Genomic DNA, 84,593 nt, shown 5'->3' with positions numbered 1-84,593 from the left:
GGCGGCGGCCCGGCCGCGCCGCCCCGGGCCCCCGGCCCCGCGGGGCCCGGGGCGGGGCGCGGCGGGGCCGGGGCCGCCCCGGGGGGGGCGGGGGCCCCCCCCCCCCCCCCCCCCCCCCCCCCCCCCCCCCCCCACGGCTCTAGTCCTTTGTCTCGACGCGCTCTCTCACGCCGAACCGGTATCCACTTCGGCGGAGAGCGCTCTCGATCGCCGCCGCGGCGATTCCGGATCCCGGCAGGGATCCGCCAGTGATTCGCCCGTCGCGTCGGACGGCGCGCGGGGCGGCCTCTCCTCCCGCGGAGCGTGCCGTTTGGTACAGCGCCGCACCGATGAAATCAGTACTCGGACCCCAACAGGGTAAACAACCGAGTACGCATGTTGCCTTTTAGCCTCAGTCAGGTACAGCGGGCCCTCATCCCTCGAATACTCCCGTCACGAATACCTACATCGCACCGAGATCATTGAATTGCCCTCGAAGTCCCACCGATACGACCACGCAACAAGTAGTTCCGAATAAGACAAAGTTTCGATATTCTTAAAACCGACATCTGAGCGACTACATTCGAAAAGATCTTGAATCGGACCACCACAGACGGCGAATGATCTTGCGAATGCATCTCTCCACCAGCACCGTCGTGCGCAATCAAACAAATCACTATGTACGTACGTAGTGCGCGATGATTGTATTTAGCCCTGCAATTTAAGGGTTAAGATTCAAATAGGGTATTTACAGACGATTTTACGAAAGCTAGCATTGTATCCGTGGTCATCGGCAATCGCCCCAAGGCGACCGGCGCCACCGCGTATCTCAGTGTCACGCCGTCGGCGAGCGCATTGGGTATCCCGTCATCGCTGACATTCGGCTTCCTTCGAAAGGAGGTAATTTTCTATGGCCAGTCTTGGTACTCGAGACGCGCTCACCCTCGTTGAGCGGGACACGGCCGAAAGCCGCCGCGGCTTTTCGGGTGCACATGCCGGTGACAACCCGGTCGTCGTCGAGCAACGGGACCAGTCCCGGGGCCGCGCCAGCCGCATCGTCATCATCGATCGACGCCAGCTCGTCGGCCGATGCCTCGCCGCCTCGCTCAGCGAGGCCGACCGGCAGACGTCGTTCGAAGTCTTCGCGGACATCGAATCGTGGAAGCGGCAGACGCCGTTCGTCGCCGCGAGCGTGGTCGTGCTCTGCCGGCCCGACGGCAACCTGACCGAGACCGAATGGACCGAGATCACGCGGGAACTGGCGTTCCTGCAGGGCGAGGCCGGCGCTCCGCCGGTGGCCGTCATCTCGGACGGCGAGAACCTCGACCAGATCGTGCGGATCATCAAGCTCGGCGTCAAAGGCTACATCCCGACGACGACCTCCGTGGACATCGCCCTGCAGGCGCTCCAGCTCGTGCAGGCCGGCGGCGTCTACATCCCGGCCGAATGCCTCCTCCCCCTGCTGGCCAACATCAAGGTGGACGAGCCGGTCGAGGCCGGGGACGACGACATCTTCTCGCCGCGGCAGCTCTGCGTGGCGCGGGCGCTCCGGAAGGGGACGCCGAACAAGATCATCGCGTACGAACTCAACATGTGCGAGAGCACCGTGAAGGTTCACGTCCGCAACATCATGAAGAAGCTCAAGGCCAAGAACCGGACCGAGGTCGCCTACCTGACCAACAAGTACTTCCTCCGGGAAGATTCCAGCCTGGCGAGCGTGAAGGCTCCGGCGGCCTGATCGCTCGGGCGCCGGCCCCGCCGCGGCGGGGCCGCCCTGGCAGAAATTCGGTCCGGCGCGGCCGGACGGAGCTTCGGGGTCTCCTCGTGGATCGCCTGCCCGGGCGGCCCGCGAGGGGACCCGTTTCGCGTCCGACCGTCCCGCCAAGCGGTCGGCGGATCGGCGCGGCGCCACCGGCCCGGTCCCGACGCCGCGGATCGGCCTCCCCGTCCTCTCGCCCCGCGCGCCGGCGCGGTCACCGCGGCCGGAGCGGCCGCGCGCCGGGTCGCTCGTACGGGTGATCGTCCAGCGGATCGGCGGGGCTCCCGTCCGCCGCCCTCACCGGCGCCGGGCGACGACGGGCCCGCGTTCCGCGGGCCCGGCCCCGCCTCACGCGGTCCCGGCGACGGCGTCGGCGGGGGGCAGAGCCGGCGGGATCTCGGACTCGTCGCCGGGCTGGTCACCGGGTTCGTCAGGGCGGCCCACGCTGCTGTAGGCGAAGCCGTGCGCCCGGACGTCGGCGGCCCGGTAGACGTTGCGGAGATCCACGAGGACCGGTCGCTGCATCGCCGCCCGCAGCCGGTCGAGGTCGAGGGCCCGGAACGCGTCCCACTCGGTGACGAGGACCAGCGCGTCGGCGCCCTCGGCACAGTGGTAGGCATCCTCCGCGAAGGCGACGCCGGGCAGGAGCGGGCGCGCCTGCTCCATGCCCTCGGGATCGTAGGCGCGGATTACGGCGCCGGCGTCCTGCAGACCCGCCACGATCGCCAGCGCGGGCGCGTCGCGCATGTCGTCGGTGTTCGGCTTGAAGGTCAGGCCCAGCAGCGCCACCGTCCGGCCGCGCACCGACCCGCCGCAGGCCTTGATCACCTTGCGCGCCATCGCGCGCTTGCGCTGGTCGTTGACCGCCACCACCGTCTCGACCAGCCGCAGCGGGGTGCCCGCATCCTGCGCGGTCTTGACTAGGGCCAGCGTGTCCTTGGGGAAGCACGAGCCGCCGTAGCCCGGCCCGGCATGCAGGAACTTCGACCCAATCCGGTTGTCCAGGCCGATGCCGCGCGCCACCGCCTGCACGTCCGCGCCCACCGCCTCGCACAGATCCGCCACCTCGTTGATGAACGTGATCTTCGCCGCGAGGAACGCGTTCGCCGCGTACTTGGTCAGCTCGGCCGTCCGGCGGCTCATCGCGACGATCGGCGCGGCGTTGAGGTAGAGCGGGCGGTAGATCTGCTCCATGACCGCCACGGCCCGCGGCTCGTCGGTGCCGACGACGATGCGGTCGGGGCGCTTGAAGTCGGCGATGGCCGCGCCCTCGCGCAGGAACTCGGGGTTCGAGACGACCGCGAACTGCGCCTCGGGGTTGGTCTCGCGGATGATGCGCTCGACCTCGTCGCCGGTGCCCACCGGCACGGTCGACTTGGTCACCACCACCGTGAAGCCGCGCAGCGCGCGCGCGATGCTGCGGGCGGCCGCGTAGACGTAGCTCAGGTCGGCGAAGCCGTCGCCGCGGCGGGAGGGCGTGCCCACCGCGATGAAGACCGCGTCAGCCTGACCGACCGCCGTCTCCAGGTCGGTGATGAAGGACAGGCGGTCCTGGCGGACGTTCTCGGCGACCAGGGCCTCGAGGCCCGGCTCGTAGATCGGCATCCGGCCGGCATTCAGCGCGTCGATCCGGCCGCGATTGCTGTCGACGCACACGACCGTGTGGCCGAAATCCGCAAAGCACGCGCCAGAGACCAGACCGACATAGCCCGACCCGACCATCGTGATGTTCATGGAATCCTCGCCGCGATCGCACCGACGCTCGGGTCTACGGCGGCCCGACAGGGCCACCAACATCATATCTTAGGCGTACGCGGCTCTGCCGATCGGGCGTAGCGGCGACGATTCGGCCCGACCGGCCCGACCCCGCCGCGGCCCGTCCCGAACCGGCAGCCGGGCCGCCCCGAACCGCGCCTTACATCGCCATCTGGCCATGGCGGCGGCCGGGCGGCTACGCCATTCGGCTGATCCGGCGGCGCCGGTCGACGATCGCGCGAACATTTTCCCGGCGCATCACCCGAATTGTCAAAGACAGGCTGCTTTTTCCCGACCGCTTTGTCCGGGAGCGCGAACGGCTAAGATGCTAACACCGGTCTATAGAACTGAACTCCCCGAAGAGTTCCGGCGGAGGAGAACCCTGTTGGCGGCGCGTTTCTACTTCGAGATCGCAAATGCCGAGGAGACGATCCACGACCACGTGGGGGTCGAGGCCGCTGGCCTCGAGGAAGCCCTGATCGAGGCGCGTAGCGTGATCGCCGAGATGGCCGACGAGATTACGGGAAACGGCCGGGAGCCGCCCTGGACCCTCCTCGTGCGCAACGAGGAGGGCTGGCTGGTCGGCCGCCTGCCCATCCGGAAGTGACGGCCCGCGCCGCTCGGACGGCGCGGGGGTGCGGCCATTAAGATATCGTTAACGGATCGTCCGGAGGATCGGCTGAGCCCTCGAACCGTGGCCATCCGGAATGCCCCTCTCCCAGAACGTCCCGCACGCCGCCCGCCAGGCGGACGCGATGGCTGCCCAGATGGCGCTGGCCGCCCACGCGCTGCGGATGCGCGGCGATGTCGGGACCGCCGAGTCGCTCCTCGCGATGGCGCGACACAACCGGATCCTCGCGCTCAAGCTGCGGATCGCGCAGGATCTGGCGCCGGGCCAAGACCGCGCCGAGCGCCGGGCCACCGCCGGCCGTTAACGCCGCGCGCGATCGGCCCGGGACGGTCACGGAGCCCGCGCCGCACGCGACGGGATGCGTCTCACCAACCCGAGCCCGGCTTACCCGGACCGGCCTGCCGGCGGTCCGTTGATCACTGTGGCGAGGATTGCTGGCAGGCGCGGCGCCCGCGCGCGTCGTGTCGGCGCTCCGACCGGGCACCGACCGCCCCGCCGAGGACCGGCCCACGGTCGACGGGAATCAATGCAGAATCCACATCACCGATCATCGGCGCGGTTGGCGCCGAATAAAGTCCGTGATAGTGTAAATAACTAACATCCGACAGGAAATTCAGTCGTCGTGTCGCCCCCGGACGCCGGACATTCTGAGGTCAGCACGACCCTGGCGCTGGACATGGTGGGGCGCGCCTACCTGGCCCTGGCGCTCCTCTACGAGACGGCCCATCCGGGAGAGTTCGTCGACGTCCAGCAGAAGATCCGCGCGTTCGTCGAGGACAATTTCCGCATCATCCAGGAGACGAGCCGCGACGAGAGCCTGACAACCGGTACAGTTGACGGCGCCCTTCACCTTGTGAACAGCGTTTTGGTCGAGGTCGAGACCAAGATCGCCACAATGATCCGGCCGACGCGGCAGCTCCGTGGCTAGACGAGACCTTGAATTGCCCCCCGCTATTCAGCGACTGTTGCAGTCGAGCCATGGCGCGCGGATAAACGGCCCCGCGCCATAGGGGATCGAAGATTGCAATGGCTCCCGACGTCGACAGTCTTAAGTGGGCATGTTACCCGGCGGACGGGGCAGCAATAAATTATCAAGCACGATGATGGGCAACGATGATTGCGATCGGGGGGCGCGCAGCGCGGATGTCGCGCTCGAGGTTCTCGTCCGAGCCTATCACGCTCTCGCGGTCGTCTACGAGTTGTCCAGTCCCGGTGCCTACACGGCGCTCCACGGCAAGATGATGCCCTACCTGCTGGACGGCTTCCGTCACGGCACGGCGCCGGACGCCGTCGATCCGGACCTGGACGCGACGGTCTCGACGGCCCTGGAGCGGGTCCGCAGCGCGCTGGACGAGGTCCGGTCCGACGTGGCGGCCGTGCGGGCGCGCAGGGAGGAGCGCTGACGCGCCGCTGTCGGCCCGGCCCGGCGCCGGCTCAGCGCGCCGGCTCGAGGCGGCGCTCCGGTCCGAGGAGCAGGCGCGGACCGGTCTCCCGCTCCGGCACGGACGCGGGCACGAGGCGCGCGAGCTTGTCCGCCAGGGTCACCGACAGGATGTGGCGCCACGCCAGGGGCGTGCCGAGCAGCTCCCGCAGGGCCGCCGCGTAGCCCTGGGCGCGCCGCCGGTCGAGGACGCGCCGGTGCTGCCAGCGCCGCGCCGTGGCGGCGCGGTGGGCCCGGAGGGCCACCCGCGCCTCCGGGGCGAGACCCGGCCGGCCCAGCATGGCGTCGTCGAAGGCCAGCATCGCCCCGAGGTCGTCCGTCCGGTGCTGCGCGCTCAGCGAGTTCGACCGCTCGACCGCGACGTAGCCGCAGGGCGCGGTCACGGCGAACACCGCCCCGGCCGCCAGCGCCTCGACGTAGAGGGCGTAATCCTCCCCGAGCCGCAGGCGCGCGTCGTAGCGCAGCCCCTGCCGGTCCAGGAAACCCCGCCGCATGATCGGCTTCAGGAAGCCGAGCTCGCGCCGGCTCGCGCCGGGACGGGGGATGTTGCCGGTCACGAAGGCCGCGAGGGTGAGCCGCTGCGGCCGCCCCGGTCCGGTGACGAGGCCGGCGGCGGAGGCCGCCTCGCGGCCGCGGACCATGACGATGTCGTCGGCGATCAGATCCCAGGTCCGGGGCGCGGAGAGGAGCCGGCCGAGCCGGCCCTCGAGGAAGTAGTCGTCGGCGTCGAGGATGCAGAGCAGCGGGGCGCGGGCGGCCGCGATGGCGCGGTTCCGGGCCTCGGCGGGTCCGACATTCTCGGTGAGCCGGATAATCCGCAGGCGGCCGGTACCGTCGTCGGCCGCCGCGGCGGCCGCGCCGGTCGGGTCCGCGGAGGCGTCGTCCACGACGATGACCTCGGCGACCTCCGGCTGCCGGAGCGCCGAGGCGACGGCGGTCGCGATCGTGTCCGCGGCGTCCCGGGCCGCGATGATGACGCAGACCTCCGGGACGGGGGACGAGGCCTCTAAGCTGCGCACCGGACGACTCCGCGACTCTCCGGCCGGTCCGCACCGCGGCCGGTCCGCCGGCACGGTAGGGCGATCCCGGCGCGGCGCGCGAGATCGTCCGAAAGGAGTGGGCCGGCCCCGGGCCGGATCGTCCGAATGATCCCCGGCCGGAGCCGCCCCCGCCGCTACGATGCGCGCCGCCGCGATCCTGCGGCGACTGGTTTGAGGACGTGCGCATGACGATCTGGTCCGGCCCGGGCCGCCGCCTCTGCGTGGCGGCGACGCTTCTCCTGCAGGCCTATCCCGCGAGCGCGGGCGAGACCGCCGCGCCGCCGGCCGCGGCCCAGGCCGCCTCTCCCGCCTCTCCCGCCGCGGCCCAGGCTGCCCAGGGCGGCGCATCCTTCGTGGAGCTGTTCAGCACCCTGAACGAACGCCGCTGGTACGTCTCGGACGGCTGGGTCAACGGCGACTGGCAGGGCTGCACGTGGTCGAAGCACCGCGCCCGGATCGCGACGCCCGGCGAACTCTCGCTGTCCCTGACGGACATCACCTACAAGGAGCGCCCCTTCAGCTGCGCCGAGATCCAGACCCGCGAGCGCTACGGCTACGGCACCTACGAGGTCCGGATGCGGGCGGGCACCGGGTCCGGCATGGTCTCGGCGTTCTTCACCTATAACGGCCCCGACAACGGCGACCGGCGGACGAACGACGAGATCGATTTCGAGTGGCTCGGCAAGGACACGAGCAAGGTCCAGCTCAACTACTTCGTCGGCGGCGTCGGCGAGCACGTCAGCCTCGACGCCCTCGGCTTCGACGCCGCGACCACCACCGCGGACTACGCCTTCGAGTGGCTGCCCGACCGCCTGCGCTGGTACGTCAACGGACGCCTGCTGCGCGAGGTCGTCGGCACGCCCGACCGGCCGCTTCCCTCCCATCCGAGCAAGATCATGCTCAGCGTCTGGTCGGGACAGGGCCCGGACTTCGCGTCGTGGCTCGGACCGACGGAGTATTCGGGACAGCCGGTCACCGCGCTGTTCGAGCGGGTCGCGTTCACCCGGATGGGCGATCCGTGCGGCTTCAAGGAATCGATCGTCTGCCGCTAGCCGCACCGTCGGGCGGACGCCGCACCGGCGACCGCCCCGGGCATCGGACCACACATGACACCGCACCGGACTCCGGACACCGGAACCGGGCTCCGGACACCGGAACCGACACCGGGCCGGACTAAATCTTAACGTCTCCGCGGCAGGCTGGGCCCTCGAACGCGCCCGGAGCCACGCGATGCATTGGTCGAGCCTCGTCATCGCCGCGTACGCCGCCGGCTTCGTGGAGTTCTGGCGGCTCTGCCTTCAGGCGCCGGCCGCCGAGGAGGATCCGGCCTGACGTGTCCGGTTCGCCGCGCCGGGCCGCACCGGGCCCGGACGGCTCACCGCTCGTTGGCGATGGGCCGCAGCAGGGCGCCGAGCAGGAAGGCCAGTTGCCCGCAGACCAGCAGCGCCGTCCCGCGCCGCAGGCACGCGCCGGCGCTCAGGTTGTAGACGAGGAGGCCGTAGCCGACCTCGGCCGCGACGATCGGGACGAAGACCAGCAGCCGCCAGACGGAGCCGAAGCGGCCCAGCATCACGCCCAGCAGGGCGTTGAGCATCATGCCCTTCATCGGCGCGCTCCGCGGCGGGCGCGGCGGGCGCGGCGCGGCCGCCCGGTCATGGCCCTAGCGGCTGCCGCGCTGGCTCAGCACGGCCGGAACCGTCTTGAGCAGGATGGCGAGGTCGCGGCGGAGGCTCCACTGGCTGGCATAGGCGCAATCGAGGGCGACGCGCTCGGCGTAGCCCGTGTCGCTGCGCCCGGAGACCTGCCAGAGGCCGGTCAGGCCCGGCGGAACGGAGAAGCAGGCGGTGAAGTCGGCGCCGTAGCGCACGACCTCGGCCTGGACGATCGGCCGCGGCCCCACGAGGCTCATCTCGCCGCGCAGCACGTTCCAGAGCTGCGGCAGCTCGTCGAGGGACGTCTTGCGCAGGACATGGCCCAGCGCCGTGACGCGGGGATCGTGGGTGAGCTTGAAGGACGCCTCCCACTCCGCCCGAGCATCGGGATTCTCGGCGAAATGCCGCGCCAGCACCGCGTCGCCGTCCGCGACCATGGACCGGAACTTCAGGCATCCGAAGGGGCGCCCGTGCCGGCCGAGGCGCTTGTGTCGGAAGATCGGCGACCGGCCGTCGCTGCCCCAGATCAGCAGGGCGATGAACAGCAGCAGGGGCAGAAGCAGGAAGAGCGCCGTCAGCGCGATCGTCGCGTCGAGGACGCGCTTCATCGCCCAGCTCGCCCGGAGGCCGGGGCCGGCCTGCCGCGGGGCCGGCAATGTCTTGACCAACGCCTCGTTCAGCGTCTCGACCATATCCTGCGGCGTCGACGACTCGATCGGCGTCGGGGTCCCAGCCGGGCGCAACATGTCGGCTCCTTGACTCGGGGTGAGACGGGATCGGAACTTGCGGAGCGACGTGCGCAGCCGGCCGGTTCGGCCAGCCTCGCCGCAGCCGGCTTCGGCGGCGCTCGGCCGGTCCGAAGGGGCGTCGATCGCAGGCGGAACCCTTGCGACAACACTGGGCCCACGACCGGTTCGGCAACAAGACGGCCGCCGATCCATCAATGGAGGTAAGGCGTTGCTGGTCGTGCTGGTGTTCGCTGCACTGATTGGAGGAGCGATCGGTTTCGCGGTTGTTCTACCGAAGGGGTTCCTGCTCGCGCTGCTGGCCGCCCAGGCCGGGGCGGCCGTCGCCGTCGGCCTCGTCGTCCTGCTCATCCGCCGCCGCTGACGGCCCTACCGGGCGGCGGGACCGCTTTCGGGGAGGTCCCGTCCGCCGATCGAGGTAAGGGCCCCCGCGCGGGGGCCGGTCTAAACCGGGCTGCCCGGCCCTCCCGGCCGGACCCGGCCGCGCGGGCGCGTTCTGCCCCGGCGCGGCGCGGTCGATCACCGGACAGGACGCGCCGTGGCCCCTTCAGAGCGCCGCATCAACGGGTTCGACGGCCTGCGGGCCCTGGCGTTCCTGATGGTCTTCGTCAGCCACAAGGCGCCGAGCCCGAGGACCGAGGCCCTCGGCACGGCCGGCGTGTGGCTGTTCTTCGTCCTGAGCGGCTTCCTGATCGTCCGGATCCTCGCCGCGGCCCGCACGGCCGTGGAGGCGGGCGCGTCGACCCCGCTCGGCAGCCTCGGGCTGTTCTACCGGAATCGCGTCGCCCGGATCGTGCCGGTCTACTACGTCTTCCTGTTCGTGCTCTACACGGTCCGGACCGGCGACCCGGCCAGTCTCGGCAACGACGCGTTCAAGCTCGCGACGTGGTTCTACGTCACCAACATCTACATCGAGCTGAACGGCTGGGGCACCGAGCTCGGCCATCTCTGGAGCCTCGCGGTCGAGCAGCAATTCTACCTGCTGTTCGCGCCGGCGGCCCTGTTCCTGCCGCGGCGCCACCTCGGCACGCTGTGCTGGCTCCTGGTCGGGATCAGCGTCCTGGCGCACGGTGCCCTGTGGCGGGCGGGCGCTGCGCCGCGGTGCTTCGACGTCGACACCCTGGCCAATGTCGGACTGATCGCGCTGGGCGGCCTCGCCGGCCTGCGCACCCGGCCGCTCCCGGCCTGGCTCGCCCGCGACGCCGCCCTGGCCGGCGTGCTGGCCCTGTTCGTGGCCCTGCCGCTCCTGATCGCGCCGACCGGCTGGTGGCTCGTTCTCGGCCGCCTCAGCGGCGTCCTGGCGGCGCTGCTGCTGCTGCAGGTGGTCGAGGCGCGAGAGGGCCGCGCGGTCGCCCTCCTGGAGATCCCGTGGCTGCGCCGGATCGGCGTGATCAGCTACGCCGCCTACCTGTTCCACGTGCCGCTCCACGCGGAGCGGGTGCTGGCCCTCGTCGGCCTCGACGTCGCCGGACCGCGCTCGGTCTCCATGGCGCTCGACCTGATGCTGACGCTGCTGCTGGCCGAACTGTCGTGGCGGCTCCTGGAGCGGCCCGCACGCCGGCTGCTGCGGGCCCCGCGCCGGCGGGTCGGCGCCTCCGCGCTGGTCGGCCCGTAATCCGCTCGCGCGTCCCCGGCTCAGCCCTTGATCGGCACCCGGCCGACCTCCGCGCCGGTGGCGTCGCGCACGACGAGCGTCCACGCGCCGGCCGGTCCCGCGACCTCCAGTTCACCCGCCATTTCGTCGATCACGCTGCGGGCCTCCGCGAGCGCCTCGGCCAAGTCCGCGGCTTCCACGCCCTGCGCGTCGCGGATCGTCTCCTCGCCGTTCTCGATGTCGAAATAGAAGCGACTGGGCACTCATCTCCTCCCTGATTTCCGCCCTCGGGAGGGCCCTCGGATACTACCTACGTAGTTCGCCCACGTCCGACAATGCTCAGTAGGAGACATAAACCTTAACAAACATCAAAACTGTTTTCGTTGGTTGCGTTGCAATAATGTCGAGATTCCAGCCAAATAATCCATTATAGGTATCGCCGATCACCCTTGCGGCCGCTTCGGCGATGGCGGCGCGCGGTGACGGGCCTCAGGGGCGTTCGACATGGCAGCCTCCGGCGATTCGAGCCTCAAAAAAGATTCTCCTGCCTCGGCGGAGAGAAAACAAAAATTGCGCGCCCACGTCCGGACGATTTTGGCGAAGGGCCTCAGCGTCCGGAATTCCCGCCCCGCGGGCGACACAGCCCCCGACACGCACTGACCTGTTCCGGCCGTCGGGGCCATCCCCCGCAATGGGAGGGGATGGCGGCCGCCCTACGCCCTTTGAGCGTCGTGCGCGCCGATCGCTTCCGGCCAAAGTCGGGGGCGGTCTCGGAGGCCGCGCCCGGCGGCCCAGGAAGCGCGATGGCGGATCAACTCTTGTCCGATGCTCGGGGCACCTTCGTGGACGTCTCCTTCATCATGGCCGCGCACGACGCGGCGCCCTGGATCGAGACGGCCATCCGTTCCGCCCTCGCCCAGACCGGCGTCGCCGTGGAGGTGGTGGCGGTCGATGACGGCTCGCGGGACGGGACCGCCTCCGTGCTGGCGCGCCTGGCGGAAGCCGATCCGCGGGTTCGCGTCATTCCTCTCGCCGATGCCGGACCGGGCACGCCCCGGGGCCCGTCGAGCGCCCGGAACGCGGCGCTGAACGCCGCCCGGGGCCGGTGGATCGCGATCCTCGACGCCGACGACCTGATCCTGCCCGACCGCACCCGAACCCTGCTCGATCTCGCGCTCGCGGCGGATGCCGACATCGTCGCCGACAACCCGATCCCGTTCACCGACATGTTCGACCCGCAGGGGCCGGGCATGCTGGAGGGGGGCCGGGAGCCGTACCTGTTCGAGATCGACCTCGCCAAGTACATCGCCAGCAACCAGCTGCTCAGCCGGGTGACCAAGCTCGGCTACCTCAAGCCCATGATGCGCGCCGAGATTCTGCGCCGGCACGGCATCCGGTACGACGAGGGCGTCCGGATCGGGGAAGATTTCCTGCTGTGCCTGGAAGCCCTCGCGGCGGGGGCGCGGTTCGTGGTCACCACCTACGCGGGCTACGGCTACCGGCGCGGGCCCACCTCCCTGTCGCACCGGCTGCGCCAGGCCGACATCGCGCGCCTCGACGCGGCCTTCGCGGCCCGGGCCGAGCACGGCCGCCTCGCCGAGGCGCGGTCGCGCTCCGCCGAGATCCGCCACGGCAGCCGCGCCTACCGCGACGGCCTCGCGGTGACGCGGCTGATCGCCCAGGTCATCGAGGCGGCCCAGGCCGGCCGCTGGCGCGCGGGCGCGACCCTGGCGCTCCGGCATCCCCGGATCTGGCGGTTCCTGGCCGCGACGCTGCTGGCGGCGGCGGGCAAGCGCCTGCGGCCGCGGCCGCACGCCCACCCGATCGGACAGAGGTAAGACGATGCGCCTGTGCATCTGCATCTGCACCTGCGAGCGGCCCGTGGGGCTGGCGCGCCTGCTCAAGGCCCTGGACCAGCAGCGGCTCGGCAGCCTCGCAGAGACCGCCCTGCGCATCCTGATCATCGACAACGGGCGCAGCCGCGCCGCCGTCCCGGTGGTGGAGGCCTACCGGGCGACCGGCCGCTTCCCCGTCACCTACGCCCGGGAGGAGACCCGCGGCCTCGCCGCGGTCCGCAACCGCAGCCTCGCTGAGGCCTCCGCGGCCGGCGCGGACTGGGTCGCTCTGATCGACGACGACGAGTTTCCCGACCGCGACTGGCTCCACAACCTGCTCGAGACCGCCCTCGCCGCGGGCGTCGCGGCCTGCGTCGGGCCGGTCGTGCCGTTCTTCGACCGGGTTCCGCCCGCCTGGGCGGCCGCCGGGGGCTTCTTCGCCAAGCGCCTGCCGGTCCGCGACGGCTACGTGGAGGACGGCTACACCGCCAACGCGCTCCTGGACCTGCGGGTGATCCGGGCGCTGGGCCTGTCCTTCGACATGCGCTTCAACACGATGGGCGGCGAGGACACGTTCTTCTTCCGGGCCCTGATGCTCGCCGGGCACCGGATCGCCTGGGCCGAGACGGCCGTGGTCTACGACAGCATCCCGACGCACCGGATGCGGGTGCGCTGGCTGCTGGCGCGCTGGTACCGCAGCGGCAGCGTCGAGGCCTATCTCGGCCGGCTCCGCCCGGAAACGGTGGGCGGCCGGCTCGCCAACGCGGGCCGCGGCTTCGTGCGCCTCGGCGGCGGCCTTCTGCGGCTCGGGATCGCCGGCCTGTCCCTCAGGCCGGCGACCCTGATCGGCGGCGGCTACACGCTGTGCCGGGGAGCCGGCCTGCTCGCGGCCGTGATCGGCCTGAGCTACCGGGAATACCACCCGTCGCGCTATCGCTAGCCGCGCCGACCGGGCGCGCCCCGGTGCGGTAGCAGGAAGGGCTGACCGCCCGGCGGCACCCGCCCGACCGGCCAGCGGACGCCGAAGACCCCGGCGATGAGGTCGTCGGTCAGGACCTCGGCCGGCCGCCCGCTGGCGACCAGCCGGCCCCCGTCCAGCACCAGCAGCCGGTCGGCGTAGGCGGCCGCGAGGTTGAGGTCGTGGAGGATCGCCACCACGGCGACGCCGGTCGCCGCCAGCCCGGCGGCGGCGTCGAGCAGCGCGCCCTGGTGCCGGAGGTCGAGGCTCGCGGTCGGCTCGTCGAGGAACAGCACCTGCCGGTCCGCCACCGTGCGGCCGGCCTCCAGCTGGCAGAGCACGCGGGCGAACTGCACCCGCGCCTGCTCCCCGCCCGAGAGGGTCGGGTAGGCCCGGTCGGCGAGATGCGCCACGTCGGCCCGCGCGAGGGCCCGGGCCAGGATCGCCGCCCGGTCGCGGGCCCCGAGGCCCCGGCCGATGCCGTCGAGGCCGATCCGGGCGACCTCGGCCGCCGCGAACGGGAAGGCGAGGCGCGCCGCCTGCGGCAGCACCGCCCGCGTCGCGGCGAGGCGCCAGGGCGGGATCGTCGCCACGGGCGCACCGTCATAGGCGACGCTGCCCCGGGTCGGGCCCATGGCGCCGCTGAGCAGGCGGACGAGGGTCGACTTGCCGGCCCCGTTGGGGCCGACGATCACCTGCAGGGTGCCGCCCGCCACCGCCAGGGAGACGTCGCGCACGAGGTCGCGCCCCGCCACCGTGACGGTCAGGTCGCGGGCCGTGAGCAGGGCCGGATCAGACATTGTCAGACATCGTCAGACATCGTCCGGTCGCACCCGGCCGAGAAGCAGCCACAGGAAGACCGGCGCGCCGACCAGCGCTGTGACGATCCCGATCGGCAGCTCGGCGGGCGCGGCGACGCGGCGCGCCACCACGTCGGCGAGGACCAGGAAGGCGCCGCCGAGGAGTGCCGAGGCCGGCAGCAGCAGCCGGTGCCCCGGGCCGATCAGCAGCCGCAGGGCGTGCGGCACCACGAGGCCGACGAAGCCGATCACCCCCGCCGCCGCCACGCTGGCGCCCACCGCGACCGCCACCAGCACGATGCAGGCGCGCTTCAGCCGCTCCACCGGGACGCCGAGATGGAACGCCTCGGCCTCGCCGAGGACGAGGGCGTTCAGGCCGCGGCCGAGGAGCGGGACCGCGGCCAGCACCGGCAGGATCAGCGGCGCCGAGGCCGCGACCTTGGACCAGGTGGCCCCGCCGAGGCTGCCCAGGGACCAGAAGGCGAGATCGCGCAGTTGCCGGTCGTCGCTGACGAAGGTCAGCAGGCCGGTCAGCGCGCCGCTCAGCGCCCCCAGCGCGATCCCCGCGAGCAGCATCGTCGCCACCGCGGTGCGCCCGGACCGGGTGGCGAGGGCGTAGAGGATGAGGGTCGCGCACAGGCCGCCGAGGAAGGCTCCGGCCGGCAGCGCGGCGTAGGGCAGCGGCCCGGGAAGCCCCAGCCCGGCGAGGATCCGGTCGCCCAGGACGATGATCACCGCGGCCGCGAGCCCCGCCCCCGACGAGACCCCGACCAGCGCCGGATCGGCCAGGGGGTTGCGGAACAGCCCCTGCATCAGCGCCCCCGAGACCGCCAGCCCGGCCCCGACCAGCAGCCCGAGCAGGGTGCGGGGCAGGCGGATCGAGAGGATCACAAGCCCGTCGCGGGCGCGGGCCGGATCGCTCCCCTCCCCGATCAGGACCGCGAAGACCCGGTCCGGCGGGATGGGGATCGCCCCGAGGCTCACCGAGAGCAGGGCGGCGGCGAGCACCAGGGCCGCCAGGACACCCAGCACCCAGGGCGCCGCGCGGCGGCTCACGCGCCCCGCCCGCCGCCGCGCGGCTCAGTCACGCGGCAGGTCCGGGTAGAGCGCCCGCATCAGGTCGGTGGCGGCCTCGGGCGTGCGCGGCCCGAACCCGAGGAGGTAGAGGCCGTCCATGGCCACCAGCCGCCCCCGCGCCGCCGCCGGCGTCTGGCCGAGGGCCGTGCCGGGGGAGAAGATGCTCTCGGGCTTCGGCGGCTCGGGCCCGTTCTGCATCATCACCACCGCGTCGGGGGCGGCGGCCACGATGGCCTCGTCGGTCATCGGCTTGAAGCCTTCCAGGCCCGCGGCCGCGTTGCCGATGCCCGCCAGGGCCAGGATGCCGTCCGCCGAGGAGCCGGTGCCGCCGACGACGGTCCGGCCGCCCTGGACCGACAGGACGACGAGGGCCCGGGCCGCCCGGGCGATCCGGGCGCGCCGGGTCGCGAGGTCGGCGAAGCGCGCGCGGACCTCGGTCTCGAGCGCCTCGGCCTCGCGCTCCAGGCCGGCGAGGCGCCCGACCGTCTCGATCTTGTCCAGCACGCCCTCGGGATTCGGCGGCTCCGTCACCGTCTCGACGCGCAGCCCGGCCTCGCGCAGCTGCGCCAGGACGGCCGGCGGCCCGGCCCCCTCGGCGGCGATGATCAGGTCGGGCTGCTGCGCCAGAAGGCCCTCGGCCGAGAGCGCCCGCAGGTAGCCGACACTCGGCTTCTCGCGCAGCGCCTCGGGCGGGTAGAGGCTGGTCGTGTCGACCGCGACGATCCGGCCGCCGGCGCCGAGGCGGTAGAGGATCTCGGTGACGGCCCCGCCCAGGGCGGCGATGCGGGCGGCCGCCTGCGCGGCGGCGGCGCGCGGGACGAGCGCCCCGGCCGCCGCGGCGGCCAGGAGCGCGCGGCGCGACAGATGGCCGGGAGGACTCATCGGGTCAGCATCGGCGCGGCGCCGGCGGTCAGCCGCAGGCGACAGGCGTGATCGCCGTGGCGGTTGACGATCTTGCCCGCCGCCTCGGAACGCGCGACCGGCCGCGTCGCGCCGGGCCCCGCGCGCGTGCCGCCCGGGACGCGGCGATGACCTTCTCCTTCGACACACGACATGGACCGGTCACTCCAGATCTGTTCTTTGTAAATTTTCAAATGAGAGGATCGCGACGACAGAAACGCAGCGTATCGGCAATCGATCGCGGACGCCACCCCGCGACAAGGTCACGGTTTTACTTCGCTGACCGCCTTGAAAAAGCGGCCTATGTCATTTTCCAGGTCAGGATATCGTCGCGCGCGCACCGGCGGCCGATTCCGGGCGGCGGACACTGGTACAGGCGGCTCCGGTCCACGGCCCCGGTGGGCCGCCCGACGGCGTGGTCGGGACGGAACGGGCCTTCGCTGTGCCCGCTCGGGCGGAGCGCGGCACGACGAGGTCCGACCCTCGTCCTGAGGTGACGCGTCGCGGCCCCGGCGGAGAGCTCCTTCGAGGCGGCCGCCGCGCGGCCGCACCGCGGGATGGGGGGAGGATCGGACGATCCGGGTCGGCCGGCCTCGGAGCGTCCCCTCCCCGTGCGCTCAGCCGAGGCTGCCGAACCCGGCGGTCTCGCGCGTCCAGGCCAGCGCCTGCTCGCTCAGGGAGAGGCCGAGGCCCGGCCGGGTCGGCACGCGCATGCGGCCGTCCTCCAGCTCCAGCCGCTCGTTGAACAGCGGCTCCAGCCACTCGAAATGCTCGACCCAGGGCTCCCGCTGCAGCGCGGCGGCGAGGTGGATGTGCAGCTCCATCGAGAAGTGCGGCGCGATCGTCAGCCCGGCGAACTCGGCGAGCGCCGCCACCTTGAGGAAGGGCGTGATGCCGCCGACCCGCGGCGCGTCGGGCATCAGGAAGTCGGCGCCGCCCTGGCGGATGAAGTCCCAGTGCTCGGCGACGCTCGTCAGCATCTCGCCGGTGGCGACCGGCGTGTCGAGGGCGGCGGCCAGGGCCGCGTGCCCGGCGGCATCCAGGCAGTCGAGGGGCTCCTCGATCCAGATCAGGTTGAAGCGCTCGAAGGTCCGGCCCATCCGCATCGCGGTCGGCCGGTCCCATTGCTGGTTGGCGTCGACCATGAGCGGGAAGGCGTCGCCCAGATGCTCGCGCACCCGCGAGACCCGGCGGATATCCTCGGCCCAGTCCGGCTGGCCGACCTTCAGCTTGACGCCGCCGATGCCCTTCGCCCGGGCGTGGTCGGTGTTGACGAGCAGCTCCTCCAGCGGCGTGTGCAGGAAGCCGCCCGAGGTGTTGTAGCAGCGCACCGAGTCGCGCTGCGCCCCGAGGAGCTTGGCGAGCGACAGGCCGGCCCGCCGCGCCTTGAGATCCCACAGGGCCACGTCGAAGGCACCGATCGCCTGGACGGCGAGGCCGCTGCGGCCGGCCGAGGCGCCGGCCCAGGCGAGCGTGTCCCAGGCCTTGGCGATGTCGCTCGGATCCACCCCGAGCAGCGCCGGAGCGATCTCGCGAGCATGGGCGAACTGGCCCGGCCCGCCGGCGCGCTTGGAATAGCTGATTCCGAGGCCGCGATGGCCCTCCCGGCTCTCGACCTCGCAGAACAGGATCGCGATCTCGGTCATCGGCTTCTGGCGGCCGGTGAGCACCTTGGCGTCGCTGATCGGGGTCCTCAGCGGCAGGGCGACAGACCGCAGGCGGATCCCGGTGACGGCGTCCTCAGCCATGGCTTCCTCCCAGTCTTGTCCGCGCGGGCGCGCGGGAAGCCCCGGAGGCGGTTCTTGGCGGTGCCTCTCGGCGGCGACCGCGACGGCTCTCCCGGGGCCGGGCCCAGGAGTGCCGCAGGCCGGACGGCCTGTCCAACGTCATTGTTGGATTGATCGATGCGCACCTGGCATCGATGGCCCCGAGGGGTACGGCCGGTCTCAGCCGGCGGCGGTCGCCGGAGGAAGCCGGAACGCCACCAGGGTCATGTCGTCCCGCCGGGCCTCGGTCCCGCGATAGGCGTCGAGATCGGCCTCGAGGGCCACGGTCTGGGCGGCGAGGGGCAGGTCGGCGTGGCGCAGGAGGCTGTCGGCCACGCCGCGCCGGCCGAGGAGCCGCGGCGCCCGGTCGGGCGCCGCGCGGCCCATCTGGTCGGTGATGCCGTCCGTCATCAGGTAGAAGGTGGCGCCCGCCACCGGAACGGCGATGTCCGCGACGACGTCCTCCGGCTGCCCGTCACGGGCGGGGCGCGGGTAGCCGAGCCCCCGGCGGCCGCCGCGGACGCGCTCGGCCACGCCGTCCCGGACCACCGTGAGCGACAGGCCGGCGCCGGCGAAGTGCAGCGTCCCGGCCGCGCGGTCCCAGACGCACAGGCCGCAATCGAGCCCGTCATCCGATTCGGCGCCGCGGCCGTCCTGGCGGAGCTGCGTGCGGACCATCGCGTCGAGCCCGGCCAGGATCGCCGCCGGCGCGCGCAGGCCGCGCTCGTGCAGCAGCCGGTCGAGGGCGGTCGCGACGATCAGGGTCAGGAACGCGCCGGGCACGCCGTGGCCGGTGCAGTCGGCCACCGCGATCACGCAGAGGCCGTCGATCTCCTCCAGCCAGAAATAGTCGCCGCCGACGACGTGGAGCGGCTCCCACAGCACCGCGACCTCGACCCCCGCGCCCGCCAGGGCGTTGCGGTCCGGCAGCACCGAATCCTGGATGCGCCGCGCGTAGCCGATGCTCTCGACCACCTGGCGGTTGGCGCGCTCCAGCCTGTCGTGGGCCTGCTCCAGCTCGACGAGGAGCTGCTTGGCGGCGTCGCCGCTCCGCAGGCCCTCGACCATGCGGTTGAAGGCCTGGCTGATGACGTCGATCTCGTTGCTCGGCCGGTAGGCGCCCCCGAGCTCCACGGTCGTCCAGCGCTTGTGCTCGATCTCCCGCATGGCGAGCAGCAGCCGCATCAGCGGCGCCATGACGTGGCGGCGCACGGTGGCGTGCAGGGTGACCACGAAGGCGATCATCAGCCCGACGCTGGCGCCGAGGGCGAGCATCACCTGCCACGCCGCGTTGTCCCGCAGCGCCTTCGTGGAGACCGTGACGGTCAGGCTGCCCGCCGGGCCGGCGCGGCCGGGCACCGACAGGTCGGCCTGGGCCGAGAGGGTGGACCAGCCCCGCGCGGGGGGCGCCGCGCCCGCCGTCCCGACGACGTGGCCCGCGGCGTCGCGCAGGACGGCGTGGGCGAAATCGGGCTCGGCGGCCAGGGCCTTGAGCGGGCCGTCGTAGGCGTCCGGGTCGCGCGCCCAGTCGGGCCGCGCGATCGCCGCGGCGGTGAGCCGGGCGAGGAGATGCGCCCGGTCGCCGTACAGCCGGAGCTGGTCGGTGTAGGTCACCCAGGCGATCCCGAGCTGGGTCAGCAGCAGGAGGGCACCGATCACCGGGTAGATGCGCAGGAACAGGGTGTGGGACAGGCTGTCGAGGTCGCGGCCTCGGGCCGCCCCGCGCAGGGCGCCGGGCTTCATCAGCTCGTCCGCGGGCGCGCCCGCGGCCAGCACGTCGGCGAAGCCGCGCTTCGACAGGGGATCGCCCCGGCGGATCGGGCCGGCCCCGCGCAGGCCGCCCGCGCGCCCGGCGCCGCCGGCGGCCGGGACCGGATCGATGTCGGCGAAGCCGAGCCGCGCCAGGGCATCCCCGGTCCGCAGCGGTCGTGCGCCGCGGATCCCCCCGGCGGGACGCGGGCTGTCCAGGGCCGTGTCAGGTCCGCTCACGCGACGTCACTCCGTGTCACAGCGGTTCCGCTCCGAGGCCGGGCGCGCGGCGCCTCAGGTCAGGGACGCGCCTGGTTCGGCCGCGCAGCGCACGCAGTCGCGGCCGGCATGCTTGGCGGCGTAGAGCGCCGCGTCGGCCCGCCGGAGCGTCGCCGACATCGACTCGCTCGGGCCGAACGCCGCGAGGCCGATGCTCACCGAGATCGGCAGCGGGCCGTGCTCCAGGCGCACCGGCCGCTGCGCCACCGCGCGGCGGAGCGCCTCGGCGATGACTTGCGCCTCGGCCATCACGGTGCCGGTGACGAGGATGGCGAATTCCTCACCACCCATGCGGCCGATCACGTCGACCGCGCGCAGGCTGTCGCGGCAGGTCTCGACGAAGGCCTTGAGGACCGTGTCGCCCGCGCTGTGGCCGTAGCGGTCGTTGATCAGCTTGAAGCGGTCAAGGTCGAGCATCAGCACGCTGGAGGGCGTGTCGCCCGACTGGGTCCGGGCCCAGACCTCCTCGCAGATCTGCAGGAAGCGGCGGCGCGACAGGGCGTCGGTGAGGTGGTCGGTGTCGGCGAGGCGGCGGAGTTCGGCCTCGAGGCGCGCACGGTGCTCGATCTCCGCCGAGAGGGCGTCGTTGAGGTGTCGCAGGGCGCGCTGCTGCTCGGCCATCCGCTGGTTGGCCCGGTGCAGGTCGAGCTGCATCCGGTCGCTCAGCCGCACCAGCCGGCGCTGCTCGTGGTAGCTGCGCCGGTAGGCGCCGGCGAGCTCCCGCACCCCGTCGCCGACCTCGGCGAGGCGGGCCAGCATCACCTCGGACCGGCCGAGAACGGCCTCCTCGGTGTCGAACAGGCTGAAGGCGTCCGCCGGCTCGGACAGGAGATCGTGGGCCGGCGCCCGGTGCGGGCTCACGCGGGGACGCTCGCGATCATCTCGAACCGGGCATGCGCGAAGTCGGCCGCGAAATCCTCGCCGGCCTCCTGGATCACGTCGTCGTCGGTGCCGAACATCCAGCGGATCGTCACCGGGCGCCCCTCGGCGGCGGCGTCCTCCAGGGGCATGAACAGGTTCATCAGCGCCTTGGCGCTCGACGAGTTGAAGTAGGCGAGCGCGACGTCGAAGGTGATCGGGCTCGCCTCGGTCGCCGCGAGGTGGCCGCGCAGGGCCTGCAGCAGCGGGCCGAAGAACGCGGCGGCGTCCTCCGGGTAGGATTCGCCGCGCAGGACGAGCCGCCCCGACGCGAAGTCGAAATCGACCTCGGGCGAGCGCTCGGTCCGGGGCAGCGTGATGCGGTCCATGTCCGTGCGATCCTCAGATGAAGGCTTTGAGGCAGAACAGGCTGCGCTCCGCGCCCAGATCCTGGAAGTCGTACTCGACCGGGGCGCTCGACCGGCGGGCGATCTCGATCAGTCCGATGCTGCCGCCAAGGCTGCCCTCGTCCGGCGGCTGGCGCAGCTTCTCGCGGTAGACCTTCCTGAGCTCGTCGCTCGACAGGGTGGCGATCTCGTCGAGCCGCTCGCGCAGCCGCGGCACTTCGGTCCTGCCGACCTCGTTGCCGCAGACCACGAAGAACCGCCCCTCCTCGGTGCCGACGGCGATCATGCCGGCGCTGACCCGGGCGGGGCCCGGCGGCTCGGCGGGCGCGACCTTGTCGGCCGAGTAGCGGATCACGTTCTGGGCCTGCTCGACGAAGATCGAGAAGACGCGCTTGGCGACCGCGGCGTCGGTCTCCTCGTGCCGCATGCGCAGCTTCAGCACTTCCCCGAGCGAGAACAGGATGTTCTCCGAGAGATCTCCGCCGAACGACAGGATCACGCCGCTGCGCTTCGACGCCTCGTGGAAGGATCGGAAATCGCTCGCTCGCAAGGAAGCCTCTCGACCGCTTCATCGCGGCAACACACCGCGTGTGTAGGGCCGACATTAATGCAGAAATAATCAAAGGTTTCTTACCGGTACTGATCGCTTTCTGAGCAACATTGCTCGTATTGCGAGCAGTGCCGCAAGCTTTACGCTGGATCCTGTCGCGGACCGCGCGGCATCGCGCGCGAGGGTCCGGGCCGCCGGCTTCAGGCGGCCGCGCCCTGGCGGGCGCCCGCGTCCCACTCGGTGCCCCAGTCCTGCACGACGTGGCCGGGCGCGACCTCCCGGTAGAGGCGCTCCGGCGGCACGTAGTCGGGGGTCCGGATCGGGCTGCGGATCTCGTCGTCCGGCAGCGCGTGCCGCTCGCCCCGCCGGGCCGGATCCGGCACGGGCACCGCGGCGAGCAGCTTCTTCGTGTAGGGGTGCCGCGGATCGCCGAAGATCGCGGCCCGGGGGCCGATCTCCACGATCTCGCCGAGATACATCACCGCCACCCGGTGGCTGACCCGCTCGACCACCGCCATGTCGTGCGAGATGAACAGGTAGGCGAGGCCGAGCTCCGCCTGCAGGTCGAGCATCAGGTTCACGACCTGCGCCTTCACCGAGACGTCGAGCGCCGAGACCGCCTCGTCGGCGACGATCAGGCGGGGGTTCAGGGCGAGCGCGCGGGCGATGCAGATGCGCTGGCGCTGGCCGCCGGAGAACTCGTGCGGGAAGCGCGCGGCGGTCTCGGGCGGAAGCCCGACCCGGGCGAGCAGGTCCTCCGCCCGCCGCCGGGCCTCGCGGGGCGCGGCGAGGCGGTTGATCAGCAGCGGCTCCGCCACCGCCGCACCGACGCTCTGGCGCGGGTCGAGGCTGGCGAACGGGTCCTGGAAGATCATCTGCATGCGCTGGCGGCGGGCGCGGAGGGTCTTGGGATCGAAGCCCGTGATGTCCTCGCCGTCGAGGAGGACCGAGCCCGAGAGCGGCTCGACGAGGCGCAGGATCGAGCGCCCGGTGGTGGACTTGCCGCAGCCGGATTCCCCGACGAGTGCCAGGGTCTCGCCGGCCGCGAGACTGAACGAGACCCGCTCCACCGCGTGGACGCGGCCGGTCACGCGGCCGAGCAGCCCGGAGCGGATGTCGAACCGGGTGGTCAGGTCGCGCACCTCCAGCACCGGGCGCTCGGCGGCCCTGACGGTGTCGGGCGTCTCGGGCGTCGGTGCCGCGAGGCCGGTGGCCCGGTCGACCACCGGGAAGCGCATCGGGCGCGCCCGGCCCGCCATGGTCCCGAGGCGCGGGACCGCGGCCAGCAGCGCCCGCGTATAAGGCTCGGTGGGTTCGGAAAAAATCCGCGCGGTCGGGCCGGCCTCCACGGCGCGGCCCCGGTACATCACCACGGTGCGGTCGGCGATCTCGGCGACCACGCCCATGTCGTGGGTGATGAACAGGACCGACATGCCCTCCTCGTCCTGCAGGCTCTTGATGAGGTCGAGGATCTGGGCCTGGATCGTGACGTCGAGCGCCGTGGTCGGCTCGTCGGCAATGAGGAGCTTCGGCCGGCAGGCGAGCGCCATGGCGATCATCACCCGCTGGCGCATGCCGCCGGAGAAGCGGTGCGGGTACTCGTGCAGGCGCGACCGGGCGGCCGGGATCCGGACCTTGTCGAGGAGCCGGAGCGCCTCCGCCTCGGCGGCGGACCGCGACAGGCCCCGGTGCCGGATCAGCGCCTCGGCGATCTGGAAGCCGATGGTCAGGACCGGGTTCAGGGAGGTCATCGGCTCCTGGAAGATCATGGCGATGGAATCGCCGCGCACCCGCCGCATCTCGGCCTCGGGGGCGGCGAGCAGCTCGCGGCCCTCGAAGCGCACGCGCCCGCCGATACGGCTCGCGTCCCGCGGCAGGAGGCGCAGGATCGAGAGGGCGCTGACGCTCTTGCCGGAGCCGGATTCGCCGACGAGGGCCACGGTCTCGCGCGGGCCCACGTCGAACGAGACGCCGTGCACGACTTCGCGCCAGCGCCCGTCCGAGCGGAAGGAGACGGTGAGGTCTGAGACCGAGAGGATCGGGTCCACTGGATCCGTCATCGCTAGAGAACCCGTCGCGGGTCGAGGGCGTCGCGCAGGCCGTCGCCGATGAAGTTGATCGACAGCACCGTCAGGAAGATCGCGCCCCCTGGGAACAGCGCCCAGTGCGGCGCGACGTCGAGATGGTCCTTGGCGTCGAACAGGAGCCGCCCCCAGGTCGGGATGTCGGGCGGGAAGCCGAGCCCCAGGAAGGACAGCGTCGATTCCGCGATGATCGCGGACGAGACCTCGATCGAGGCCGCCACGATCACCGGCCCCAGCGCGTTCGGCAGGATGTGGCGGCGCACGAGGTGCCCGGTCGTCGCCCCCTGCGAGCGGGCCGCCTCCACGAACTCCTTCTCGCGCAGGGACAGGAACTGCGCCCGCACCAGTCGGGCCACCGGCATCCAGCGCAGGCCCCCGATCACCGCGACGATCATCAGGAACACGCCGCCCTGGCTGCCGAACACGGCCTTCAGGCTGTCGCGGAACAGGTAGATCACGAGGAGCAGCAGCGGCAGCTGCGGCAGCGACAGGAACAGGTCGGTCAGCCACATCAGCACCGGGTCGAGGAACCGGCGCGACATGCCGGCGAGCGCGCCGACCAGCACGCCGATCAGGCTCGCTACCGCCATGGCGGCGAAGCCGACCGCGAGCGAGATCCGCCCGCCGTAGATCATCCGGGCCAGCAGGTCCTGGCCGAGATCGTCGGTGCCGAACGGGTGGTCCCAGGACGGGCCCTGGAGCTGGGCCGCGAAGTCGATGTCGTCGATGGCGACCGGCCAGAGCAGACCGCCGAACACCACGCCGGCGACGAGGAGCGCGAGCACGCCGACGCTGGCGAGCGCCAGCCGGTGCCGCCGGAAGCGCCGCCACGTCTCCCGCCCCGGCGAGGCCGGTGCGCGGGCGACGGGCACCGCCTCATCGGAGGGCGATGCGAGGGTCGAGCCAGCCATAGAGCAGGTCCGCGACGAGGTTGAACAGGATGACGAGGCCGGCGAACACGAAGGTCACCGCCATCACCACCGGCGTGTCGTTGGACAGCATGGCGTCGATCAGCAGCGAGCCGATGCCGGGGATCCGGAAGATCTGCTCGGTGACGATGGCGCCGCCGAACACCGCCGGGATCTGGAGGGCGACGAGCGTCACCACCGGGATCAGGGCGTTGCGGGCGATGTGCCGGCGGGTCACCGTGCCCTCGGTCAGGCCCTTGGCCCGGGCCGTGGTGACGTAGTCGAGCCGGGCGACGTCCAGCGCCGAGGCGCGCACGTAGCGTGTGTAGGAGGCGGCCTGGAAGAAGCCCAGCACCGCCACCGGCATGATCGCCTGCCGGACATTCGCCCAGACCCAGGGCAGGCCGGAGCCCGGCAGGTCGGCCTGGTAGACGAAGGGCAGCCAGCCGAGCTTGATCGAGAACAGCAGGATGAACAGCAGGCCGGTGAAGAAGGTCGGCAGCGAGAAGCCCACGAAGGCCAGCGTGTTGGCGACCTGGTCGGCGAGCGAGTAGGGCCGGCGCGCGGCGTAGAGGCCCACCGGCACGGCGATCAGCAGCGCCAGCACCTGGGAGGAGCCGACCACGAACAGGGTCGTGGGCAGCCGCTGCAGGATCAGCGTGTCGACGTTCACCCGGCTGGCGAAGGAGAAGCCCCAGTCGCCCTGCAGCATGGCGGTGAGCCAGTGCAGGTAGCGGGTGGGGATCGGGTCATCGAGGCCGAACTTGACGCGGAGCGCCGCCCGCACCTCCGGGGGCACGTTCGGGTTGCTGGCGAGCTCGCCGAACGGGTCGCCCGGCGCGAGCGCCAGGACGGTGAACAGGATCAGGCTGATGCCGAGCAGGCTCGGGATCGCGATCAGGAGCCGTCGCAGGATGTAGGCGCCCATGGCGCGGCGCTCCCGCTCAGGCCTCCCTGTACCAGTCGGGCAGGAACGACAGGTCGTTGTCCCAGCCGCTGCGGGGCGCCGTCAGCGTCGCGCCCACCGCCGAGACCTCGGCGCGGTGGATCAGCGGCAGCACGTTCTCGGAGACCGCGAGGTCGTTGCACTTAATGAGGAGCGCCGCCCGCTTGACCGGGTCGAGCTCACTCTGGGCGGCGTTGTAGGCCTTGTCGTAGGCGTCGTTGCGCCAGCGCACGACGTTGCGGCCCTGCCACTTGTTGGCCTTCTGGGCCACCTCCCAGGAGGCGTACATGAGCAGCCAGATCGCCGGATCGGCCTGGGTCATGCTGTAGGCGTACATCTCCATGTCGGCGTAGAAATGCGTGCAGGTGTCGGGGTTGGCCGGGTCGGAGGAGAAGAACACCGAGCCGGTCACCGATTTCAGCTCGATCTCGATGCCGGCCTTGGCGGCCGCCTGCTTGATGATCGCCTGCGTCTTCTGGCGCGGGGCGTTGATCGAGGTCTGGAAGACCAGCTTGAGCTTCTTGCCGTCCTTGGCGCGGATGCCGTCGGAGCCCTTCTTCCAGCCGGCCTCGTCGAGGAGCGCGTTGGCCTTGGCCGGGTCGAAGGCGAAGCTCGTGTTCTTGGAGACGAAGCGCTCCGGGCCGTTGACCGTGTTGGCGGTGGGCTTGCCGGTGCGGCCGTAGATGTAGGTCTGGATCGACTTGCGGTCGACCAAGAGGTTCATCGCCTGGCACACCTTCGGGTCGGAGAAGGCGGGGTGCTTGGTGGTGATCGAGGCGCGCTCGCCGTCGACCTCGACGTTCGGGTCGGCGGCATTGAGGAGCAGGAACTCGAGCTTGCCGCCGTAGACCACGTCGACCCGGCCCTTGCCGCCGGTCTCCAGGCGCTTCAGCACCTCGTCCTCGATCAGCATGTTCCAGGCGTAGTCGTACTCGCCGGTCTGGAGCACGGCCCGGGCGGCCGAGACCGCGTCGCCGCCGCCCTTCATCTCGACCGTGTCGAAATACGGCCGGTTGGGCAGGTGGTAGTTGGGGTTGCGCTCCCCGCGGACGATGTCGCCGGGCCGGAACTCAACGAACCGGTACGGGCCGGTGCCAACCGGGGCGAGGTTCTGCGGCGCGTCCCGGGACTTGGCGCCGCTGTAGGGTCCGAACAGGTGCTTGGGCAGCACCATCCCGACGATGCCCACGTAGGCGTCGCACCAGTAGGGCGTGGGCTTGTCGAACAGGACCCGGACGCTGAGGTAGTCGACCTTCTCGACCTTGCAATCCTTGTAGGACCCGGCCGTCACCGCCGCGGTGGCGGGGTCGCGGGCGTATTCCCAGGTAAAGACGAGGTCGTCGGCGGTGAGCGGCTTGCCGTCGTGCCACTTCACGCCGGGCTTGAGCGTCCAGACAACCGAGCGGCCGTCGGCGGCGAGCGCCCCGTTCTCCTTGGACGGGATCGAGGCGGCGAGCACCGGCACGAGGTTGCCGTCCGCGTCCCAGGCGGCGAGCGGCTCGTAGAAGATCCGCGAGGCGTCCTGGTCCTTGGTGCCGACGGCGAAATGCGGGTTGATCAGCGTCGGCGCCTGCCACCAGAGGAGCTTCAGCGCGCCGCCGCCGCCGGCCTTGGTCGGCTTGTAGCCGGCCCGGATATCGGCCGCCATCGCGACCCCGTTCCCGGCCAGCATCAGCCCGGCCATGGGCGCGGTGAGGCCCACAGCCACCATCCGCTGCACGAAAGCGCGCCGCGACAGGCGGCCGTCCTTCACCTGCCCGATGAGGCCGCGCAGATCCCGCTCGTCCATGTACGCTTTCCCGTTTACCGCCGTGACAGGCACAGCAACATTCCGGCAGCGGCCTTGGCAAGGGGCGGGCCAGTGACGGTTCAATCGGAACGTGTCGACGGACGCTTGGTTCGGGCAGGAGCATGGCCTGGGCGGTGCATGCGGTCAGGCAGCAGCAGGGCTCGCGCCGTGTCCGTCCTTGCGAGCGGAGCGAAGCAATCCAGCGGCGCCACGCTTCCCGAGGGCGCGCAACCCTGGGTCGCTTCGCTGCGCTCGCGAAGACGGCGCGGAGCCCGCTATGGTGGCGCGACCTCGATGCGCAGCTTTCCCGGAGTGGACCCGATGGACAACCGCAACGCCGTGTGGCGCCACGTCGACGCGCAGTCGGAACGGCTGATCGCCCTGTCCGAGCGGGTCTGGAGCATGCCGGAGGTCTGCTACACGGAGAGCCGCTCCTGCGCCGAGCACGTCGCCGAACTGCGCCACCAGGGCTTCCGGGTCACCGAGGCAGTCGCCGGCATCCCGACCGCCGTGATGGGCGAGGCCGGGGACGGCGGGCCGGTCATCGCGTTCCTCGGCGAGTACGACGCCCTGCCGGGCCTGTCGCAGGAGGCCGGCGTCGCCGAGCACCGGCCGGTGGAGGCGGGCGGGCATGGCCACGGCTGTGGCCACAACCTCCTCGGCTCGGCGGCGCTGCTCGCCGCCACCGCGTTGAAGGACTGGCTCGCCGAGACCGGCACGCCCGGCCGCGTGCGCTACTACGGCTGCCCGGCGGAGGAAGGCGGCGCCGCCAAGGCCTTCATGGTCCGCGCCGGCGCCTTCGCGGACGCCGACATCGCGATCACCTGGCATCCGGGCAGCTTCTGGGAGGTGGCACCGCCGGTCGCCCTCGCCAACACCCGGGCCGACTTCGTCTTCACCGGCCGCACCGCCCACGCGGCGGCCGCGCCCCATCTCGGGCGCTCGGCGCTCGACGCCGTCGAGCTGATGAGCGTCGGCGTGAACTACATGCGCGAGCACATGCCGTCCGACGCGCGGGTCCACTACGCCTATCTCGACGCCGGCGGCATCGCCCCGAACGTCGTCCAGGCCGGCGCGACGGTGCGCTACTCGATCCGGGCCCGCGACCTGCCCGGCATGCTGGCGCTGGTCGAGCGGGTGAAGAAGATCGCGCAGGGCGCCGCCCTGATGACCGAGACCGCCGTCGAGGTGCGGATCGTCAGCGCGGTGTCGAACCTGCTGGGCAACGATCCCCTGGAGCGGGCGCTGCACGGCGTCATGGAGGAGCTCGGGCCGCCGCATTTCGACGAGGCCGACCGGGACTTCGCCGGCAAGATCCGGGCGACGCTCACCGACGGCGACATCGACGCCGTGTTCCGCGCCATCGGGATGCCGCGCACCGAAGCGCCGCTCGCCGACTTCCTCGTGCCCCTCGACGCGTTGCGCAACCCGGCGGTGGGGTCCACCGACGTCGGCGACGTCAGCTGGGTGGTGCCGACCGTCCAGGCCCACGCGCCCACGGTGGCGATCGGCACGCCGTTCCACACCTGGCAGGTGGTGGCGCAGGGCAAGGCCCCCGCGGCCCACAAGGCGATGGTGCAGGTCGCCAAGGCGATGGCCGCCACCGGGGCCCGGGCGGTGACCGACGCGGCCCTGCGCGACGCCGCCAAGGCGGACCTCGCCCGCCGGGTCGGCGCGGCGGGCTACGTCTCGCCGCTGCCGCCGGAGGTCGAGCCGCCGCTCGGCATGTCGCTGGGGCGCTGACCGGGGCCCGTCTCAGAGCGTACGGGCGCGGAGCGCCGTCACGACGATCTCGGCCAGGATGACGACGCCGAAGATCGCGGCGAGCACCACGGCGACCTGGTCCCAGTAGAGCAGGTTCAGGGCGGTATCGAGCGCGACGCCGATGCCGCCCGCGCCGACCAGCCCCAGCACGGCGGATTCGCGGATGTTGATGTCCCAGCGGAACAGCGCGATCGACCAGAAGGCCGGCTTCACCTGCGGCCAGTAGCCGAGCAGCAAAGTCGACATCCGGCCGGCACCCGCGGCCTGCAGAGCCTCGATCGAGCCGCGATTGGCCTCCTCCAACACCTCGGCGAACAGCTTTCCGGTGAAGCCGACGGAGCGGAGCGCTATCGCCAGGGTCCCGGCCAGCGGACCGGGGCCGAACACCGCCACGAACAGCAGCGCCCAGACCAGGGAGTTCACCGAGCGCGAGGTCACGAACACGAACTTGGCGAACAGGTTCAGCGCGCGGTTGGGCGTGACGTTGCGCGCCGCCATCAGCCCGATCGGCACCGCGATCGCGATGGCGATCAGGGTGCCGAGCGTCGCGATGTGGAGCGTCTCCACCAGCGCCCGCAGGGTCGGTCCGACATAGCCGGCATCCATCGGCCACATCCGGCCGAACAGGTCGGCGAGCTGGTCGGGGGCGTCGTAGAGGAATTCCGGGATCACCTCGATGGTGCGCAGGCTCGCCACGAAGGCCGCCACCGCGCACAGCGTGAAGGCGAGCCGCGCCAGCCGCTTCCACAGGGGGAAGCGTTGCCAGCGGCGCGGGCCGGCGGGAGCGGGCGCGAGGGCGACGCTCACTGGAACACCTTGCGGGCCCAGCCGGAGACGATCTCGGCCACCATGATCAGGGCGACGATGACGATCAGGATCGCCAGCACCACGTCGAAGTCGAAGCGCTGGTAGGCGGTGAACAGCGTCGCTCCGATGCCGCCGCCGCCGACGATGCCCACCATGGTCGAGTTCCGCAGATTGGAATCGAGCTGGTAGGTGGCGAAGCCGATGAAGCGCGGCAGCACCTGCGGCTGCACGCCCATGATCAGGGTCGACAGGAAGCCGGCGCCGGTCGCCCGCACCGCCTCGACCTGCTTCAGGGAGATCTCCTCGATCGCCTCGGCGAACAGCTTGGCGATGAAGCCCACCGAGGCGACGATCAGCGCCATGACGCCGGCGAGCGCCCCGAACCCGATCGCCTTCACGAACAGGATCGCCACGATGATCGGGTGGAACGACCGGCAGAGCGCGATCAGGATGCGGGTCGGCCACGTCACCCAGGGCGGCATCAGGTTGCGGGCCGCCAGGAAGCCGATCGGCAGGGCGACCGCGATGCCGACCACCGTGGCGATCACGGCGATCTGCAGGCTCTCGAGGATGCCCGACTGGATCAGTTCCCAGCGGGAGAAGTTCGGCGGGAACATCCGGGCCAGGAACTGCTGCCCGTGGGCGAGGCCGCCGGCGAAGCGCTCGGGCGAGAAGCCGAGCTGGGTCGCCGCGTAGACCGCGTAGACGGCGAGGAGCGCCCAGCCCGCGCGGGCGGTCCAGTTGGGCCGGAACGCGACGCGGTCGGGGGAAGCGTCGGGGGAGGCGTCGGGGGAGGCCGGGCGGGCGGGCGCGCTCATTCGAGCCAGTTCTCGCCGCCGTAGATGCCGCGCAGGTCGGCCTCGCTCAGCCGGTCCGGCGGCCCGTCATAGACCACGTGCCCGCCCGACATGCCGACGATCCGCGCGGCGAAGCGCTGGGCGAGCGCCACGTTGTGGATGTTGACCACCACCGGCACGCCGCGCTCGGCCGCGAGCCGGGACAGGATCTCCATGATCTCGACGGAGCTCTTCGGGTCGAGGGACGAGGTCGGCTCGTCGGCGAGCACGATCTCGGGCTCCTGCATGATCGCCCGGGCGATGCCGACGCGCTGGCGCTGCCCGCCCGACAGGGCGTCGGCCCGGCGGGTGGCGAAGCCCGACAGGCCGACCGCGTCGAGGAGGTCGAAGGCGCGGGCGACGTCCGCCTCGGGGAAGCGGCGCAGCCACGCGCGCCACGCCGGCACGTAGCCGAGGCGACCGCAGAGCAGGTTCTCCATCACCGAGAGGCGCTCGACCAGGTTGTACTCCTGGAACACCATCCCGATCCGGCGCCGCGCCCGGCGCAGGGCGGGGCCGGAGAGCCGGGCGAGGTCCTCGCCTCTAAACAGGATCTCCCCCGAGGTCGGCTGGACCAGCCGGTTGATGCAGCGGATCAGGGTGCTCTTGCCGGTGCCGGACGGCCCGATGATCGCCGTGAGCCCGGTGCCCGGCACCACGAGGTCGATGCCCTTCAGGACCGGCTGGCCGGCCCGGTACGCCTTGGTCAGCCCGCGGATCACTAGGGCGCGGGGATCGCCCTCGGGTCCGGCCGCCACCGCGCGCGCCGCGCTCCCCGCCGTCACGGCCTGCGTCACGGCCTGAGTCACGGCTTAGGGGCGCCCGCGGCCTTCTTGCGCGCTGCCTCGGCCTCGCGGGCAGCCTCGCGCTCGTAGGCGACCTTGTTGTACGGCGTGCCCGATTCCTCCGCGACCTTGCGGACGATCGCCCAGTCCTTGAGGTAGGTGATCGGCGCGAACCGGTCGTCGCCCTCAAAATCCTTCACCATGTCGGGCGGGAAGCGGAAGTCGTAGAAGCATTGCTTCAGCTTCTCGGCGAGTTCCGGCTTGAGATCGTGGGCGTAGGCGAAACCCGAGGTCGGGAACTTCTCGCTCGTGTAGATCACCCGGTAATCGTCGCCCTTGATCGTGCCGCGGGCGACCATCCGGTAGAACACGTCCGAGGCCACCGGGGCGGCGTCGTAGTCGCCGGTGCCGACGCCCAGCGCCGACTTGTCGTGGCCGCCCGAGTAGATGAGCTTGTAGTCCTCGCCGGGCTTCAGCCCCTGCTCGGGGAACAGCGCCTTGGGCGCGAGGTTGCCGGAATTCGACGACGGCGCCGTGTGGGCCACGCGCTTGCCCTTGAGGTCGGCCAGCGTCCTGTAGGGGCTGCTCGCCTTCACCACGACGATCAGGTTGTAGCCCTCGGCGCCCTTCTCGGTGCCCTTGGCGGCGAACGGGATCGCGCCGGCCATGTTCACCGCGAAGCCGAGGGGCCCGGTCGAGAAGCCCGCCACCGTGAGCCGGCCGGAGCGCATCGCCTCGATCTCGGCGGAGTTCGACTGGACCGGGTAGTAGACGACGCGCTTGCCCGTGCACTGGCTCAGGTAGGTCGTGAACGGCTTGAACGAGTTCTCGTAGACCGCGGGATCCTCCACCGGCGTGTAGGCGAAGACGATCACGCTCGGGTCGCGGGTCTTGGCCGGGACGTCGGCGACGAGGTCCTTGTTGGCGTCGCAGTAGGCGTCGTCGAGTTGGCCGCGGTTGGGGCACTCGTCGGCCCTGAGGGGCGACAGGAAACCGAAGCCGCAGAGCAGCGCCAGGGCTGCGCCGTATCGGGCGATCGTCACGCGCTATCCTCCCTGCGGGGCCGTGCCTCGGGCCGGCGCCGTCATGTCCCGCCCGGTCCGGGCCGAGCTTGAGCCGGCAAAGGTGTAGGCGCCGGCTGACGGGAGACGCAAGGCGCGACAGCGAGAGGACGTTGAGGGAAGCCGCGCGCTGACAGGGGCGTCGTGGCGGCCGTCCGGGCGGCCGTCCGGGCGGCGGCCGGCCTCAGGGCGCGAGCCGCGTGAACACGTAGTCGTGGTCCCGGACATTCGCGCTGTGGCAGGCGAAGCAGGTCTCGTGCTGGGCCGCGTCCGCGGGCTTGCCGTCGACGAAGCGCCCGAACCCCCAGCCCCCCGTCGCCGCGTAGCGCCGCGAATCCTTCACCATGACCTGAACCGTCGTGGCGCCGCCGGGCACGAAGGCCGGGGCGAACTCCGCGGACGGCACCCGCGTCCAGGCGCGCTTCACCAGCACCGTCCCGTCCGGGAACGGCAGGGTGCCCGACCGGTAGGCGTCCAGCGCCCGCGCGTTGCCGACCACGGCGCGCAGCTCGTCGAGGGCCCCGGTCTCCTGCGCGACGCCGACGAGCTGCCAGTCGCGGTACCCGTCCGGGACGGTGACGCCGTAGATCGGCGAGGCCGCCGGGGCGGTCCCGGCATCCACGGCGCGCACCGCGGAGCCTCCCAAAATCAGGCCCGCAGCGAGCAGGGCCGGCAGCGCGACAGCCAGGAACCGCATGGCAACCTCCGTCATCGTCTCGGGATGATCGTGTGTCCGGGGATGATCCGGCCGCGCCGGCGCGGTCAGGCCGCGGCCGCGTCGATCACGGCCTGCGCGAAGGCGCGCGGGGCTTCCTGCGGGAGGTTGTGGCCGATCCCGCCGGTGATCAGCCGGTGCGCGTAGCGTCCGGTGAACTTGGCCGCGTAGCTGGCGGGATCCGGATGCGGGGCGCCGTTCGCGTCGCCCTCCAGGGTGATGGTCGGCACGCCGATCGTGGGCGCCTGCGCGAGGCGGCTCTCCAGCGCATCGTACCGGCGCTCGCCCTCGGCGAGGCCCATCCGCCAGCGGTAATTGTGGATGACGATGCTGACTTGATCCGGGTTGTCGAGGGCTGGGGCACTCCGCGCGAAGGTGGCGTCGTCGAAGCGCCAGCGCGGCGAGGCGGTCTGCCAGATCAGCTTGGCGAAGTCGGCGCGGTAGGCCTCGTAGCCGGCCCGCCCCCGGCTGGTGGCGAAGTAGAACTGGTACCACCAGGACAGCTCGGCCCGCGGCGGCAGCGGCTTCTTGCCGGCCTCCTGGTTGCCGATCAGGTAGCCGCTGACCGCCACCAGCGCCCGGCACCGCTCCGGCCACAGCGCCGCGACGATGTCGGCAGTCCGCGCGCCCCAGTCGAAGCCGCCCAGGACGGCCTGGGGGATCTTCAGGGCGTCCATCAGGGCGATGACGTCCACCGCGAGTGCCGCCTGCTCGCCGTTCCGGACCGTGTCCGACGCCAGGAAACGGGTGGTGCCGTAGCCGCGCAGGTACGGCACGATCACCCGGTACCCGGCCGCCGTGAGGATCGGAACGACCTCCGCGAAGGCGTGGATGTCGTAGGGCCAGCCGTGCAGCAGGATGACCGCCGGACCGTCGGCGGGACCGGCATCGACGTAGCCGACGTCGAGCACGCCGGCCTCGACCTGCTTCAGGACGCTCGGCATGGCGCCGGGGACCGGGGCGCCGGGGGCCGAGCCGCCCTGCGCCCGCGCGGTCCGGCCGAGGCCGAGCTCGGCGAGGGCGGCGGTGGCTACCGCGCTCTTCAGGAGGCGGCGGCGGCTCCAGGCGGATGTGTCGGGATCGGTCTCGCGGGCCATGGACGGCTCCCTCGTCGGAAAGTCTTCGATGGAGCGAAACCTATCCCGATGCTCGACACCGCGCTTTGAGAGGACCTTGAGGACACCTTCAGAGGCCCATGATTTATGCCCGCCCGGGCCCGTGCTAGAGCGCCCTCCGCCGCGGAGACCGGTTCGGTGAGCAGGGCGCGGAACGCGGACATGGCCCGCCCAGGAACGCCCCGTGATCTACCGGTTCGGACCCTTTACCCTCGATTCCGCCCGGCGCGAGCTCAGCCGGGACGGCGCCGAGATCGCCGTCGAGCCGCAGGTCTTCGACCTCCTGCGGGTGCTGATCGAGCGGCGCGACCGGGTGGTGAGCCGCGACGACCTGCTGGGGGCGGTCTGGAACGGGCGCATCGTCTCCGAGGCGACCCTCGGCAGCCGGATCAACGCGGCCCGGACCGCGATCGGCGACACCGGAACCGAGCAGCGCTGGATCCGGACGCTCCCGCGCAAGGGCGTGCGCTTCGTCGGCGCCGTTCGGGAGGCCGCATCGGAGGTCTCGCCCGGGATCGCTCCGGAAGACGCGGCGGAGGCGAGCGTCACGTGGCGCACCGGGCCGCGCCTGCCCGCGGTGGCGGTCCTGCCCTTCACCAACATGAGCGCGGATCCGGATCAGGACTACTTTGCCGACGGGATCACCGAGGAGATCATCACGGCGCTGTCCCGCGTCAGCGGCCTGTTCGTGATCGCGCGCAACTCGACCTTCACCTACCGGAGCGCGGCGATCGACGTGCGCCGGGTCGGGCAGGAGCTCGGCGTCGGCTACGTGGTCGCCGGCAGCGTGCGCCGCGGCGGGTCGCGCCTGCGGATCACCGGCCAGCTGGTCGATGCCGGGACCGGCGCCCATCTCTGGGCCGACAGCTTCGACGGCGGGCTCGACGACGTCTTCGCCCTGCAGGAGCGGGTCGCCGCGCGCGCCGCCGCCGCGATCGAGCCCACCCTCCAGCTGGCGGAGATCGGCCGGCTCGGCCGCGACGCGCCGGCCCATCCGGACGCCTACGACCGGCTGCTCCGGGCCAATGCCCGGCTCGCCGACTTCACCGCCGCCGGCATGGCGGCGGCGCTCGATCACTTGGACGAGGCCCTGGCGCTCGACCCGGGCTACGCACCGGCGATGGCCGCGGCGGCCTATTGCCGGGCGCAGTGCCATTTCCAGGGCTGGATCGCGCAGGGCGAGGCGGAGCGCGCGGCGGCCGTGCGGCTGGCCTGGGGCGCGGTCGAGCGCGCGCCCGGGGACGCGCAGGTGCTGTGGATGGCGGCCTTCGCGGTCTGGAACATGTCGGAGACCGGGCGGGACCGGGCGCGCGACCTGTTCGGCCGCGCGCTGCTCGTCAACCCGAACTCCGCCCTGGCGCTCACACTCGCGGGCTGGATCGAGACCATGTGCGGCCGCGCGGAGGCGGGACGCGCGATGGTCGAGCGGGCGCTGCAGCTCAACCCGCGGGATCCCCGCGGCTGGCTGATGTCGGGCGTGATGGCGGTCGCGGCGGTCAGCGAGGCCGACTATCCCGAGGCGATCCGGTGGGCCGAGCGGGCGCTGGCGCAGAACCGACGCTTCGCCGTCGCCCTGCGGGCGCTCGCCGTGGCCCATGTCGGGCTCGGCCAGCCGGAGCGCGCCCGGCAGGCGGTCGCCGAGCTCCTGGCGATCGAGCCCGGATTGACGGTCTCGGGCTTCCTGGCGCGGATCCCCTTCCCGGTCGCCGCCCTGGGGCAGCGATACGCCGAGGCGCTGGCCGAAGCCGGCCTGCCCGCCTGAGCGGGACGCCGGTCAGGCCCCTTCCCGGTTCAGCCGGACGACGAGCTGATCGGCGAACTTGGCGGCGGCCACCGAGAGCGAGCGCCCGCGCAGCTGCGCCAGGACCAGCGTCATCGGGGTGAGGTCGCGGGTGTCGATCGGCCGGCTGTGCAGGCGCGGGTCCTCCGGGATGCCGCTGGGCACCTGCAGGCTCACCACGTCCTCCCGCAGGGTGAGATTGCGCAGGAACTCCAGCGAGCCTGACTCCACGACCGGCCGCAGCTCGACACCCCGCCGGGCCAGCGCGTGCTCGATGTGGTGGCGGATGGCGAGCGATCGGTCGGGCAGCGCCAGGGCGTGCGCGAGACAGTCGCGCAGCCGCACCGGCCCGCTCTCCGCCGCCAGCGCGTGGCCTCTGCGCATCAGCGCGCACAGGGTCTGATGGCCGGAATAGAGCGGGTGCAGCTCCGCCGAGGGCGGCGGCTGCAGGATCAGGGCGAGGTCGGCCTCGAAGGCCGCCAGGGCGGTGACCGCCTGGGCGTGGTCGCGGACCTGCACGGTGAAGCCGACCTGCGGAAAGCGGGCGCGGTAGGCCTCGACCTCCTCGGGCACCACCTGGGTGACGAAGGCTTGGCTGCAGGCGAGCGCCACGTGCCCCCGCCGCACGCCCGACAGGTCGGCGATCTGCGAGCGGACCCGGTCGAGATCGGCGGCCTGGTCGCGGATGTGCCGGGCGAAGAGCTCGCCGGCCGCGTTGAGCCGCATCCCCTGCGGCAGGCGCTCGAAGATCGGCGTGCCGAGCTCGTACTCGAGATCTTGGATCTGCCGGGTCAGGGCCGAGGGCGTGAGGTTCAAGCGCTCCGCGGCGCGCCGGATCGAGCCGGCGCGGGCGACCTCGGCGACGTAGGTGACGGTGCGCAGGTGCTTCACGCCCCTACCCTGCCGGGCTGTTGCGTTTATGGCAACGGCACGCTCAGAAAATAGCACTTCCTCGCAACAGGTTGGTGCCCGTAGCCTCGGCACATCGAGACCCTGCAGGAGCCGTTCGATGATCCGCCGCCGCACCCTCCTGGCCGGTCTCGGGGCCGGCCTCGCCCTCGGACCCCTGGCCCGGGCCCGCGCCCAGAGCGCGCCCGTCACGATCCGGATGGGCTCGCTCAAGCTGATCCACTCGATCGCGCCGAGTTTCTACGCGCGCTTCACCCCGCCCGGGGTGAACGTGGAGGTTGTGCCCTTCGAGAGCCCGACCGAGTGCAAGAACGCCGTGGTCACCAAGTCGGTGGATTTCGGCACCTTCGGGATCGCCGCCGCGACGCTGGGCGCCGCCGCCGGCGAGCCGCTCGTGGTCATCGCCTCCACCTGCAACCGCGGGATGGCGGTGATCGCCAAGAAGGGCTCCGACATCCACGCCATCAAGGACCTGCGCGGCAAGCGCGTCGCGATCTGGCCCGGCAGCACCCAGGAGGTCTTCGTCCTGGAGCGGATGCGCATGGAGGGGCTCTCGGTGAAGGACATCACCCCCGTGCGCGTCTCCTTCTCGGAGATGCACATCGCCCTCGCCCGCGGCGATGTCGACGCCTATGTCGGCGCCGAGCCGGGCCCCGGCGTCAGCCTCGCCTCGGGCGTCGGCCAGCTCGTCGAGTACCCCTACGGCACCGAGATGGGCGCGCTGAACATGGTGTTCGGCGCCCACCGCGACACGCTGGCCGAGCGGCCGGACCTCGTCCGGACCATGCTGGAGATCCACCGCAAGGCGACGGACTTCGCGGCCAGCGACCGCGACGCGATGATCGCCATGGCGGTGACGAAGCTCGGCCAGAAGCGCGAGGCGCTCGAGCTCTCGGCCCCGAACGTCGAGCTGACCTGGCGCCTCGGGCCGAACGAGATCCGGCAGGCCGATGCCTACGCGCAGCACATGCTCGCGCTCAAGCAGATCAAGCGGCTGCCGGAGCCCGGCTTCATCGACACCCGCTTCGTCGACGCGCTGGGGCGGGCGTGAGCACCGGCATCGAGGCCGGCGCCCTGCCGGCGGCGGCGCAGGTGACGCCGGCGCGCGGGGCCGGGCGGGCGGGGCCCGGTCTCGCCCACCTGCGCCGGCTGGCGCTCGCCTGCGTGGTGCCGGCCGCGCTCGTCGCGGTCTGGCAGGTCACCACCGCGGGCCGGCCCTACAGCCTGATCCCGCCCCCCGCGGAGGTCTGGGCCGAGATGCGAGATCTCGCGGTCGGCGGCGTCAACGACGACGCGTTCAGCGGCACGCTCTGGACCCATCTCGCGGCGTCGCTGAGCCGGGTCTACGGCGGCTTCGCGCTGGCGGCCGCCGCCGCCCTGCCGCTCGGCCTGCTGATCGGCCGCGTGCCGCTGATCCGGGCGCTGCTCGATCCCGTCCTGCAAGTCCTGCGGCCCGTGCCGGTCACCGCGTGGCTGCCGCTGGCGATGATCCTGTTCGGTCTCGGGCCGCGCTCGGCCTTCTTCCTCGTGTTCCTCGGGGCGTTCTACCCGATCCTAGTCAACACCGTGTTCGGGGTCCGCTCCGTTGAGCCGCGCCTGTTCGAGGCGGCCGCGATGCTGGGCTGCACCGGGCCGGCCCAGTTCGTCCGCGTGGTGCTGCCGGCGGCGCTGCCGTCGATCTTCACCGGCCTGCGGCTGGGGCTGGGCTTCGCCTGGGTGGTGATCGTGGTCGGCGAGATGACTGGCGTCCAGACCGGCCTCGGGGCGATCATCATGGAGGCGCGCCAGCTCTCGCGCACCGAGATCGTGATCTGCGGCATGGCGGTGATCGGGGTCGCGGGCTTCGTCTCCGACTGGCTGGTCATGCAGCTCGGCCGCCGGCTGCTCGCCTGGAGCCCGAATCATGGCTGATCCGACGATCCCGATCCTCGACATGCGGGCGGTCTCCAAGACCTACACGGCGGGCGGCCGCCGGACCGAGGCCCTGCGCGAGGCGAACCTCACGGTGTCCCGCGGCGAGTTCGTCTGCCTGCTCGGCGCCTCGGGCTGCGGGAAGTCGACGCTGCTGCGGGTCGCCGCCGGCTTCGAGGCCCCGACCGCCGGGCAGGCCCTGATGTGGGGCAAGCCGATCGCCGGGCCGGGGCCGAGCCGCGGCATGGTCTTCCAGGATTACGGCCTGTTCCCGTGGCTCACGGTGCGGGACAATATCGGCTTCGGCCCGAAGGCCCGCGGGCGGCCCGCCGCCGAGGTGCGCGACACCGCCGAGCGCTACATCGCCCTCGTCGGCCTCCAGGCCTTCGCCGACGCTTACCCGCACCAGCTCTCGGGCGGGATGAAGCAGCGGGTCGCCATCGCCCGGGTGCTCGCCAACGAGGCCGAGGTGGTGCTGATGGACGAGCCCTTCGGGGCGCTCGACGCCATGACCCGCGAGCGACTGCAGGACGAGCTGCTCGACCTGTGGTCGCGGACGGGGCTGACGATCCTGTTCGTCACCCACGCCATCGAGGAGGCGATCTTCCTCGCGGACCGCATCGTGATGATGTCGCCCGGCCCCGGCCGGATCGAGGCGATCCACCCGGTCGAGTTGCCGCGGCGGCGCGACGTGTCGAGCCCGGCCTTCAACGACCTGCGCCGGATGCTGGCGGCCCAGCTCCACAGCCACCACGCCCCGCGGGCCGCCGCCTGATGGACACCGCGCCCGACGATCCCCGCCGGCCCGAGAACCGCCTCGCCTACCGCGCCGCCGTCGACCGGCCGCGCCTGACGCTGCCGGGCGGCAAGCACGTCGCGGTCTGGCCGGTGGTCAACGTCGAGCACTGGCTGATCGACAACCCGATGCCGCGCCAGATCCTGGTGCCGCCGACCGCCGCGAGCCTGCTCCCGGATATCCCCAACTGGGCGTGGCACGAGTACGGGATGCGGGTCGGGTTCTGGCGCTTCCTCGAGGCCTTCGCCAGCCGCGGAATCCGCCCGACGCTGTCGATCAACGGCTCGGTCTGCACGGCCTATCCCCGCGTCGCCGAGGCCGCCCACGCGGCCGGCTGGGAGTTCATGGCCCACGGCTTCCACCAGGTCCCGACGCACCGGATCCCGGACCAGCCGGCGATGATCGCTCGCACCATCGCGGCGATCACCCAGACCACGGGGCGCCCGCCGCGCGGCTGGCTGGGACCGGGCCTCACCGAGACCCTCGACACGCCCGACCACCTGCGCGCGGCCGGCCTCGAGTACGTCGGCGACTTCGTGGTCGACGACCGCCCCTGCCGGGTGGCGACGCGCACGGGCGACCTCGTCGCCCTCCCCTACTCGGTCGAGCTCAATGACATCCCGCTGCTGGCCATCCAGCACCACCGGGCCGACGAGTTCGTGGAACGGGCGCTCGCCCATCTCGACCGGCTCGCCGCCGAGGCCGCCGGCCCTGGCTCCCTCGGCGGGGCCAAGGTGATGAGCTTCGCGATCCACCCCTACATCACCGGCGTGCCGCACCGGATCGGCCTGCTGGAGCGGCTGCTCGACGCCATCCTGGCCCGCGACGACGCGGTGTTCATGCAGGGGGTCGAGATCCTCGACTGGTACCGCGCCACCGGCGACGAATCCTGAGCCTCGCTGCGAGGAATGACCGTGCCCCCCTTCCCGACCATCCCGCTCCTGCACGCGGCCTACGCCGAAGGCCTCGACCCGCGCGCCGTCGTGGCCGAGGCCTACCGGCGGCTCGCCGCGGTGGACGATCCCGGCATCTTCCTCGCGCTCGTCCCGGAGGCGGATGCTCGCGAAGCCGCGGCGGCTCTCCCGCCCTTCGACCCCGCGGCGATGCCGCTTTGGGGCGTGCCCTTCGCCGTCAAGGACAACATCGACGTCGCCGGGCTGCCGACCACCGCCGCCTGCCCGGACTTCGCCCACACCCCCGCCGAGACCGCGCCCGCGGTGGCGCGGCTCCTCGCGGCCGGCGCGATCCTGATCGGCAAGACCAACCTCGACCAGTTCGCCACCGGGCTCGTCGGCCTGCGCACCCCCTACCCGGCCCCGCGCAACGCGATCGATCCGGCCTACGTGCCCGGCGGGTCCAGCAGCGGCTCGGCCGTGGCGGTGGCTCATGGGATCGTCGCCTTCGCGCTCGGCACCGACACGGCGGGGTCGGGCCGGGTGCCGGCGGCGCTCAACAACGTCGTCGGGCTGAAGCCCTCCCTCGGGGCGATCTCCAGCCGCGGGATGCTGCCGGCCTGCCGGACCCTCGACACGCTCTCGGTCTTCGCCGGCACCGTGGCCGACGCCGACGCGGCCTTCCGGGTCATGCTGGGTCCGGATGCCGCCGATCCCTGGTCGCGGGCCCTGCCGGTGCCGGCCGCCCCCGCCGCCCTCCCGCCGGGCCTGCGCCTCGGGCTCCCGGACGGGGCGAGCCTCCGCTTCGGCGGCGACGGGCTCTCCGAGGCGGCCTTCGCGGCGACGGTCGCCGATCTCGAAGCCCTCGCCGGGGCGGCGGCGCCGGTCGATCTCGCGCCGATGTTCGCCGTCGCGGCTCTGCTCTACGACGGCCCCTGGGTCGCCGAGCGCTACGCGGCGATCCGCCCGGTGATGGAGACGCGCCCCGACATCCTCCACCCGACGACGCGGGCGGTCATCGCCTCCGCCGAGCGCCACAGCGCGGCCGACGCCTTCGCGGGCCTCTACCGCCTCGCGGCGCTGCGCCGGGCCGCGGACGCGGTCTGGGACCGGATCGACGTCCTCGCCGTGCCGACCTACCCGCGCCCGCAGACCTGCGCGGCGGTCGCGGCCGACCCGATCGGGCCGAACAGCGAGCTCGGCACCTACACCAACTTCGTCAACCTGCTGGACTGGTGCGCCCTGGCGGTGCCGGGCCGGCCCCGCGCCGACGGCTTCCCCGCCGGGATCACCCTGCTGGCGCCGCGCGGCTCGGACGGGCTCCTCGCCGCCCTCGGGGCACGCCTGCACGCGGCCTCGGCGCCGCGGATCGGCGCGGGCACGATGCCGGTGCCGGTCGTGGAGCCGGGGCCGGCTGCGGCCGGACCGGACGCGATCGAGCTGGCGGTCGTCGGGGCGCATCTCTCGGGACTGCCGCTGAACCGCGAGCTGGCCGGCTGCGGCGGGCGCTTCCTGCGCGCCGTGCCGACAGCCCGGGACTATCGGCTCTACGCCCTGCCGGGCGGCCCGCCGCAGCGCCCGGGGCTGCTCCGGGTGGCGGCCGGGGACGGCGCCCCCATCGAGACCGAGGTGTGGGCCCTACCGCCCGCCGCGTTCGGACGCTTCGTCGCCGCCATCCCGGCACCGCTCGGCATCGGCACGCTGCGGCTCGCCGACGGCACGGCGCCCAAGGGCTTCCTGGTCGAGCAAGCCGGCCTCGACGGGGCGGCCGACATCACGCGCTTCGGCGGCTGGCGCGCCTACCTGGCCGACCGCGCGGCCGCGTAGCCCTCGCCCCCGGGGCCTGACATCGGGCAGCGAGAGGAAACCGGTTCCGGTCCCTCCCGCGGCGACAGGCCACCCGCGCCGCTGCTAGGCTGCCGCCCGGTGGCGGAGCGTTCCGATGCGGCGATCGATCCTGTTCCTGGCGGCCTGTCTGCTGGCCGGCATCACGCCGGCGGCCACCGCCGGGCCCGCAGCGGACGGCGTCGCCGATCTCGGCAGCTACGCCGCCCGCATGGAGGTTCACCCGTTCGAGAGCCTGACGCTGACCGACCGGCAGTTCCTCACCGGCACGTCCGAAGGAGCGAAGCCGGTCACGGTCGCGGGGATCCTGCGCATCGCCAAGGCGGGGACCGAGCGCCTGCCGACCGTGATCCTGATGCACGGCTCCGGGGGTCTGGGCGGCAACATCGAGTTCTGGCAGCGGGCGCTGGCGGCGCGCGGGATCTCGACCTTCGCGATCGACGGCTTCACCGGGCGCGGCCTGACCAGCGTCAACACCGACCAGAGCCTCCTGGCGCGCACGAACCTGATCCTCGACATCTACCGGGCGCTGGGCGTGCTGGCGAAGCATCCGCGGGTCGACCCGGCGCGGATCGCCGTAATGGGCTTCTCGCGCGGCGGGCAGGCCGCGCTCTACGCCAGCCTCAAGCGCTTCGACGCCGCCTGGAACCGCTCCGGGGTGATCCCCGCCCTCTACCTGCCGGTCTACCCGGACTGCTCCATCCGCTTCCGGGACGACACGGCCGTGGCGGATCGGCCGATCCGGATCTTCGGTGGCGGCAGCGACGACTACAATCCCGCCGCCACCTGCGCGGCCTACGCGGAGCGGCTGAGGGCGGCCGGCGCCGATGTCGACCTGACCGTCTTTCCCGGAGCGCAGCACGTCTTCGACAACCCGGCCGGGCCGACCCAGCCCGTGGTCGCCCGGGGCGCGCAGACCGTCCGCGCCTGCGCGATAAGCGAGGCGGCGGACGGCGCCCTCGTGGCGGGCCCGGACGCCACGCCGTTCACCTACGCGGACCCGTGCGTGCAGCGCGACCCGCATATTGGCTCCGACGCCGCCGCCCGCGCCGGGATCCTGGCGCGTGTCTCGCACGCGCTGGACGCCGCGTTCCGGGGACGGTGACCGACGGAGCGCGGTGCGGATCTGCGCGGCCCCTGCCTGCCGGCCGCGCGCTCGTGCGGCGGCCGACTCGGTCAATTGACGTCGTCGGCCGTCGGCTTGCCCCGCACCGCCCGGGCCGCCCCCAACCTGCGTGTCGCGTGGCGTCCTACCTGCAGGCAGCGTCATGAATGCTCACAGATCGAACGTGCTCGGCCGAACTGTGGCGATCTCGTGCCCAACTGGGCCAGTAGGCGCAGCCTCTTCGACGGCGAGGACGATCTATCGGGGCTATCTTTAAATGCCCGGAGACCCGCGACCCCGCTCTCGCGGGCACGGACACCTTCCGACCCGAACACCGCAACCAACTTCGCATGAAGGACAGGGACAACCGAGGGCGTAGCTGCGCGCTTCAATCGACAAATCTACTGCGTTAGATACATCATCGAAATTCGATTTGTCTTAAGTGCACGGAAATCGGAGCTGTTCATATCAGGGCCGAAAGTCACTTGTCGCGAGACGGAGCCCATCGCCGAGATCCGCCGGCAAGAATGGCCACTGAGCCCCTATACTACTTTTGGTCATTGCGTACTTCGGAGATTGCTGTAGCCAGTTTATAGGGGTTGGACTCGCCCCGCCCAACACTGGTATGTCATGCGCAAGCTTGGCTAGAATGGCCCGGCGCAGCGCGAGGGCGACCATGGCTTTCAGACGAATCGGAACGCTCGTGGCGGTGCTCACTCTAGGCGCGTGCTCCCACGCGCCGCTGATGCCGACTGCCTACAGCGCCTTGCCGCCCCCGACCGCGATGCCTGCGGCAACCGCGTCGACGGGCCCGCTCGTGGGCGCCGCGGCGCCGCGTGCTGAGTCCGATATCGATCCGCTCCCCATCGTCATTCCCGGCACTCTGAAGCTCACGGACGCGCAGATCGGCCAGAACGGTGTGAACCCTCTGGCGGTTCTCGATTCCTCGATGCGCAACCGCATGAGCTGGAAGAGTCTCCGTCCGGAGAATCTGACGAAGCCGCCGATCTATTCCGGCCTGTCCCGCATGTCGAACGGTGCCGGCGTCGGAGAAGCCTCGGCCACACAGAAAGACAACATTCCCGGCTTCGATAAGGATCTCGCCACCAAGAGGATCATGTCGGAGTACAATCGCGAAGCGGCGATGGCGGCGCTCCTTAAGGGCGGACGCGGCGCCGCGAAGAGCGTATGCTCAGGATGCTGACGTCGCTCTTCGACGCGGCTCGAGAGTGAACGGCAAGTTCTCCGTATCGACCGGCACGCCTTGGTGCGTTCTCACCCGCCACGCCGGTCCCGACTACGGCCCCCAAGCCGGCGAAGCGGCCATCGCTTTCGCCGTGCGCTCCGTCAGCCGACGCCGCACAGAAGTCCGTTCGCGGACTCCTTCCGGGGAGGATCCCGACGATGCGCCGCACCCATCCTCTCCGCCTTCTTCACACCTGCGGCCAAGCGTCAGTAGCGCGGCGAGAAATTCATCCCCGTCACGACGGTGAAGACCGGTGGTGTGCGGTCAGCAAGCTCGATGCGTGCCGGATCCTGCGAGCGCTCTGTCTGAACCGAGGGGCAGAAGACGGTGGAGGGCACCTCGACCGTCGGTGAGAGCACCCGTTCCAGAGGAGTCGGCCTCGTCATCGCGGGCTTCGGGTCCAGCCAAGTTCCGGGCACCACCTGCTGCCCACAATTGCTGACAACCGCTTCATGTATCGTCCCATCGATTGCGGCGGAAACCACACAATTGGCGGGATGGTACACCAACTCGTACTGAAACTTCCTGTTCTCGTCGGACTCCGTTTTGAACCGGTTGTCCAAAATCACGGCCGTGTGCGGGCGATCGGTTGTCCCGACAACATAGAGGCGACCGGTGGCGATGGCAGCGACCGTGATATCGGAGGCCGCCGATGCGGGCATGCTGAAGACAAGCGCCAGCACTCCGGAGAGCGTCGCCGTCGAAACCAAGCCGCGCATCCTGCCCTCACCCTCACCCGCAACCTGTTCAGACCCGACTCGATTGTATCGTCAGCCGTGATCGCGCCCTGAACAGCGGGTCCCACAGCCATTCTACCGAGCAATGGCCAGCATCCATCACCCGATAGAGGTACTCAGATCTCTCATCCACCGGGATATCGAGCTGGACGGACCGTATACCAACGCTCGAGCGCCGGCCCGCCCGTGATCACCGAGCCAGGTCCCTGGGTCCGGGACAGGAGCGTGCACGAACCTGACAGCCGGCGCATCGACGCGATCGCCATCCGATACCGGGAACGTGCCACCTTTCCTGACCAGGGACCTATACGTCCCAGACCTGGAATCGATGGCGCGGCATCGCGCACCGAATCCTGAGAATGCCGCTTGCGCCGTTCCGCTCCGATCGGTGAGCCTTCCGACCGCTCCACAATCCGACGTCGGCGATGACGCGAACGCCGAGCGACGAAGGATCGTGAACATCTCTATGATACGACACCGAAGAATCTCAACATAAAATAGATTACGCCGAACAGCGTTACACCTGCAGCAACCCAGATAAAGACCAGCAACCATCGATCAAAATATGCGACATCGCAGTCGGCGTATTCTGTGGCGCAGGGAACGCAGTATGCGTTGGAGATCTCCACCTTTGCCCCGCACGTTTGGCAGGCACCGACCGAGAGGGAGCGCTCGCTGGCGGTCATCCTGCGCGTGCGCGGCGGCCAGCCAAAGTGCCAGCGCCGAATGGCAGCCCCTGCCTCCGAGAACCTCATACAAGCACTCGCCACTCGATATGGGCAAATGACATCTGATCCCGTTCGGGATCCATCACGTCTGTCAATTTTCAGAATAGTCAATAGCGCTACTTCATAGCGTTAATATTGTCAATCTCGACCTGATGAAGCTCCCACAACCGGCGCCGCGGCTCCGAGTTCGGTATGCTCCGGACATAACCGGCCTGCGTGCCCGAGAGGTGGGCGGTGAACGGACGCTCAGATGCGCGTTCAGCGTGGCATCACGCTCACCGGAGCTCGGACGGCTGGAGGCCGCGTCGCGGGTCCGTCGGCGGATGACGTATCACGACAGGCCGCTCGAGCCCGGCGAATGCTCGACTGTGACGATGCTGCGCTCGGCTCAGAGCCGCTTCGCAGCGGTGGTCCGATCGCGCAGGATCGAGCGCGCGGCCCGGCACCACAGTCGAGTCGGTAGCCAGTACAGCGCTCTCACCGCACCGAGAGCCGCCACGATCGGCACGAACGCGTGCGCCAGCAGATCGAGGATGACGCCAGGCGGCTCATCCGCCTCGATCCGATCGTACCAGATCGGATCCTCGTGCCGGTACGGGTCTCGTTCGGTCATCGCTGGCACCCGCCACAATCCGATCCGGCCCTCATCTGTCGGACCAGCAGAGTGCTGCCCCGAACCGGATCTGGGAGCGCGGTTCGTGCTGCGCCGTCGCGCAGGGCCAGAGCACGCCGCGCCCCGGCGCGGGGCGGCTCGGGGACCACCCGCGCCTCATCGGCTCCCGCGCTGCGCCAGAACCGCGGGAACCGTGCGCAGCATGATGGCGAGATCCCGGTGCAAGGTCCACCGGGTGGCATAGTCCAGATCCAGCGCGACGCGCTCGGCATAGGTCGTGTCGGAGCGGCCCGAGACCTGCCACAGCCCCGTCACGCCCGGCGGCACGGCGAAACAGGTGGGGAATGCCCGCCCGTAGCGGGCGACTTCGGCCGGCACGATCGGGCGCGGACCGACCAAGCTCATCTCGCCGCGCAGCACATTCCAGAGCTGCGGCAGCTCGTCGAGCGAGGTCTTGCGCAGCACGTAGCCGACGGCGGTGACGCGCGGGTCGTCGCTGAGCTTGTGCGTCGCCGCCCACTCGGCCCGGGCCAGAGGATTGGCGGCCAGATGGGCCGCCAGAACAGCGTCGCCATTCGTCACCATGGAGCGGAACTTCAGGCACCCGAAGCGGCGACCGTCCCGACCCACCCGCATGTGGCGGAAGATCGGCGCCTTGCGATCACCGGCATACACGAGGGCGGCGATCAGGATCAGCAACGGCAGCAAGAGGAAGAGGGCCGTGGCCGCCACCGTGATGTCGAGCCCGCGCTTGGCCGCCCAACCCAACCGCAGGCCGCGCGCCACGAACGGCGCCGTTGGCAGAACGGCCTCCGCGACAGCCTCCGCGGCATCGCCCACTTGGTCCGCCAGCTCGACACCGTACTGCGGCGCACGCAAGGCAGGCTGAAGCGGTGGGCCGACGTCGCGCAGCATGTTCTGGCTCCTCGTGACGGCAGGTGGCCGCCAGGCGCAGCAACGGTTAATCAATTGTTAACGACGGGATATCAAATCATCGCGCCTGTTTCAAGCTTAACCGTACCCTAAATGTCAGTATATTTTCCGCCCAAAAATGCAAGAATAGATTTCGATCCCGCAGGATGAAGCACAGTGGCACCGGGCCTCTGCCTCTCGACCCAGACACGAATCCGCCTCGATGCCGCAATCCAAGCAATGTCACGAGACACCGACCTTGGCCGGATGCTCACCCATCATTGTGCACTGCGTCCGTCCGGCCCGAGGAATGCCGCGCGTTCCCACGGTTGATGGTCGAGAGCTGAGCCACTTGCAGCTCTGTGCTTCTCCCGCGCGCGCGGGCCACCCGTCCGGACCGGGACGCTCGCGCATGGGATCGCGGTGCAATGTCCAGACGTCCCGCCGCAGGCATTCCGGGAGATCGCTGCGGCGGCGATCGCCGGGATGTTGCTGAATGGCGCGACGAAATCAATTTCGCGCCGAGGGCGATCATGACAAGGTGCGGGGCGCGCTCTATGGATGGACTTCCGATACAGTACCTCAGGCGCGGTCAGCGGGATGAGACGCGTGCCGGATCGGTGGCATCGGCCGCCGCGCCGCGACGGACCGTGCGTGCGCGGCCCTATTGCGATGCCGCGGGACTAATCCCTATGGCGGCGGGTTCCGCAGCGTGACCCGGATGGGCGAACTCAGTATCCTGCGGATGGCTAAGCGGCATCCAACGTGCAGGAGCGGCCACAATGCCGGAGCCAGTACGGATTGGGGCCACTCATGATGCATGCGCCGAGAGAGAACAGAGTGCCGGGTGGCGCGGCACGCCGGGTGGTCTGCGCCTGTTCGGCCGACGGGTGGGAGCGCGGAGCCTGATGCGGCCCCGGAGCATACCCGCCAAGTCGACCGGGCCTGCCTGCAACGTCCATCCGCAGCGGATGGCGTGAGACCCGTCGATCCCGTCTGAAAGTCATCAATCCCCGCGGCTCCCGAGGCTCGAACCACACAGGTCCAGCCGAAGGCGCACGTTTCCGATCAAGACTGAGAATAGCGCAATCATGGTCCCTTGCCTGTGGAGCAGCTGCCTGCCAGCGACCGATCGGACATCCACCGGGCGACTCGGTGAGAGCTGCGCGGCGATCGGGGAAGCAGGTTCCGAGCGATGAGAGTCGCGATCGTCCATTACTGGCTCATCGGGATGCGCGGCGGCGAGAAGGTCGTCGAGGCGCTCTGCGACCTCTATCCGGAAGCCGACATCTTCACGCACGCCTACGCCCCGCAATCCATGTCGCCGACCATCAGGGCGCACCGGGTCAGGACCTCGTTCATCGGCCGATTGCCGTTCGCGACCAGCCGATACAAATCCTATCTACCCCTGATGCCGATGGCCCTCGAGCAGCTCGATCTGCGGGGATACGATCTGATCATCAGCAGCGAATCGGGTCCGGCGAAGGGGATCATCCCGCCATCCGACGCGCTTCATATCTGTTACTGTCACTCACCGATGCGGTACGTCTGGAACATGTACCACGATTATCGCGAGCGGACGGGGCTGCTCACGCGCCTGCTGATGCCGCCGGTGGCCCATTACGTGCGCAACTGGGACGCGGTCTCGGCGGGCCGGGTCCACGAGTTCATCGCCAACTCGGACACGGTCGCGCGACGCATCGAGACCTACTATCGACGCCAAGCCAAGGTCATCCATCCGCCCGTGGACACGGCGGCCTTCGAGATCGCTCCGGATGGCCAGCGCGGTGACTACCATCTGATGGTCGGCGAAATGGTTCGCTACAAGCGGCCGGAACTGGCGATCCAGGCTTTCAACCGGTTGGGGCAGCCGCTCGTGGTGATCGGCGGCGGCGAGATGCTGCGTGAACTGCGCAGCATGGCCGGTCCGCACATCAAGATCCTCGGGCCGCAGCCCTTCGAGGTCCTGAAACACCACTACGCACGGTGCCAAGCCCTGATCTTCCCCGGAGAAGAGGATTTCGGCATCGTCCCGGTCGAGGCCATGGCGAGCGGACGGCCGGTCGTCGCGTTCGGCAAGGGTGGTGTCACCGAGACAGTCATCGACGGCGTGACCGGCACCTTCTTCCACGAGCAGTCCGTCGACGCGCTGATCGATGCCGTCCAGCGCTGTCGGGCGATCGGGGTGGAGCCAGAGCGCCTCGTCCGCCGCGCAGCCGACTTCGGTGTCGGCCGCTTCGCGGACGAGATCAGCCGTTTCGTCGACGGGGTCCTCGCGCGCGAGCGCTTGGCGGCCCCTCGTCCTCCGCGTGAGCCGGGCCGCGCCTATCTGGTCCAGTGAGACGGCCCCGCGTCGGCGGCCCCGGCCTCCTCGCCGAACCGCCGAGGTCACGACCGAGGCGGGGGAGGCCCCGGTCTCAGAGGGCGGCGCGCGGCGCCCGCCGGCAGAATCGACTCGACTAAGCGTCCGATGTTCTTGTCGGCATCAGGTGAGCCGCCGCGTTGAGCGTCGAAACACGGGCCGTCGGCTGGTAGTCGAAACCGCCCTGTCGTCCGAACGACTCGATCCCGAAGTCGGCGAGTTGGGCGAGCGCGCGCGACACCCGCTCATGGGCCTGCCCGGTGTAGATGGGATAGGCACAGGGCACCACTTGGCTGCCCTCACAAACCAGATCACCGGCGAAGAGCCCGTTCTTGGCGACATGTGCCCGAAAATCCTGCTCGGCGATCGTCACGGAATCGTTCGCGTGGCCAGCGATGACCTCGACTCCAAAATACTCGCGCCCCTCCACCCGACCGTAGAAATCGGAATACATCGTGAGCCGCTTCCAAGCGCCGTCATGCGCGAAGTTGTAGAGGATCGAACAGTCGAAGCCGCGATTCCCGTCGAAGCTGAAATACAGGCTGATCAGCGTTACCGAGGCGAGACCGGGATCCTCTCGGACTCCGCAGAGGGCCAACGCCCGCGCAATGGGGATCGTCGAGATGAGTCGCTGGGCGGTCAAACGGCGGCCACCTGTGCGGACATCGAATTGCGTCCCGCGCCGTGTGATCGATTCGATCCGCTCGCCCAGATGAAAGACCGAACCGCGCTGCCGCAGGGTCCGGGCGGCCACTTCGTAGAGGGCATTGAAGCCTTCGCGGGGTCGCGCCAACTGCCTGTTGGTCGGACCCGGCGCGCGATGCCGGCGGACATAGCGCAACAAGACGCGCGGGCTGGCGTGCTCCTTGATCCAGAGCATCCGCTTCTCGGCGAATTCCAGATCGACCCAGTCGGCCGGAACGCCGAAGAACCGCTTCATGTAGCTCTCGAGGCCGGACCTTCTGAGCAGATAATCACCGATCCAGTAGCGAGCAAACTCCCGCGCATTCCCGATTCTGCGCCGCGCCACGCGCGAGAAAGCGGCCGATAGCACGATCCTGAAGATGCCCCATGGACCGGCCCGGACGATGTCGTCCCGGATCGACAGCGGGTAGGAGGTGACGAAAGCCTGGGGTGTTAGCTTTCCCCACGTCGGCTTGATCGGAACGTAATGTTCCAGCAACTCTGGAAAATACTTCAGCAGCGGCGAATCGTCCTGAAATATTAGACTTCCGATGTCGAATGTATATCCATTGATGGACCGGTCGATATGATTGCCGCCGATATTTTCGAATTCGTCGATGACGGCAATATTTCGACAGCCGAGATCGTGAAGAATTGAAGCCGATACGAGGCCTGTAATACCGGCCCCTAATACGATCGCATCGAAAATCTCGTCTCCCGAGTGCCCATGACAATCGAAGGCTGAAGAAACGGTCATGATTCGCTTTGCATCGGCCACGGCGTCAGGCGATGGAGGACGATGCCGGAGCATGATGGTCGGCCGCGCCGAGCACGATGATCATCGCCGACACTCGAATCAGATCGGAAGTTGCGGATCGATACCATAGGATCAGTTCGGAACCCAGTCATGACTACCGTTAACTGAGCAGAATTTGCAAACACACTATGCGCGCGGACCGAAACATCGCCTGACGATCGCACTATGGATCTGTCCCCGTTCTGAACGAGCGGACAGGCGCTCCGCGCCTTGCGGCCGACAGAGGCAGCATTGGCCGCCCTTCAGCAGGGTAAAGTCAACAACGAAAACGACAGATGTCCCATGAGCCATTTGATCAATGGCTTCGAGGCAGTGGATCCACCCAGCATACCTTGAGCGTCCCCCGCGCCCCCGGGCCATTTTCGAGGTCCCTGCACGGCCGTCGCGGCGCGCCGGCGCGGCCCGTGGTTTTGCTCCCGGAGCGGAACACGGAACGGCAGTCCCCGGTGCCGGACGGCAGCAACGCCCAGCCCTCGGTCCGGCCATCGGCCTCCGGGGCCGCCCTCACGTGCCGAGTGATACGTTCTGAGCCGAATGGCGAGCCGGTTCGGCGAGCCGCGACCGTATCGCGACCGCGGCCGGCTCGATCGGAGTTGCGGAGACACCGATACGCCCGACTGGATGACGTGCGGGATAGGCGCAGGCGGTGGCGGCGAAGATGTAGAATATCAAGCCCTGATCGACGGTCGGGCCCGCGATGAGGCTGCCAGGGAGAAGGGACAGGCAGGCGACGCGGCCAGCAGCACGGATGTCGCTCGCGTAGGTCCGCGGCGCTCCGCGCCGAAATCCGAACACCGACGCCAGGAAAAGCACGTAGAAGACGGCTCCGGGAATCCCGACATTCGACAGCACCGCGAGCGGAAAGCTCGATGTGCGATTGGTTCCGAGGCCGACGCCCAGGCCGTTCGAGTCGATGAAGTTCCGCCACGCATAGGCGTTCCAGGCCGAACGCTGAACACCCGAACTCGTCTCGGCTTTGCTCAGGACAAGCGTATCGACGTAATCGTAGATGCGCTCAGCCACGCCGCCGACCGAGAAGGCCAGGAGCACGAGGACGCAGGCGACCAACGGACCCGCGACCACCAGCCAGGCGCTGAAGCGGTCCTGACGACGCGTGCTGCATCGCAGCAACGCGATCGTGTAGAGCATCGGGATCAGCACCGCGGCGCCGACCAGGCCGGTCGAGGAAGTCGACAGGATCACGAACAACAGCGAGATCAACGCCAGAGGTCCCGTCACCAAGGGCTTGCGGCCACAGAGCCACAGCATGCCCGTGAACCCGCAACCTCCCAGTGTCATTCCCGCGAAGGCCGACGCCTCCGGCCAAGCCCCGATGATCCGCCGCATACTGCCGACACTCTCCTCGTCGTGGAACGTGTACTGAGCGTTGCGAATGAATTGCAGGGCCTCCTGCGTGCCCGTTGCCGCCGTGAGGACGTCGATGATGCCGAAACATATGTTGGCAGCCGCGTAGAGGATGAGCGCCTTCGCGAGCGTCTCAATCCCGTTCTTCGAGGATCCGAAAGCGGTGATGATACTGAAACAGACCAGATCACCGATGAGATAGATCGGCTGCGTGAAATTGCTGGATACTGGTCCCAGGGGAACGACGCCGTCGCTCGTGATCAGGTGTGACGACGTTCCCAGCGGCACGATATAGGTCTGCCCCGCGAAGAGCCGCGGCAGGATGTAGCTGCTCGCCACCCCGTAGAGAGTGAGACAGAGAAGCCAGAAACCCGGTTCAGGCAGGCGGAACGAACTCAGGACCTGTGTCGAGATGTTGCGATGGAACAGAGTCGCGATCATCAGGAACACGAGGAAGAGATGCGCCGGCTGCACGTTGGCGCCGCCCAGCAGGAGTGCCGCGGCCGAGCCGAGATTGCAGAACACCACGAAGGCGATCACCACCGATTCCCTGCCGAACAGCAGACAGAACAGGCCGATGACGACCGCGATGGCGCCTATTGGTTCGAAGCTCATGTCAGGCTGATCCAGGCATGATCGACGGCGGAGCGGCGGTGGCACTCAGGCGACGCACCGGCACCCCCGGCGGTCGTGCCGGGCCGGGATCGGGCGATCGCGTCGTCTGGTCACCGCCCGGATCGATGCGACGCGCACGCATCGACCATCTCAGCGATTCGCACTCTCGGTTGGCCGCAGTGGCGCATCCGAAGTGGCCGGACCGCGGCTCACCGGAGCGCCCGATGATCCGGGCCGCGGCGACGGGGACGGCCGCGTCTCCCCGGCCTTGTCGGCCGGCTGGCGCACGAGCGTCACCCGCACGACGTCGCCGGGCTCGACGACGGCCTCCTCGGAGGCGAGCCATGTGCCCGCCTTCACCCCCTGCTTCCGGGTAATCTCGTAGCGCGCGCTCACGGCTTCTGCCGCGTCGTCGGTGCTGCCGACCATCTGAGACTCGGCATCGGCCGCGAGCCGCTCGGCTGTCCGCGCCTTCTCGTCGATCGAGGCGAGCTTCTGACGGGCATCCGCGGCCTCCGACAGAGCTTCGCGGCGGAACCGGGCCTTGAGGTCGATGATGTCGCGCTCGGCGCGCGTGAGGCTCTGCTGAGCGCGCAGCATGGCGACCTGCACGTCGAGTCGGCTGCTCTCGAACGACGCCTGACTCTGCTCCGCAGCCAGCTTGCGCGGCGCGATCGTGAGCCCCTTCGAGACCAGATCGTTGATCAGGCCGAGCTCACCGCGACTGAGCTCGATCTGGCGGTCCAGCGTTTTGGACTTATTATCGAGCGTGCTCATTTCATTTTGAAAGCTGGCGATCGACTGTTCAATCGACTTGATCTCGGCCTTCAGCGCATTCCGACGCGTGTCGAACAGGAGTTGCTCACCGCGGACGGCCTGCTCCGCGTATATCCTGTCCACCGTGCCTTTTAGCTCGCCGCCGAACGCGATCGTCTCCGCGCCGCCGACCTCCGCTTCGAGACGCGCCAGCTTGGCGGCCAAGGCGACCCGCTCCGCGGCCAGATTTCGCAACTCGCCGCGCGTTGTGACCGCGTCGCGCTGGATACTGCGCGGGTCGGTGCCGCGCATCAGTCCCTGAGCCGTGCTGACGGCCTGTAGTACGGTCAGGCCGGGTTGATACTCGTACTTGCCGGGCTGCTGGACCGCACCGATGATGTAGAAGGGACGGTAGGTCGCGACTTCGACCGATGCCGCGGGCTTCTCCGCGAGATCGGCGACCTGTTTCAGAGCGACACCGATGGCGTTCGCGAGATCGATCGGCGTGCCGCCCGCCGCCTTGATCTGGCCGATCAGTGGCATGGACACGGTTCCGTCCGCCGCAACGACGAACTGACCGTTCAGTGCCGTCCACGAGTACGCTTCGCCTGTGTTGCGACGCAAATCATAGACGCGGATCGTCAGATGATCCTGAGGGCCGAGCAGATATCGACCGGCTTCGTCGGCGGCCGCATTCGCGTGCGGGCTGCCGAACAGCAGGACGCACGCCGCCGCAACTAGACGCAGACGCATCAAATTCTCCCCGACCAGAGCCAAATCTTGAGTATAAGTCTGCGCGCTGCGATCGCCCTACGGTATCCGTAGCACAGAATCCCGAAGGCCACATCGAAAGGTAGCAGACGCCGCCAAGTTAGCCAAGATTTAACGACCCGAGGTCTGTCTTGCGGCCGCTGCTCATCCGAGCCGTTGAAGTGAGCGCGGCCAAAATTATACCCTCCGCAATCTCGTGGATCAGCCCGCTGGCGGCTGTAAGTTCTGCGTTCTTCGCCGCTGGCCCTCGCGCGACCGGCCTCATGGACGCAGGGTCCGCAGGCGGAATCCGAGCAGCAGCATGCTCACGCCGTAAGCCGCCGCGCCGCCGAGGATCAGGGCCGCGAGAAGCCCGGCCGAGCCGATATCCAGGCGGCTCAAGGCGGCCCGCAGCGCGAGGACGGCGGCCGCCATCACCGCGCACGAGAGGGCAATCTGCCAGAGATTACGGATCTGCCCCGCCACACCGGCACCGACGAGACGCCGCGCGTAGATCGCGCTGATCAGGAAGTGAAACAGGGCCGTGGCAAGGCGCGCGTAGATCATCATCATCACGCCGCCGAGATAGAATCCCAGTGTCATGCTCAAGACCTTCGCCACCGACTCGAGGAGCGTGATCTTGAGCATCACGTTCGGCTCGTCCATCGCGAGGCAGAGCGTTGAGACAGGTTGGTAATAGGCGGTGAACATGACGGCCAGCGACAGCCATCGCAGATAGGGTGCCGCGGAAATCCATTGCGCACCGAGGATGACGCTCACGATCTGGTCGGCGGTCAGTGCGATGCCCACGCCAGCCGGGAGCGCGATGATCATCGTGAGTCGAGCCGCCTTCAGGAAGGCGGCTCGTAAGCGGAGGCGGTCATCGGCCATCGTCGCGAACGCGGCCATGACCGGCCGCATAGCCGGACCGATGACGCTCTGGGTCGGGAGGACGGAGAAATCGCTCGCCACCCCGTAGCGGCCGAGTACGGCCTTGTCGACGTGGTAACCGAGGAACATGCGATCGAACTGCCAACTGAAGGCAGCGAGGATCTGTGAGGATGTGAACCAGCCTGTGAACGCCGAGAAGGCACTCAGCCGCGCCAGGGAGAGCCCCGGTCGGTAAGGCGCCAGCACGTAGGACAGGATGGTCGGCAGGATCGCGGATGCAGCCGGGTTGATCACCAGGGCCCAGTAGCCGGCTCCCAAGTAGAGAGACCCGATCGAGATCAGGGCCGCGGCCACTTTTCCGGAAAAATCCGCGAGAAACGACGCACGGAAGTCGATCTTGCGGAACAGGTGTACCATGGCCGGGCTGTAGAGGCTTCGCGCGATCGGCGCCGACGCGAGCGCGAGCGTGATGGGGATCAGTCGGACATCGTCGTAGATGTGGGCGACCGGCCAAGCGGCGGCCATCATCAGGACGGCGATGACCCCGCCCCGGAGAAGGCCCAGCGTGAATGCAGTATCCAGATGCGACTTCTCGATCTTCTGCAGACGCAACAGGGCCTGAACCAGCGGGATCTCGAGGATCATCTCGACGATCGAGATCAGGGACGCGGCGATGGCCGTCAGGCCGAAATCGGCGGGCGACAGGATCCGTGCGAGGACGAGCAGCGTGCCGAGATCGATCGCGCGCGCGGAGATCCGCGCGGCGACACTCCATCCGGCGCCGCGCAGCGTCTTAGAGGCGAGCATGAACGTGTCCCACGGAGGACTGACCGGCGCCACACCGGCCCGGAACGACGTCGTGCCTCGTGGTCACGACATGGATCCGGATCTGAGCAACATGGCGATTCCGATCCTGACACGCTCTGCAAGGCAGTCCTGAACCAGCATCCGGCGGCGGCATCAATCTAGCTAATTTGGTCAGCTTGCGATCGAGCCGCGCCCGCGGTGCGTTGTGGGAGCCGTGTCCGGGTTCCGCGCACCGGGACGCGCATCACCCCGCGAGGCCGGCAGCGCGCCGATAGACGGTCAAGGTCTCGTCGGCCACCCGTGCGATCCGCAGGTGATCCAAGTTGATCTGGCTCTTCGCTCTCAAAGCGCCCAGGGCGCTCGGATCGGTCGTGAGCGTGATCAGCGCCTGCGCAAGCTTGTCCGGATCGTTTGCCGGGACCAGAATGCCCGCCCTTCCCCCGTCGAGCAGCTCGGGAATCCCGTCGACGTCGGTGCCGACGATCGCGCAGCCCGCCTCCCGGGCTTCGGAGAGCACGAGCGGTGCCGGATCGGCGTGGGACGGGAGCACGAAGATGTCGGCGCCCAGCATCCAGCGGTACGGATCGTCCCGCGGCCCGGCGAAGGTAATGGCATCCGTGCAGGCCAGCGTGCGCGCGGTCTGCTCGTAGGCGTCCCGGTGAGGACCGCCGCCGACGACGTAGAGCCGCATGGCGCGATTGTGGGGGAACGCCTTGTCGAAGGCCTGCAGCAGATCGGGCAATCCCTTCCGGGGATGCAGGCCTCCGACGAAGACGATGGCGGGATGATCCAGAGCCTGCGGTTCCTCGGACCGACCGCGCATGCGGGCTGAGCCGATGGTCCCGTTGAGCACGACGTCGATGCGGGAAGCCGCGATGCCGCGCTTCCGCATCGACGCGGCGACCGCACCGCTCACAGCGATGACCCTGGTCCCAAGGCCCATGAGGACGGCCCCCTTCTCGAACTCATTGTGGACGGTCGTCACGAGGGGAACGCGCAGCAGCTTGCAGGTCGGCCAAGCCAGCACGGCGCTGGTCATCATATGGGCGTGGACGACATCGGGACGCCAACGCCGGAGCACACCGCCACATCCGAGGAACGACGTCAGGATCCGGGCAGGCGTGCGCGCGTGGCTCGCGAAGATCGACTCGACGCCGTTGGACCGGAGCAGCGCATCGAAATCCCCACCCTGACTGGCAATCGCGACCCGGTGTCCAGCCTGCGCCTGTTGGCACGCGAGATCGACGGCCGCGTGGACATGGCCGTTCAGTCGGCGCGTGTGATTCAGCAGATGGAGAATACGCATGACTTACGAGCGCTCGTGTCGGATCCGAGCCCCGGCCTGCGCTGGACTCCATGCAAGCCGCGGCGCCGATTAGGCGGGAGATACGACCCTGGCCGAACAGGAGAGCCGCCACATATTCCGGAGCCATCTAGGTGTAAAAGCGCGACCGGGCGCAACAGAAAAATCCGGCGCATTACTGATTTTCAACAATGCCCCGCACCGATCGTGGCGCGCAGGATCTGTCGGACCGGCCGGCGCTTGGGCGAGAAGCGGAAGGCGAGCAATGCCTGCGCACAGCGAACGGGCGCGAGAAACGTCGCGACGACGAAGAGCGCATTCGCCATTTTCCACTTCAGGGAACGCGGCTCGATCAGGACAGATCTGATCAGGCCCAGGAACGGCCTGCCACCGTACCGGACACCCCGGAGGATCGCCATGCAGAACTCGAGGAACTGAAAATAGTATGTCTGCTCTGGCTCGACGAGGGAGATCCCGGGACGCCAGTCGTGAAGAAGACCGCGCAGATGCCTCAGACGTGACTGGAAACGCTGAAGATCCCGCTCGACGGTGGCCGCCTGCGGGACGCGGCCCAGACCGGAGTCATTGCGGCCATGGACACGGTAGAGCCCGAGACTTTCGGAAAGGCTGACGATCTCGCCCATGAACGGGGCAGCCAACAGGATCACGCCATCGACAGCTTGGTCGTACGCGCATTGATGGAGCAGATCGCAGACATCGCGGCGGAAGACATTCCCGGACGTGGGCGGCGTCTGGTAGACGCCTGAGCGCAGGATGTCACCGACAGTCCTGTCCTGCCCGCGGAACGCGCCGAGAGCGGGGTATGGGTCCGCCAGGATCGCCCCCGTCGAGTCGACGCATCTCAGACAGAACTGAAGTTTGGCGACAGTCGGATCTAGTTCCGCGAGAATACGGTCGAGAGCACCCGGCAGAAGCTCGTCGTCCGCGTCGAGAAAGAGCAGAAACGGGGCAGAAGTCTTCGCCAATCCGTACAGGCAGGCCGCCCTCTGACCGCCGTTCGGAATCCGGAATGCCGCGACGCCGGACCGCTGGATAATCGACCATGAGTCATCCGTCGATCCGTCGTCTATCACGACGATCTCACAAGAGTCGTTGTGCTGGTCGACGACACTCTGAATCGCTTTATCGACAAAATTTTCGTAGTTGAAACAGGTGATAATGACTGCGAGCTTAGGATCCTTGACCACGAAAGACGTCTTTCTCGCTCGTCGCTCCGCGCTCCCGTCTCTCACTGTCTCGAGCGCTCAACAGGATGTTGGCTAGCACGGCATCCCGCCGAGATCCACAATCGATACATGAAGACGCAGCCACAACCCAAGTCTAATTGCCGGACTTATCGCTGACGAGCTCAGCATTTCACGTTGTCTCGATGACAATAGTCAATTCTCCGTGATCGAGAATCGATCGAGGTCCATCCCTTTCCGGCCCGAGCCGGGCTTCCAGGAACGTGTTGAACCCCGGATGAGGCGCGAGATCGAGGTGACATCCAGGCAAGTCGAGCCTGTCGGTCGATCCGTCGCGGCCGACGGCGCCGGCCGCCCTCCCAGCGCGGGCGGTCGTACCTTTGATCCCCCGGACCTACTCCGAACGGCGGTCTTGTTGGGCGCCCCCAAGCTCCACTAAGGCCCCCTTTCCCGGAAATTCCCCTTCGGTCGGGTCGATCAACCCGCCTTTTCGGGGGGTGCGCGGTCGCCTCGTCAATTCTTATGGCCGTAGCAGCACGCCTTCATTGATGTCGGACGGGACAGATTGTTGCTATACTCGTTGGAGGATGGACATCGCGCGCAGCGTGGTGCCGTCACGGCACCGTCATTGCAGAAGGGATCCGCCGGACGCGGCCCGGCGGGCAGGCATCAGGTTCGATCGCCATCGATCGGGAGAGATCTAGCCATCATGCACCTACCCGAGACGGCAGCCCGTATCGTATCCTGCGACGTCTTCGACACGCTGCTCCTGCGCGATCACCGGTCCGAGCGCTGCCGCTTCCACGAGATCGCGGCCGTCGCGTCGCAGCTGCTCGCGGCGGAGCACGGCGTGGCGCGCCGTCCGGGCGCGATCTACGCCGCGCGCCTGGAGGTGCAGCGAGCGGCCTACCGGGCGCTCGACTTGGCCAATCCCTCGGGCGACGTGCGCTTCGCCGACATGCTCGCGGCCATGACGCGCGTCCTCGGCCTCGATGATCGGGCCGCGGATATCCTGTATCGGGCCGAGATCACGGTCGAACGCGCCCAGTTGCGCGCGAACACCCGGCTGATGACGTGGCTGAGGGGCCGGGCGCGGGCCGGAGGCAGGATCATCGCGGTGAGCGATACGTACCACCGCGGCGAGACCATCGCGCAGCTGCTGAACGCGCTGGCTCCCGACCATCCCATCGCGCGCATCTACACCAGTGCCGACCACGACGCGACCAAGCGGACACGGGCGCTCTTCGATGTCGTTCTCCGGAGCGAGAAAGTGCCCCCCGCCGAGATCCTCCACCTCGGCGACGACACGCTGGCGGACGTGACGATGGCCGCCGCCGCGGGCCTGAGGACGGCACAACTGCTCCGGCCGCGCCACGTGGTGCTGCGTCGCCGCCTCGATGCCGTCCGCGCTCGCGTGATGCACCGGCACTGGATCGGTGCCGCCCGCAGCGGGGCCAGGAGGATCGGGCCGTGAGCGCGACCGACGCCGCACGCGGCCCCGCGGGCGACGACGCGGGCGACGACGCGGTCGCGTTCGGCCAGCGCGTGCTGGGCCCGATCCTCGCCGAGTTCTGCCTGCGCCTCTGGCTCGCGGAACGCTTCCTCGCGCCGGACAGGACCGTCCTCCTGTTCTGCGCCCGGGGTGGCCTGCGCCTGCAACTCGTCTACGAGCGCTTCCTCCAGCGAACCGGCCTGCCACAGAACCTCCCGCGCGCGGCCCTGATGGTCTCGCGCCTCGTGGCCGCCCGCACCGCCTTCGATCCGCCGAGCCCCGGCATGCTCTCCGAACTCGGTCGGGAGTTCAGCGGCCGGTCGATGGCGGAGATCGCGGCGGCGCTGGCGCAACGCGACGATCTGGCCCTTCCGGCGTCCTGGGATGAGCCCTTCGAGGAGGGGGCTTTCACCGCGCTGCTGTCCGGCAACCAGCCCGGCGTGGCCCGCCTTCACGCCGCGGTCGCCCAACAGGATGCCCGTTTCCGCGCGCATCTCGAGGCCTGCGCCGGCCCGGCGCGCCACTGCGTGCTGGTCGATACCGGGCTCTACGGCAGCACGGTCCGCATGCTTCAGGAGGGCCTGCCGGAGCGGACGTGGTCAGGGCTCCAGCTCGCCCGCTGCAACTACAAGCGCCTCGCCACACCGCATTTCCGCCGCACGTTCGGCCTGAGTGTCGAGAGCGACTGGTACAAGCCCTGGGACGCGCGCACGTCGGTGCTGCGCTTCTGGCACCTGATCGAGGCCTGCCTGGAACCGGACCTGCCGAGCGTCCGCACCTTCGCCCAGGCCGTCCCGGGATCGCCGCCGCGGGCCAATCTTCAGGACGACGGCTGGGAGGCGCGGATCGCATCGACGCGGCCGGACCTCTTCACCGGTGTCCTGGCCTACATCGACGATCTTCGCTCCGAGAGCGTCGCGGCGATCCCGGACGACGCGGCGCGGGCGTGGGCGGCCCTGAAGAAGGCAATCATCTGGCCGGATGACCGGACCGTCTCGACTTTGAGTCTCGGCGGCAGATCCCGCGATTTCGGACGCGTCGAGCTGAGCGCGCAGTACGCCACACCGCGGCCGGCCCGACCCGCGCAGCAGATCCGCGACAGTCTCTGGCGCGAGGGCGCGCTTCTCCGCTTCTTCCCGCGGGCCGGCCGGTTCCTGCTTCCCGTGATCGAGGCCGTCTACGCCGGTCGCGCCCTTCGAAGGGAGGCCACGTCCCGTCTCGTCCGCCGCCGCGAGCCCGCGCCCGAGGCGCGCGCGGAGCCGCCCCTGTGGCGCCGGCAGGCCTCTGGCGCGAACTGAGGTCTCTCCGTGTCGTCGAATGCAGCGTTCGGGCCTCGGCTACTGCACTTGGATTTTCCTGTCGAGAATCAGAATGCTGCCTATAAAATAATTAGCGTCCCGGATTTTTACCTCTATTACGTACGCGAATTCTGCGCACGCGCGGGGTCATGCGCGATCCCGGCTCCTGGGATCGCGGGTCCGACCGCGCCGCTCACGCGAAAGGTGGAACACTCTTGTTCTCGTATTCGATCCGCGAATCGGGGCTCCGACAGGAGTAGAGCGACAGCATGACGGCAGTCGGATCGTTCGGAATCAACGGTCGGTTCCTCACCCAGCCGATGACCGGGGTTCAGCGCTACGCGATGAACGTCACCCGGGCGCTGAGCGCGACCCTGGCCGCTCGGGGCGAGAGCGCCCCCTTGCTGTCCGTGCCGGACACGCAGGATCCCCGTCTCGCAGGCACGCCGCTCCGCACCGTCGGACCGGCGGGTGGGCATGCCTGGGAGCAATTCGTCCTGCCGCGCGCCTGGCCCGGCCGATTGCTCAACCTCTGCAACACCGCCCCCGCGCTGAAGGCCGATCAGGTCGTCTGCATCCACGACGCGAACGTGTTCAACGCGCCGGAGAGCTACAGCGCGTCGTTCCGGACCTTCTACAGGACGCTCCAGCCGCTTCTGGCGCGCCGTGCCGCGCGGATCGCCACCGTCTCGAGCTTCTCGGCCGGACAGATCGCCAACCATCTCTCGGTGAGAGCCTCCGACATCGTCGTGCTCCCGAACGGGCACGAGCACGTGCACGCCTGGGATCCGCGACAGGCCGTCCGGGCGCCGGCGGCCCTGGACCGGGACGCCGACGGCCTGGAGCGCCCCTTCGTGCTGGCCCTCGGGTCCCGCGCCCGCCACAAGAACCTCGATCTGCTGCTCAAACTGGCGCCCGCCTTGGGCGAACTCGGGCTCGACCTCGTGGTGGCGGGCGGCCAGGCGACCATCTACGCCGCCGAGGACCTGCGGCGCGGCGAGAATGTCCGCCACCTCGGCTTCGTCACCGACCACGACCTCGCCTACCTGATGGAGCGCGCCCTGTGCCTGGCCTTCCCCTCCCTCACGGAGGGGTTCGGGCTTCCGGCGCTGGAGGCGATGGCACGCGGCTGCCCCGTCGTCTCGACCGACCGCGCGAGTTTGCCGGAGATCTGCGGGTCGGCGGCCCTGCTCGCTCCGCCGGACCGGCCGGAACGCTGGCTCGACCAGATCCGCGCCCTGGCCGCGAGCCCGGACCTGCGATCGGACCTGATCGGCCGCGGTCGCGATCAGGCCGCCCTCTTCTCGTGGGAGGCTTCGGCGCAGGGCTACCTCGATCTCATGCGGGCGCCGAAGGTGCGGCCGACCGCGCGCGCCGCCGCGCGCCCTGCCGCGCGATCCGCGGCACCGCCATCTCCGCCCAGCATCGCCGTCGCCATCGCGACGCTGGGCCGTCCCGAGGTGGTGACCGGCACGCTGCGGCGGATCCTGGATCGGCAGACCCTGAAGCCCGCCGCCATCCTGATCTCCTGCGTCACCCCGGACGATGCCGGCGAGGCGGCCGCGTGGCCCGGCGTGACGGTGGTCACGGGGCGTCCCGGCCTCGCCACTCAGAGAAATGCCGCCCTCGCCGCGCTGCCCGAGGCGATCGATATCGTGGTCTTCTTCGACGATGACTTCGTCCCCGAGGCCGGCTGGCTCGCGGCAGCCGCGCAGCGCTTCGAAGACGAGCCGGACATCGTCGGCCTGACGGGCGACGTCGTCGCGGACGGCATCAAGGGGCCCGGACTGCGCTTCACCGAGGTCGACCGGATGCTCGCCGCGCTGGCTCCGGTCGAGCCGGCGGCGCCCATCGAGGCCTTCAGCCCGTACGGCTGCAACATGGCGTTCCGTCGCTCGGCCATCGGCACGCTGCGCTTCGACGAGCGGCTCGTCCTGTACGGCTGGCTCGAGGACCGCGATTTCGGCGCGGCCCTGGCGGCCCGAGGCGGCCGGCTCGTCAAATGCATGGAGGCCCGCGGCGTCCATATGGGCGTGAAAGGCGGCCGCATCTCCGGCGATCGGCTCGGCTATTCGCAGATTGTCAACCCGCTATACATGCTGCGCAAGGGTACGATGACCCTGTCTCAAGTCTTCGGCCAGATTACCCGCAACGTTCTCAGCAACGTGACGCGCTTCGCGGCCCCCGAGCCGTTCATCGACCGGCGCGGCCGGCTGCGCGGCAATCTGCGCGGCGCCGCGGACGTGCTCGTGGGACGGCTGGAGCCCGAGCGGGCCCTGAAGATCCGACGGAAAGTGTGAGATGAACATCCACAACACCAACCGGATCCCGCCGGACCAGTCCCAATCGGTCTCCCATTCTCCGGAGACGACCTCCATCGGCGTGCAGGACGGCCCGCTGGCCGTCATCTCGGCGGCCCTCAAGGCGGCCCGCCGGCACAAACTGGCGGTGGCCGTCTGGGTGGTCTTCTGCATCGGCTGCGCGGCGCTCTACACGGTGACCGCGACCCCCTTCTACACGGCGACCGCTGTGCTGCTGCTCGAGCCGCGGCGCCCGGTGGGGTCGGGCTCCTCCGATGGCGCCCTGATGCCGAGCCTCGATGTGGGCCGGGCCGAGAGTGAGCTCCAGGTCCTCCGCTCGGAACGGCTGCTGGCGAACGTGTTCAACAGTCTCCAGTTGGCGAACAATCCGGAATTCGGTCCTCCGGAAGCCGAGAGCCCGAAGGAGCCGGGCCCGGGCGCGTCCGAATTGTCGGGGCTGCGGACCGCCCCGCCGTCGACGGCAGCCATCCTGCAGCAGAGGAAGTTCGAGAACTTCGCCGAGCGATTTACCGTCAGGCGGGTCGGACAGTCGTACGTTGTCGAGGTCTCGTACACGTCCAGAGACCCGAACCTGGCGCGGCGCGTCGCGAACGCGGCCGTCTCGGCCTATCTCCTGCAATCCATCGCTGCCAAGGCCGATGCGGCCAAGAACGGCGCCGAGTTCCTCCAGGGTCGCGTCAATGCCCTCGCCTCCCAGGCGCGGTCCGCCGCGGCGGCCGTCACCGAGGGCACGCTGCCGGACGCGCCGACGCCCGATGCCGACGCGCGGGTGATCGGCGCGGCGCTGCAGCCCCTCAAACCCTCGGCCCCGCGGAAGACCCTGATCCTCGGCCTCGGCGCGATGATCGGCCTCGTCGGCGGCTTCCTGGCCGTGGCGCTGCTGCAGGCCTTCGACCGCCGGATCCGGACGCCGCAGGATCTCGTCCAGAGGGCCGGCATCCCCTGCCTCGCCGTGATGCCCGAGGTCCTGCGCAAGACGGCCGAGGGGCGCCGCGAGACCGTGGATCTGCGCAACGTCAACGCGCCGTGGTTCCTCAACGTCAAATTCTCCACGGGCGTCCGCGACCTTCGGACGTCGATCCAGCTGGCCCTCTCCGCGCGCGGCCACGATTCCGACTGTGTCATCGCCCTGGTCGGCTGCACCCCGCGCACCGGCACGACCCTGATCGGCCTGAGCTTGGCGCGCCTGCTGCAGGAAGGTGGCCGGACCGCCCGGCTGATCGACACGAATATCCACGGCGCCGGAACCTTCTTCCTGACCCCGGACTCCAAGGCCGGGGTCGGCGCGAGTCTCGCCGACCTGATCATCAATCCGAGCCATCTGGCCCTCGCCAAGTTCGTGGATTTCGGGGGCGTCTCGGTCCTGCCGTCGCGGTCGCCGTACACGGCGGTCGGCACCGGCATCTCCCTCAGCTCCTCGGTCTTCCAGAGCGTCATCGACCAGATGCGCCGGGGGGGCTACGTCATCCTCGACCTGCCGCCGCTCTCCGTCTCGGCCGAGTCCCGGGTCGCGGCCCGTCGAGCGGATGTCGTGGTGATCGTCGCCGAGGCCGGGCGCACGACCGTCGACGAGCTGTCGGACGCGGTGAACGGCCTGATCGGTGCCGGCGCGAACGTGATCGGCGCCGTCCTCAATCGCGCGTGAGTCGGACTCCGGCATCGTCGACGGGCCCGCGCCCGGATCGCCGGAGCTTCGAACGGAAGGAGTTGGTTGGGATGGCGGCCGGAGATCGTGAGAAGGTCCAGATCCTCTATCTACAGCCGGGGTCTTCCGTCTTCGCCGGCATCGAGCGAGTGGTCGACACGATCGGCGGGGAACTCGCGCAGAAGTGCGGCACCGAGTTCGCCGTCGACGTGCTGCGAGTCACGCAGCACGCGAACTACCCGGCGGAACCGCGGCCTTACAGAAGCGTCTTCCGGCCGGTCACATCGCGCCTGCACCTCCTGCGGATCTTCAGGGATGTCAGCAAAGGAGGCCGCTACGATCTGGTCATCGTCCCGCAGATCGAGCCGACCGTCATCTTCTGGCTCGCCCGGTTGGGCATCCCGCAGCGGATCACGATGCACCTGCACGGCAACCCGCGGCGCGAATCCGCCAGCCTGAAATCGAAGGTCAAGTTCTTCCTCCTGAAGCATTACATCCTCCCGCGGATCGCTTCCGTTTTCGGCACGTCGCCGCGGCAGCTCCGGGCGTTCGAGGCCGATTTCAACTGCAGACGGCCGATGTACTGGGTTCCCAACCCGGTCAGGCACTTCGAAGCGTCGGACGCCGACATCCGGCCCGACCCCGCCGTCATCACCTTCGTGAATGTCGGACGCTACGCCTTCCAGAAGGGTCAGGACCTTCTGGTGCGCGCGTTCGCGCGATTGTACGAGCGGCGCAGGAACGTGCGGCTCAACTTGGTCGGCCACGGATCCGACAAAGCGGCGCTGGCGGACCAGATTCAGGCGCTCGGCCTGTCCGAGGTCGTCCGGCTCGTCCACTACCCGGACAACCCGCAACGGGCGCTCTTCGCGAGTGATGTCTTCGTCGCGACGTCTCGATGGGAGGGCTGGTCGCTGGCGATCTGCGAAGCCCTCCGGTGCGGACTGCCCGTCATATCCACCGACTGCGAATTCGGCCCCAGCGACATCCTAGTCGACCGACGTCTCGGGCGCCTGATCCCACCCGACGACGAGGAGGCGCTCATAGAATCCATGGAGTATTACTGTGACAATATAATCCTGGAGAGATCGTTTTCGGAATTCAGGAAGCTTCACATCGACCAGTACAGTGCCGAGAGGATCGTGCACATTCACGCCGACGCGATCCGGCAATCGGCATGCTGAACCTCGGCCAGCCCCCGGTCGCGCAGCGGCCCGGCCCATCCTCCACCTCGACCCTAGAGCGCTCTCCGCCGAAGTGGATACCGGTTCGGCGTAAGAGAGCGCGTCAAGACAAAGGTCTAGAGCCGTGCCCGATTGCAACGCGATCGGGCATGGCTCTAAGTCGTCGCGCGCGCCGCGGAAGCAGCATCGACGCGGCGGCCCGCCGAGCGCGCCAGGGTTCGCAGCCGCGATGCGCCGGCCGGCCGGTACGGGGCGATAGGCGCGCGTCGCACGGGCGAGCCGCACCACCGGCCGACAACGTCCGGACCGCGCCGCGGAGCGTCATGGATTGCCGTCCTCACGACCGCGCGCAACCATCGCGCCCGCTCGTCGACGGATCTATCGCTGGTCCATATCCGCGTCGTGCCCGAAGAATCACTGACGATCCGGCGTCATGGCAAGTGGACACTGAGCATATTCATGCCTCCTCAATGCGTCGATCGTCCACGTCCGCGCTTCAGCAATAAGTGCGCGACGGTAGTCTCGATGGAATGAGCCCGGGAGCCGCCCACCGTGATCCAACTGCGTGCCGCACGTGAAATCGAGGGTCTTCTGGATGCGGCTTGCGATGTCTGCATTGTCGGGACGGGCCCGGCCGGGAGTACCTTGGCGCGCGAGCTGTCCGGCGGCGGCCTGAGGGTCGTGCTGCTGGAGAGCGGCGGCCTCGACCGGATGGAGAGCGCGGACGCGCTGGACGCCATCGTGAATGTCGGCCGGCCGCGCGCGACCCAGTGGGCCGTCCGGAACCGGATCGTGGGTGGTAGCTCGCACACGTGGGGCGGCCGGTGCGCCCCTTTCGACACGATCGACTTCGAGCAGCGTGCCTGGGTCCCGGAGAGTGGGTGGCCGTTCCAGCGCGACGCACTCGATCCTTATCTCGAGCGGACGGCCAAGTATCTCGGGCTCGCCTACGGCAACCATTTCAGCGACGCGCGCTTCTGGGACCTGTTCGGTTCGCAGCCGGCCTGGTCCGAGCCGGATCCTCGGATGCTCCTGCCCTTCTTCTGGCAGTTCAGCCGCGACGACGCGGAATCCTATCCGTTCGAGTACACGCGCTTCGGGCGGAAACTGGACGAGAAGTTGGGCCCGAACGTCACGTTGATCAGCGGCGCGACCGTCGTCGCGATCGACGTGAACGGGACGGGCGACAGGGTACAGGGCGTCCAAGTCGCGGCGCCCGACGGCGCGATCGTCAAGCTGCCGGCCCGCCATGTCGTCCTGTGTGCCGGCGGGATCGAGAATGCGCGGCTCCTCCTCGCCTCCGATCATCAGGTCCCGGGCGGCCTCGGCAACAGGTTCGACCGCGTGGGTCGCTACCTGATGGATCACCTGCGCGGGCCGGTCGCGCATTTCGACCCTCACCGATCGCGCGCGCTGCAGCGGCGGTTCGGCCGCTACACCATCGAGGATCGGCTGTTCCGGGGCGGGCTCCGCCTGAGCCCGGACGTCCAGCGAAGCCGTCAGCTCCTGAACAGCGCGGTCTGGCTCGGGGAGACGCTCGCCCCCGACGACCCGGGCGACGCGATCCGGAGGATCCTGGTCGGCAAGCCGCGGGCGAAGGACATCCTGACGCTGACGTCGAACCTGCCGCTGCTCCTGCGCGGCTGCCGGGACCATTTCATCGCGCGCAACGGCTTTCCGCGGAAGCTCTCCGAGCTGAGCCTCGAATGCATGGTCGAGCAGCGGCCGGATCCCGAGAGCCGGGTCATGCTCTCCGATCAGCGGGATCACCTGGGCAGCCGGCTGCCCCTGATCGACTGGCGCAGTCACGAAGATGAAGGCCGCACGATGCGCGAGACGGCGCGGCTCGTCGTCTCCGAGTTCGCCCGCCTGGGCCTGCCCGTGCCCGAGCTGGCAGACTGGGTGCGCGAAGAGGCGCCGATCCCGCTCAGCTTCGTCGATGTCGCCCACCCGACCGGCACCACCCGCATGTCCGACGATGCTACCAGAGGCGTCGTCGATGCGCGCGGCCAGGTTCACGGGATCGACGGCCTGTTCGTCACGGGAAGTTCGGTGTTCCCGACAGGAGGCCACTGCAATCCCACGCAGATGATCGTCGCTCTGGCGATCCGCCTCGCCGACCTGCTGAAGGTCCCGGAGCAGCGCGACACCGTGGTCTCCGACCTCCGAACGTCTCCGCCCGTCCCGGGCGATCTCCGCGTCCTCGTGACGGGGGCGACGGGGCGGATCGGCCGCATCCTGGTGGAGGACCTGCAGGAACGCGGCTACGCGGTCAGGGCCGTCACGTCCCAGCCCCTGACCGAGGCGCAGCCGCGCACGGGTCGGGTCGAGTGGCGGACCTTCGACTTCACGGCGGATCAGGATTACGCCGGCCTCGTCCACGGCTGCGCGGCCGTCATGCATCTCGCCGCCGAGCTCGGGAAGCAGGATCGGATGCAGGCCATCAATGTCGAGGCGACGCGGCGACTGGCCGAAGCCGCCGAGCGGGACGGCGTCCGGGCCTTCTGCTACATGAGCACCGTCTCCGTGTATGGCAGCGGCCGCGCGCGCACCATGACGGAGACGGCGCCGGTTCTCACCAGCAGCGTCGACGTCAAATCCGAATACTGGGCCCTGGACTACGTTCGCGCCTACGGTCGAACGAAGCTCGCCGGCGAAGAGGCCATCAGGCGGATCGCCTCGACCCTTCCCTACGTGATCCTGCGCCCGACGGTGGTCGTCGATCTCCATAATCTCATCGGCTTGCGCGACTGGAGCCTCTCGAAGCGCCTCTTCGCAGCGCACCGGCCCTCCCATCACGTCTACGTCCGGGACGTCACGGACGCGGCGATCTGGACGATGACGCGGTCCCTGACCGGGGCTTGGCCGGCGGGCGAGGTCCAGGTCTTCAATCTCTCCGATCACGAGGCGCGCGATGCGCGGATCGGCGACTTCATGCGGCGGGCGTTCGCGATAAGCCGCGATCCCCGCTTCCGGGTCATCCCGATGCCGGCCCTCGTCGACTGGCTCCACGATTTCCTGCGCAACCGGACGCTGCCCTTGCGCAATCCTCTCTGGAGGATGCGGTTCCCCAACGATCGTCTGCGGCAGGCCGGGTATCGACACCGCTACGGAATGGCCAGGGCCCGCGCCATGGCGCTGGACATCCTGCGAGCGGAAACACGGGAGCGAAACCGGTCCTGAAAGCCGTCAGCCTCACCACAGCGGCGCGCCGCCGGGCACCGGCATGTCCCAGATCATGGCGTCGCCGCGAAAGGGAGGTTCGTGCCGCGAAGTTCTCTCTCACTTGCCACGCCGGAACTCGGAGCCTGAGCCATGACGAAACCTCGCTGGGTACGCCGCGATCTGCTGAAATCGTGCTTCCGGGATCTACCGATCTGCGCGGCCGCGTCCCTGCTGCCGACCAGCCGCTCAAGTGCGGCGATCGACGCCTCCGTGGATCCGACGCAGGGCCGCACGCTCGTCTTCGATGAGCCCTTCGCGGAGATCAACGGACGGATCTGGAATGGCGGACCGAAGGCCACGACTGGGCCGTCCGGTTTCTACGGCCGTTCCGCCTTCGCTCCCCTTGCCGGGGCGGAAGGCTTCAAACCCTACGAGATCGTCACGGATGCGGAGGCCACGGGCGGCACGGCCCTCCAGATTTCCGCGAAATACATCGGACGCAAGATGAGCGTCGTGAATTACTATGGAAACAACACATCCGACTATCAGTGGATTTCCGGAAATTTGCAGACCGGCAGCCGCAGCGGTGTCGTATCGGTCGGCTGGCGCCAAGGCTATCTCGAAGCGCGGATGAGATTCCCGCGGCATCCGCTCACGTGGCCGGCGTTCTGGCTTCTCAACCGGGATGGCATCACCAATGCCAAACGGAGCATAGAGGTCGATATCGTCGAGCACAAGGGTTTCGAGCCGAAGCTCTACGGCGCGTACTTGCACGAATGGGGGCAGCCCGGTGAGCACAACGAAGGCACCGGCGTTCCCACGCCCGTCGACATGACGGAACAGTACTGCCGGTACGGCGTGCTGATCCAGGACGGTCAATGCATTCCTTATTTTGAGCGCAAGCCAATTATCAATCCTAAGACGAACCAGCTCAATATCTGGACACTCACCCGCGCGTCGGAGATGGAACAAGCCGGCGACGTCTTCTGGCCGCTCCTCACATTGGCGTTGCGGACGGATGTCCCGGCCCCTCAACTGACCGAAGCGCAGAAGCTCACCCATATGCGCGTCGATTACTTTCGCGTGTACGCGTAGCCTCGGACGCCGCGCCGACGAATCCGTGAGGGCGGCGAGGCTCGCGCCCGCGACCTGTTCTCATCGCGGACGGCACACCAAGCGCGTCGCTCCGAATCTGACCTGACCGGCTGGCTTTGGACCGGGCTGATTGAGAGGGTCAGTTGGGACCGAAGGCGTCGGACATGCGGCGAGGTCAGAAGACGAGCGGGGAGCAGGTGGTGCTGAGGCTGCGCTAGATCGAACGCTGGCCGAGCGCTACGGCATCGACCTGAAATCCGTGGCGAAGTGGAAGACGCGCACGTCCGTCCTCGATCAGCGTACTGGGCCGAAGGAGCGGCATTCGACCGTGCTGTCGGTCGAGCTGCGAGGCTGTCAGCAAAGCCTGGGCCGCAGAATCAGAGCACTTCAGGCTCGACCCGCTCCACCAAGGCCGGGACCAAACACGCTCTCGTCGCGAGTTCAGAGACTGCGTGGGTTGGTCGTCCGACAGTCGTCAGCGGGAAAGGGCATTGCCCGGGCATCCGCTAAGCACTTGATTTGAATGGCGCGCCCGCCCGCCGACGTTTCGAACGAAATGTTCGACACGCTGGCTCAGTGGAACGCCATCCTGGAGCACCGCAAGTCGCATGACTTGCAGGTGCCACCATGTCCCTAGGCAGCACCTTCGAGACCGAAGCGGCAGCCCCGCCTCCCGCTAAACCCCGCCGAATCAGAAAGGCCAAGGCACCGGCACCTTTCAGCTTGCGGCTTTCGGAGGCCGAGCGCGCCCGCCTGGCTTGTGAGGCCGCGGGCGCTCCGCTCGGCACCTACATCCGCGCGAAAGTTCTGGGCGAGCCGGTCCCGGCCAGGGTTCGAAAGAGCGGCATCTCGATTGCCGACCGGAAGGTTCTGGCCCAGCTTATCGCCCTGCTCGGCCGCTCGCGGGTTTTCAGCAACCTCAACCAACTCGCCCATGCGGCAAACACCGGCTCGCTTCCCGCGACGGAAGAAACCGAAGCCGCCCTGGTTCAGGCACTCGCCGACCTTCACGAGATTCGCCGCCTGCTGCTGATCGCTCTCGGCCTGAAGCCGGAGGCTCAGCCATGATCTTGAAGGGCTCGCAGCGCGGCGGCGGCCAGGACCTTGCCGCCCACCTCATGCGGATGGACGACAACGAACATGTGCGCGTCCACGAGCTGCGCGAGTTCGCCTCCGATAATTTGCGGGGCGCGTTCAAGGAAGCCGAAGCGATCTCGCGCGGGACCAAGTGCCGCCAGTATCTCTTCTCGCTGTCACTGAGCCCACCCGAAAGCGCGTCCGTCACCGAGGCCGAGTTCGAGAAGGCGATTGAAGACGCGGAACGCCGCCTCGGATTGAATGGGCAGCCGCGCGCCATCGTCTTCCATGAAAAGGAAGGCCGCCGCCACGCTCATGCTGTCTGGAGCCGCATCGACGCGGCCACCATGACAGCGCGACCGATGTCCTTCTTCAAAAGGAAGCTCGTCGGCCTTTCGCGCGATCTCTATCTCGAACATGGCTGGGATATGCCGCGCGGAATTGCGCGCGAAGGGATGCGCGATCCGCGCAACTTCACCCTGGTCGAATGGCAACAGGCCAAGCGCCAGGGGCAAGACCCACGCTGGCTCAAGGCTGCCGTTCAATCCTGCTGGCAGGTATCGGATAGCCCCGCTGCCTTCTCCCGCGCGCTGGAAGAGCATGGCTGCTTCATCGCGCGCGGCGACCGGCGCGGTCATGTCATCATCGACCATGACGGCGAAGTGCATTCGCTCCCCCGCGTCCTGGGCCTCAAAACCAAGGATGTGAAGGCGCGGCTCGGTGATGGCGATGCGCTGCCCTCCGTCGATGCGACCCGCAAGGTGCTCGCCGAGCGGATGACACCCGCGATCAAGCGACACGTAGCGGAGTCGCGGACCAAGTTCCAGAAATCCGCTGCCATTCTCGCCCACGCGAAGATGGAAATGACCTATCGCCACCGCGATGGGCGCGCGAAGCTTGACCAGAAACAAACGCGCACCTGGGACGCAGAGACGAAGGCACGAGCAGCGAGACTGCCCAAAGGTCTGCGCGGCCTCTGGCACCGGATCACCGGCCAATATCAAAAGGTCCGCGTGCAGAACGAAGCGGAAGCGAAAGCAAGCCGCGAACGGCAGGCGCAAGAACGCCAGCAGCTAATTGATCGGCAGCGTGAAGAACGCGCCCGCCTCCAGGTTGAATTCAAATCCTTGCGCACGCGTCAAGCCGAAGAACTGCTTGAGCTGCGGCGCGAGCTTGGACGCTTCTTCAAATTCTCGCGCGGTCTTGATCCTGGGCCAGCCCGGAAGCGCGAGATGTCTATCGGGCTGGGCCTGGAGCGATAGAAAATTGCTGGAGGCAGAAGATGTCCGCCAACAACAATGACAACCACGGAATGGCCGTCTTTATTGGCATCATAGGAGCCGGTTTCATGTTCCTATTCGCTTTTATATTCGCAGCAGCCGCCTTCTTCTCGCTGTGCATGACCTTGTTGTGCTTACTTGCCTGGAACAAGCCTCGGAAGTTTTTCGGTCAGATTCTTACACCGGAAGAAGCGCGAGAATTTGTTGGACGGGGATTGATCGGCGCAGTGGTTCTCCCTGTTTTCGTGTTGTTTGCTTCAGTCCTTTTTCGCGTCCAGGTCGTCCATGATTTCTGGATATATTTCGTGCTCGGAGGCTACACCGGCGGATCGCTAAGCCTTGGCTTTGCGGGTGATGATACCGACACGCCGCAGGAACTGATCAAATCCCAACACACGACTTCGATTGGCGCGGCGCACCCAGAGCGGACCATCGACGCTGAGTACGAGGATGTTTCTTCCTCCCCCGCCCAACCGTTCCGCTTCGCCACCTGGGACGATGAGGAGGAGCTGCGCAAATGAGCTTCCAGCAACTCATCGCCATCCACCAATTCCTGTTCAGCCTCGAATCTCAGGCAGCCCAGCGGCTCGCCTGGGAAGACGCTGCCGAAGCTCGGATCGCGAGAGCACGGGCGGAAGCCGCTGCGGCCTTCCGCCTTCGCCAGATGCTTGACGCGAACCCGAGTGGGCAACTCGGGAACGCGAAGTTGAATGACATGGAAGCCCTGAGGCGTTCGGGGTTGCTATGACCGTCCCGGCCCGCACCTATCGGAATATCCGCCGGGGGATCGAACTCGGATTCGTCGACGGCTATCCGCTCGTCTATGACGGTACGGAGCCTGTTGCGATTGATGCGCAGGCGGGAAAGGGCAAGCTCACCCGCTTCCTGGGCGTGAACCTTGTCTCGCCACGCACCGACCATCTGACCAAAATCATCACCGACCCGAAGGATGGTGAGCTAGCCTGGGTGTCGTGGGTGACGCTCAAGCGCCAGGGATACCGCGTCCGGTTCATCAATGCGGGCAACCACCACGGCTACCCATCGGAGAGCTACAACATCAACACGCGTCTCCTGGAGACGGCGGCCAACCCAGCCCTACGCGGCATCGTCGGTGAGGCAGCCTATGACGCTGCGAGCTTTCTCGTGCCGCAGGACCCGGACTCAAAGAACCGTTGGGTAAGCCAGGGCGTCCGGAGCTTCTTCACGCTCTACAATAAGGTGACCGCCCTCTACCCGTCCGAGCGCTGGTCCTGCTCACCGGGCGGCCTGTGGGATTTTTGGGGGCGGCCACGCGATGAGATTGCTGACGATCTGCTGCTTTGGGCGGCTGACCGGAGGATGCAGGACGAAGCCGGTATGTGCCGCCTCGTAGCTGGTCTAACCGCCTCGCCAGACCAGTGGAACGCCTACGCCTCGCTGATCGTCGAGCGGCTGCAAGGCTTCCAACCGGGAATGGCGGCACGCGAACTGACGAGCCGCAACACGTTCGATCCGGCCGACATGAAGCGCGAGCGCACTGCCCTCTTCCTGATCGGCTCGGCGCGCTCCGACACCAGCCGCACCTTTGTTGGAGCCATGACAGCAGCCGTAATTGAGCGGTTCGCCGATGCCCAAGGCCCGCTGCGCGCGCTCGTGATCGGTGAGGAATGGGGCCAGCTCTACGTCTCAAATTTCTACGAGGTGCTGACCCTCTACCGTCAGGGCGGCATCAACTTCCTCGGCGTGTTTCAGAACGCGGCCGCGCAGATTGAGACCCGCTATGGGCGAGAGACCGCACGCATCTGGAAGAAGGCTGTAGCTCATACGCTCTATCGCGGGCTGCCGGATAGCGACACTCTGAAGGAGATTGAGCACCGCTCCGGCAAAACCTCGGTCATGGTGCGTGGCTTCAACGTGAACTCGAACCAGGTGAACGGATCAGGCGACAACCTTGTGGAGCAGGCGCGGCCCCTCCTGCAAGTCGAAGATATCCGGCGAGCCACAAGCGGAGGCTGCGGTCTTCTCGATTCCCGCGATAATGGCTTCTTTGTCGTAGATATGCCAGACTTTTGGGACAGAGCTGAACTATCAAACATGCTGAGAAGCACACATCACGATAAAAATCTGCAGAAAGATCGCAAATCACCCCGTTAGCTTTGGATGAACAGGCTCATTGGAAGCTTGCAGGCGCTTGGTCAAATCAATCCCCACCACGGTAAGTTCATCCACGCCTGGATACTCAGGAGATAACACGGACCAATACGATTGAAGGCTCTCTACAAGCTCACCGAAAGACACCGCCTTGCGACGCCCAGGTATTCGCCAAGATTTCTGCTCCCCCCTCCATACCAGAAGAAACACGCCTCGACTTGAACGGCCGTCCCTCAAATAGTCCCCGCCCAATTGATTCCGAAATCGCTCGAACAATTCAGCTCCGGACCATTTATCGGCAAGTTTCAGTTCCACCGGAACCGGCGCGTCGAAGCCCATGCCGTGAATACGAATGTCCGGGCGCTTCGCGTCCGCGAGTTCTTCTTCCTGGGGGGCGATATAGCGACCACTCGCCTTGTCACGGAATTCTCGGCCGAAATAAAGCCGCACATCAGTTTCGCCAAGCGAGGGCGACAGGAGTATCTTAGCCAGGCTTGTGTCGCCCTCCTCTAACTCCTCTTTCATATCCAGCAGGCGCAGCATCACTAGTTCGGCGAGAGATCGGTGATCTGAGGGGGTCCGCTCTAAATGATCATTAAAGGCTACAACTTCCTCCGGCGACCAAGGAACCAAATCAGCGTCTGTTTGCGCCTTAGATAACGCATACTGAAGCATGAATGCTCGCGAACCCTCATCTGGATGCAACCTCGCAATCTCTTCGATTGCTACATATGCTTCCTTCCCTGGTATCGCGTTCAATAACGAGAAAATACCGTCTCTGGCCTCCTGGGCGTCGTCTCGCAAGCCGGGCGAATACCCACCCGTATTCGAGCGATCTATGTCTTCGGCGCGGCGAATGTACTCGTGCATCAAGAGATAAATACGTTTCAGAAAGTCGGGTTTCTGAAAGTTCGCACGCGTTCTTGGCGATTGCCGCGTTCGCCCTCCTACAAGATTTTGCGCAAATATCATCGCGAATGTAACGGATCTACTCTCAGTTTTGATGTTTCCCAGCTTTTTCTGCAACGAAGGAATTGCGCCCTCTGGATCAACACCAACCCACGCCGAAAACCACATCGCTGCGTGTTCGTCGCGCCGCAAAGAAGTCGCTTTGCCGCGGGCAAGATCGCGGAGCTGCTGATCCGCTATTGACGTTGCTCCCTGCAGTATTTTCAATACTTTTTCGAGCGCTGACGTATTATTTGGCTCAGACACTTTCACAATCGCCAATAAGTGGGGAGCGATGGCATCCCACAGCCACTCACCTGACCAGGCGACATCGCTCAATATGTAGTTGCTATCCTGATTTGGCTTACCCGTCCGCAGCTCGAAAGCGATCTCACGAATAAGAAATTGGACAACCTCATGCGGAAACTTTTCAAAGAGCTTTGGCAGCCATAATGGAAAGCCGTTCATTTCGTGAGATGCGTAGCGACATGCGCGCGTTGCTTCTAGACTATTCAGATTATCGACCCATTTAGGATCAGATCCAGCTTCTATCTCAAGTCCAGTGAGCCCAAATACCACTCGATGTGTTGTCGAATTGGCGGGAGCCCCTTCTGATCTCACCTTCGGATCATGCTTCCGCCAATACGCTACTGCTCCATCTCGGAACGCCTCCGCAACTGCATCGCCAAACTCTTCGGCTAATAGCTCCCAACGAGCATCGCTCCAGCGAGACAAGTTTTGTGATTTGTCTCTCAAGACCTCGAGTAAGTACCATTGTGGGCGACTGATATCTTCGGGATTTGGCAACCCGTGGTCACGAATTTTGTCTGGCATTTCCTGAAGACGCTTCCGCCATTCAGCGCGGTTTGCTTCTTGCTGGGACTGCCTCTTCTCGGCCTGTATTTTCCAAATCTTCTCCTGCTTCTTCCATTTAAGCTCTTCCGCAGATGGCGGCAGAGGATAGAAGTGACCGCGGAGTCTCTCGGCAAGCTCATGGTTTGACATGGAGGCCGCTTGTAATTGTTGTTTCCACCTATCCGGCGAATTTTCATTTGCGAACAGTCGTATAGCAATGGTCAGTGCAATAAGCTTATCATCGAGTTCATTTCTAAGATTGATCTGTTCAATAAAATAATCGAAATCTACAGCTTCAAAACCCCATAAATCATCCAGAAGGGACGCTTGCCACGGGCTTGTGACACGATTGCGAGGGTTTTCCTGCTCGGCTGCTTCCCGAGCTATCTGAACCGCATACCAAAAAAGAGCCCTATTAAGCTCCGGCCAAGCCCGGACCAATGGCTTAAAATCAGCTTCTTGTCGGAATGAGATATCGATGTCGTATGTCTTTGCAGCCGGAATTTTTACGAGAATGGCAAGCGCATCATGTTCGAGCGCATGTGGGCTCCGATGCGCAATGAGCCGCTCCACTGCCTTGCAAAGCGGCTTCATAAGCCACCCAAAGCGGACGGAGATTTCACAGAAACGGCGCTCTTTAACAGGTTTTTGCGTGAGGAAAGGCGCAAGGGCTTTTATGAAATCCAACAAGATATCGGAGGGCGCGGCTGCCACCCAGTCTACCATCTCGTGCTGCAGCTGATCAGAACTATGCCGTCGCCGATCTTCAGATCGGCCGATGCATCGCACGAGCCAGTCAATAGTTTCTTTCGAATATGGTGAGCCGGAAAGAAGCTCACCTAATAATTGTCTACTGCGCTCGCCTTTTTCGTTCAGGAATTTGACGCGTAGCTCTAGCCGATCTTGAGCCGAACCTATAGCTTCGACTGCTTTAAATGCCGCGATTCTCGGATAAATTGCACTTTTCGGATCGAAAGCTATGGTTTTAGCCTGCGACAAACAGCTGGCAAGCTGGCCAATCCAAACCATCCTCAGCAAAAACCAGGTGATATCCTGATTTTTCCGATACTTTACCAGAAGCTTCGACACTTCATCGGCGATGTCATCACTGGCGAAACGCTGAACAGCTCCATAGTCATAGATCGTGCGGCCAGATGTACCTGCAGCTACGCGTGCACAAACGTCATTTAAGAGGCTGCGCCGAACTTCCACGGGGAGACGCGTCGGGTCTCCGCCCTCAAGCGTCACCTCTGGCGCGATTTTCAATACGCGATTACGGACATCTTCGTCCAAGATTACGAGCCACGACATGATTGGCCGCATCGTGGGAGGTATTACGTCAAGGCCATATTGATTGCGAAACAGAAGCTGATAGATACTTTTTCTAGATGTCTGTTTTTTTAAGAGATCGCTTAGCCACTCAGCAGTTAAGTATTCCCGGACAGTTCGATGGTAGAAGCGAACCGAGCCATAGATTGCCTCGTCGAAAATGGGGCGAGATAGCAACGTCGTTTGTTCGAGAGCGGGCCATTCGGGAAGCAGTGAATCAAGATTTATGCCGGGCAATCCGGGTTCATGATCTGGAAGAAGTATCGCCTGTGTTTTGGAAAGTGTCGCCGCTGCCGCTACGAGTTTCGCCGCTCTTCGAGCAACCTTCGTTGTCAGCGGCTTCAACTCGCGCCTATTTTGGTCGTGCTCGGTTAGGCGACGCTCGATGCTAAATTGCATTAGTTCGTACCTGGTGCCTATTCTATCGTTAGCCTTCCAGAAAGCCACCACTTCGACCAAATCTTGTGGGCGCAAGGTTGACGTGGAAGCGTCCGCGCGATCAATGGCGGTTAGAAATTGTTTTGTGTCTAAAATCCCCGATCGTCGTGCAAATGTTTCGATCTGATCTCTTTGCAGACTATCCAAAGTTATAATTTTGAAAATTGCTGGCGTTTCTTGTTTTGTTTCGGATACGCCCTCGGAAGAAGTTGTGCCTGGGGAAGTTTCGCGTACTAGTTTGGAGCGTGAAATCGGTAGGCTCTCCACGCAGAGCGCATAATCACTCCTGGCACGCCACGCGGAAGTTCGCCCGGTGATCACTATATGGGTTCGATCTAACGCCTTCACCAAACGCCGGCCGACGCGTTTGATAGCTGTTTGGAAATCGATGGGGCTTTTCAGTCGCGCTTCGTCAACGGAGTCGAGGAATACCCAGCCCTCTTCGATGCTTTCGAGCCAAGCCTCGAACGTTTCCGGTGACCCAACCTCGAAAGCAATATCGAAGTCTTGGCCAACATTTTCGAGACGCAGAAAGAATGCAGGCTTGCCTTGTGCTTCAAGCATCCTTGCCTGATTTCGGATTTCGGCAGTTTTTCCAGATCCGGCCTCGGAAAGTATGATTGTACGATAATCTAGCAATATTGCAGGCCACTTTATCGCAGGACCAACGATAAAGGCATTGCTTAAATCGTGATTGTCGTCCTCGCTTGCCCATTTTGACAATTCATGAAACGACCGATTTAGCTCGATAAAACCATTGCTCCCATTGTGCGACATCTAACAATCCGTACATTTTCGACTTGGGTCAGAAATAGCTCACATATTGTAGGTGATTACCCTAGGTGTGCACAATTCGAAATGCAACCACCATAGGCGACTTGAGGCTGTTTGCTCACATTCTCTGCAGGACCTTTCGGTGCGCTATAGCAACGGAATTCATGTGACACTCGTCTTTGTGAATTCATTAGGCGGACTGCAGCTCTGTGGTGAATGGCACTGGATCCAATGATGGAAGGAGCTCTCATCCGGAGCGGTGGAGCGCAACAGCAGGGGAACGCCGTCAAGGGGCGCACGGGCCCCGCCATGCGCTCCGGTTCGTTGCTGGTCCGAAGGACCGAGAGGCGACAAACCGGAGGGGAACCGCGTGCAAGGGCTGCATCGTGGGTGCACCCCGTACCGCCTTCACGGTCTGATTGAATGCGGATCGCAACACAGCACCTCTTCCTTCGTGCATCCAATCCGGCGCGAGGGTTGGGCGTCCGGCAGGATCAGGGTCCAGGGGCTCGACGGCTTCTGGTCGCGTCCAGGTGCGATCAACCTGGTGCAGGGTTCCAAGGGCGGCAGACGCCTTTGGTCATGGGGTCCAGGGGAGAGCGAAGTCTCCTCCTGGTCCTGGTCCAGCGGCGAAGCGATGGTCTGGGTGGGGTCTTGGGGAGGGGCAGGAACGCCCTTCCCTAAGCGCGGATCGAAACGGCGGACGTTTCGCTGGCGGGATGAGGCTCGATGCGGAAGAGCGCCAAAGCCTGGGGGATGCAACGGGGGCGCGCAGCGGTCCCCTTGCCAAGATTGCGGTGTACTACACCGCACATCTTGCACGTCGCGGTAGGTCGTTCGCCGATCCAATTGCCTGGCGCAGTTGGTCGCGTGTTACTTATTTACCAATCAAGCCCGGATGGCTTGAAGTTTCGCTGATAAGCTCGGCCTCCCGACCGCCCGAGTGCCAAGAATGACGTTTTCTAGCAGGCTAGTTTTTGATGTGATATATGCGACGCCGTTCGATTTATCGCTGCCAAGATCGCGCTTAAAATGAGCTAAAACATCGTCATAATGCTCTCCTTTCTCGCCGCCCCTACCGATGTGAAAGAGAGTTGTGAGATCAGCCAATTCGTCAATGCTTATCATTTCTTTAATCTTGCGGTTCAATTCTGCCTGCTCCTTATATCCGGCGAAAACTTGCTCGAAATCACGTTCCCAATAGCTGCTTCCAAGATCGTCAGGTGACGAAGTTTTCACCGGATTCTTCTCCGCCCAAAGGGTGAGCAGGGATACCAATTTATCATCGCTTAGATGCGCCAACTGCTGCTCTACTCCGATCGAACCTCCGAGCTCCCTTGATTTCTGGATCTGATCCAACGCGCGAGACAATTGCCTTCCGCTTAGACCGAAACGATTACGAGCTTCTTGCTTTCTGACATCAAAGCTTTCACCCTTCCAGGTTGATTTATCACCCACAATCGCGGCGATTTTCATCAGATCGAGACGGGAGCATTCTTTCGTATAGGTACCACTACTATGCTCTTCAATCAGATCGGCAACTCGGTATTTCAATCTTGTTAATACATCTCCCATCTCGATAAGGCTTGATCTAATCAGGGGCAAATTCACAACAGAGATATTTTCCAGGCTTTTGCTGCCATCTTGCGTTCTAAAGTATCTCAGCTGCTGCCCGTCCTCATCAATGCTCGACAAGCTTACGACATACTTATTCACTTCTCCAATTATGTTCTTTAACCCTTCATCTCCGATCTGAGCGTCGTGAAGGTGCTGCCAGAGCGCGCGGATGTCATGATTAAGTTTATTAACTTCCGGCACCAGTCCGGCTTTTGCTAGCGTTGAAATTGCATACTTCAAAGCCAACTCAAGCGCGTGTCGGCCGTTATACAAAATCGGCATCGCGAGAGTATCGCGACTTGAATACATCTTTTTGTCAATTACAGCGAGAGCAAGCTCAATGGCTGCCTCGATATAGCCATCAACGTAATTTTCCTCGGCACCCTGAGATCCAACGCAGGCATTCCACTGCCCATCAGAAATTTGTTCGAAGAAAGGATCTGACACAAAGCACCTCAGTTGAAATATTTGGCGAGTATTATCGCTATACCATGCTGAATCTTTAATTCAAGTCTCATGGGGCTACCCCCGCCCCCATAATTCATCATACGGATGTTGTGAGGTTTTATACGTACATGGTCGTTAGCCGAACACAATCACCTTGCCTTCCATGCGCCTCCCGCCACGTTAGATCTCCGTCGCAGGTAGTCGAACGTTGTGGGTCGCTTTTAGAGGTTGATTGAGCTGCCCTCTTGAATTTTCTGGTGCTGTACCAATTTTTGGTATAGTCTGGAAACTGGAGGTAGGCCATGGCCCGCAACACATCGATCTCGCTTGGAGACCACTTCGCCCAGTTCATCGACCGCCAGGTTGAGGGCGGCCGTTACGGTTCTGCCAGTGACGTGGTGCGCGCAGGCCTTCGCTTACTGGAAGAGCGGGAAGCCAAGGTCGCCGCGCTCCAAGCCGCCCTCATCGCTGGCGAAGAATCCGGCCCAGCCCAAGAACTCGACAACCCCGCTTTTCTAACGGAGATGCGGGCGAAGCATGGCCAATAGCGCCCGCGCCCGGTTCACACCCCTCGCCCGTTCGGACCTGGAAGAAATCTGGCGGTACACGTTCGGACAATGGTCGGCGGATCAAGCGGACCGCTATCATCGGGATATCGTCAACGCTGCAACCGAACTGGCCAGCGGTGAGAAGTCCGGCCGTCCTGTCGAGGTTCGCGCCGGATATCTAAAGTACCGCGTTGGATCGCATTTCATATTTTACCGGCGGACGGATGCCGGGATCGACGTCATCCGTATCCTGCATCAGCGGATGGATACGGACAGTCATATCTGACTCCGCGCTCACTGGTTCGCAATCAAAATGGCGCAGGCCGATACCAGTCGAGAATGCGCAAATTCCCGAAGGGCCGACGCTCGTAGAATGCGCGCAGCTGGGTCTCCCATAGATCGGCCCACTGCGCATGAACCGCCGCCATGTGGCCGCGCTCTGGTTCCGCTGCTGCCCTGCGGTGCGCCGCAATCCGGTGCTTTACGAACGCGAATGAATAGCAATAAGGAGCTGAAACGGCCATCAGACTCACCCCTCATCGATGCGGGCCTGTAGGGCGTCGGCTATCCGGCAAACCGCGTGCGCCAAATCATACGCGCCAGAATAGACCTGTGATTGCGCCATGATCCGGCCTATTTCTGAGGCTGTTTCATCCGCTGCCAGAACGTGGAACCCTAGAATATTGCCCGCCAGAATTCGCAAGTCTGCGAACGTCTCAAATAGTTCGGCGTCTGTCATCTTGCGCTTTTCCATCACAGCACCTGGTGAGGAATTGCGATGGAGAAGAGGCAGTTCTTTGCTTTTGCGACGTTCGAGTGGTCGTCGGCAATCTGATGCTCGAATTTGCCGATGATCTCGTAAGGTTCCCTGGTCGGAACCCACACCGCCATCACTAGGCCGAGTTTCGCTCGTTCTGCCACACCCTCGAACCAAACCGCCCGCACCTTGTCGGCTTCCTCGCGCGTGGCGGAAATTATAAGTCCGAGATGCGATTGCCCGCCTCGGTACTGATAGAAATTGATTGAGCTTCCCCGCCAGGTTTCAGCGGCGGACTGGTGATCCGGTCTCGCGGTCATTCTGGCCGCTCCTAGTGATCGGATGCGGATTCTACCGCGAAAAGCCGCGCTGTGAATCCCCATTCTCCGACGGTAGGACGCCGGAGGCCCGCGCCCCCCAGCGCTGTAGGGCCGTAGGCGTCCGGTCAGGATAGAGCGCGGGAAACGCTGACCGGCACTCGCTATCAAGCGACATCCGGAACTGACCCCTTCGCGTCATGAGGATCTGACCCCCATGCTCATTTCCCACGCCTAGACGGGTGTGGGTTGGGGGACCG

The 84,593-nt window shown here is 67.8% G+C and carries 72 protein-coding genes; 34 read left to right on the top strand and 38 right to left on the bottom strand.

Translation table 11 applies throughout. The annotated features are described in order from the left end of the window. Positions 1–889: 889 nt before the first annotated feature. Positions 890–1,717, top strand: a complete 828-nt coding sequence (locus ABIC30_RS27735) for a LuxR C-terminal-related transcriptional regulator (RefSeq protein ID WP_020091193.1) — start codon at positions 890–892, stop codon at positions 1,715–1,717. Between the two features lie 369 nt (positions 1,718–2,086). Here ABIC30_RS27735 and ABIC30_RS27730 read toward each other — a convergent pair whose 3' ends face one another. After that, positions 2,087–3,472, bottom strand: coding sequence for a UDP-glucose dehydrogenase family protein (locus tag ABIC30_RS27730; RefSeq protein ID WP_020091194.1), 1,386 nt, complete (start codon positions 3,470–3,472; stop codon positions 2,087–2,089). 406 nt (positions 3,473–3,878) lie between these two features. On the opposite strand from ABIC30_RS27730, the gene ABIC30_RS27725 reads away from it, so the two are divergent. The 4 genes from ABIC30_RS27725 (at position 3,879) to ABIC30_RS27710 (ending at position 5,527) form a co-directional block, all read left to right on the top strand. Then, positions 3,879–4,100 carry a DUF6894 family protein gene (locus tag ABIC30_RS27725; RefSeq protein ID WP_020091195.1) on the top strand — a complete coding sequence of 74 codons (222 nt, stop codon included), beginning with the start codon at positions 3,879–3,881 and terminating at the stop codon, positions 4,098–4,100. 100 nt (positions 4,101–4,200) lie between these two features. Next, entirely contained in the window at positions 4,201–4,428 is a 228-nt protein-coding gene (locus ABIC30_RS27720) for a hypothetical protein (RefSeq protein ID WP_020091196.1), read from the top strand. Between the two features lie 318 nt (positions 4,429–4,746). Beyond that, positions 4,747–5,052, top strand: a complete 306-nt coding sequence (locus ABIC30_RS27715) for a hypothetical protein (protein ID WP_020091197.1) — start codon at positions 4,747–4,749, stop codon at positions 5,050–5,052. Between the two features lie 172 nt (positions 5,053–5,224). Beyond that, positions 5,225–5,527 carry a hypothetical protein gene (locus ABIC30_RS27710; protein ID WP_234081760.1) on the top strand — a complete coding sequence of 101 codons (303 nt, stop codon included), beginning with the start codon at positions 5,225–5,227 and terminating at the stop codon, positions 5,525–5,527. 31 nt (positions 5,528–5,558) lie between these two features. Here ABIC30_RS27710 and ABIC30_RS27705 read toward each other — a convergent pair whose 3' ends face one another. Further along, positions 5,559–6,584 carry a glycosyltransferase family 2 protein gene (locus tag ABIC30_RS27705; protein WP_020091199.1) on the bottom strand — a complete coding sequence of 342 codons (1,026 nt, stop codon included), beginning with the start codon at positions 6,582–6,584 and terminating at the stop codon, positions 5,559–5,561. A 206-nt stretch (positions 6,585–6,790) separates the two neighbouring features. Here ABIC30_RS27705 and ABIC30_RS27700 point away from each other — a divergent pair, with 206 nt between their 5' ends. After that, positions 6,791–7,657 carry a glycoside hydrolase family 16 protein gene (locus ABIC30_RS27700; protein WP_020091200.1) on the top strand — a complete coding sequence of 289 codons (867 nt, stop codon included), beginning with the start codon at positions 6,791–6,793 and terminating at the stop codon, positions 7,655–7,657. A gap of 323 nt (positions 7,658–7,980) precedes the next feature. Here the strand turns inward: ABIC30_RS27700 and ABIC30_RS27695 are convergent, their stop codons facing one another. Further along, the gene (locus tag ABIC30_RS27695) at positions 7,981–8,211 is read right to left on the bottom strand and encodes a hypothetical protein (RefSeq protein WP_020091201.1); all 231 of its coding nucleotides are present in this window, start codon (positions 8,209–8,211) and stop codon (positions 7,981–7,983) included. A 54-nt stretch (positions 8,212–8,265) separates the two neighbouring features. After that, entirely contained in the window at positions 8,266–9,003 is a 738-nt protein-coding gene (locus ABIC30_RS27690; RefSeq protein ID WP_020091202.1) for a sugar transferase, read from the bottom strand. 211 nt (positions 9,004–9,214) lie between these two features. On the opposite strand from ABIC30_RS27690, the gene ABIC30_RS27685 reads away from it, so the two are divergent. Together ABIC30_RS27685 and ABIC30_RS27680 are read left to right on the top strand one after the other, a co-directional pair. Beyond that, on the top strand, positions 9,215–9,367 hold the full coding sequence (locus ABIC30_RS27685; RefSeq protein WP_020091203.1) for a hypothetical protein: 153 nt from the start codon (positions 9,215–9,217) through the stop codon (positions 9,365–9,367). A 174-nt stretch (positions 9,368–9,541) separates the two neighbouring features. Further along, entirely contained in the window at positions 9,542–10,618 is a 1,077-nt protein-coding gene (locus ABIC30_RS27680) for an acyltransferase family protein (RefSeq protein WP_020091204.1), read from the top strand. 20 nt (positions 10,619–10,638) lie between these two features. Here ABIC30_RS27680 and ABIC30_RS27675 read toward each other — a convergent pair whose 3' ends face one another. Then, the gene (locus ABIC30_RS27675) at positions 10,639–10,860 is read right to left on the bottom strand and encodes a DUF6894 family protein (RefSeq protein ID WP_020091205.1); all 222 of its coding nucleotides are present in this window, start codon (positions 10,858–10,860) and stop codon (positions 10,639–10,641) included. 540 nt (positions 10,861–11,400) lie between these two features. Between ABIC30_RS27675 and ABIC30_RS27670 the strand changes: the two genes are divergently transcribed. Both ABIC30_RS27670 and ABIC30_RS27665 read left to right on the top strand, forming a co-directional pair. Continuing rightward, the gene (locus ABIC30_RS27670) at positions 11,401–12,435 is read left to right on the top strand and encodes a glycosyltransferase family 2 protein (protein ID WP_056524932.1); all 1,035 of its coding nucleotides are present in this window, start codon (positions 11,401–11,403) and stop codon (positions 12,433–12,435) included. Positions 12,436–12,439: 4 nt separating this feature from the next. Next, complete coding sequence (locus tag ABIC30_RS27665) at positions 12,440–13,372, top strand: glycosyltransferase family 2 protein (RefSeq protein WP_091675696.1); 933 nt, start codon at positions 12,440–12,442, stop codon at positions 13,370–13,372. Here ABIC30_RS27665 and ABIC30_RS27660 read toward each other — a convergent pair. The 13 genes from ABIC30_RS27660 to ABIC30_RS27600 all read right to left on the bottom strand — a co-directional run bounded on the left by ABIC30_RS27660 (position 13,369) and on the right by ABIC30_RS27600 (position 27,503). Then, complete coding sequence (locus ABIC30_RS27660; RefSeq protein ID WP_103984547.1) at positions 13,369–14,190, bottom strand: heme ABC transporter ATP-binding protein; 822 nt, start codon at positions 14,188–14,190, stop codon at positions 13,369–13,371. The genes ABIC30_RS27665 and ABIC30_RS27660 overlap by 4 nt on opposite strands. 12 nt (positions 14,191–14,202) lie before the next feature. Continuing rightward, positions 14,203–15,246, bottom strand: a complete 1,044-nt coding sequence (locus tag ABIC30_RS27655; RefSeq protein ID WP_103984546.1) for a FecCD family ABC transporter permease — start codon at positions 15,244–15,246, stop codon at positions 14,203–14,205. Between the two features lie 24 nt (positions 15,247–15,270). Further along, positions 15,271–16,149: a heme/hemin ABC transporter substrate-binding protein gene (locus tag ABIC30_RS27650; protein WP_103984545.1), complete on the bottom strand. Its 879-nt coding sequence runs from the start codon at positions 16,147–16,149 to the stop codon at positions 15,271–15,273. Continuing rightward, a complete protein-coding gene (locus ABIC30_RS27645; RefSeq protein WP_139307663.1) occupies positions 16,146–16,418 on the bottom strand; it encodes a hypothetical protein in 273 nt (90 codons plus the stop codon). Before ABIC30_RS27645 ends, ABIC30_RS27650 begins: the two co-directional genes overlap by 4 nt. A gap of 366 nt (positions 16,419–16,784) precedes the next feature. Next, positions 16,785–17,915: an L-talarate/galactarate dehydratase gene (locus ABIC30_RS27640; protein WP_234081754.1), complete on the bottom strand. Its 1,131-nt coding sequence runs from the start codon at positions 17,913–17,915 to the stop codon at positions 16,785–16,787. A 198-nt stretch (positions 17,916–18,113) separates the two neighbouring features. Further along, a complete protein-coding gene (locus ABIC30_RS27635) occupies positions 18,114–19,922 on the bottom strand; it encodes a SpoIIE family protein phosphatase (RefSeq protein ID WP_234081751.1) in 1,809 nt (602 codons plus the stop codon). Positions 19,923–19,976: 54 nt separating this feature from the next. Then, the gene (locus ABIC30_RS27630) at positions 19,977–20,822 is read right to left on the bottom strand and encodes a GGDEF domain-containing protein (RefSeq protein ID WP_082557813.1); all 846 of its coding nucleotides are present in this window, start codon (positions 20,820–20,822) and stop codon (positions 19,977–19,979) included. Further along, positions 20,819–21,208, bottom strand: coding sequence for a DUF1987 domain-containing protein (locus ABIC30_RS27625; RefSeq protein WP_234081749.1), 390 nt, complete (start codon positions 21,206–21,208; stop codon positions 20,819–20,821). The genes ABIC30_RS27630 and ABIC30_RS27625 overlap by 4 nt, the downstream gene beginning before the upstream one ends. 13 nt (positions 21,209–21,221) lie before the next feature. Then, positions 21,222–21,776 (bottom strand): SiaB family protein kinase, encoded by a 555-nt coding sequence (locus tag ABIC30_RS27620; protein WP_020091215.1) that lies wholly within the window; start codon positions 21,774–21,776, stop codon positions 21,222–21,224. 200 nt (positions 21,777–21,976) lie between these two features. Continuing rightward, positions 21,977–23,836, bottom strand: coding sequence for an ABC transporter ATP-binding protein (locus ABIC30_RS27615; protein ID WP_234081747.1), 1,860 nt, complete (start codon positions 23,834–23,836; stop codon positions 21,977–21,979). A gap of 2 nt (positions 23,837–23,838) precedes the next feature. Then, a complete protein-coding gene (locus tag ABIC30_RS27610) occupies positions 23,839–24,771 on the bottom strand; it encodes an ABC transporter permease (RefSeq protein WP_012321500.1) in 933 nt (310 codons plus the stop codon). Next, positions 24,737–25,696, bottom strand: coding sequence for an ABC transporter permease (locus ABIC30_RS27605; protein WP_234081744.1), 960 nt, complete (start codon positions 25,694–25,696; stop codon positions 24,737–24,739). The genes ABIC30_RS27610 and ABIC30_RS27605 overlap by 35 nt, the downstream gene beginning before the upstream one ends. Positions 25,697–25,712: 16 nt before the next feature. Beyond that, positions 25,713–27,503 carry a peptide ABC transporter substrate-binding protein gene (locus tag ABIC30_RS27600; protein ID WP_234081743.1) on the bottom strand — a complete coding sequence of 597 codons (1,791 nt, stop codon included), beginning with the start codon at positions 27,501–27,503 and terminating at the stop codon, positions 25,713–25,715. 321 nt (positions 27,504–27,824) lie between these two features. Between ABIC30_RS27600 and ABIC30_RS27595 the strand changes: the two genes are divergently transcribed. Further along, a complete protein-coding gene (locus ABIC30_RS27595; RefSeq protein WP_234081740.1) occupies positions 27,825–29,246 on the top strand; it encodes a M20 family metallopeptidase in 1,422 nt (473 codons plus the stop codon). A gap of 12 nt (positions 29,247–29,258) precedes the next feature. On the opposite strand, the gene phnE (ABIC30_RS27590) is transcribed toward ABIC30_RS27595, so the two are convergent. The 6 genes from phnE (ABIC30_RS27590) to ABIC30_RS27565 form a co-directional block, all read right to left on the bottom strand. After that, on the bottom strand, positions 29,259–30,074 hold the full coding sequence (phnE, locus tag ABIC30_RS27590) for a phosphonate ABC transporter, permease protein PhnE (protein WP_234081737.1): 816 nt from the start codon (positions 30,072–30,074) through the stop codon (positions 29,259–29,261). Beyond that, on the bottom strand, positions 30,071–30,892 hold the full coding sequence (phnE, locus tag ABIC30_RS27585; RefSeq protein ID WP_100251486.1) for a phosphonate ABC transporter, permease protein PhnE: 822 nt from the start codon (positions 30,890–30,892) through the stop codon (positions 30,071–30,073). The genes phnE (ABIC30_RS27590) and phnE (ABIC30_RS27585) overlap by 4 nt, the downstream gene beginning before the upstream one ends. Continuing rightward, positions 30,889–31,719, bottom strand: coding sequence for a phosphonate ABC transporter ATP-binding protein (phnC, locus tag ABIC30_RS27580; RefSeq protein ID WP_354456417.1), 831 nt, complete (start codon positions 31,717–31,719; stop codon positions 30,889–30,891). Before phnC ends, phnE (ABIC30_RS27585) begins: the two co-directional genes overlap by 4 nt. Continuing rightward, complete coding sequence (gene phnD / locus ABIC30_RS27575; RefSeq protein ID WP_354456416.1) at positions 31,716–32,738, bottom strand: phosphate/phosphite/phosphonate ABC transporter substrate-binding protein; 1,023 nt, start codon at positions 32,736–32,738, stop codon at positions 31,716–31,718. Before phnD ends, phnC begins: the two co-directional genes overlap by 4 nt. A gap of 202 nt (positions 32,739–32,940) precedes the next feature. After that, positions 32,941–33,453, bottom strand: coding sequence for a cytochrome P460 family protein (locus tag ABIC30_RS27570; RefSeq protein ID WP_042671122.1), 513 nt, complete (start codon positions 33,451–33,453; stop codon positions 32,941–32,943). 65 nt (positions 33,454–33,518) lie between these two features. Beyond that, on the bottom strand, positions 33,519–34,568 hold the full coding sequence (locus ABIC30_RS27565; RefSeq protein WP_354456415.1) for an alpha/beta fold hydrolase: 1,050 nt from the start codon (positions 34,566–34,568) through the stop codon (positions 33,519–33,521). 202 nt (positions 34,569–34,770) lie between these two features. Here ABIC30_RS27565 and ABIC30_RS27560 point away from each other — a divergent pair, with 202 nt between their 5' ends. Then, positions 34,771–36,348, top strand: coding sequence for a winged helix-turn-helix domain-containing protein (locus ABIC30_RS27560; protein ID WP_354456414.1), 1,578 nt, complete (start codon positions 34,771–34,773; stop codon positions 36,346–36,348). Positions 36,349–36,360: 12 nt separating this feature from the next. Here the strand turns inward: ABIC30_RS27560 and ABIC30_RS27555 are convergent, their stop codons facing one another. Continuing rightward, entirely contained in the window at positions 36,361–37,257 is an 897-nt protein-coding gene (locus ABIC30_RS27555; RefSeq protein WP_287080272.1) for a LysR family transcriptional regulator, read from the bottom strand. A gap of 118 nt (positions 37,258–37,375) precedes the next feature. Between ABIC30_RS27555 and ABIC30_RS27550 the strand changes: the two genes are divergently transcribed. The 7 genes from ABIC30_RS27550 to ABIC30_RS27520 all read left to right on the top strand — a co-directional run bounded on the left by ABIC30_RS27550 (position 37,376) and on the right by ABIC30_RS27520 (position 45,029). Next, positions 37,376–38,326, top strand: a complete 951-nt coding sequence (locus tag ABIC30_RS27550) for an ABC transporter substrate-binding protein (protein WP_354456413.1) — start codon at positions 37,376–37,378, stop codon at positions 38,324–38,326. After that, positions 38,323–39,186, top strand: a complete 864-nt coding sequence (locus ABIC30_RS27545; protein ID WP_354456412.1) for an ABC transporter permease — start codon at positions 38,323–38,325, stop codon at positions 39,184–39,186. Before ABIC30_RS27550 ends, ABIC30_RS27545 begins: the two co-directional genes overlap by 4 nt. Further along, entirely contained in the window at positions 39,179–39,961 is a 783-nt protein-coding gene (locus tag ABIC30_RS27540) for an ABC transporter ATP-binding protein (RefSeq protein ID WP_020091230.1), read from the top strand. Before ABIC30_RS27545 ends, ABIC30_RS27540 begins: the two co-directional genes overlap by 8 nt. Then, entirely contained in the window at positions 39,961–40,875 is a 915-nt protein-coding gene (locus ABIC30_RS27535; RefSeq protein WP_020091231.1) for a polysaccharide deacetylase family protein, read from the top strand. The genes ABIC30_RS27540 and ABIC30_RS27535 overlap by 1 nt, the downstream gene beginning before the upstream one ends. A 15-nt stretch (positions 40,876–40,890) precedes the next feature. Then, positions 40,891–42,702, top strand: a complete 1,812-nt coding sequence (gene atzF, locus ABIC30_RS27530) for an allophanate hydrolase (RefSeq protein ID WP_020091232.1) — start codon at positions 40,891–40,893, stop codon at positions 42,700–42,702. Positions 42,703–42,817: 115 nt separating this feature from the next. Continuing rightward, positions 42,818–43,825, top strand: coding sequence for a dienelactone hydrolase family protein (locus ABIC30_RS27525; RefSeq protein WP_354456411.1), 1,008 nt, complete (start codon positions 42,818–42,820; stop codon positions 43,823–43,825). Between the two features lie 676 nt (positions 43,826–44,501). Further along, on the top strand, positions 44,502–45,029 hold the full coding sequence (locus ABIC30_RS27520; RefSeq protein ID WP_081636429.1) for a hypothetical protein: 528 nt from the start codon (positions 44,502–44,504) through the stop codon (positions 45,027–45,029). A 248-nt stretch (positions 45,030–45,277) separates the two neighbouring features. On the opposite strand, the gene ABIC30_RS27515 is transcribed toward ABIC30_RS27520, so the two are convergent. From ABIC30_RS27515 to ABIC30_RS27505, 3 genes are all read right to left on the bottom strand, one after another. Further along, positions 45,278–45,790, bottom strand: a complete 513-nt coding sequence (locus ABIC30_RS27515; RefSeq protein ID WP_026604632.1) for a hypothetical protein — start codon at positions 45,788–45,790, stop codon at positions 45,278–45,280. 1,134 nt (positions 45,791–46,924) lie between these two features. Further along, positions 46,925–47,149, bottom strand: a complete 225-nt coding sequence (locus ABIC30_RS27510; RefSeq protein ID WP_020091235.1) for a hypothetical protein — start codon at positions 47,147–47,149, stop codon at positions 46,925–46,927. A 156-nt stretch (positions 47,150–47,305) separates the two neighbouring features. Then, on the bottom strand, positions 47,306–48,064 hold the full coding sequence (locus ABIC30_RS27505) for a sugar transferase (RefSeq protein WP_020091236.1): 759 nt from the start codon (positions 48,062–48,064) through the stop codon (positions 47,306–47,308). Positions 48,065–49,256: 1,192 nt separating this feature from the next. On the opposite strand from ABIC30_RS27505, the gene ABIC30_RS27500 reads away from it, so the two are divergent. Further along, the gene (locus ABIC30_RS27500) at positions 49,257–50,402 is read left to right on the top strand and encodes a glycosyltransferase (protein ID WP_091927915.1); all 1,146 of its coding nucleotides are present in this window, start codon (positions 49,257–49,259) and stop codon (positions 50,400–50,402) included. A gap of 118 nt (positions 50,403–50,520) precedes the next feature. Here ABIC30_RS27500 and ABIC30_RS27495 read toward each other — a convergent pair whose 3' ends face one another. The 6 genes from ABIC30_RS27495 to ABIC30_RS27470 form a co-directional block, all read right to left on the bottom strand. Further along, positions 50,521–51,864 (bottom strand): FAD-dependent oxidoreductase, encoded by a 1,344-nt coding sequence (locus ABIC30_RS27495; RefSeq protein WP_026604634.1) that lies wholly within the window; start codon positions 51,862–51,864, stop codon positions 50,521–50,523. A gap of 564 nt (positions 51,865–52,428) precedes the next feature. Further along, complete coding sequence (locus ABIC30_RS27490) at positions 52,429–53,904, bottom strand: O-antigen ligase family protein (protein ID WP_020091239.1); 1,476 nt, start codon at positions 53,902–53,904, stop codon at positions 52,429–52,431. Between the two features lie 150 nt (positions 53,905–54,054). Next, positions 54,055–55,413: a polysaccharide biosynthesis/export family protein gene (locus ABIC30_RS27485; protein ID WP_026604635.1), complete on the bottom strand. Its 1,359-nt coding sequence runs from the start codon at positions 55,411–55,413 to the stop codon at positions 54,055–54,057. A 279-nt stretch (positions 55,414–55,692) separates the two neighbouring features. Beyond that, complete coding sequence (locus ABIC30_RS27480; RefSeq protein ID WP_020091242.1) at positions 55,693–57,108, bottom strand: lipopolysaccharide biosynthesis protein; 1,416 nt, start codon at positions 57,106–57,108, stop codon at positions 55,693–55,695. A 244-nt stretch (positions 57,109–57,352) separates the two neighbouring features. After that, on the bottom strand, positions 57,353–58,414 hold the full coding sequence (locus ABIC30_RS27475) for a glycosyltransferase family 4 protein (RefSeq protein ID WP_020091243.1): 1,062 nt from the start codon (positions 58,412–58,414) through the stop codon (positions 57,353–57,355). A gap of 182 nt (positions 58,415–58,596) precedes the next feature. Next, positions 58,597–59,619 carry a glycosyltransferase family 2 protein gene (locus ABIC30_RS27470; protein ID WP_354456410.1) on the bottom strand — a complete coding sequence of 341 codons (1,023 nt, stop codon included), beginning with the start codon at positions 59,617–59,619 and terminating at the stop codon, positions 58,597–58,599. 625 nt (positions 59,620–60,244) lie between these two features. Between ABIC30_RS27470 and ABIC30_RS27465 the strand changes: the two genes are divergently transcribed. The 12 genes from ABIC30_RS27465 (at position 60,245) to ABIC30_RS27410 (ending at position 76,306) form a co-directional block, all read left to right on the top strand. Continuing rightward, positions 60,245–61,090: a hydrolase gene (locus ABIC30_RS27465; RefSeq protein ID WP_354456409.1), complete on the top strand. Its 846-nt coding sequence runs from the start codon at positions 60,245–60,247 to the stop codon at positions 61,088–61,090. Beyond that, positions 61,087–62,406: a rhodanese-like domain-containing protein gene (locus ABIC30_RS27460; RefSeq protein ID WP_354456408.1), complete on the top strand. Its 1,320-nt coding sequence runs from the start codon at positions 61,087–61,089 to the stop codon at positions 62,404–62,406. Before ABIC30_RS27465 ends, ABIC30_RS27460 begins: the two co-directional genes overlap by 4 nt. Positions 62,407–62,675: 269 nt before the next feature. Further along, on the top strand, positions 62,676–64,706 hold the full coding sequence (locus tag ABIC30_RS27455) for a glycosyltransferase (RefSeq protein ID WP_354456407.1): 2,031 nt from the start codon (positions 62,676–62,678) through the stop codon (positions 64,704–64,706). Between the two features lies 1 nt (position 64,707). Then, a complete protein-coding gene (locus ABIC30_RS27450; protein WP_056524837.1) occupies positions 64,708–66,372 on the top strand; it encodes a Wzz/FepE/Etk N-terminal domain-containing protein in 1,665 nt (554 codons plus the stop codon). Positions 66,373–66,443: 71 nt separating this feature from the next. Further along, complete coding sequence (locus ABIC30_RS27445) at positions 66,444–67,556, top strand: glycosyltransferase (RefSeq protein WP_056524834.1); 1,113 nt, start codon at positions 66,444–66,446, stop codon at positions 67,554–67,556. Positions 67,557–68,108: 552 nt separating this feature from the next. Further along, a complete protein-coding gene (locus tag ABIC30_RS27440) occupies positions 68,109–70,739 on the top strand; it encodes an FAD-dependent oxidoreductase (RefSeq protein WP_354456406.1) in 2,631 nt (876 codons plus the stop codon). Between the two features lie 132 nt (positions 70,740–70,871). Next, positions 70,872–71,816, top strand: a complete 945-nt coding sequence (locus ABIC30_RS27435) for a glycoside hydrolase family 16 protein (protein ID WP_354456405.1) — start codon at positions 70,872–70,874, stop codon at positions 71,814–71,816. A gap of 627 nt (positions 71,817–72,443) precedes the next feature. Continuing rightward, a complete protein-coding gene (locus ABIC30_RS27430) occupies positions 72,444–72,884 on the top strand; it encodes a hypothetical protein (RefSeq protein WP_354456404.1) in 441 nt (146 codons plus the stop codon). Then, complete coding sequence (locus ABIC30_RS27425) at positions 72,881–74,155, top strand: relaxase/mobilization nuclease domain-containing protein (protein ID WP_354456403.1); 1,275 nt, start codon at positions 72,881–72,883, stop codon at positions 74,153–74,155. The genes ABIC30_RS27430 and ABIC30_RS27425 overlap by 4 nt, the downstream gene beginning before the upstream one ends. 20 nt (positions 74,156–74,175) lie before the next feature. Then, entirely contained in the window at positions 74,176–74,694 is a 519-nt protein-coding gene (locus ABIC30_RS27420; protein ID WP_354456402.1) for a hypothetical protein, read from the top strand. Next, positions 74,691–74,921, top strand: coding sequence for a hypothetical protein (locus tag ABIC30_RS27415; RefSeq protein WP_354456401.1), 231 nt, complete (start codon positions 74,691–74,693; stop codon positions 74,919–74,921). Before ABIC30_RS27420 ends, ABIC30_RS27415 begins: the two co-directional genes overlap by 4 nt. After that, positions 74,918–76,306: a type IV secretory system conjugative DNA transfer family protein gene (locus tag ABIC30_RS27410; protein WP_354456400.1), complete on the top strand. Its 1,389-nt coding sequence runs from the start codon at positions 74,918–74,920 to the stop codon at positions 76,304–76,306. Before ABIC30_RS27415 ends, ABIC30_RS27410 begins: the two co-directional genes overlap by 4 nt. On the opposite strand, the gene hyoA is transcribed toward ABIC30_RS27410, so the two are convergent. Both hyoA and ABIC30_RS27400 read right to left on the bottom strand, forming a co-directional pair. Further along, positions 76,295–80,650: an NACHT domain-containing antiphage protein HyoA gene (hyoA, locus tag ABIC30_RS27405; protein WP_354456399.1), complete on the bottom strand. Its 4,356-nt coding sequence runs from the start codon at positions 80,648–80,650 to the stop codon at positions 76,295–76,297. The two genes, ABIC30_RS27410 and hyoA, sit on opposite strands and share 12 nt — an antisense overlap. Before the next feature lie 885 nt (positions 80,651–81,535). Further along, positions 81,536–82,711: a hypothetical protein gene (locus tag ABIC30_RS27400; RefSeq protein WP_354456398.1), complete on the bottom strand. Its 1,176-nt coding sequence runs from the start codon at positions 82,709–82,711 to the stop codon at positions 81,536–81,538. 302 nt (positions 82,712–83,013) lie between these two features. Between ABIC30_RS27400 and ABIC30_RS27395 the strand changes: the two genes are divergently transcribed. Beyond that, positions 83,014–83,259, top strand: a complete 246-nt coding sequence (locus tag ABIC30_RS27395) for a type II toxin-antitoxin system ParD family antitoxin (protein WP_354456397.1) — start codon at positions 83,014–83,016, stop codon at positions 83,257–83,259. Then, positions 83,249–83,545 carry a type II toxin-antitoxin system RelE/ParE family toxin gene (locus tag ABIC30_RS27390; RefSeq protein WP_354456396.1) on the top strand — a complete coding sequence of 99 codons (297 nt, stop codon included), beginning with the start codon at positions 83,249–83,251 and terminating at the stop codon, positions 83,543–83,545. Before ABIC30_RS27395 ends, ABIC30_RS27390 begins: the two co-directional genes overlap by 11 nt. A gap of 243 nt (positions 83,546–83,788) precedes the next feature. On the opposite strand, the gene ABIC30_RS27385 is transcribed toward ABIC30_RS27390, so the two are convergent. After that, on the bottom strand, positions 83,789–84,013 hold the full coding sequence (locus ABIC30_RS27385) for a hypothetical protein (protein WP_354456395.1): 225 nt from the start codon (positions 84,011–84,013) through the stop codon (positions 83,789–83,791). Beyond that, the gene (locus ABIC30_RS27380; RefSeq protein WP_354456394.1) at positions 84,013–84,336 is read right to left on the bottom strand and encodes a hypothetical protein; all 324 of its coding nucleotides are present in this window, start codon (positions 84,334–84,336) and stop codon (positions 84,013–84,015) included. Before ABIC30_RS27380 ends, ABIC30_RS27385 begins: the two co-directional genes overlap by 1 nt. Between the last annotated feature and the right edge of the window lie 257 nt (positions 84,337–84,593).

This window comes from Methylobacterium sp. 1030, from assembly GCF_040544715.1.
GTDB lineage: Bacteria > Pseudomonadota > Alphaproteobacteria > Rhizobiales > Beijerinckiaceae > Methylobacterium.
This window is presented reverse-complemented; position numbering and strand designations above follow the sequence as displayed.

Excerpts from the sequence above, each read along its gene's own strand:
- ABIC30_RS27605 (WP_234081744.1), bottom strand. The coding sequence starts at position 25,696 with ATGGGCGCCTACATCCTGCGACGGCTCCTGATCGCGATCCCGAGCCTG.
- atzF (WP_020091232.1), top strand. The coding sequence starts at position 40,891 with ATGACCGTGCCCCCCTTCCCGACCATCCCGCTCCTGCACGCGGCCTAC.
- ABIC30_RS27480 (WP_020091242.1), bottom strand. The coding sequence starts at position 57,108 with ATGCTCGCCTCTAAGACGCTGCGCGGCGCCGGATGGAGTGTCGCCGCG.
- ABIC30_RS27505 (WP_020091236.1), bottom strand. The coding sequence starts at position 48,064 with ATGCTGCGCGACGTCGGCCCACCGCTTCAGCCTGCCTTGCGTGCGCCG.
- ABIC30_RS27690 (WP_020091202.1), bottom strand. The coding sequence starts at position 9,003 with ATGTTGCGCCCGGCTGGGACCCCGACGCCGATCGAGTCGTCGACGCCG.
- ABIC30_RS27570 (WP_042671122.1), bottom strand. The coding sequence starts at position 33,453 with ATGCGGTTCCTGGCTGTCGCGCTGCCGGCCCTGCTCGCTGCGGGCCTG.
- ABIC30_RS27520 (WP_081636429.1), top strand. The coding sequence starts at position 44,502 with ATGGCTTTCAGACGAATCGGAACGCTCGTGGCGGTGCTCACTCTAGGC.
- ABIC30_RS27495 (WP_026604634.1), bottom strand. The coding sequence starts at position 51,864 with ATGACCGTTTCTTCAGCCTTCGATTGTCATGGGCACTCGGGAGACGAG.
- ABIC30_RS27720 (WP_020091196.1), top strand. The coding sequence starts at position 4,201 with ATGCCCCTCTCCCAGAACGTCCCGCACGCCGCCCGCCAGGCGGACGCG.
- ABIC30_RS27450 (WP_056524837.1), top strand. The coding sequence starts at position 64,708 with ATGAACATCCACAACACCAACCGGATCCCGCCGGACCAGTCCCAATCG.
- ABIC30_RS27615 (WP_234081747.1), bottom strand. The coding sequence starts at position 23,836 with ATGACGGATCCAGTGGACCCGATCCTCTCGGTCTCAGACCTCACCGTC.
- ABIC30_RS27410 (WP_354456400.1), top strand. The coding sequence starts at position 74,918 with ATGACCGTCCCGGCCCGCACCTATCGGAATATCCGCCGGGGGATCGAA.
- ABIC30_RS27515 (WP_026604632.1), bottom strand. The coding sequence starts at position 45,790 with ATGCGCGGCTTGGTTTCGACGGCGACGCTCTCCGGAGTGCTGGCGCTT.
- ABIC30_RS27730 (WP_020091194.1), bottom strand. The coding sequence starts at position 3,472 with ATGAACATCACGATGGTCGGGTCGGGCTATGTCGGTCTGGTCTCTGGC.
- ABIC30_RS27525 (WP_354456411.1), top strand. The coding sequence starts at position 42,818 with ATGCGGCGATCGATCCTGTTCCTGGCGGCCTGTCTGCTGGCCGGCATC.
- ABIC30_RS27710 (WP_234081760.1), top strand. The coding sequence starts at position 5,225 with ATGATGGGCAACGATGATTGCGATCGGGGGGCGCGCAGCGCGGATGTC.
- ABIC30_RS27485 (WP_026604635.1), bottom strand. The coding sequence starts at position 55,413 with ATGCGTCTGCGTCTAGTTGCGGCGGCGTGCGTCCTGCTGTTCGGCAGC.
- phnE (WP_100251486.1), bottom strand. The coding sequence starts at position 30,892 with ATGAGCGCGCCCGCCCGCCCGGCCTCCCCCGACGCCTCCCCCGACGCT.
- ABIC30_RS27510 (WP_020091235.1), bottom strand. The coding sequence starts at position 47,149 with ATGACCGAACGAGACCCGTACCGGCACGAGGATCCGATCTGGTACGAT.
- ABIC30_RS27430 (WP_354456404.1), top strand. The coding sequence starts at position 72,444 with ATGTCCCTAGGCAGCACCTTCGAGACCGAAGCGGCAGCCCCGCCTCCC.
- ABIC30_RS27640 (WP_234081754.1), bottom strand. The coding sequence starts at position 17,915 with ATGGCTGAGGACGCCGTCACCGGGATCCGCCTGCGGTCTGTCGCCCTG.
- ABIC30_RS27380 (WP_354456394.1), bottom strand. The coding sequence starts at position 84,336 with ATGACCGCGAGACCGGATCACCAGTCCGCCGCTGAAACCTGGCGGGGA.
- ABIC30_RS27445 (WP_056524834.1), top strand. The coding sequence starts at position 66,444 with ATGGCGGCCGGAGATCGTGAGAAGGTCCAGATCCTCTATCTACAGCCG.
- ABIC30_RS27565 (WP_354456415.1), bottom strand. The coding sequence starts at position 34,568 with ATGGCCCGCGAGACCGATCCCGACACATCCGCCTGGAGCCGCCGCCGC.
- ABIC30_RS27490 (WP_020091239.1), bottom strand. The coding sequence starts at position 53,904 with ATGAGCTTCGAACCAATAGGCGCCATCGCGGTCGTCATCGGCCTGTTC.
- ABIC30_RS27650 (WP_103984545.1), bottom strand. The coding sequence starts at position 16,149 with ATGAGTCCTCCCGGCCATCTGTCGCGCCGCGCGCTCCTGGCCGCCGCG.
- ABIC30_RS27665 (WP_091675696.1), top strand. The coding sequence starts at position 12,440 with ATGCGCCTGTGCATCTGCATCTGCACCTGCGAGCGGCCCGTGGGGCTG.
- ABIC30_RS27660 (WP_103984547.1), bottom strand. The coding sequence starts at position 14,190 with ATGTCTGATCCGGCCCTGCTCACGGCCCGCGACCTGACCGTCACGGTG.
- ABIC30_RS27385 (WP_354456395.1), bottom strand. The coding sequence starts at position 84,013 with ATGGAAAAGCGCAAGATGACAGACGCCGAACTATTTGAGACGTTCGCA.
- ABIC30_RS27625 (WP_234081749.1), bottom strand. The coding sequence starts at position 21,208 with ATGGACCGCATCACGCTGCCCCGGACCGAGCGCTCGCCCGAGGTCGAT.
- ABIC30_RS27700 (WP_020091200.1), top strand. The coding sequence starts at position 6,791 with ATGACGATCTGGTCCGGCCCGGGCCGCCGCCTCTGCGTGGCGGCGACG.
- ABIC30_RS27695 (WP_020091201.1), bottom strand. The coding sequence starts at position 8,211 with ATGAAGGGCATGATGCTCAACGCCCTGCTGGGCGTGATGCTGGGCCGC.
- ABIC30_RS27435 (WP_354456405.1), top strand. The coding sequence starts at position 70,872 with ATGACGAAACCTCGCTGGGTACGCCGCGATCTGCTGAAATCGTGCTTC.
- ABIC30_RS27395 (WP_354456397.1), top strand. The coding sequence starts at position 83,014 with ATGGCCCGCAACACATCGATCTCGCTTGGAGACCACTTCGCCCAGTTC.
- ABIC30_RS27735 (WP_020091193.1), top strand. The coding sequence starts at position 890 with ATGGCCAGTCTTGGTACTCGAGACGCGCTCACCCTCGTTGAGCGGGAC.
- ABIC30_RS27600 (WP_234081743.1), bottom strand. The coding sequence starts at position 27,503 with ATGGACGAGCGGGATCTGCGCGGCCTCATCGGGCAGGTGAAGGACGGC.
- ABIC30_RS27390 (WP_354456396.1), top strand. The coding sequence starts at position 83,249 with ATGGCCAATAGCGCCCGCGCCCGGTTCACACCCCTCGCCCGTTCGGAC.
- ABIC30_RS27475 (WP_020091243.1), bottom strand. The coding sequence starts at position 58,414 with ATGCGTATTCTCCATCTGCTGAATCACACGCGCCGACTGAACGGCCAT.
- hyoA (WP_354456399.1), bottom strand. The coding sequence starts at position 80,650 with ATGTCGCACAATGGGAGCAATGGTTTTATCGAGCTAAATCGGTCGTTT.
- ABIC30_RS27670 (WP_056524932.1), top strand. The coding sequence starts at position 11,401 with ATGGCGGATCAACTCTTGTCCGATGCTCGGGGCACCTTCGTGGACGTC.
- ABIC30_RS27500 (WP_091927915.1), top strand. The coding sequence starts at position 49,257 with ATGAGAGTCGCGATCGTCCATTACTGGCTCATCGGGATGCGCGGCGGC.
- ABIC30_RS27420 (WP_354456402.1), top strand. The coding sequence starts at position 74,176 with ATGTCCGCCAACAACAATGACAACCACGGAATGGCCGTCTTTATTGGC.
- ABIC30_RS27550 (WP_354456413.1), top strand. The coding sequence starts at position 37,376 with ATGATCCGCCGCCGCACCCTCCTGGCCGGTCTCGGGGCCGGCCTCGCC.
- ABIC30_RS27610 (WP_012321500.1), bottom strand. The coding sequence starts at position 24,771 with ATGGCTGGCTCGACCCTCGCATCGCCCTCCGATGAGGCGGTGCCCGTC.
- ABIC30_RS27535 (WP_020091231.1), top strand. The coding sequence starts at position 39,961 with ATGGACACCGCGCCCGACGATCCCCGCCGGCCCGAGAACCGCCTCGCC.
- ABIC30_RS27540 (WP_020091230.1), top strand. The coding sequence starts at position 39,179 with ATGGCTGATCCGACGATCCCGATCCTCGACATGCGGGCGGTCTCCAAG.
- ABIC30_RS27415 (WP_354456401.1), top strand. The coding sequence starts at position 74,691 with ATGAGCTTCCAGCAACTCATCGCCATCCACCAATTCCTGTTCAGCCTC.
- ABIC30_RS27425 (WP_354456403.1), top strand. The coding sequence starts at position 72,881 with ATGATCTTGAAGGGCTCGCAGCGCGGCGGCGGCCAGGACCTTGCCGCC.
- ABIC30_RS27595 (WP_234081740.1), top strand. The coding sequence starts at position 27,825 with ATGGACAACCGCAACGCCGTGTGGCGCCACGTCGACGCGCAGTCGGAA.
- ABIC30_RS27455 (WP_354456407.1), top strand. The coding sequence starts at position 62,676 with ATGACGGCAGTCGGATCGTTCGGAATCAACGGTCGGTTCCTCACCCAG.